92 protein-coding genes, 3 tRNA genes, 1 other RNA gene and 1 pseudogene (2 of these 97 cut by a window edge) are annotated in these 115,343 nt (G+C 58.0%); 38 read left to right on the plus strand and 59 right to left on the minus strand.

Going from position 1 to position 115,343, the window contains the following annotated elements:
* The 5 genes from KKQ10_RS17885 to KKQ10_RS17905 all read left to right on the plus strand — a co-directional run.
* Positions 1-97, plus strand: the final stretch of a protein-coding gene (locus KKQ10_RS17885; RefSeq protein WP_127649823.1) for an ABC transporter substrate-binding protein. Its footprint begins 1,499 nt before the window's first position; 97 of the gene's 1,596 nt are visible here — the last part of the coding sequence; its start codon lies off the left edge, out of view; it ends in the stop codon at positions 95-97.
* A 73-nt stretch (positions 98-170) separates the two neighbouring features.
* A complete protein-coding gene (locus KKQ10_RS17890) occupies positions 171-1,181 on the plus strand; it encodes an ABC transporter permease subunit (protein ID WP_008085273.1) in 1,011 nt (336 codons plus the stop codon).
* Between the two features lie 10 nt (positions 1,182-1,191).
* On the plus strand, positions 1,192-2,118 hold the full coding sequence (locus KKQ10_RS17895) for an ABC transporter permease subunit (protein WP_003221608.1): 927 nt from the start codon (positions 1,192-1,194) through the stop codon (positions 2,116-2,118).
* Positions 2,119-2,128: 10 nt separating this feature from the next.
* Positions 2,129-3,097 carry an ABC transporter ATP-binding protein gene (locus KKQ10_RS17900; protein ID WP_127649824.1) on the plus strand — a complete coding sequence of 323 codons (969 nt, stop codon included), beginning with the start codon at positions 2,129-2,131 and terminating at the stop codon, positions 3,095-3,097.
* On the plus strand, positions 3,097-4,077 hold the full coding sequence (locus KKQ10_RS17905; RefSeq protein WP_127649825.1) for a peptide ABC transporter ATP-binding protein: 981 nt from the start codon (positions 3,097-3,099) through the stop codon (positions 4,075-4,077). The genes KKQ10_RS17900 and KKQ10_RS17905 overlap by 1 nt, the downstream gene beginning before the upstream one ends.
* Positions 4,078-4,286: 209 nt before the next feature.
* Here KKQ10_RS17905 and KKQ10_RS17910 read toward each other — a convergent pair whose 3' ends face one another.
* The 3 genes from KKQ10_RS17910 to KKQ10_RS17920 all read right to left on the minus strand — a co-directional run bounded on the left by KKQ10_RS17910 (position 4,287) and on the right by KKQ10_RS17920 (position 8,383).
* On the minus strand, positions 4,287-4,541 hold the full coding sequence (locus KKQ10_RS17910; protein WP_127649826.1) for a hypothetical protein: 255 nt from the start codon (positions 4,539-4,541) through the stop codon (positions 4,287-4,289).
* Between the two features lie 156 nt (positions 4,542-4,697).
* Positions 4,698-5,933 (minus strand): MFS transporter, encoded by a 1,236-nt coding sequence (locus KKQ10_RS17915; protein ID WP_215501841.1) that lies wholly within the window; start codon positions 5,931-5,933, stop codon positions 4,698-4,700.
* 866 nt (positions 5,934-6,799) lie between these two features.
* On the minus strand, positions 6,800-8,383 hold the full coding sequence (locus tag KKQ10_RS17920) for a peptide chain release factor 3 (RefSeq protein ID WP_007965665.1): 1,584 nt from the start codon (positions 8,381-8,383) through the stop codon (positions 6,800-6,802).
* A gap of 450 nt (positions 8,384-8,833) precedes the next feature.
* Between KKQ10_RS17920 and KKQ10_RS17925 the strand changes: the two genes are divergently transcribed.
* The 5 genes from KKQ10_RS17925 (at position 8,834) to KKQ10_RS17945 (ending at position 14,079) form a co-directional block, all read left to right on the plus strand.
* Positions 8,834-9,523 carry an ABC transporter permease gene (locus KKQ10_RS17925; RefSeq protein WP_172667905.1) on the plus strand — a complete coding sequence of 230 codons (690 nt, stop codon included), beginning with the start codon at positions 8,834-8,836 and terminating at the stop codon, positions 9,521-9,523.
* A gap of 21 nt (positions 9,524-9,544) precedes the next feature.
* Positions 9,545-10,450, plus strand: a complete 906-nt coding sequence (locus KKQ10_RS17930; RefSeq protein ID WP_215501842.1) for a glycine betaine ABC transporter substrate-binding protein — start codon at positions 9,545-9,547, stop codon at positions 10,448-10,450.
* 12 nt (positions 10,451-10,462) lie between these two features.
* A complete protein-coding gene (locus KKQ10_RS17935; protein ID WP_064585940.1) occupies positions 10,463-11,116 on the plus strand; it encodes an ABC transporter permease in 654 nt (217 codons plus the stop codon).
* Positions 11,113-12,270: an osmoprotectant ABC transporter ATP-binding protein OsmV gene (locus tag KKQ10_RS17940; RefSeq protein WP_047291222.1), complete on the plus strand. Its 1,158-nt coding sequence runs from the start codon at positions 11,113-11,115 to the stop codon at positions 12,268-12,270. The genes KKQ10_RS17935 and KKQ10_RS17940 overlap by 4 nt, the downstream gene beginning before the upstream one ends.
* 645 nt (positions 12,271-12,915) lie before the next feature.
* On the plus strand, positions 12,916-14,079 hold the full coding sequence (locus KKQ10_RS17945) for a type III PLP-dependent enzyme (protein WP_127649829.1): 1,164 nt from the start codon (positions 12,916-12,918) through the stop codon (positions 14,077-14,079).
* Between the two features lie 45 nt (positions 14,080-14,124).
* Here the strand turns inward: KKQ10_RS17945 and KKQ10_RS17950 are convergent, their stop codons facing one another.
* From KKQ10_RS17950 to KKQ10_RS17965, 4 genes are all read right to left on the minus strand, one after another.
* A complete protein-coding gene (locus KKQ10_RS17950; protein ID WP_215501843.1) occupies positions 14,125-15,003 on the minus strand; it encodes a hypothetical protein in 879 nt (292 codons plus the stop codon).
* Positions 15,004-15,050: 47 nt separating this feature from the next.
* Positions 15,051-17,267, minus strand: coding sequence for an alpha-xenorhabdolysin family binary toxin subunit A (locus tag KKQ10_RS17955; protein ID WP_215501844.1), 2,217 nt, complete (start codon positions 17,265-17,267; stop codon positions 15,051-15,053).
* A gap of 207 nt (positions 17,268-17,474) precedes the next feature.
* The gene (locus KKQ10_RS17960) at positions 17,475-18,230 is read right to left on the minus strand and encodes a tetratricopeptide repeat protein (protein WP_215501845.1); all 756 of its coding nucleotides are present in this window, start codon (positions 18,228-18,230) and stop codon (positions 17,475-17,477) included.
* A complete protein-coding gene (locus tag KKQ10_RS17965; protein WP_215501846.1) occupies positions 18,227-18,907 on the minus strand; it encodes a Fe2+-dependent dioxygenase in 681 nt (226 codons plus the stop codon). Before KKQ10_RS17965 ends, KKQ10_RS17960 begins: the two co-directional genes overlap by 4 nt.
* Before the next feature lie 207 nt (positions 18,908-19,114).
* Here KKQ10_RS17965 and KKQ10_RS17970 point away from each other — a divergent pair, with 207 nt between their 5' ends.
* Positions 19,115-21,373: a TonB-dependent receptor gene (locus KKQ10_RS17970; RefSeq protein ID WP_215501847.1), complete on the plus strand. Its 2,259-nt coding sequence runs from the start codon at positions 19,115-19,117 to the stop codon at positions 21,371-21,373.
* Between the two features lie 208 nt (positions 21,374-21,581).
* The gene (locus KKQ10_RS17975) at positions 21,582-24,110 is read left to right on the plus strand and encodes a PepSY domain-containing protein (protein ID WP_215501848.1); all 2,529 of its coding nucleotides are present in this window, start codon (positions 21,582-21,584) and stop codon (positions 24,108-24,110) included.
* Positions 24,111-24,210: 100 nt separating this feature from the next.
* Here KKQ10_RS17975 and KKQ10_RS17980 read toward each other — a convergent pair whose 3' ends face one another.
* The 4 genes from KKQ10_RS17980 to ptsP form a co-directional block, all read right to left on the minus strand.
* Positions 24,211-25,752, minus strand: a complete 1,542-nt coding sequence (locus KKQ10_RS17980; protein ID WP_215501849.1) for an alkaline phosphatase D family protein — start codon at positions 25,750-25,752, stop codon at positions 24,211-24,213.
* Between the two features lie 175 nt (positions 25,753-25,927).
* Positions 25,928-27,661: a PTS fructose-like transporter subunit IIB gene (locus tag KKQ10_RS17985; RefSeq protein WP_215501850.1), complete on the minus strand. Its 1,734-nt coding sequence runs from the start codon at positions 27,659-27,661 to the stop codon at positions 25,928-25,930.
* 11 nt (positions 27,662-27,672) lie between these two features.
* On the minus strand, positions 27,673-28,614 hold the full coding sequence (pfkB, locus tag KKQ10_RS17990; protein WP_215501851.1) for a 1-phosphofructokinase: 942 nt from the start codon (positions 28,612-28,614) through the stop codon (positions 27,673-27,675).
* Complete coding sequence (gene ptsP, locus KKQ10_RS17995; RefSeq protein WP_215501852.1) at positions 28,614-31,475, minus strand: phosphoenolpyruvate--protein phosphotransferase; 2,862 nt, start codon at positions 31,473-31,475, stop codon at positions 28,614-28,616. Before ptsP ends, pfkB begins: the two co-directional genes overlap by 1 nt.
* 306 nt (positions 31,476-31,781) lie before the next feature.
* Between ptsP and cra the strand changes: the two genes are divergently transcribed.
* Positions 31,782-32,777: a catabolite repressor/activator gene (gene cra, locus KKQ10_RS18000; RefSeq protein WP_127649840.1), complete on the plus strand. Its 996-nt coding sequence runs from the start codon at positions 31,782-31,784 to the stop codon at positions 32,775-32,777.
* 3 nt (positions 32,778-32,780) lie between these two features.
* Positions 32,781-33,557, plus strand: a complete 777-nt coding sequence (locus tag KKQ10_RS18005; protein WP_215501853.1) for a TatD family hydrolase — start codon at positions 32,781-32,783, stop codon at positions 33,555-33,557.
* Between the two features lie 101 nt (positions 33,558-33,658).
* On the opposite strand, the gene KKQ10_RS18010 is transcribed toward KKQ10_RS18005, so the two are convergent.
* The 6 genes and pseudogenes from KKQ10_RS18010 to KKQ10_RS18030 all read right to left on the minus strand — a co-directional run bounded on the left by KKQ10_RS18010 (position 33,659) and on the right by KKQ10_RS18030 (position 40,122).
* The gene (locus KKQ10_RS18010; protein WP_215501854.1) at positions 33,659-34,048 is read right to left on the minus strand and encodes a hypothetical protein; all 390 of its coding nucleotides are present in this window, start codon (positions 34,046-34,048) and stop codon (positions 33,659-33,661) included.
* A 174-nt stretch (positions 34,049-34,222) separates the two neighbouring features.
* Complete coding sequence (locus KKQ10_RS28800) at positions 34,223-35,152, minus strand: methyl-accepting chemotaxis protein (RefSeq protein ID WP_502941628.1); 930 nt, start codon at positions 35,150-35,152, stop codon at positions 34,223-34,225.
* Positions 35,129-36,220, minus strand: a pseudogene (locus KKQ10_RS28805) (methyl-accepting chemotaxis protein); the annotation flags it as partial. The pseudogene KKQ10_RS28805 and the gene KKQ10_RS28800, both read right to left, overlap by 24 nt.
* Before the next feature lie 254 nt (positions 36,221-36,474).
* Complete coding sequence (ampE, locus tag KKQ10_RS18020; protein ID WP_215501856.1) at positions 36,475-37,314, minus strand: regulatory signaling modulator protein AmpE; 840 nt, start codon at positions 37,312-37,314, stop codon at positions 36,475-36,477.
* A complete protein-coding gene (gene ampD / locus KKQ10_RS18025) occupies positions 37,311-37,871 on the minus strand; it encodes a 1,6-anhydro-N-acetylmuramyl-L-alanine amidase AmpD (protein WP_215501857.1) in 561 nt (186 codons plus the stop codon). Before ampD ends, ampE begins: the two co-directional genes overlap by 4 nt.
* 64 nt (positions 37,872-37,935) lie before the next feature.
* A complete protein-coding gene (locus tag KKQ10_RS18030) occupies positions 37,936-40,122 on the minus strand; it encodes a DUF1631 domain-containing protein (RefSeq protein ID WP_215501858.1) in 2,187 nt (728 codons plus the stop codon).
* Between the two features lie 293 nt (positions 40,123-40,415).
* Here KKQ10_RS18030 and nadC point away from each other — a divergent pair, with 293 nt between their 5' ends.
* Positions 40,416-41,264 carry a carboxylating nicotinate-nucleotide diphosphorylase gene (gene nadC, locus KKQ10_RS18035; protein ID WP_215501859.1) on the plus strand — a complete coding sequence of 283 codons (849 nt, stop codon included), beginning with the start codon at positions 40,416-40,418 and terminating at the stop codon, positions 41,262-41,264.
* Between the two features lie 86 nt (positions 41,265-41,350).
* Here nadC and KKQ10_RS18040 read toward each other — a convergent pair whose 3' ends face one another.
* A complete protein-coding gene (locus KKQ10_RS18040; protein ID WP_215501860.1) occupies positions 41,351-41,650 on the minus strand; it encodes a DUF6388 family protein in 300 nt (99 codons plus the stop codon).
* 276 nt (positions 41,651-41,926) lie between these two features.
* Here KKQ10_RS18040 and KKQ10_RS18045 point away from each other — a divergent pair, with 276 nt between their 5' ends.
* Entirely contained in the window at positions 41,927-42,421 is a 495-nt protein-coding gene (locus tag KKQ10_RS18045) for a hypothetical protein (RefSeq protein WP_127649849.1), read from the plus strand.
* 7 nt (positions 42,422-42,428) lie between these two features.
* Here the strand turns inward: KKQ10_RS18045 and KKQ10_RS18050 are convergent.
* The 16 genes from KKQ10_RS18050 to rlmE form a co-directional block, all read right to left on the minus strand.
* Positions 42,429-42,504, minus strand: a tRNA-Thr gene (locus KKQ10_RS18050).
* Positions 42,505-42,697: 193 nt separating this feature from the next.
* Positions 42,698-44,803 (minus strand): polyribonucleotide nucleotidyltransferase, encoded by a 2,106-nt coding sequence (pnp, locus tag KKQ10_RS18055; protein WP_007961443.1) that lies wholly within the window; start codon positions 44,801-44,803, stop codon positions 42,698-42,700.
* 193 nt (positions 44,804-44,996) lie between these two features.
* A complete protein-coding gene (gene rpsO / locus KKQ10_RS18060; protein WP_003221553.1) occupies positions 44,997-45,266 on the minus strand; it encodes a 30S ribosomal protein S15 in 270 nt (89 codons plus the stop codon).
* A gap of 117 nt (positions 45,267-45,383) precedes the next feature.
* Entirely contained in the window at positions 45,384-46,301 is a 918-nt protein-coding gene (gene truB / locus KKQ10_RS18065) for a tRNA pseudouridine(55) synthase TruB (protein ID WP_024011571.1), read from the minus strand.
* 4 nt (positions 46,302-46,305) lie between these two features.
* Positions 46,306-46,707, minus strand: a complete 402-nt coding sequence (gene rbfA / locus KKQ10_RS18070) for a 30S ribosome-binding factor RbfA (protein ID WP_007953741.1) — start codon at positions 46,705-46,707, stop codon at positions 46,306-46,308.
* A gap of 159 nt (positions 46,708-46,866) precedes the next feature.
* Positions 46,867-49,386 carry a translation initiation factor IF-2 gene (gene infB, locus KKQ10_RS18075; RefSeq protein WP_215501861.1) on the minus strand — a complete coding sequence of 840 codons (2,520 nt, stop codon included), beginning with the start codon at positions 49,384-49,386 and terminating at the stop codon, positions 46,867-46,869.
* Positions 49,387-49,413: 27 nt separating this feature from the next.
* Positions 49,414-50,895, minus strand: a complete 1,482-nt coding sequence (gene nusA, locus KKQ10_RS18080; RefSeq protein ID WP_003221546.1) for a transcription termination factor NusA — start codon at positions 50,893-50,895, stop codon at positions 49,414-49,416.
* Positions 50,896-50,942: 47 nt separating this feature from the next.
* The gene (gene rimP / locus KKQ10_RS18085) at positions 50,943-51,401 is read right to left on the minus strand and encodes a ribosome maturation factor RimP (protein WP_007973115.1); all 459 of its coding nucleotides are present in this window, start codon (positions 51,399-51,401) and stop codon (positions 50,943-50,945) included.
* 138 nt (positions 51,402-51,539) lie between these two features.
* Positions 51,540-51,616, minus strand: a tRNA-Met gene (locus KKQ10_RS18090).
* A 97-nt stretch (positions 51,617-51,713) separates the two neighbouring features.
* A tRNA-Leu gene (locus KKQ10_RS18095) sits at positions 51,714-51,799 on the minus strand.
* 22 nt (positions 51,800-51,821) lie between these two features.
* On the minus strand, positions 51,822-52,208 hold the full coding sequence (gene secG, locus KKQ10_RS18100) for a preprotein translocase subunit SecG (RefSeq protein WP_027610782.1): 387 nt from the start codon (positions 52,206-52,208) through the stop codon (positions 51,822-51,824).
* Between the two features lie 4 nt (positions 52,209-52,212).
* On the minus strand, positions 52,213-52,968 hold the full coding sequence (gene tpiA, locus KKQ10_RS18105; RefSeq protein ID WP_215501862.1) for a triose-phosphate isomerase: 756 nt from the start codon (positions 52,966-52,968) through the stop codon (positions 52,213-52,215).
* 65 nt (positions 52,969-53,033) lie between these two features.
* Positions 53,034-54,371: a phosphoglucosamine mutase gene (glmM, locus tag KKQ10_RS18110; RefSeq protein WP_127649852.1), complete on the minus strand. Its 1,338-nt coding sequence runs from the start codon at positions 54,369-54,371 to the stop codon at positions 53,034-53,036.
* A gap of 16 nt (positions 54,372-54,387) precedes the next feature.
* Entirely contained in the window at positions 54,388-55,239 is an 852-nt protein-coding gene (folP, locus tag KKQ10_RS18115; RefSeq protein ID WP_215501863.1) for a dihydropteroate synthase, read from the minus strand.
* Between the two features lie 8 nt (positions 55,240-55,247).
* A complete protein-coding gene (ftsH, locus tag KKQ10_RS18120) occupies positions 55,248-57,158 on the minus strand; it encodes an ATP-dependent zinc metalloprotease FtsH (RefSeq protein ID WP_127649856.1) in 1,911 nt (636 codons plus the stop codon).
* A gap of 202 nt (positions 57,159-57,360) precedes the next feature.
* Positions 57,361-57,990, minus strand: a complete 630-nt coding sequence (rlmE, locus tag KKQ10_RS18125) for a 23S rRNA (uridine(2552)-2'-O)-methyltransferase RlmE (RefSeq protein ID WP_127649858.1) — start codon at positions 57,988-57,990, stop codon at positions 57,361-57,363.
* Positions 57,991-58,091: 101 nt separating this feature from the next.
* On the opposite strand from rlmE, the gene KKQ10_RS18130 reads away from it, so the two are divergent.
* Positions 58,092-58,400, plus strand: a complete 309-nt coding sequence (locus tag KKQ10_RS18130) for a YhbY family RNA-binding protein (protein ID WP_003221534.1) — start codon at positions 58,092-58,094, stop codon at positions 58,398-58,400.
* A 9-nt stretch (positions 58,401-58,409) separates the two neighbouring features.
* Here KKQ10_RS18130 and KKQ10_RS18135 read toward each other — a convergent pair whose 3' ends face one another.
* The 8 genes from KKQ10_RS18135 to grpE form a co-directional block, all read right to left on the minus strand.
* The gene (locus KKQ10_RS18135; RefSeq protein WP_127649860.1) at positions 58,410-58,814 is read right to left on the minus strand and encodes an MFS transporter; all 405 of its coding nucleotides are present in this window, start codon (positions 58,812-58,814) and stop codon (positions 58,410-58,412) included.
* A gap of 28 nt (positions 58,815-58,842) precedes the next feature.
* Positions 58,843-59,319: a transcription elongation factor GreA gene (greA, locus tag KKQ10_RS18140; RefSeq protein ID WP_034154417.1), complete on the minus strand. Its 477-nt coding sequence runs from the start codon at positions 59,317-59,319 to the stop codon at positions 58,843-58,845.
* Positions 59,316-62,537 carry a carbamoyl-phosphate synthase large subunit gene (gene carB, locus KKQ10_RS18145; RefSeq protein ID WP_215501864.1) on the minus strand — a complete coding sequence of 1,074 codons (3,222 nt, stop codon included), beginning with the start codon at positions 62,535-62,537 and terminating at the stop codon, positions 59,316-59,318. Before carB ends, greA begins: the two co-directional genes overlap by 4 nt.
* Positions 62,538-62,663: 126 nt before the next feature.
* Positions 62,664-63,800, minus strand: coding sequence for a glutamine-hydrolyzing carbamoyl-phosphate synthase small subunit (gene carA / locus KKQ10_RS18150; protein WP_127649864.1), 1,137 nt, complete (start codon positions 63,798-63,800; stop codon positions 62,664-62,666).
* Between the two features lie 258 nt (positions 63,801-64,058).
* Entirely contained in the window at positions 64,059-64,865 is an 807-nt protein-coding gene (gene dapB, locus KKQ10_RS18155) for a 4-hydroxy-tetrahydrodipicolinate reductase (protein WP_108591473.1), read from the minus strand.
* A 9-nt stretch (positions 64,866-64,874) separates the two neighbouring features.
* Positions 64,875-65,999, minus strand: a complete 1,125-nt coding sequence (gene dnaJ / locus KKQ10_RS18160; protein WP_003221522.1) for a molecular chaperone DnaJ — start codon at positions 65,997-65,999, stop codon at positions 64,875-64,877.
* Between the two features lie 296 nt (positions 66,000-66,295).
* A complete protein-coding gene (dnaK, locus tag KKQ10_RS18165) occupies positions 66,296-68,212 on the minus strand; it encodes a molecular chaperone DnaK (RefSeq protein WP_215501865.1) in 1,917 nt (638 codons plus the stop codon).
* Positions 68,213-68,314: 102 nt separating this feature from the next.
* Positions 68,315-68,881, minus strand: coding sequence for a nucleotide exchange factor GrpE (gene grpE, locus KKQ10_RS18170; RefSeq protein ID WP_007961425.1), 567 nt, complete (start codon positions 68,879-68,881; stop codon positions 68,315-68,317).
* Between the two features lie 240 nt (positions 68,882-69,121).
* On the opposite strand from grpE, the gene recN reads away from it, so the two are divergent.
* Entirely contained in the window at positions 69,122-70,795 is a 1,674-nt protein-coding gene (gene recN / locus KKQ10_RS18175; protein WP_215501866.1) for a DNA repair protein RecN, read from the plus strand.
* A gap of 75 nt (positions 70,796-70,870) precedes the next feature.
* Here recN and fur read toward each other — a convergent pair whose 3' ends face one another.
* Positions 70,871-71,275, minus strand: coding sequence for a ferric iron uptake transcriptional regulator (fur, locus tag KKQ10_RS18180; protein WP_003221515.1), 405 nt, complete (start codon positions 71,273-71,275; stop codon positions 70,871-70,873).
* 97 nt (positions 71,276-71,372) lie between these two features.
* Here fur and KKQ10_RS18185 point away from each other — a divergent pair, with 97 nt between their 5' ends.
* Complete coding sequence (locus KKQ10_RS18185; protein ID WP_003221514.1) at positions 71,373-71,900, plus strand: outer membrane protein assembly factor BamE; 528 nt, start codon at positions 71,373-71,375, stop codon at positions 71,898-71,900.
* A gap of 61 nt (positions 71,901-71,961) precedes the next feature.
* On the opposite strand, the gene KKQ10_RS18190 is transcribed toward KKQ10_RS18185, so the two are convergent.
* Genes KKQ10_RS18190 through KKQ10_RS18200 form a run of 3 tightly spaced genes read right to left on the minus strand, consistent with a single transcriptional unit; the run spans position 71,962 to position 74,114 of the window.
* Positions 71,962-72,276: an RnfH family protein gene (locus tag KKQ10_RS18190; RefSeq protein WP_215501867.1), complete on the minus strand. Its 315-nt coding sequence runs from the start codon at positions 72,274-72,276 to the stop codon at positions 71,962-71,964.
* Positions 72,269-72,703, minus strand: a complete 435-nt coding sequence (locus tag KKQ10_RS18195) for a type II toxin-antitoxin system RatA family toxin (RefSeq protein WP_025110465.1) — start codon at positions 72,701-72,703, stop codon at positions 72,269-72,271. The genes KKQ10_RS18190 and KKQ10_RS18195 overlap by 8 nt, the downstream gene beginning before the upstream one ends.
* A 7-nt stretch (positions 72,704-72,710) precedes the next feature.
* On the minus strand, positions 72,711-74,114 hold the full coding sequence (locus tag KKQ10_RS18200) for a sodium-dependent transporter (protein ID WP_215501868.1): 1,404 nt from the start codon (positions 74,112-74,114) through the stop codon (positions 72,711-72,713).
* Between the two features lie 119 nt (positions 74,115-74,233).
* Here KKQ10_RS18200 and smpB point away from each other — a divergent pair, with 119 nt between their 5' ends.
* Positions 74,234-74,716: an SsrA-binding protein SmpB gene (gene smpB, locus KKQ10_RS18205; protein ID WP_003221505.1), complete on the plus strand. Its 483-nt coding sequence runs from the start codon at positions 74,234-74,236 to the stop codon at positions 74,714-74,716.
* A 103-nt stretch (positions 74,717-74,819) separates the two neighbouring features.
* Here smpB and KKQ10_RS18210 read toward each other — a convergent pair whose 3' ends face one another.
* On the minus strand, positions 74,820-75,587 hold the full coding sequence (locus tag KKQ10_RS18210) for an FCD domain-containing protein (RefSeq protein WP_127649874.1): 768 nt from the start codon (positions 75,585-75,587) through the stop codon (positions 74,820-74,822).
* Between the two features lie 261 nt (positions 75,588-75,848).
* On the opposite strand from KKQ10_RS18210, the gene KKQ10_RS18215 reads away from it, so the two are divergent.
* The 10 genes from KKQ10_RS18215 (at position 75,849) to KKQ10_RS18260 (ending at position 91,413) form a co-directional block, all read left to right on the plus strand.
* A complete protein-coding gene (locus tag KKQ10_RS18215) occupies positions 75,849-77,543 on the plus strand; it encodes a lactate permease LctP family transporter (RefSeq protein WP_215501869.1) in 1,695 nt (564 codons plus the stop codon).
* 159 nt (positions 77,544-77,702) lie between these two features.
* Positions 77,703-78,527: a (Fe-S)-binding protein gene (locus KKQ10_RS18220; protein ID WP_215501870.1), complete on the plus strand. Its 825-nt coding sequence runs from the start codon at positions 77,703-77,705 to the stop codon at positions 78,525-78,527.
* Positions 78,524-79,978, plus strand: coding sequence for a LutB/LldF family L-lactate oxidation iron-sulfur protein (locus KKQ10_RS18225; RefSeq protein ID WP_215501871.1), 1,455 nt, complete (start codon positions 78,524-78,526; stop codon positions 79,976-79,978). The genes KKQ10_RS18220 and KKQ10_RS18225 overlap by 4 nt, the downstream gene beginning before the upstream one ends.
* Positions 79,978-80,649 carry a LutC/YkgG family protein gene (locus KKQ10_RS18230; protein WP_215501872.1) on the plus strand — a complete coding sequence of 224 codons (672 nt, stop codon included), beginning with the start codon at positions 79,978-79,980 and terminating at the stop codon, positions 80,647-80,649. The genes KKQ10_RS18225 and KKQ10_RS18230 overlap by 1 nt, the downstream gene beginning before the upstream one ends.
* Positions 80,646-83,456: an FAD-binding and (Fe-S)-binding domain-containing protein gene (locus KKQ10_RS18235; RefSeq protein ID WP_215501873.1), complete on the plus strand. Its 2,811-nt coding sequence runs from the start codon at positions 80,646-80,648 to the stop codon at positions 83,454-83,456. The genes KKQ10_RS18230 and KKQ10_RS18235 overlap by 4 nt, the downstream gene beginning before the upstream one ends.
* 129 nt (positions 83,457-83,585) lie before the next feature.
* Complete coding sequence (locus tag KKQ10_RS18240) at positions 83,586-83,864, plus strand: PA2433 domain-containing protein (protein ID WP_127649886.1); 279 nt, start codon at positions 83,586-83,588, stop codon at positions 83,862-83,864.
* A gap of 97 nt (positions 83,865-83,961) precedes the next feature.
* Positions 83,962-84,351: a transfer-messenger RNA gene (gene ssrA / locus KKQ10_RS18245) on the plus strand.
* Positions 84,352-84,534: 183 nt separating this feature from the next.
* The gene (locus KKQ10_RS18250; protein WP_215501874.1) at positions 84,535-85,791 is read left to right on the plus strand and encodes an integrase domain-containing protein; all 1,257 of its coding nucleotides are present in this window, start codon (positions 84,535-84,537) and stop codon (positions 85,789-85,791) included.
* Between the two features lie 238 nt (positions 85,792-86,029).
* Positions 86,030-89,044, plus strand: coding sequence for an RNA-directed DNA polymerase (locus KKQ10_RS18255; RefSeq protein WP_215501875.1), 3,015 nt, complete (start codon positions 86,030-86,032; stop codon positions 89,042-89,044).
* A gap of 83 nt (positions 89,045-89,127) precedes the next feature.
* Positions 89,128-91,413 (plus strand): KAP family P-loop NTPase fold protein, encoded by a 2,286-nt coding sequence (locus KKQ10_RS18260; RefSeq protein WP_215501876.1) that lies wholly within the window; start codon positions 89,128-89,130, stop codon positions 91,411-91,413.
* 58 nt (positions 91,414-91,471) lie between these two features.
* Here the strand turns inward: KKQ10_RS18260 and KKQ10_RS18265 are convergent, their stop codons facing one another.
* Both KKQ10_RS18265 and KKQ10_RS18270 read right to left on the minus strand, forming a co-directional pair.
* A complete protein-coding gene (locus tag KKQ10_RS18265) occupies positions 91,472-92,623 on the minus strand; it encodes a helix-turn-helix domain-containing protein (RefSeq protein ID WP_155584208.1) in 1,152 nt (383 codons plus the stop codon).
* A 6-nt stretch (positions 92,624-92,629) separates the two neighbouring features.
* Positions 92,630-93,280: a hypothetical protein gene (locus tag KKQ10_RS18270; RefSeq protein WP_252191655.1), complete on the minus strand. Its 651-nt coding sequence runs from the start codon at positions 93,278-93,280 to the stop codon at positions 92,630-92,632.
* A gap of 340 nt (positions 93,281-93,620) precedes the next feature.
* Here KKQ10_RS18270 and KKQ10_RS28445 point away from each other — a divergent pair, with 340 nt between their 5' ends.
* Both KKQ10_RS28445 and KKQ10_RS18275 read left to right on the plus strand, forming a co-directional pair.
* Positions 93,621-93,950, plus strand: coding sequence for a hypothetical protein (locus KKQ10_RS28445; RefSeq protein ID WP_150743399.1), 330 nt, complete (start codon positions 93,621-93,623; stop codon positions 93,948-93,950).
* A gap of 89 nt (positions 93,951-94,039) precedes the next feature.
* On the plus strand, positions 94,040-95,008 hold the full coding sequence (locus KKQ10_RS18275; protein ID WP_215501877.1) for a DUF932 domain-containing protein: 969 nt from the start codon (positions 94,040-94,042) through the stop codon (positions 95,006-95,008).
* 252 nt (positions 95,009-95,260) lie between these two features.
* Here KKQ10_RS18275 and KKQ10_RS18280 read toward each other — a convergent pair whose 3' ends face one another.
* Positions 95,261-95,578, minus strand: coding sequence for a helix-turn-helix domain-containing protein (locus tag KKQ10_RS18280; protein WP_215501878.1), 318 nt, complete (start codon positions 95,576-95,578; stop codon positions 95,261-95,263).
* A 171-nt stretch (positions 95,579-95,749) separates the two neighbouring features.
* Here KKQ10_RS18280 and KKQ10_RS18285 point away from each other — a divergent pair, with 171 nt between their 5' ends.
* Complete coding sequence (locus KKQ10_RS18285; protein WP_215501879.1) at positions 95,750-96,385, plus strand: hypothetical protein; 636 nt, start codon at positions 95,750-95,752, stop codon at positions 96,383-96,385.
* 350 nt (positions 96,386-96,735) lie between these two features.
* On the opposite strand, the gene KKQ10_RS18290 is transcribed toward KKQ10_RS18285, so the two are convergent.
* The 7 genes from KKQ10_RS18290 to KKQ10_RS18320 form a co-directional block, all read right to left on the minus strand.
* Positions 96,736-99,789: a type III restriction-modification system endonuclease gene (locus KKQ10_RS18290; protein WP_215501880.1), complete on the minus strand. Its 3,054-nt coding sequence runs from the start codon at positions 99,787-99,789 to the stop codon at positions 96,736-96,738.
* Between the two features lie 13 nt (positions 99,790-99,802).
* Positions 99,803-101,878 (minus strand): site-specific DNA-methyltransferase, encoded by a 2,076-nt coding sequence (locus KKQ10_RS18295; protein WP_215501881.1) that lies wholly within the window; start codon positions 101,876-101,878, stop codon positions 99,803-99,805.
* 43 nt (positions 101,879-101,921) lie between these two features.
* The gene (locus KKQ10_RS18300; protein ID WP_215501882.1) at positions 101,922-102,614 is read right to left on the minus strand and encodes a DUF4391 domain-containing protein; all 693 of its coding nucleotides are present in this window, start codon (positions 102,612-102,614) and stop codon (positions 101,922-101,924) included.
* Entirely contained in the window at positions 102,611-105,901 is a 3,291-nt protein-coding gene (locus KKQ10_RS18305) for a helicase-related protein (protein WP_215501883.1), read from the minus strand. The genes KKQ10_RS18300 and KKQ10_RS18305 overlap by 4 nt, the downstream gene beginning before the upstream one ends.
* A 192-nt stretch (positions 105,902-106,093) precedes the next feature.
* Positions 106,094-107,065 carry a YagK/YfjJ domain-containing protein gene (locus KKQ10_RS18310; protein ID WP_215501884.1) on the minus strand — a complete coding sequence of 324 codons (972 nt, stop codon included), beginning with the start codon at positions 107,063-107,065 and terminating at the stop codon, positions 106,094-106,096.
* Positions 107,066-107,400: 335 nt separating this feature from the next.
* Positions 107,401-107,589: an AlpA family transcriptional regulator gene (locus tag KKQ10_RS18315; RefSeq protein WP_215501885.1), complete on the minus strand. Its 189-nt coding sequence runs from the start codon at positions 107,587-107,589 to the stop codon at positions 107,401-107,403.
* 106 nt (positions 107,590-107,695) lie between these two features.
* A complete protein-coding gene (locus tag KKQ10_RS18320) occupies positions 107,696-109,054 on the minus strand; it encodes a helix-turn-helix domain-containing protein (RefSeq protein WP_215501886.1) in 1,359 nt (452 codons plus the stop codon).
* A gap of 138 nt (positions 109,055-109,192) precedes the next feature.
* On the opposite strand from KKQ10_RS18320, the gene KKQ10_RS18325 reads away from it, so the two are divergent.
* Complete coding sequence (locus tag KKQ10_RS18325) at positions 109,193-109,843, plus strand: hypothetical protein (RefSeq protein WP_215501887.1); 651 nt, start codon at positions 109,193-109,195, stop codon at positions 109,841-109,843.
* Positions 109,844-110,076: 233 nt separating this feature from the next.
* Here KKQ10_RS18325 and KKQ10_RS18330 read toward each other — a convergent pair whose 3' ends face one another.
* The gene (locus KKQ10_RS18330; protein WP_215501888.1) at positions 110,077-111,117 is read right to left on the minus strand and encodes a DMT family transporter; all 1,041 of its coding nucleotides are present in this window, start codon (positions 111,115-111,117) and stop codon (positions 110,077-110,079) included.
* A gap of 205 nt (positions 111,118-111,322) precedes the next feature.
* Here KKQ10_RS18330 and KKQ10_RS18335 point away from each other — a divergent pair, with 205 nt between their 5' ends.
* Both KKQ10_RS18335 and KKQ10_RS18340 read left to right on the plus strand, forming a co-directional pair.
* Entirely contained in the window at positions 111,323-112,243 is a 921-nt protein-coding gene (locus KKQ10_RS18335) for a PliI family lysozyme inhibitor of I-type lysozyme (RefSeq protein ID WP_215501889.1), read from the plus strand.
* Positions 112,244-112,327: 84 nt separating this feature from the next.
* Positions 112,328-113,734 carry a DUF2252 domain-containing protein gene (locus KKQ10_RS18340; RefSeq protein ID WP_215501890.1) on the plus strand — a complete coding sequence of 469 codons (1,407 nt, stop codon included), beginning with the start codon at positions 112,328-112,330 and terminating at the stop codon, positions 113,732-113,734.
* A 90-nt stretch (positions 113,735-113,824) separates the two neighbouring features.
* On the opposite strand, the gene KKQ10_RS18345 is transcribed toward KKQ10_RS18340, so the two are convergent.
* Positions 113,825-114,397 (minus strand): GNAT family N-acetyltransferase, encoded by a 573-nt coding sequence (locus KKQ10_RS18345; protein WP_215501891.1) that lies wholly within the window; start codon positions 114,395-114,397, stop codon positions 113,825-113,827.
* A 144-nt stretch (positions 114,398-114,541) separates the two neighbouring features.
* Between KKQ10_RS18345 and rimJ the strand changes: the two genes are divergently transcribed.
* On the plus strand, positions 114,542-115,129 hold the full coding sequence (rimJ, locus tag KKQ10_RS18350; RefSeq protein WP_215501892.1) for a ribosomal protein S5-alanine N-acetyltransferase: 588 nt from the start codon (positions 114,542-114,544) through the stop codon (positions 115,127-115,129).
* Positions 115,130-115,198: 69 nt separating this feature from the next.
* On the plus strand, positions 115,199-115,343 hold the 5' end (the start) of the coding sequence (locus KKQ10_RS18355) for an ArnT family glycosyltransferase (RefSeq protein ID WP_215501893.1). Its footprint extends 1,295 nt past the window's final position; 145 of the gene's 1,440 nt are visible here — the first part of the coding sequence; the start codon lies at positions 115,199-115,201; its stop codon lies beyond the right edge, outside the window.

Raw genomic sequence — 115,343 nt, forward strand, 5'->3', positions numbered from 1 at the left:
CCACACCCGCATGTTTACTGCAATGCGCAAAAACGTAGAGGGCTACCACATCAGCCCTCTCACCACGAATAACTTCGCCACTACCCAGGTGAAGTAGATAAGAAACTCCCGGCCTCCCTGACCCCAGGGGCGCCGGGCACGCCTAACCGGCTGATGAGGTACCACACAAGATGTTTAGTTTTATTGCCCGCCGACTGGGGTTGTTGATCCCCACGTTTTTCGGCATCACCCTGCTGACTTTCGCGTTGATTCGCATGATCCCTGGCGACCCCGTGGAAGTGATGATGGGCGAACGTCGGGTCGACCCCGAAATGCACGCTCAGGCAATGGAACGCCTTGGTCTGAACAAGCCGCTGTATGCCCAGTATCTGGACTACATCGGCAAACTGGCCCACGGCGATCTCGGCGAATCCCTGCGTACTCGTGAGAGCGTATGGACCGAGTTCACCTCCCTCTTCCCGGCGACCCTGGAACTGTCCATGGCCGCCCTGCTGTTCGCCGGCATTCTGGGCCTTCTGGCCGGGGTGATCGCGGCCCTCAAGCGAGGATCCCTGTTCGACCATGGGGTGATGGGCATCTCCCTGGCGGGGTATTCGATGCCGATCTTCTGGTGGGGCCTGATCCTGATCATGTTCTTCTCGGTAAGCCTGGGCTGGACCCCGGTTTCCGGGCGGATCGACCTGCTCTACGACATCGAGCCGCGCACCGGCTTCATGCTGATCGACACGCTGCTGGCCGATGACGTCGGGGCGTTCTTCGATGCCCTGCATCACCTGATCCTGCCGGCCATCGTACTCGGCACCATTCCACTGGCAGTGATCGCGCGGATGACCCGTTCGTCGATGCTCGAAGTGCTGCGCGAAGACTACATCCGTACCGCCAAGGCCAAAGGCCTGTCGCCGTCGCGCGTGGTGTTCGTGCACGGTCTGCGCAACGCGCTGATCCCGGTACTGACCGTGGTCGGCCTGCAAGTCGGCACCCTGCTGGCCGGTGCAGTCCTGACCGAAACCATTTTCTCCTGGCCCGGCATTGGTAAATGGCTGATCGAAGCCATTGGCGCCCGGGACTACCCGGTTGTGCAAAACGGCATCCTGTTAATCGCCTGCCTGGTGATTCTGGTCAACTTCGTAGTGGACATCCTCTACGGCTTTGCCAACCCACGCATCCGTCATCAGCGCTGAGGTCCATACCATGAGCACTCCAACATCCTCAGTAGCCACTTCCGCCCCGAGCGCGGATCAAAGCCTGCTGTACCCGTCGCCGTACAAAGAATTCTGGCAAGCCTTCTCGAAAAACAAAGGCGCGGTTGCCGGCCTGCTGTTCATGCTGCTGGTGATTTTCTGCGCGATCTTCGCGCCGTGGGTCGCGCCGCATAACCCGAGCGAGCAATACCGTGACTTCCTGCTGACGCCACCGGCGTGGCTGGAAGGCGGGCAGATGCAATTTCTGCTCGGCACCGATGAACTGGGTCGCGACCTGCTGTCGCGGCTGATCCAGGGTTCGCGCCTGTCGCTGCTGATCGGTCTGTCGTCGGTGGTGATGTCGTTGATCCCGGGGATCCTGCTGGGTCTGTTCGCCGGGTTCTTCCCGAAAATGATCGGCCCGACCATCATGCGTCTGATGGACATCATGCTGGCCCTGCCGTCCCTGCTGCTGGCAGTGGCGATCGTCGCCATCCTCGGCCCTGGCCTGATCAACACCGTGATCGCCATTGCTGTGGTATCGCTGCCGTCCTACGTGCGTCTGACCCGTGCCGCCGTAATGGGCGAACTGAACCGCGACTACGTGACCGCCGCGCGCCTGGCCGGTGCCGGTCTGCCACGTCTGATGTTCATTACCGTGCTGCCCAACTGCATGGCGCCGCTGATCGTTCAGGCCACCCTGAGTTTCTCTTCGGCGATTCTCGACGCTGCGGCGCTGGGCTTCCTCGGCCTTGGCGTACAACCGCCAACCCCTGAGTGGGGCACCATGCTGGCCTCGGCCCGCGACTACATCGAACGCGCCTGGTGGGTAGTGAGCCTGCCGGGGCTGACCATTTTGCTCAGCGTGCTGGCAATCAACTTGATGGGCGACGGTCTGCGCGATGCGCTGGACCCGAAACTCAAGAACGCCGCCTGAGGAGATTCCCATGTCACTGCTAGAAATCAAGAATCTCAACGTTCGCTTCGGCGACAAGAACGCCGTTCCCGTGGTCGATGGCCTCGACCTGAAAGTGGACAAGGGCGAAGTTCTGGCGATCGTCGGCGAGTCCGGTTCGGGCAAGTCGGTGACCATGATGGCGCTGATGGGCCTGATCGAGCACCCGGGGATCGTCACTGCCGATGCCCTGAGCTTCGACGGCAAGAACATGCTCAAGCTGAGCAACCGCCAGCGTCGGCAGATCGTAGGCAAAGACCTGGCGATGGTCTTCCAGGACCCGATGACCGCGCTCAACCCAAGCTACACCGTCGGTTTCCAGATCGAAGAAGTGCTGCGCCTGCACCTGAAAATGTCCGGCAAGCAAGCGCGCAAACGCGCCATCGAACTGCTGGAAAAAGTGGAAATCCCGGGCGCCGCCAGCCGTATGGACGCCTACCCGCACCAACTGTCCGGCGGCATGAGCCAGCGCGTTGCGATCGCCATGGCGATTGCCGGCGAGCCGAAACTGCTGATCGCTGACGAGCCGACCACGGCTTTGGACGTGACGATTCAGGCGCAGATCATGGATCTGCTGCTGGCATTGCAGAAAGAACAGAACATGGGTCTGGTGCTGATCACCCACGACCTCGCCGTTGTGGCCGAAACCGCCCAGCGTGTGTGCGTGATGTACGCAGGGCAAGCCGTTGAAGTCGGTCAGGTGCCGCAACTGTTCGACATCCCGGCGCACCCGTACAGCGAAGCGCTGCTCAAGGCGATTCCCGAGCACAGCCTGGGCGCCGCACGCCTGTCGACCCTGCCGGGCATCGTTCCGGGCCGCTACGACCGTCCGCAGGGTTGCCTGCTGTCGCCGCGCTGCCCGTATGTGCAGGACAGCTGCCGCGCGCAGCGTCCGACCCTTGATCCGAAAAGCAACAGCCTCGCTCGCTGCTTCTTCCCGCTGAACCAGGAGGTGGCGTAATGGCCGTCGTACTTACCGCCCGCGACCTGACCCGTCACTACGAAGTCTCCCGTGGCCTGTTCAAGGGTCACGCGACCGTGCGCGCCCTCAACGGCGTGTCGTTCGAACTGGAAGCCGGCAAGACCCTCGCCGTGGTGGGCGAATCGGGCTGCGGCAAATCCACGCTCGCCCGCGCCCTGACCCTGATTGAAGAGCCGTCGTCCGGCTCGCTGAAAATCGCCGGTCAGGAAGTCGCCGGCGCCGACAAGGCCCAGCGCAAGCAACTGCGCAAAGACGTGCAGATGGTGTTCCAGAGCCCGTACGCGTCGTTGAACCCACGGCAGAAAATCGGTGATCAACTGGCCGAGCCACTGTTGATCAACACCAACCTGAGTGCCGCTGAACGTCGCGAGAAAGTCCAGGCGATGATGAAACAGGTAGGCTTGCGTCCTGAGCACTACCAGCGCTATCCGCACATGTTCTCCGGCGGTCAGCGCCAGCGTATCGCCTTGGCCCGGGCGATGATGCTGCAACCCAAAGTGCTGGTGGCGGACGAACCGACCTCGGCGCTGGACGTGTCGATTCAGGCGCAGGTGCTGAACCTGTTCATGGACCTGCAGCAGGAATTCAACACCGCCTACGTGTTCATCTCGCACAACCTGGCAGTGGTGCGTCACGTCGCCGACTCGGTGCTGGTGATGTACCTCGGCCGTCCGGTGGAAATGGGCCCGAAAGAGGACATCTACACCCGTCCCCTGCACCCGTACACCCAGGCCCTGTTGTCGGCGACGCCAACGATCCACCCGGATCCGGACAAGCCGAAAATCAAGATCGTCGGCGAACTGCCCAACCCGCTGAACCCGCCACCGGGCTGCGCTTTCCACAAGCGTTGCCCATACGCCACCGAGCGTTGCAGCACGGAAGAGCCGGCGTTGCGCCAGCTCGACAGCCGGCAAGTGGCTTGCCACTACGCCGAGCAGTTCCTCGACGGCGCGGCGTAAGCAAAACCGGAGAACGACACAAAACCTGTAGGAGCTGTCGAGTGAAACGAGGCTGCGATCTGTTGATTTTCAGAATCAAGATCAAAAGATCGCAGCGTGCCGCAGCTCCTACAGGAATCGTGTTTATCCGGAAGTAATGTGTTAACCAAGCCCCTTCTCTCTCGATTGCGCATCAGTCGGGGAAGAAGGGGTTTTCTTTTGCCCGCGAGTTACGACTGGCTGTCGCCTTCGTCATCGTCGGTGTCTGGCTCGTCGGTGGTCGAATCATCATCGTTCTCGCTGCCCCCCTGATCCTGATCGCCCGGTTCGGCTTCCGACTTGGCCAGCATGATCACACCCGCGTGGCCGTGGGCCGCATTAAATCCTTGGGGTGGCGTGGCGGTACTCGCCCAGGCCGCCGTGGTGCCAAGCGTCAACAGCACCAAAACCTTAAGCAACAGCACAATGCGTTGAAAAATGCTCATAGTCATTTCCATCCTTTCGTGGTTGAAGCCTGGATGCCGATCCGGCGCTGAATGAAATCTAGTTCCGATCAGCGAGGTTCACCAGATAGGACGCTAACCAGGCCCTGTAAATGCCCCGACCCGGTAGATCACTTGTGAATAACGGCTATAACCGAATCAGCTAAGCGAGGAGGCGTTTTTGCTGGCGGTCAGCGCCTTGGCCTGGGTCGCTGAGCGCGTCGCGAGGTCGATCAGCGGCAAGGTCAACAGTGCCAGTGTCGCGCTCGCAAGCCATACGCTGTGCCCTCCGAAGTGCCCATACAACTGACCACTGAGCACCGGCGACAGCAGTGCGCTCGCGCTCCAGCTCATGAAAAACAGACCAAAATACTGGCCGCTTTTGCCACCCTGCGCATGCTGCATGACCAGCACATTCATCGGCGGCATGAAAAAAGCTTCACCCAACGTCCAGATCACGGTCGACAAACACACGTAAAACAACCCGGAGCCAAACGGCAGCATGCCCAGCCCGACGGCCAGCAGCACACAGCCCGCCAGCAGTTGCCGACGCGCGCCCCAACGCTCGCCCCAGTGCGTCAGTGGAATCTGCAGCGCCACCACCAGCATCGCGTTGAGCCCGAACTGCCAACCGATGGCCTCGGTACTCAAGTGGTAATAGTCGCGCAGATAGTTGCCCAGCGTGCTGTAGACGGTGTCGAAGGCCATCCCCAGCAACACTGCCGCGCCCAGTAGCCAGAGGAATGCCGTGTCGCGCAACGGCGCGCCTGTGCCGGTGCCTGCCTCGGCCACCTCATCGGGTTCGAGCACCGCGCGGCGCCAAGTGGTGCGCACAAACCAGAGCAACGCCAGCAGCGTCATCGCCGCACTGCCAAAAAACACCCAACGAAAATCCGTCTGCGCCAACACCCCGCCGGCAATACCGGCAGCAGCCATCCCAAGATTTCGCGCGACCCGGCTCAGCGCTTGGGCGCGAGAGCGCTGTGCAGGCTCGCAATACTCCATGATCAAGCGCTGGTGCAGCGTTCGAATCGCCCCGTCGACGGCGCCACTGAGTAACAGCAAGGCGGCCAGCAACGGCACCTGCGTCACCAGCCCGAGCAGGATCAGCACCCACACAGAAACGAAGAACAGCGCCGCCGTCAGCCGCGCCGTACGCACATGGTCACTGAGCAGCCCGCCGAGCATCGAACCGATCAACAACCCGCCACCGTACGCCGACAACAGCCAGCCAACGGTCTCGATCGCCAACCCCAGCTCCTGGCGTAGATACAACGCCATGAACAACTTGACCATGCTGCTCAGGCGATTGATGAACAGCAACGCCGCCAGCACCCAGGCCATCAGACTGAAATAGCCGTTGGGGCGAAGCAGATGGACAAGGTTGCGCGTCATTCCATGACCTCTCAAAGCGACTTGCGTGGACCTGAACACTAACGGCCGGCGATCCGGTTGTCGCGCTCAAGAACATCGTAACCACAAAATACGGAGTCGCCCTACACTCCCCTGCAGGAGCTGTCGCAGGCTGCGATCTTTTGACTTTGCTGCCTTCGGCAGCTCAGTTGTTGAGTGCACTCAGCTAGAAAATGGTCGGCTGTCGGACCGTTATCGCGAGCAGGCTCACTCCTACAATTGGATTGAGTACAACTGCAAGAAACAGGTCGCCTGGCAGGCCGCCATCGCTGGCAAGCCAGGCTTCCACAGTGGATTGAGTTCAATCTGCCAGAGGGTGGTCGGCTGTCGGACCGTTATCGCGAGCAGGCTCACTCCTACAATTGGATTGAGTACAACTGCAAGAACAGGTCGCCTGGCAGGCCGCCATCGCTGGCAAGCCGGCTCCCACAGAAAAGCAAAATCAAGATCAAAAGATCGCAGCCTTCGGCAGCTCCTACACAGGATGAGCGTTAGCTCGGCTGCAGCTTTTGATCTGTAAGGCGACGTCGGAGGCTTCGTTCCGGGATTGATCCGGGCGTGGGAGCGCAGCGACCGTTTGGCGCAGCCAAACACAGCGAGAGGAGGTGCAGCGAAGCAAACCGTAGGCGCTGCGCCCGGAGCGAAGGAACCCCGAGCCCCAGCGAGCGGGCCGTACGTAGGAGCAAGCGTTTTTTGCTTACTTTTTTTGGCGTTTGAAAAAAAGTGAGTCGCCGTAAGGGCGAAACCGTCAGCCGCCACCCGCAGAAACGGATATACACCCAAAACAAAAGCAAAAAAAAGCCCCCAAGGCATACACCTAGGGGGCTTTGGACGAAACAATTCAGCGCTTAGTGATGCTCACGCGTCGCCCGGAATTTCACATCCGGCCAACGCTCTTCCATCAACGCCAGGTTAACCCGCGTCGGCGCCAGGTAAGTCAGGTGACCACCGCCATCCAGTGCCAGGTTCTCCACAGCCTTGTTGGAAAACTCCTCAAGCTTCTTCTTGTCGCTGCATTCGATCCAGCGCGCGGAGTACACAGTAATCGGCTCGTACGAGCACTCAACCTTGTATTCCTCTTTCAGGCGGCTGGCGACCACATCGAACTGCAGCACACCGACGGCACCAAGAATGATGTCGTTGCTGCGCTCCGGGAAGAACACCTGGGTCGCGCCTTCTTCCGCCAGCTGTTGCAGACCCTGACGCAACTGCTTGGATTTCAGCGGATCACGCAGACGCACGCGGCGGAACAGTTCCGGGGCGAAGTGCGGGATACCGGTGAAACCGAGGACTTCACCTTCGCTGAAGGTGTCGCCGATCTGGATCGTGCCGTGGTTGTGCAGACCGATGATGTCGCCGGCGTACGCTTCTTCCAACTGCTCACGCTCGGAGGAGAAGAACGTCAGGGCGTCGCCGATGCGCACATCCTTGCCGGTACGCACGTGGCGCATCTTCATGCCCTTCTCGTACTTGCCCGAGCAAATGCGCATGAAGGCGATGCGGTCGCGGTGTTTCGGGTCCATGTTCGCCTGGATCTTGAAGATGAAGCCCGAAAACTTCTCTTCCACCGGCTCCACGGTACGCTCGTTGGCGACACGGGCCAGCGGGCGCGGTGCCCAGTCAACGACAGCGTCGAGCACGTGGTCGACACCGAAGTTGCCCAGAGCGGTACCGAAGAACACCGGGGTCAGTTGACCGTCGAGGAACTCCTGCTGGTTGAACTCGTGGCAGGCGCCCTGCACCAGTTCCAGCTGTTCGAGGAAACGCTCGTACTCGTCGCCCAGGTGCGCACGCGCCTCGTCGGAGTCGAGCTTCTCGATGATCTTGGTTTCGGTGCGTTCGTGACCGTGACCGGCGGTGTAGACAATGATGTAGTCGTCGGCCAGGTGGTACACGCCCTTGAAGTCGCGGTAGCAACCGATCGGCCAGGTGATCGGCGCTGCCTTGATCTTCAGCACGGCTTCGATTTCGTCGAGCAGCTCGATCGGGTCGCGGATGTCGCGGTCGAGTTTGTTGATGAAGCTGACGATCGGCGTGTCACGCAGACGGCAGACGTCCATCAGCGCAATGGTCCGTGGCTCAACACCTTTACCGCCGTCGAGGACCATCAATGCCGAGTCGACCGCCGTCAGGGTGCGGTAGGTGTCTTCGGAGAAGTCTTCGTGGCCCGGGGTGTCGAGCAGGTTGATCATGTGTTCGCGATACGGGAACTGCATGACCGACGTGGTAATGGAAATACCCCGTTGTTTCTCCATCTCCATCCAGTCGGATGTCGCATGGCGATCGGATTTACGGGATTTCACCGTACCGGCCACCGCAATCGCCTTGCCCATCAACAGGAGCTTTTCGGTGATCGTGGTTTTACCGGCATCGGGGTGGGAAATAATGGCGAAAGTGCGGCGTTTCGCGACTTCGGCGGCCTGGTTGGTCATGGGAAATCGCCTGGCGGTGATTCAAAAAAGGGCGGCGAGTATAGCTTAAAAAGTGATCGCCAGACCACCGTCCCTCGGCCCCGCAAAACCCTGTAGGAGCTGCCGCTGGCTGCGATCTTTTGACCTGGCTTTTAAAAACAAAATCAAAAGATCGCAGCCTTCGGCAGCTCCTACGGGTGGCCAAACAGTGTCTAACGTGGGAACCTTTTAAAGCACGGAGACGTCCATCCCCTGTTACGACATTTCGTCAGGGGCTGAAAAATCAGCAAGTTAGCCTGACGAGGCTGCGCTCATGGCTCGCTTTCAGACCGCTTTTTGCCGGTGCTGAGGGAGCTGCTTCTCGCGAACGTTTATTCCCGGCAGCCAAGGCTTGGCATGCCACTCGGGAGAGCGTTCGCCGACTACAAAAAAAGGAGTCCGCCTGTGGCTATCCGCTATGGCAAAGGGCTGATGGGAGGTGCGGTGGTGATCGCGCTCCTGGCCCTGCTGGTCCACTGGATCGGCATCAACACGATCGAACACTACCGCGACGATTTGTTGTTTTACCTGCAAGCTCATCTGATTCTCGTCCTCGCTTCAATGCTGGCCGCCCTGGTCGTGGGCATCCCCGCCGGCATCTTCCTCAGTCGCCCGACCATGGTCGGCCGCGCCGAACGCTTCATGCAGATCTTCAATATCGGTAACACCGTGCCACCGCTGGCTGTACTGGCGATTGCCCTGGGGATTCTCGGCATCGGCAGTGGTCCGGCGATCTTCGCTTTATTCCTCGCCTCCCTGTTGCCGATCGTGCGCAACACCTACGAAGGCCTGAAAAACGTCCAAGGCTCGCTGAAAGAAGCCGCCGTCGGCATCGGCATGACCCCGCGCCAGGTGCTGTGGAAAGTCGAATTGCCCAACGCCGTACCGATCATCGTCGGTGGGGTGCGCGTGGCCTTGGCGATCAACGTCGGCACTGCGCCACTGGCGTTCCTGATCGGCGCCAACAGCCTCGGCAGCCTGATCTTCCCTGGCATCGCCCTGAACAATCAGCCGCAACTGCTGCTCGGCGCCGCGTGCACCGCGCTGCTGGCCTTGCTGCTCGATGGCGTGGTCACCCTCGCCAGCCGCCTCTGGCTGGAACGCGGTTTGCGCCCGTCTTAAGGCTCTTGCGAAGGAATATTTATGAAACGATTTAGCTCGTCTTTGGGATTGATAGCAGGCTGCATCCTGCTGTTCGCAGGAATCGCGCAAGCCGCTGAAAAACCGGTGATCCGCCTCGGCGCCCGGGTGTTCACCGAACAGACGCTGCTCGCGGAAATCACCGCGCAATACCTGCGCAGCAAAGGCTACGACGCGCAGATCACCGGCGGTCTGGGCAGCAACCTGGCCCGCAGCGCCCACGAAAGCGGGCAACTGGACATGCTCTGGGAATACACCGGCGTGTCGCTGGTAGCCTACAACCATGTCACCGAGAAACTCGACAGCGAACAGTCCTACGCCCGGGTGAAAGAACTCGACGCGAAAAAAGGCCTGGTCTGGCTGACTCCGTCGAAATTCAGCAACACCTACGCCCTCGCCCTGCCGAAAAAAGTGGCAGAGGAATATCCGCAGATCAACAACATCAGTCAGTTGAATGAGGTGCTGCAGACTGAAGCCAAGACCAACCACCTGGTGGCGCTGGACACCGAGTTCGCCAACCGCTCCGACGGTCTGGACGGCATGGTCAAGCTCTACGGCATGAACCTGACCCGCAAAAACATCCGCCAGATGGACGCGGGACTGGTCTACACCGCGCTGCGCAACGGTCAGGTATTTGCCGGTCTGGTCTACACCACCGACGGCCGCTTGAACGCTTTCGGCCTGAAGCTGCTGGAAGACGACAAGCACTACTTCCCGGATTACACCGCCGCACCCGTGGTGCGTCAGGCGTATCTGGACGCGCACCCGCAACTGGCCGAGCAGCTCAAGCCATTGGCGCAACTGTTCGACGACGAAACCATGCGCCAGCTCAACGCGCGGGTCGACGTCGACCACGAAAGCCCGTCGAAAGTCGCCACCGATTTCCTGCGCCAGCACCCACTCAACTAAGGAGGAAAAGTCATGGAATTTCTGAACGCCTTTTCCCACCTCGACTGGCAGCAGGTGATGCACCTGACCTGGCAGCACATCACCCTGGTCGGTATCGCCGTGACCCTGGCGATTGTCGTTGGCGTGCCGCTGGGCATTCTGATGACGCGCTTTCCGACCCTTGCCGGCCCGTTGCAGGCCAGCGCCACGGTGCTACTGACCGTGCCGTCGATTGCCCTGTTCGGTTTGCTGCTGCCGTTCTACTCCAAGTTCGGCCAGGGCCTCGGGCCGATGCCAGCGATCACCGCCGTGTTCCTCTATTCGCTGCTGCCGATCATGCGCAACACCTACCTCGCCCTGACCGGCGTGGAACCGGGCATTCGTGAAGCCGCACGCGGCATCGGCATGACCTTCGGCCAGCGCCTGCGCATGGTCGAGCTGCCGATTGCGGTACCGGTGATCCTCGCCGGTGTGCGCACCGCCGTGGTGATGAACATCGGCGTGATGACCATCGCCGCGACCATCGGCGCCGGCGGCCTTGGCGTGTTGATCCTCGCCTCCATCAGCCGCAGCGACATGTCGATGCTGATCGTCGGCGCGCTGCTGGTCAGTCTTCTGGCGATCTTCGCCGACCTCCTCCTGCAGTGGCTGCAACGCACGCTGACTCCAAAAGGACTCCTCAAATGATCGAACTTCAAAACCTCAGCAAGACCTTCCAGAGCAACGGCAAAGATGTCAAAGCCGTGGACTCGGTAAGCCTGACCGTCAATGAAGGCGAAATCTGTGTGTTCCTCGGGCCATCGGGTTGCGGCAAAAGCACCACACTAAAAATGATCAACCGCCTGATCAAACCGACCTCGGGCAAGATCCTGATCAACGGCGAGGACACCACCGATCTGGACGAAGTGACCCTGCGCCGTAACATCGGCTACGTGATTCAGCAGATCGGTCTGTTCCCGAACATGACCATCGAAGAGAACATCGTCGTGGTGCCGAAACTGCTCGGCTGGGACAAACAGAAATGCCACGACCGCGCTCGCGAACTGATGAGCATGATCAAGCTGGAACCCAAGCAGTATCTGCATCGCTACCCGCGTGAACTGTCCGGCGGCCAGCAGCAGCGGATCGGGGTGATCCGTGCATTGGCGGCGGATGCCCCGCTGTTGCTGATGGACGAGCCGTTCGGTGCGGTCGACCCGATCAACCGCGAGATGATCCAGAACGAGTTCTTCGAGATGCAACGGGCGCTGAACAAGACCGTGATCATGGTCAGCCACGACATCGACGAAGCGATCAAACTGGGCGACAAGATCGCGATCTTCCGCGCCGGCAAACTGCTGCAGATCGATCATCCAGACACCCTGCTCGCGCATCCGGCGGACGACTTTGTCAGCAACTTCGTCGGCCAGGACAGCACGCTCAAGCGTCTGTTGTTGGTGAAGGCAGAAGATGCGGCGGACAACGCACCGTCGGTGAGCCCGGAGACGCCAGTGGCTGATGCGCTGGAATTGATGGACGAACATGACCGCCGCTACGTGGTGGTCACCTGTGCCGAGAACAAGGCGCTGGGCTACGTGCGTCGCCGCGACCTGCACCGCCAGACCGGCACCTGCGCGCAATTTTTGCGCGAGTTCAACGCCACGGCGGCGTACGACGAGCATTTGCGCATCCTGCTGTCGCGCATGTACGAGTTCAATCGTTCGTGGCTGCCGGTGATGGATGCCGAGCGGGTGTTCCTCGGTGAGGTCACGCAGGAGTCGATTGCGGCGTATCTGAGCTCGGGACGTTCGCGGGGGATGAAGACCAATATCGTCTCGCCGGCTGAAGCCGTGGTTGCCTGATAGTCGGTAAAACACAAAACCCTGTAGGAGTGAGCCTGCTCGCGATAGCGCAATGTCAGTCGATGAAGATGTTGGCTGTAAAAAAGTCATCGCGAGCAGGCTCACTCCTACAGAAATGGGGGCGTTACCAAGTCATTCACAAGGCGGAAAAGAATCTCAACACCTGAGAACCAGACAGCATGCGCTGGATAGCCGTCCAAACAGCCAAAATCCCCCTCACCCCCATCTCTCGCGGCCATCGTCGCCGATGTTGCGCCCATCGCACTTACCCAATACTTAGCCGACAAAATCCGCGAACGTGCAGGTATTTTTAACACTTGAAAATTCTCGGGGAACATCTGTCCGTCATCTCGGTCGGCTACAAAGAGTGATGAACGCGACGCACGTCAGAAGCGTGCAAAAACGCGACATTTTTAGTTGATCTCAGGCCCCTCACGCCCTAAAGTTCGCGCCGAACGTCCATGCTGGAAACGATCCATCCGGCTCAAGTACTGACGACGAGACAGCAAGGCCAAGGGCAAATACGCCCGTGGCCTTTTTGCTTTCGGCGACATGCCTTGGGAAGTAGGCGAACCAAAGTGGGGATACGGAGGGCGTTCATTTGCACCCATTGTTTTTACGAGTTTGCCCATAGGAGCTCCCAGCATGTCGATTCAGGTCGAAGACTATTTCGCGCGCGCTACATTCGACAAAATGAAAGCGTTCGCCGACAAACAGGAAACCCCGTTCGTGGTGATCGACACCGCGATGATCGCCAAGGCCTACGATGACCTGCGCGCCGGTTTCGAATTCGCCAAGGTCTACTACGCGGTCAAGGCCAACCCGGCCGTCGAGATCATCGATCTGCTCAAAGAGAAAGGTTCGAGCTTCGACATCGCCTCCATCTATGAGCTGGACAAAGTGCTGAGCCGTGGCGTCAGCCCGGACCAGATCAGCTACGGCAACACCATCAAGAAATCCAAGGACATCCGCTACTTCTATGAGAAGGGCGTGCGCCTGTTCGCCACCGACTCGGAAGCCGACCTGCGCAACATCGCCAAGGCTGCCCCGGGCGCCAAAGTTTACGTGCGCATCCTGACCGAAGGCTCGACCACTGCCGACTGGCCCCTGTCGCGCAAGTTCGGCTGCCAGACCGACATGGCCATGGACCTGCTGATCCTCGCCCGCGACCTGGGCCTGGTGCCGTACGGCATTTCGTTCCACGTTGGCTCGCAACAGCGTGACATCAGCGTCTGGGACGCCGCGATCGCCAAGGTCAAAGTGATCTTCGAACGCCTGAAAGAAGAAGACGGCATTCACCTGAAGCTGATCAACATGGGCGGCGGCTTCCCGGCCAACTACATCACCCGTACCAACAGCCTGGAAACCTACGCCGAAGAAATCATCCGCTTTCTGAAAGAAGACTTCGGTGATGACCTGCCGGAAATCATTCTGGAGCCGGGCCGTTCGTTGATCGCCAACGCCGGCATTCTGGTCAGCGAAGTGGTACTGGTTGCCCGCAAATCCCGCACCGCCGTCGAGCGTTGGGTCTACACCGATGTGGGCAAGTTCTCCGGCCTGATCGAAACCATGGACGAAGCGATCAAGTTCCCGATCTGGACCGAGAAAAAAGGCGAGATGGAAGAAGTGGTCATCGCCGGCCCAACCTGTGACAGCGCCGACATCATGTACGAAAACTACAAGTACGGCCTGCCACTGAACCTGGCGATCGGTGATCGTCTGTACTGGCTGTCGACTGGTGCCTACACCACCAGTTACAGCGCCGTAGAGTTCAATGGCTTCCCGCCGCTGAAATCGTTTTACGTGTGACACGCAACGACTGAGAAAAAGGCCCATGGAAACCATGGGCCTTTTTTATTTGCGAAGCCATACCTCAAGATGGTTCAGCATCGCCATGCACTCATTGGCGTTCTCGGTAATAGCGGCCAGTTTGAAATTCAGCTCGCTCAGTTTCACCGCATTCATCGCCTGCAAGAGTTGATTGCACAGACCGTCGAGGCGCTGATAAAGCCCTTCAATGAATAGCCCCATCTGCGTACTCACCGAAACGAATCCACTGAATAACGCCACGACATCGGCCTTGTATTCAGCCGCCCTGATGGCCGGATCAGTCGAAGCATAGGCCAGGTCCCAGACCGGAGTCGTCAATGGATCGCCAAACAACCCCTGGGCAACCGTGGGAGTCGTATGGCACAGGCAGGAACGGTGATCCATGGCGCTGACAAACACTGACTTCAAACCAAATGACTCGTCGTGAACTTCCACGACCGTGTGTTTCAGCCGTCGTGTCTCGGCACTGAGCACATAGAACCGAAGTGCCAGTTCGTGTATCAGGCCAGCAACATTCTGCGCGGGAAACAACTTCCAGCTGGCCGACCGGGAAAGGCTGAACAGCCGAAAGTCCACTTGGCTGACGGGCTCGTGCCTGGAGGTTTTGCCTGCGATATCCAGGGATTCGCGAGTGAAAACCTCCAGATCCCCGATATACCCCGCGCCAAGAAGCCTTGACGCTTCGGTACGCGCCCAGAATTCTTGCAGGTAGCGCTGATTGAAAGGGGCGTTATTCAGACGCGAGTCCCTGGCCAGAACCGCCAATTGATGCCCCTCTTTTCTACGGCGCTCGCAAACCAGTGGTATCGCGTTGAATGTCATCGGCAAAGCGCCGAGAAATCGTATGTAGTGATCGAGCACACGCCGTTGCGCCGCTGAAAACTCATAAGCCAGAACATTCATGCTGTATCAGAGAAGGTGGGCCGGTAGCCCACCCTCCCAGCTCCTTGTTATTGATGAATGCTCTTCAAATGCTTGACGACTTCGGCGACTCGAACAATCGCAGCTTGCGCTCGGGTTTCGACGGGAAGCGAAGTGTTCTGCCTGAAATCACTGGCGAACTGCGTAAAGTCATCGATCAAAATGGAGAACTCTCCAGCGTATTTCGCACGGCCATCGTCCAGTTGATCCAGGGTTTCGACCAGTTCAATCCGGCCATCAATCCGGGCGATGTCTTTGATGTACTTGTTGATCTGCGTGCGCAGATCACCTGCCTTGTCATTCAGTCGGTTGTACGCCGCCAGCATATTGAGGAAGGAAATGGCCTCGCCAATGCCGGAAATCATTTTCTTCAGCGTATCGATAGCCAGCAAGACGACTTGCACCTGAGGTGGCGCCAGGCCCAGTGCCTTGATATTTTCCAGCGACAACTGCACTTGTTCGCCAATTTTCTCGATGCCCGCCTTGGCGATCAGATCAATCCCCTCGGAAACAGACTTCATCTCGACAGCCAGGCCTGCGAGTTTTTCGTCGAACGTGACCTTGAGCTCGACAGTCGTCGCACGTTCAGCCTTGAGCGTCACGACCCATTCGGCCGAGGCGCTGCGGTCGTAATGAGCGCTGATGCTCTTGTGCACAGCTTTCAGATCTTCGGTCTGGACCGATACCTTATTGAAGATATTCTTCAGCTCGACCTCCATATCTTCGCGAACTTCGTCCGCGTCCTCCGGATACTCCAACTCAGCCTGATAGCTGCGCAGTTTCTTCTCCGCGCGCTCCAGGTAAATGCCGGTGGCCTGTGCCTGACTCCGCAGGTCGTAGGTGGCCTTGTTGACGGCGAGCGCCAGATTGTTCATGGTCCCGACAGTCCCAGGCATGTAATCGAATTGCTCGAAGAGCATCTGAGCCGTGGTATTGAACCCTTGCACCGAAGCATTATGCTCACGCAGCCGGGTTATATTGAATGCGGGAACAGCCGAACTAACCGACAGCAAAGACATCATTGACCTACTCCGAACAACCAGACCGCTTCTCTCATAATCCTTATCAGCCTCCTCAAATACTTTCAGTAATTGATCGGAGCTGACTTTTATTTGCTCCCAAGGATCAATGATATTTAGCAATTGATTCTTGAAGCGCCGCAATGAGGTCGCTTCGAAAATACCATCAACCTCTTTGACAGAAGCTTCGACATAGTCACCCAGGGCATTCCATACCAGCATGAGGTTCTGCGTGGCAACCTCGGCTTCAATGGCCACGTAACTCAGATTCTGCAGATCATCTCGAATCTTGTTCAACGAACTCAGCGTCTGGTTCTTGCTTGCCATACTTTGGTTATCAACCTGCTGCAGTTGCTTCAGGCGGTTACGTTCAGAACGGATTTTCTCTGCCTTGACGCCTTGGTAGATACCCAGAATCAATCCACCAATATTCAGAGTGGCTGCCGCCTTGATCGCTTCCTGTACCAGTAGATCGTATTGCTTGTTCAGCTCATCAATTTCATTCGCGCGCTGATCAATGCCTTCTTGTAGCGTCTTGATATCGTTCTGATAGGTGTTCCTGGAGACAAACTGCAGTCGCAAGGCAATTTCCGGCAACACTTTTTCGCGCATATCGGTGCCGAAACTGTCCAGCTCGGCCCGCACCCGCTCGGCGCCCTGATGACAATTCGCAACTTTAGCCAACAAGTCATTGAGATAGGCCTTGATATCCAGGATATCGTCCGAAGACAGCTCCAGTTCGGGAAGCCCCGGCATCTGGCGTTTCAGGCTCAGATACTCCTCAGGCGTATTGATGTTGTGTTCTTCCAGATATCTCGAGGCTCTAAGGTCCTCATACACTTCTACAATGGCGTTACCTGTGCGAATGATACTGCCGGAAAAGATTTTCAGGTCCGTGCCCGTCAACATGATCTTTTCGCGCAACGGCGACCAGCGTTTGGCGTGATCATATGTCATGCTAAAGGTACGCAGGAAGTCCAACGCTTTTAGCCCCACCCCCCCTTCATCACCAGCACCATAGTTTAGATAGGCAATAACATCCTGCAGCCGAACGGGAAGCGAGAGGCCGAGAACCTCATACTTTCTAAGACTGATAATTTGCTCTTTTGTCAGTTGTATACCGGTACCCCGGTTATATTCTTCACCCGCCCCCAGCGAGGCATTCACAAATACCAGAGGTGCGTTTGCGGCGGCTTCGACCACCTTGTCATTCAACTTCAGCTCCATCAGAGACTCCTTGTCTTCCATGGATATTAATCATAATTACTTAATTTTCGATGCCAGCAAGCAACTTCCAACTACTTGAATACAAACATCGAACACAACACTAACCAGGCAAAACCAATCAACCAAGCCATCAACTATTAAAATTAAATACAAGAACAAAAAACTAACTACTTACTCAATAGCCAGAATAGATTGTTGGTTGGTTATTCAAGCAGCTAACAACTCACCAAGCCGCCGCCGATAAGCATCGACCATCTGGCGAATCTGCGGGTGACGGGCGTTCGACAATGAGTCGATGCTCACCCGCAAGAAGCTCGCATTCCCTGCAGCCAGTGCCTTGCGCAACCAGCCCAGTGCGTCCTCGATCAGTCCTGCATCAGCCAGCACAGCGGCGTAACTGAACTGCCCCCGAAAATCCCCGCCCTCGGCCGAGCGTCGATACCAGTCACGCGCCAGCAACGGATCCGCCGGGCACACCTGCCCTTCTTCCAGATAACGTCCCAGCAGGTTCATCGACTTCGCATGGCCTGCTTCAGCAGCGCGTCTGTACAGCGTCAATGCCTGAAGCTGATCCCCCGCCACACCTCGCCCAGTGGCCAGCAGATTGGCCAGGTTGTACATCGCCCAATCAAGCCCGGCATCTGCGGCGATTCGATAATGCTGCGCGGCAGTCGCCGCATCCGCCACACAACCCCAGCCATGTTCATGGCAACGGCCGAGCATGTTGCGCGCCATCAGGTGCCCCTGCCCGGCAGCGATGCCGAACCAACGCAGCGCCAGCGGCTGATCCTGGGCGATGCCACGGCCATCGAGCAGGATCTGTCCGAGCAGTGCCTGCGCTTCGACAATGCCCTGGCCGGCAGCCAGCAGAATCGCCTGCGCGGCACGGGCCGGGCTTTCTTCGAGCATGGCGCTGAGCTGCGTGCCGTCGAGCACTTCTTCGCGGCGCAGTTGATAACTCATACCTCGACCCAGCGCCGCAGCAGGTTGTGATAGGTGCCGGTGAGGCGAATCAGCGACGGGTGATCGGGCATGTCTTGCGTCAGTTGCTGGATCGCCCCGTCCATCTCGAACAGCAACGCGCGCTGGCTGTCTTCGCGCACCAGGCTTTGCGTCCAGAAAAACGAGGCATAGCGCGCACCGAGGGTGACGGCGTTGACCTTGTGCAGACTGGTGCCCGGGTACAGCACCATGTCGCCGGCCGGGAGTTTCACCCGTTGGCTGCCGAAAGTGTCCTGGATCTCCAGCTCGCCACCGTCGTAATCCTCGGGCTCACTGAAAAACAGCGTGGCCGACAGATCGGTGCGCACCCGCTCGATGCTGCCCTTGGGCTGGCGCACGGCATTGTCGATGTGAAAGTCGAAACTGCCGCCCGCTGTGTAGCAGTTGAGCAACGGAGGAAAGACTTTGTGCGGCAGCGCGGCCGACATGAACAACGGATTTTTCCACAGCCGTTCGAGCATCGCTGCGCCGATTTCCTTGGCCAGTGGATGGCCTTCAGGCAGTTGCAGATTGTGCTTGGCCTTGGCCGACTGATAGCCGGCGGTGATCTTGCCATCGGCCCAGTCAGCCTGTTCCAGCGCCTCGCGGATGCGCTGCACTTCGTCTTTGGCGAACAGGCCGGGGATGTGCAGCAGCATGGCGATCGTACCTGATGGTAAAGGGGTGCCAATGGTATTGATTCTTATTGACCATGTAAAACCCGCACGACGGATGAATCGGCAAAAACCGTAAGGTGAAATTGTAAAGAATGTAAATTCGTCGCGAATAACAATATTTCGCAATTGATACGAATACCTGTTTACCCTATATTCCGCGACCTCAAATCCTTGGGGAGGGGAATTCACATGTCACGCCAACAACTACAATCAGCCGTCAGTTCACCGCGTTTGCTCGCCTCTGCCATCGGCATGGCAATCACTGCCGGCTCTGCCGGACACATGGCCTTCGCTGCGCAGCAAACGGATGAAAAAGCCTCGGGCAATGCGATTGCGCTGGACGCCACCAGCGTTGTTGGCGAGCAACAGGACACCTCCTACAAAACCGATACATCGCAATCGAAAAAATACACCGCACCGCTGCGCGAAACGCCAAAAAGCGTGACCGTCATCCCGCAACAAGTGATCCGCGACACGGGCGCCACCAGTCTGGTCGATGCCCTGCGTACCACGCCCGGCATCACCTTCGGTGCCGGCGAAGGCGGCAACCCGGCCGGTGACCGCCCGATCATTCGGGGCTTCAACGCCGAGAGTGACGTGTTCATTGACGGCATGCGCGACCCGGCCTCGCAGAGTCGCGAGATCTTCGACGTCGAATCGGTCGAAGTCAGCAAGGGCCCGGGCTCGGCCTTCACTGGCGCCGGCTCCACCGGTGGCAGCCTGAATATGGTCAGCAAGACCGCCAAACTGGGCAGTTTCTACAACGGTGGTTTCACCTGGGGCTCGGACCAGACCAAGCGCACCACTCTGGACCTGAACCAGCAGATGACCGACACCTCGGCCTTGCGTCTGAACCTGATGAAACATGAAGCCAACGTCGCCGGACGTGATGGCGTGGACGTCAGCCGCTGGGGCGTGGCACCGACCTTCTCGTTCGGCCTGGGCACCGACACCCGGGTGATCGTCGGTTACTACCACAACGAAACCGACGACATTCCGGACTACGGCATCCCGCTGACCTCCAGTTCAAACCGCAGCAAATACCACGTCGACAAACCGGCCAACGTCAACCGCGACAACTTCTACGGTCTCACCAGCCGTGACTATCGCCAGACCAGTGACGACAGCGGCACCTTCAAGATCGAGCATGACCTGAATGATGACCTGACGGTCTCCAACAGCTTCCGCATGTCGCGCTCGACCCTCGACTACATCGTCAGCAACCCGGACGACAGCAAGGGCAACGTGGCCAATGGCAGCGTCTATCGTGGCGCCAAGAGCCGCAACTCGACCTCCAGCGGCTGGGTCAACCAGACCGACCTGAGTGCCAAATTCAACACGGCCGGCATTGAGCACAGCCTGGTCACCGGCCTGGAGTTCTCCTACCAGGACACCCACAACCGGCCGTATGTGCTGACTTCGTCCGCCAGCGGCACCACGTGCAACGCTGCGCTGTTCCGTTCTGGCGACTGCACCAACCTGTACAAGCCAACGCCTGGGGATAACTGGTCGGGCAAAATCACTGACAGCGCCGCGTACACCGATACCGACACCAAAACCGCGGCGGCTTACGTCTTCGACACGCTGAAGTTCAACGAGCAATGGTCGCTGAATCTGGGCCTGCGTTATGACAATTATCAGACCGAATCCAGCGGTTACAGCACCGGCGGTCGCGGCGCGGTGGCGGGCAACTTCTCCCGCGAGAACACCAGCGACCTGCTCAACTACCAGATCGGCGTGGTCTACAACCCACTGCCTAACGGCAGTGTCTACGCGGCCTATTCCACCTCCAGCAACCCGGCCGGCGAAACCAGCGGTAACGGCGGCCTGGAACTGACGGCGAACAACAGCGACCTGGATCCGGAAAAAAACCGCAACTACGAGATCGGTACCAAGTGGGACTTCTTCGGTGACGATCTGTCGCTGACCGCAGCGCTGTTTCGCACCGAGAAAACCAATGCGCGTATCGACGACCCGGACGGCGCCACCACCCAGGTGCTCGATGGCGAACAGGTCGTCAATGGCCTTGAGCTGACCTACAGCGGCAAACTGACACGTAACTGGAAAGTCTTCGGCGGCTACACCTACATGGACAGCGAAGTGGTCAAGACCACCCTCGCCGCCGACAAGGGCAACCACATGCCGAGCACACCGCGCAACAACTTCACCCTGTGGTCGACCTATGACCTGATCCCGGAAAAACTGACCATTGGCGGCGGTGCAACCTTCGTCGACTCGCAGTTCGGTAACGTCGCCAACTCGGTGGAGATCCCGTCCTACTGGCGCTACGACGCCATGGCCAGTTACGCCCTGACCAAGAACGTCGACCTGCAGCTCAACGTGCAAAACCTGACCGACAAGCGTTACTTCGACCAGGTGTTCCAGACCCACTACGCCCATGTGGCGGCGGGTCGCACAGCGCTGCTGAGCGCCAACTTCCACTTCTGACCCTGTAGGAGCTGCGGCACGCTGCGATCTTTTGATCTTGATTCTTAAAAACCAACATCAAAAGATCGCAGCGTGCCGCAGCTCCTACAAAGAACAAAGCCCCGTTCATTCAATTGAACGGGGCCTTTGTGCGTAATCAAAGAAGCTCTCGACAACCCACGGCATAATGCGCGCCGTGAAAACAATTTTCGAACGGACGGCGAGTGACGTGTTGAAGAAAACCCTGTTCCAGTTGCACTGGTTTTTTGGCATCACTGCCGGGCTGGTGCTGGCCCTGATGGGCATTACCGGTGCCGCCTATTCGTTTCAGGACGAAATTCTGCGGGCGCTGAACCCATCGGTGCTACAGGTGGAAAAACAGGTCGCTGGCGTCCTGCCTCCGGTCGAACTGGTGGAGCACATCGAAACGACCTCCGGCAAAAAAGTCGCGATGCTCTGGGTCGAGACCGACAGCGGCAACGCCGCACGCGTCTACTTCACGCCGCCCAAAGGCGAACGCCGTGGCGAGATGCGCTACTTCGATCCGTACACCGGCGAGTTCATGGGCGATGCCGTGGGCCAGGACTTCTTCGGCCTGATGCTGCAACTGCACCGCTTCCTCGCCATGGGCGACACCGGGCGCAACATCACCGGCGCATGCACCCTGATCCTGTTGTTCTTCTGCCTCTCCGGGCTGTACCTGCGCTGGCCGCGACAGTGGAACAGCTGGCGCGTGTGGCTGACCCTGGACTGGAAGAAAAAGGGTCGCAGCTTCAATTGGGACCTGCACTCGGTAGCCGGCACCTGGTGTTTGCTGGTGTATCTGCTGCTGGCGTTGACCGGGTTGTCCTGGTCCTACGAGTGGTACAACAAGGGCCTGACCCGACTGCTTTCCGACGCACCGCAAAACGAACGCGTGCGCGGTGGTCGCGGGCCGGCGCCGGAAGGCCCGGCACCGACCGCCGACTACGCGGCGATGTGGAGCAGCATCTACAGCGCGGCCGGGCCGGGCCTGTCGGCCTACAACATCCGCATGCCGCCAGTGGCCGGGCAACCGGCGACCGTGTTTTACCTGCTCGACAGCTCGCCGCATGATCGCGCGCTGAACCAGATCACCCTCGACCCGGCCACCGGCATCGTCCAACGCGTCGATCGCTACGCCGACAAGAGCTTCAAGGCGCAACTGCTCACCAGTATTTACGCGCTGCACGTCGGCAGCTATTTCGGCCTCGTCGGGCGGATCATCATCACCCTCGCTGCGGTGTGCATGCCGCTGTTTTTCATCACCGGGTGGTTGCTGTATCTGGACCGGCGGCGCAAGAAAAAGCAGATTCAGGACGCACGCAAAGGCCTCGAACAACCGGCCGGCAATGCACCCGGTTGGTTGATCGGTTTCGCCAGCCAGAGCGGTTTTGCCGAACAACTGGCGTGGCAGACGGCCGGGCAATTGCAGGCCGCCGGATTGCCGGTGAACGTGCAGCCGCTGGCGGACATCAGCACGCAGGATCTGCGGGAATCGAACCACGCGCTGTTCGTGGTCAGCACCTTCGGCGACGGTGAAGCACCGGACAGCGCTCGCGGCTTCGAGCGCAAAGTGCTGCGCAACGCCGCAAGCCTCGATGGCCTGCACTACGCCGTACTCGGCCTGGGTGACCGCCAGTATGCGCACTTCTGCGGCTTCGCCCGACGCTTGCATCAATGGCTGAGCGAGCACGGCGGCAAGACCCTGTTCGCCCCGGTCGAAGTCGACAGCGGCGACCCGTACGCCTTGCGTCACTGGCAGACCCAACTCGGGCTGCTCACCGGGCAAACGCCGGTCGACACCTGGCAAGCGCCGAGCTACGAAAACTGGACACTGGTGCGCCGCGAACTGCTGAACCCCGACAGCAGCGGTGCACCGGTTTATCTGCTGGGCCTGAGCGCACCGAGCACCAGCAGTTGGCTGGCCGGCGACCTGGTGGAAGTGCTGCCGCGCAATGGTGCGTGGGCCGTCGAGCATTTCCTCGACGGTCTTGGCATTCGTGGCGAAACCCGGGTGAAGATCAACGGCCTCGAAGAGCCGCTGGAAGTCGCCCTCGCCTCGCGCCAACTGCCTGAACATCGCGCGCATCTGGTCGGTCTGCACGCGCAGGCGCTGGTTGACGCGATGGTGCCGCTGGCGATGCGCGAATACTCGATTGCTTCGATCGCCGCTGACGGTGTGCTGGAGCTGATCGTGCGCCAGGAACAACACAGCGATGGCAAGCTCGGCATCGGTTCCGGCTGGCTGACCGAGCATGCCCCGGTCGGCGGCAGCATCAGCCTGCGCGTGCGCCGCAACAGTGGCTTCCATCTGCCGAACGTGCCGGTGCCGATGATTCTGCTCGGCAACGGCACCGGTCTGGCCGGGTTGCGCAGCCTGCTCAAGGCTCGCATCGCCGACGGTCAACAGCGCCACTGGCTGCTGTTCGGCGAGCGCAATCGTCAGCACGATTTCCTCTGCCGCGCGGAGCTGGAAGAGTGGTTGATCAATGGCGATCTGGCGCGACTGGACCTGGCGTTCTCGCGGGATCAGGCGCAAAAGATCTATGTGCAGGATCGCCTGCGCGAATCCGCTGACGAGCTGAAGCAATGGCTGGCCGACGGTGCGGTGATCTACATCTGCGGCAGCCTTCAGGGCATGGCCGCCGGCGTGGATCAGGTGCTCAACGACATCCTCGGCGCCGCCGAAGTCGAACGCCTGATCGAACAGGGCCGCTATCGCCGCGACGTTTACTGACCTAGTCCTGTAGGAGCTGCCGCAGGCTGCGATCTTTTGATCTTGCTCTTAAAAACAAAATCAAAAGATCGCAGCCTGCGGCAGCTCCTACAGAAAGCCGTTACACCGGCTGTAACTTCTGTTCAAACACGCTCACGCCATTAAGATCGCGCAACACCACACTCATCTCCCCGCTCTGCCCTTCGATATTCACCTCACCAAAAAACTGAAACCCGGCAAACGGTGACATGTTCTGCACCGTAGGTGCTTTCTGGAACACCACTTCCGGGCCAAAGGTCTTGTCCAGCGGATTGGGCCCGAAACTCCCGGCGTTCAACGGCCCGGCGACAAACTCCCAGAACGGTTCGAAATCCTGAAACGCCGCGCGATCGGGGTGGTAGTGATGCGCCGCGCAGTAATGCACGTCCGCCGTCAGAAACACGAAATTGCGCACTTGCTGCGCCCGCAGAAAACCGAGCAGCTCGGCGACTTCCAGTTCGCGCCCCTGAGCCGGGCCGGGATCACCGTTGGCCACCGCCTCCCAGCGTGCAACGCCCGGGCTGACTTCACCGTCTGGCACACCGAGGCCGATCGGCATGTCGGCGGCGATCACCTTCCACTGCGCCTTGGAGTGCTTCAGCCCACGCTTGAGCCAGTCCAGTTGCTCGCGCCCGAGGAACGGTTTTGCCGCGCCGAGATTGTCGTCGTTGGCCCCGCGATAGCTGCGCATGTCGAGCACGAACACATCGAGCATCGGCCCATAACTGAGCTTGCGATAAATCCGCCCGCCACCGTCGGCGGCCTGCAGACGCATAGGCGAATATTCCAGCCAGGCCTTGCGTGCACGGCCGACCAGGGTGTGGATATCTTTTTCCTGATAACGCTCGTCGAGCTGCTTGCCCGGCGACCAGTTGTTGACCACTTCGTGGTCGTCCCACTGCCAGATCTGCGGTACTTCGGCGTTGAAGCGGCGGATGTTTTCGTCCATCAGGTTGTAGCGGTAGTTGCCCCGATAGTCGTCCAGCGTTTGCGCGACTTTGCTCTTGGCTTCGGTGGTGAGGTTGCGCCAGATGCGGCCACCTTCGGTGGTCAATTGCGCCGGCACCGGGCCGTCGGCGTAGATGGTGTCGCCGCTGTGGATAAAGAAGTCCGGCAGGCGCAGGCGCATGGATTCGTAGATGCGCATGCCGCCGATGTCCGGGTTAATGCCGAAGCCCTGACCTACGGTGTCGCCGCTCCACACGAAACGGATGTTGCGCCGCGCTTTCGGAGCGCTGCGCAAGTGACCGAGCCACGGTTCGCTGGCGACGCCGGTTTGCGCGTCCTTGAAATACACCCGATAGAAAATCGCCTGATCGGCGGGCAGCCCGGAGAGTTCAACCCGGGCGGTGAAATCCGTGCGCGCATCGGCCAGTGCCGAGACTACACGGCGCGGGTGGCGAAACTGGCTGCGGGTGTCCCACTCGACCACCATCCGCGCCGGACGGTCGCTGCGGCTCCAGATCATCGCGCGGTCGCCTTGCAGGTCGCCGGACTGTACGCCGTCAGTCAGCTGCGGCCGATCCTTGACCGACGCAATCACCGCCGGCGCCAGCCCCGGCATCAACAGCCCGGCACCGACCACTTGCATGACCCGCCGGCGCCCCGGATTGAAATCGCTCATGGTGTTCTCCCCGAAAAAAGGAAAACTTAAGCACGCGATCATGAAACAGACATGACACCAGACACACCACAGCACCAATTGTAGGAGTGAGCCTGCTCGCGATATCGGTATATCTGCCAACATTCATGTCACTGACAGACCGCTATCGCGAGCAGGCTCACTCCTACAGGGCCAGTCAGGCCTTGGCGGGTTCCAGCGCCAGCTCAACGGCCTCCGGGCGTTTGACCGTCGCGTAGACAACGGCGGTCAAGAGACTCCCCGCCACAATCGCCAGCAAATACAGCAACGCATGATTGATCGCATTCGGGATCGCCAGCACAAACAATCCACCGTGCGGCGCCATCAGTTTGCAGCCGAAGTACATCGACAACGCACCGGTCAACGCGCCGCCGGCAATGCTCGCCGGGATCACCCGCAACGGGTCTTTGGCGGCGAACGGAATCGCGCCTTCGGAGATGAAGCACAGCCCCAGCACCAGCGCCGCTTTACCGGCCTCGCGCTCGGTCTGGGCGAACTTGCGCCGGGCGATGAAGGTGGCGATGCCGAGCCCGATCGGCGGCACCATCCCGGCGGCCATGGTCGCGGCCATCGGCGCGTAACTCTGCGAGGCCAACAGGCCGACCGAGAACGCATAGGCTGCCTTGTTGATCGGCCCGCCAAGGTCGACGCACATCATGCCGCCGAGCAGCACGCCAAGCAGGATCGCGTTGGTGGTGCCCATGCTGTCGAGGAAATGCGTGAGCGCCGCGAGCATGCCGGCGACCGGTTTGCCCACCACGTAGATCATCACCAGCCCGGTAAACAGGCTGGCGAACAGCGGGATGATCAGAATCGGTTTCAGCGCTTCAAGACTTTGCGGCAACGCGACGTAGCGACTGATGGCCTTGGCCGCATAACCGGCGAGAAACCCGGCGACGATACCGCCGATGAACCCTGCCCCCAGCGTACTGGCGAGCAAACCGCCGATCATCCCCGGAGCCAGGCCCGGACGGTCGGCGATCGAGTAGGCGATGTAACCGGCGAGCAGCGGCACCATCAACTTGAACGCGGTCTCGCCGCCGATCTGCATCAGCGCCGCCGCCAACGTGCCTTCTTCCTTGAACGCGGTGATGCCGAAGACGAACGACAACGCGATCATCAAACCACCGGCCACCACCATCGGCAGCATGAACGACACGCCGGTCAGCAGGTGTTTGTAGACCCCGGTTTTCTCTTGCTTGGCCGGTGCCTTGCCGTCATTCGATGCGCTCTCCACCTGACCTTCGGCGAGGGCTTTGTTCAGTGTCGCTTCAGACTGCTTCAACGCAATCCCGGTGCCGCAACGGTAGATTTTCTTGCCGGCGAAACGCTCGGTGGCGACTTCGATATCGGCTGCCAGCAACACCACGTCCGCCTCGGCAATTGCCGTGGCGCTGAGCGGGGTTTTCGCGCCGACCGAACCCTGGGTTTCGACGTGCAGTTCATAACCCAGACGTTTGGCCGTTTGCTGCAACGCTTCGGCGGCCATGAAGGTGTGGGCGACACCGGTCGGGCACGCAGTGATGGCAACGATGCGCGGCGCACGTTGCGCAGCAACTGCCGGGGCAGCTTCGGCGGCAACGTAAACTGCGGCCTCTTCAGCACCACGACGCAGCACCGCTTCGACGTCTTGCAGCGCTTGCGCCGGGGCGATCTGGAACACGCGTTTGCCGACGAAACGCGTCATGTCGATGTTGCCGGTGGCCACCAGCAATACCCACTCCGCCGCCGCGATGGTGGCGGCCGACAGCTCACGTTCCGGGTGCGCCGCATCCACCACTTCAACGCTGGTGCTCCAGCCCTGACGCTGGGCTGCGGCGTCGAGCAGACGGGCGCACAGCACACTGGTGACCATGCCGTTCGGGCAGGCCGTGACAATGGCTAACTTCATGACAAACCCTCTTATTGTTCTGTCAGGGCGCGCACGCGCACGCCCTGTTCGAGCTGCGCCAGGTGCGCGGCGTCGTTGATGCCAAAACCGATCTGCGTCACCGCCATCGCGGCAATCGCCGTGGCGCTGCGCAAGGTTTGCTCGGGGGTGTCGGCACTGAGCAAACCATGGAGCATGCCGGCCAGCAACGAGTCCCCGGCACCCACCGTACTGGCGACCGAGACCTTCGGCGGCGTGGCATGCAACGCCGAACCGACGCTGAACCAGTTCACACCGTCGGCGCCATGGGAGATCACCACGTGCTCGATGCCCTTGGCGTGCAGGCACGCCGCTGCCTGTGCTTCGGCGGCGTGCGAAACCACATCGCAATCGAGCGCATCGGCGAGTTCTTCAGTGTTCGGTTTGATCAGCCACGGGCGCGCTTCAATGGCTGCGCGCAAGGCTTCGCCACTGCTGTCGAGGGCGACTTTCAGACCGAGGCCGTTCAGCCGTTCGATGAGTTCGCGCAACCACTGCGCGGTGACGCCACGCGGCAGACTGCCGGCCACCACGACGGCATCGTGGCCCGGTGCAATCTGCACCAGACGCTCGAGCAATGCCTGCTGCGCCGCCGCGTCGACCACCGGCCCCGGGCCGTTGATGTCGGTGATACGGCCGTCGTGCTCGGCGACCTTGATGTTGCTACGCGTCTCCCCCGGCACGCGGATGAACGCGTCGACAAAGCCGCGTTTGGTGAACAAGGTTTCGAAGGCTTGCAGATTGTCTTCGCCGAGAAAGCCGCTGACGGTCAATTGGTGTCCCAGATCAGCGAGCACCTGGGCGACGTTCACGCCCTTGCCCGCGGCGTGGGTGTGCATCTCGTCGCTGCGGTTGACCTGACCGGCCTCCAGGCGTGGCAGCTCGACCGTGAGGTCCAGCGCCGGGTTGAGGGTCAGGGTGAGAATCTTGGCCATTACAGGGCCTCCACTAATGCACGCACTTCATTCGCGCTGCCCACAATGAGGGCTTGTTGAGCAAGGGTTTGCGCCTGGGTCAGGCTGAGTTCGCGGATGCGTGCCTTGACCTCGGCGATGCTGCGCCCGGACACACTCAGCTCATCGACGCCGAGGCCGACCAGCACCGGCACAGCCAGCGGATCGGCCGCCAGTTCGCCGCACACGCCGACCCATTTGCCGTGGGCATGCGCGGCGCGCACGGTGATGTCGATCAGTTGCAGCACTGCCGGGTGCAAGCCATCGGCCTGGGCCGACAGCGTCGGGTGACCCCGGTCGATGGCCAGGGTGTATTGCGTCAGGTCGTTGGTGCCGACGCTGAAGAAGTCGACTTCCTTCGCCAGTACCGGCGCCAGCAAGGCAGCCGACGGCACCTCGATCATGATCCCCAGTTGCAGATCCGCAACCGGAATTTCCAGGCGCAAGCGCTCGGTCATGTCGCGGGCCTGACGCCACTCTTCGACGCTGCCGACCATCGGGAACATGATGCGCAACGGACGGTTGTCCGCCGAACGCAGCAAGGCGCGCAGTTGCGCTTCCATGATGTGCGGACGCTGTAACGTGAGGCGAATGCCGCGCACACCGAGGAACGGGTTTTCCTCCTTGGCGATCGGCCAATACGGCAGCGGTTTGTCGCCGCCGACGTCCAGCGTACGTACCACCAGCGGCCGCCCGGCGAGGCCGTCGAGGACGCGGCGGTATTCGGCTTCCTGAGTCGCTTCGTCCGGTACCTGCGGGTGAGCCATGAAAATCAGTTCGGTGCGCAGCAGACCAATGCCTTCGGCGCCCTGCTCCACCGCCGCGGTGACACCGGCGCTTTCGCCGATGTTGGCGAACACTTCCACGGCATGGCCGTCGGTGGTGTGCGCCGGTTGATGACGTTGTTCGGCGGCGGCCTTGAGGCGCTGCTCGCGGGTGTCGCGTTCTTCGGCGGCGCGTTGCAGGGTCGCGGCATCGGCGTCGACGTGCAGGCGACCGCGCTGGCCGTCGAGCAGCAACGGCGTGCCCGGTTTGAGCAGCAACACCGCCGCGCCGGCGCCCACCAGCGCCGGGATCCCGAGGGCACGCGCGACGATGGCACTGTGCGCGGTGGCGCCGCCACGAGCGGTGAGAATGCCTGCGACACGGGCCGGATCGAGGCGCGCCACATCCGACGGGCCGACTTCGTCCATCACCAGAATGTACGGTTGCTCCGGCTCATTCGGCGTCTGCACGCCGCAGAGTTGCGCCAGCACCCGGCGCCCGATATCACGCAGGTCCGCCGCCCGCTCGGCGAGCAACGCGTCCTGCAACGACTCCTGTTGTTTGGCCGCCGCCTCGATCACCGCCATCCACGCTGCTTCGGCGCTTTCGCCTTGTTTGAGGCGAGTGTCGACTTCGTCGGTCAGCTCCGGGTCGTCGAGCATTTCCTGGTGGGTGATGAAAATCTCGCGAATGGCCTTGGCCTTGCTGCGTTCGACCAGGCCCTGAATGTCGCGGCGCACGTCGTCCAGTGCTTGCTTGAGACGCTCGCGCTCGATGGCGGCTGACTCACCGCGCAACGGGTAATCGATGGCTTGCTGCACTTGAATGTGCGCCGGCCCGATAGCGATGCCCGGCGCCGCCGGGATCGCCTGCAATTGAGCACCGGATGCCGGGGCGATCAGCACTTCGGCGATATCGGCAATGACTTCGCGCTGCTGGCTCACTGCTGGCAGCGGTTCGACTTCTTCGCCCAGGCCCTCTTCGATAGCGGCCAGCAGGGCCGGCAAGGCGTCGGCGGCGATGCTCGGCTCAGCGATCAACTCCAGCACCTGACCGCGACGGGCGCCGAGGCTGAGCAGCTTGCTCAGACTTTTCACCGACACGGCGCTGTCCTGGCCGTCGACGATGCGCACGCGAATCTCGCCGTCGAAACTCTTCGCCAGTTGCGCGAGGATTTTCGCCGGGCGCGCGTGCAAACCGTGGGCATTGGCCAGCGCGATACGGGCGCTCGGCCAGTCGGCGGGCAGTTCGCCGCCGAGCACTTCGAGGACTTTGCGGCTGCTGGTGGCGCGGCCCAGTTCATGGCCGCGACCTTCGATCAACAACGCGCACAGACGTTCGAGCAGCGCCTGATGCGCTTCACCGAGGCTGGCCAGGCAGAACAGACCGCTGAGCGGCTGGCCGAGGTAACGCATCGGTTTGTCCGGGGTGACGAACGCCAGGCCCGGACGCTTTACGGTCTGTTCGCTGTGCAGCCACCACAGGCCATCGCCCAGCGGCAGCGCTTCGACTTGTTGCAACACACCGGCAAAGCCGTTGCTCACACAATCGGCCTGACGCAGCAGACGCGCGCCCCGCCAGACCAGCTCTTCGAAATCATCAGCCGACACGCCGAGGCCGATCATCTGGGCATCCAGCGCCAATTCCTGCGGCGCGCCTTGCAGCAGTTTCAGCAGCGCTTCCGGGGAGCTGGCGCGACGCAGGGCCTGGCCCAGATCGGTCTCGCCGAGGGCACGGGTCAGCAATTGCAGCAGGCGCAGGTGTTCGTCGGATTTGGCGGCGATGCCGATCGCCAGATAAACGATCTGCCCATCGCCCCAATCCACGCCCTCGGGAAACTGCATCAGGCGCACGCCGGTGGCGAATACCTGATCGCGGGTTTGCGGAGTGCCGTGGGGAATGGCAATACCTTGACCGAGAAAGGTCGAGCCCTGCGCTTCCCGCGCCTGCAAGCCGGCGAGGTAGCCGTCGGCGACCAGACCATCGGCCACCAGGTGATTAGCGAGCAATTGCAGGGCGGCGGGTTTATCCACAGCCGATTGGCCCATGGATATCTGCTCTATAGTGAGCTCGAGCATGCGATCTCCTTTTTGGCGCCTGAGGACGCCAGGTATTGTTTTGGATTGTTTGCAGCTTAGGCGCTGTAGGCCATCCTTTTCAGGGGCAGTTTTGGCGGTTTCACGGCAGAACCGGCCAAAGGCGTCTAAAACGTAGAAAATACGCTTGCTGAAACGTTTAATCTAGATTGATCGGCACGTTACTCGATAATGTCTCATCCTTGAAGTCCAACTTGTCGGATGCGCTGCGACAATCGTCGCCTGCCCTAATCGGTTAGGATTGGCGAAAATGTCGGGGCTAGCTCGAAAAAACAAGGAAATACCGGGTTGAAACTCAGTGATATCGCGCGGTTGGCCGGAGTGTCCGTGACCACCGCCAGCTACGTCATCAACGGCAAGGCCGAACAGCAACGCATCAGCAACGCCACGGTCGAGCGGGTGCGTACGGTCGTCGAACAACACGGCTTCACGCCCAACCCGCAAGCGGCCGGGCTGCGCAGTCGGCACACCCGTACCCTGGGGTTTATCCTGCCGGACCTGGAAAACCCCAGTTACGCGCGAATCGCCAAACTGCTGGAGCAAGGTGCGCGGGCGCGTGGCTATCAGTTGCTGATCGCCAGCTCCGACGATGCGCCGGACAGCGAGCGCCAGTTGCTGCAACTGTTCCGCGCCCGCCGCTGCGATGCGCTGATCGTCGCCAGTTGCCTGCCGGCCGGTGACGACAGCTACCGCCAGTTGCAGGCCAAGGGTTTGCCGATCATCGCCATCGACCGGGTCATGGAACCGGAGCATTTCTGCTCGGTTATCAGTGACGACCGCGAAGCCAGCCTGCACCTGACCCAGAGCCTGCTCGACCCACAGCCGAAGCAGATCGTGCTGCTCGGTGCGCGCCCGGAACTGAGCATCAGCCAGGAACGTGCCGCCGGCTTCAAACAGGCCCTCGTCGACTTCAAAGGCGAAGTGCTGATCGAGCACGCCGAATCGTTCAGCCGCGAGTGCGGCAAGCAGTTGATGGAAGAACTCCTGCAGCGTCTGGGGCATTTGCCGGACGCGCTGGTCACCACGTCTTACGTGCTGCTGCAGGGCGTGTTCGATGCGCTGCATGATTTCCCGCTCAAATCCCGGCCACTGCGCCTCGGCACCTTCGGTGACACGCAGTTGCTCGACTTCCTGCCGCTGCCGGTCAACGCCATGGCCCAGCAGCACCAGTTGATCGCCGACAAGGCGCTGGAGCTGGCACTGGCCGCCGTCGAGCAATCCGAATACAAGCCCGGCGTGCAGGCCATCGCCCGTACCTTCAAGCAGCGTATTCACCGGGACTGAACCGTGGAGCTGATCGACAGCCACACCCACCTCGACTTCCCCGACTTCGACGCCGATCGTTCGGCGTTGCTCGCCGAAAGCCGTGCGCTCGGCGTGCGGCGGATGGTGGTGCTGGGGGTCCATGAGGGTAACTGGCAACGGGTGTGGGATCTGGTGCAGAGCGACGCCGATCTGTTCGCAGCATTCGGTCTGCACCCGGTGTATCTCGATCAGCATCGCCCGCAGGACCTGACCGCGCTGGGCGACTGGCTGACGCGCCTGCGCGGCCATCGACAGTTATGCGCGGTGGGCGAGATCGGCCTGGATTACTTCATCGAAACCCTCGACCGCGAACGCCAGCAGGCGCTGTTCGACGCGCAGCTGCAACTGGCGGCGGATTTCGAACTGCCGGCGCTGATTCACGTACGCCGCAGCCACGCGGCGGTGATCGCCACGCTCAAGCGCTTCAAGCTCAAACGTGCCGGCATCATCCACGCCTTCGCCGGCAGCCGCGAAGAGGCGCGCGAATACATCAAACTCGGTTTCAAACTGGGGCTGGGTGGTGCGCCGACCTGGCCGCAGGCGTTGCGCATGCATCGGGTGCTGGCGGATCTGCCGCTGGAGTCGGTCGTGCTGGAAACCGATTCGCCGGACATGGCGCCAGCGATGTTTCCCGGCCAGCGCAACAGCCCCGCTCACCTGCCGGCGATCTGCACGGCGCTGGCTGAATTGATGAAAACCAGTCCAGATCAACTGGCCGCCTCAAGCACTGCCAACTGCTGCGAAGTATTCGGCTGGTAATACGCCCTCTGTAGGAGCTGCGGCACGCTGCGATCCTTTGATCCCGGCCCTGAAACAAGATCAAAAGATCGCAGGTTCGTTTCACTCGACAGCTCCTACAGTCAGTTGCCGTGGGCCTTTGCCGCGTCGAGAATCAAAGTCATGTGCTGGCGACGACGCACAAAACGCACCGTCGCGAAGTACACGAAAATCACGATCAGTGACGCGTTCAGCTGTTCAGTCACGCTGAGCAGCCCGATCCATTCCATGACCAGCGCCACCAGCAACGCAGTGCACACCGTCACCGATGCACTGAAGCGCAGCAGTCCCAGCGAATCGAGGGATTTGAAGCGTTTGATCTGTTTCGGGCAGCGCAGCTCCAGGGGGTTCTGGCAGTGCGCACAGGTGAACGGTTCGTTGATCGCGATGGCGTTGAGTTGCCACGGCTTGAGCAACTGCGTGGTCTGACAATGAGCACAACGGCCCTGGACTCCCAGGGTTGCAACGGACATGAGCGGCCTCCTCGACGCAATCAATGGAACAGGAATACTGGCTCATCAGTGACGAAAAGCCAGCCGCCGAAAGAAAACAGGAATTGGCTTACAAGCGTAAGTATCAACGCATTACAGAATGTTCTGACATTGCCCTGCCCCCAAACCTGCAGGCTCGCTCCCACATGAGGCAACTCAGACGCGGAATGCGCTGATCAGTTGCTTGAGCTCCACCACCTGCGCCGACAACGCGCGGCTGGCCTCCTCCGTCTGATACGCGCCTTGGGCCGTGCGCTCGCCGGCGCGGTTGATCTCGACGATGTTCTGGTCGATATCGTGCGCCACGGCGGTCTGTTGTTCCACGGCAGCGGCGATCTGCTGGTTCTGATCGACGATCATGCCCACCGCCCCCAGAATGTTTTCCAGCGCCTGCTGGACCTTTTCCGACTGCCCGACCGTGCCGCTGGCCATCTGATGGCTGACGCCCATGGCTTTCACCGCTGCGCCGACCCCACCGTGCAGCCTGGCAATCATCTGCTCGATCTCTTCGGTCGATTGCTGGGTGCGTTTGGCCAAAGTACGCACTTCGTCCGCGACCACGGCGAAGCCACGACCCTGCTCACCGGCGCGGGCCGCTTCGATGGCGGCGTTGAGCGCCAGCAGATTGGTTTGCTCGGCGATGCTCTTGATCACTTCCAGTACGCGGCTGATCGACTGACTGTCACTGGCCAGTTGGTTGATCACTCGCACTGACTGATCGATCTCGCTGGCCAACGCGGCAATGCTGCCCTGCTGCGACTCCACCAGTGTGCGACCGCTGACGGTTTCATCGTTGACGCTGTGGGCGCTGCTCACCGCGGCCGCCGCGCTGCGCGCCACTTCCAGCGAGGTCGCCGACATCTGATTCATCGCGGTCGCGACTTGCTCGATCTGCGTGCGCTGTCCGGCGACGGCCTGGTTGCTCTGCGCGGAAACATTTTCCACCTGCCCGGCCTGGCGCTCGACTTCGCTCACGGTGTGGCCGACCCGTTCGATCAGGTCATGGATCTTTCTGACCGTGCCATTGAACACCTCGCCCAACTCGCCGAGTTCATCACGGCTCTGCGCGACGAAGTTGACCGTCATGTCACCGGCGGCGACCTTGTCCATCATCGCGCCCAGGCGCTTGAGCGTGGTGCGGGTCGAGGCGTAGAAACCGCCGTAGAGATAGAAAATCAGCACGAACACCACCGACAACGCCACGGCTTGCAGCACCATGTGTGTGCGGTTCTGCGCCAGGCGCTGTTGCAGTTGGGTATCGAGGAATTTCAGGGTCGCGTCGTTGAGCTGGTACGTCATGTCCATCAGCCCGGTGACCTGGTCGTAGAACGCCTGCCACGGGGTATCAAGGGTTTCGGCCACCACGACTCTCTCTTCAAACAACTCGCTGGCCTGTTTGAGCGACGCCTTGCTGCTGTCGGCCGGCGCGCTGAGGCCGGCACGCGCGGCTTGGCTGGAGTCGAGGGCGTCCGCCAGTTTCAGCGCGTATTCGGCTTGAAGTTTTTCGATCTGCGCCAGCAGCTCGTCAAACCGGGTGCTCGACGAGCTGTTGAGAAAGCCCTGACCCAATGAATACGAACCGATGGCCCGGCCTTCGCCGAGGGTCTGGGTCACGGCGGGGGTGATGTTGGTGACCAGCTCGCTGAGCTGACGGATGTCGCTCTGATTGTCACGGCTCAGACCGGCCTGACTGGCGATGATCTGGCTGAAGATCTGCGCGTTGCCGAGCAGTTTGCCGATTATCCCGCTTTTGCTTTGCAGTGAGCTTTCCGCCTGCTGGGCCTTGAACGCGCTGATCATTTCATCGCGTTTGCCATCGAACACCTTGATCTGCTCGGGATCCTCAGTGGTCGCCTTCAGGCCTTGCAGGCGTGTCAGCACGGTTTGTTCGAGGCTGCTGATCTGCGACTCGAGATTGTCGGCCTTACCGGACTGGCCGAGGACGACATTAATCTGCACTCGATTATTGAGGGTTTCCAGATCCCGGCGCAGGGTCAGGCTGCTGCCCAGCAGGTCGAGGCTTTGCAATTCGACCCGGGTGCCCTGGAATTCGCGATAGGAATCGCGCACCAGATAGAAATTGGTCACCAGCATCGGCACCAGGAACAGCACGCTGATCAAACTGAACTTCATGCCGAAGCTCAGACGGTTCATCAGCGAGACGGCGGGATAGAGCAAGCTCTTCACTGGAAGTCTCCCTTGGTTTTTCTTGTTTTTATTGGCAGGCGCGGGGCGACAGCAGATAGCCACTATCGGGCGCTGTCTCTGTATAGCTCAAATCGAGGGGAGGTTTTGTAACTTAAGGTTAACGACAAAAAAGATCGCAGCCTTCGGCAGCTCCTACAGGAAAACCACGATCCCTATGTAGGAGTTGCCGCAGGCTACGATCTTTTGATCATGCTTTGAAATCAGTGAACCAGCACAGTCCACAAGGCAAACCCGGCATACCACAGCACCGCCGCGCGCAGCAGCAGTTCCCACAGGCAATCGAGGGTGTTGATGCCTTCAGGCCCGACCACCGGCGGCGGAATCTCGCCGGCTGCCAGCCCGACCTTGTTGATCAGTTGTGCAGCGCTGATGTTCCAGTTCAGCAGCTCGTGCAACATCACCCGGCTGACCGCGACAAAGTTGCCGACCAGGGCGAAACTGGCGGAGAGCAGGCGCACCGGCACCCAGTCGAAGGCATGGCGCAACTGCCCCGCCCTTTCCACCAAGGCAGGATTCTGGCCGTGCTCCTGCGCCAGTGCCAGCAAGCGATAGGCCAGCGCCGCCACCGGACCGAGCACGAAGTACCAGAAGATCACCGCGAAGAAGCTCTGATAGGCCTCCCACAACAGGTGGCCCTGGACCCGATCCAGCAACTGTTCGCCGCTGTCGGCGCAGATGTCCAGGTCACGCTTGGCCACATGCGCGGCGGCTTGCAGGTCTTCGCGGCGCCAGGCGTCACGAAACGGCCCGAGACCGCCGAGCAGATCACCGCGGCCCAAGGCGTAAATCACCACCAGCAAGTGCACCGGCAAGGCCAGCAAGCCGTACGCCACGGGTTCCAGCACCAGCAGCAACAAGCCGAGCAGCGCCACCGGCAGCAACACCAGAATGGTCAGCACCCACCATGGCCGCTTGGCCAGACGCGCGCTGGTTTCGAGTTTGTGCAGTTCGCGGATCCATCCGCCATCGCGTTGAACCCGATGGCGCAGGGCCGAGAATTTCTCGATCCAGACCGCCAGCAGTAACACCAGAAAACTCATTGTCCTTCCTCTTGTGCCAGGGCGGCGCGGTAACGCGCCCAGTCGAATGCCGGGCCAGGATCGGTCTTGCGCCCGGGTGCGATGTCGCTGTGCCCGCAGATACGGGCGCCGGTGATAGCCGGAAATGCTGCTTGCAGCTGACGAGTCAGCGTGATCAACGCCTGATACTGCGCATCGGTAAAGGGCAGATCATCGGTACCTTCGAGCTCGATGCCCACGGAAAAATCGTTACAGGTTTCGCGGCCTTCAAACATCGACACGCCAGCATGCCACGCCCGCTCAAGACAGGAGACAAACTGGGTGACGGTGCCGTCACGTTCGATCAGAAAATGCGCCGAGACGCGCAGGTCGGCGATCCCTGCAAAATAGGGATGCTCGGTGACATCCAGACGGTTCTGAAAAAATGCCTGCACCTTGCCGGTGGCGAACTGCGCCGGTGGCAGACTGATGTTGTGAATCACCAACAGGGAAATTTCGCCCGCAGGGCGCTCATTGAAGTTGGGCGATGGGCAGACCTGCACCCCCTGACACCACCCGCTAGCGGGATCCAACTGCATACCGATTCCTTCAACGCCGACTGTGTTGGCGCCCAGTATGCCGCGATCGGCCCCCGACGCGCGATCACTTGCCGCGATTGAGTCGCCGCAGATTGCCGAGCACCGACTCCAGCGCCCGGTCGAACAGCAAGGTATCGTCCAGCGCCCGCACCGCACCGCGGCGGAACTCCAGGGCCAGGCCAATGCGGCTGCGCTCCCGTACTTTCATTCCGGTACGGTCGACAAACACGTACTTGCCAGTGGTTTCGATGATCGCTGCCAGCTTGCAGCGCAGGGTGTGTTCGTCGTCTTCCTCGAACGCGACCCAACTGCCCAGGCGCAATTGATCCACCTGCCGCAAACCCGCGTCATCATGGGCAAGACCTGTCGGGTTCAGGCTGCCTGAGCCCTCGTCGGCCGTGCGCAGAGTAATGTGCTGCGACACCTCGACCAACGCCGCGGTGTCGGCCGTATCCTGCTCGGCAGAGGGTTCGAGCATCCGTACATGCAGCGCTTCCAGTTCGCTGAAAAATTCGCTGGTGGCGAATGGATCGAACGCCGCACTGCTCAGGCCATCGCGCAGTGACTTGAGCAAGCCCGGAACCAGCGCCAGCAAACGCAGGCCCGCATCCGCCTCGTCATGCCGCTGCACGCTCCAGATCAGTTGCTCCATGGTCTGCACATCGGCCTGCCATTGGGCGGACTGCTCGCCATGCTTGAGGCATGTCAGCAACAGCACCTTGCTCCAGGCATCGTGCACAAACGTCACCACCGATGGCGGCAGGGCTTTACCCAGCAACGCCTGATTCAACGCCTGCTCGACTCGCTGGCGGGCCAGTTCGGTTCTCGCCCGCCCCTCTTCGGCATCGCGCAAACGCTGCTCAAGCAATTCACTGCGCCGACGCTCATCGCTGGTGAAGGCCAGAAAGTCAGCGAGCAATTCGCAGAAGATCGCCGGATCGTCGACAAAGTCGCTCAGCAAGCGCTGCACCACTTGCTCGATGCGCAGATACAGACTGTCGCGCGCCTCGCTGTTGCAATCGCCCCAGCCCATGGCCGCATCGGCGATCTCATTGAGCAGGCGCCGCGCCGGGTGGCTGCTGCGGCTGAAGAAGCTCTTGTCGAGCACCGCCACTTTGAGCATCGGAATCTGCAGACGGGCGATCAGCGCCTTGAGCGAATCTGGCAGGTTGCGGTCCTCAAGGATGCAATCGAAGACCATGGCGATCAGGTTGATCACGTCCTCGTCGGCGCCGTCAACGATGCGCGACTTGCCGCTCCTGACGCTGACCCGGGTCAGCAATTGTTCGAGCTGGTTGCGCAGATCGAAGTCGTCCTGCGCCGCCAGTACCGGGACGTATTGCTGCAGGTGCGAGAGCAGGCGCAGCAGGTCGCGGGTGCTGATCGGCTGCGTTGCAACGCTCGGTTCCAGGGTCGGGGCGACACTGCCGCGCACATGCAGTAGCAGTTCCTGCAACGTCGCGAAGACTTCCTGCACGCCTTCGTCGGTGTGCGCAGGCTCATCACTCTCTTCGCTGCTGATGCTCGCCGCCGCACGCTCGATCGCACGGCGCGCCGGTGCCGGCTTCAATTCGGGCAACACACCGGTGGCGATCAACAATTGATTGGCCTCGGCGTACAACGGCTCGGTGTCGGCCAGCACATAGCGCTCGAACAGTTTGAGCAGGATCAGCTTGACCTTGATCTCCACGCCGAGGTTACGGGCGGCCTGCAGGAAATATTCGCAGAGCATGGCAGGGCCGAGCGGGTTGTACTGATCGTCGATGTTTTTGCCAAGCAGCGCGTTGAGCCGCTCAGTCAACTGGTCGAGGGCAAAGCCGTCACGCTTGAGCACCCGGCCGACCATGGTCTCGACCGCGACGTTGCGCTCCATGTCATCGGTGCGCGGAGCCGACTCTTCAAACATCAGTGAATCGGGCAACGTGTGCTGTACGGCGTCGTACTGGATGAGGGCAACAAAGGCTTCGAAGAATTGTTCGAGAAACCCGCGTTCGATGTTTTTGCGCTTGAGGCGCAGATCGCGCATGGCTTCGAAGAAGATGTTCTGTTCGATGTCGTTACGCGCCCGGTCGGCCATCTCGAACAGAGTGTCGTCGGCGTTATCGAACAATTCCTGCAAACCATGGCGCAGTCGCTGGGCCGCCTTGTCGCGGACCTGAAGCAGAATCACAGGCAGGCGGGCGAGCGGCGAGTGATTCGCCTGATCGGTAGCAGCCTTGTGCAAAGGCACTACATTCCCGTCGTTGTGCATCCAAGCCTCCTGAAACGGTGATCCCACTGGTCAGTTACAACACAATTACCTGTGGGAACGGGCAGACGTCAAAGCTATGACGTCAAATGCAAGGCGGATTATCTTGCAGAACTTGTCCCGGGCGCCAGAGGCATCAGGGTTTCCCCTATGCCTGCGACACCTACCAGTGACCACGAATACCGGTGCTTTGCTCACAGAAAATCGACCAGATGCAGCCAGGCACGCGAGTTCTTGCCTTGGGTTGGCTCCTGCCATGCCCCTATAATCGGCGCACTTAGTTTGTGGAGCCCGTTATGCCGAATCTACGTCTCGCCGATTTGACCGCCGAAATCGAAGCCAACGTGCGCCGTGCGTTGCTCGAAGACGTCGGCAGCGGCGACATCACCGCGCAACTGATCCCCGCCGAACGTCTGGCCAAAGCCACCATCATCACTCGCGACGACGCCGTCATCTGCGGTACAGCGTGGGTCGACACTGTGTTCCGCCAGCTCGATCCGCGCGTCGCGGTGCATTGGCAGGTGCGTGACGGCGAACGGGTCAAACCCAATCAGCCACTGTTTCATCTGGAAGGTCCGGCCCGTTCACTGCTGACCGGCGAGCGCAGTGCGCTGAACTTCCTGCAACTGCTGTCCGGCGTGGCAACACGGGCGCAGTACCTGGCAGACTTCGTGGCCCAGACTCAGGTCAAGCTGCTGGACACCCGCAAAACCCTGCCGGGCCTGCGTCTGGCGCAGAAATACGCGGTGACCTGCGGCGGCTGCCACAACCACCGCATCGGCCTCTACGACGCCTTCCTGATCAAGGAAAACCACATTGCCGCCAGCGGTGGCATCGCGCAGGCCATCGCCGCCGCGCACAAGATCGCGCCGGGCAAACCGGTGGAAGTCGAAGTGGAAAGCCTGGAAGAGCTGAAGGAAGCGCTGGCAGCCGGCGCCGACATCATCATGCTCGACGAACTGAGCCTGGACGACATGCGCGAAGCCGTGCGCCTGAACGGCGGCAAGGCCAGACTGGAGGCCAGCGGCGGCATCAACGAAAGCACGCTGCTGCCGATCGCCGAGACCGGGGTGGACTACATCTCGATCGGCGCGATGACCAAGGATGTGAAGGCGGTGGATCTGTCGATGCGCCTGAGCCTTTAAACATCAGCAAGATGCGAGCTACAAGCTGCAAGCCAGAGCGATTCTGCTTTGACTTGCAGCTTGCCGCTTGAAACTCGTAGCTGCTCTTACACGACGAGATTGTTCATCTCGCAGTACTCTTGCCACTCGACGCCCAGTACTTCGGCCGCCTCCTTGTGCAGCACGAGACGCTGCGCCTCGAACTCCTCAGGGGTGCTGGTGTACTTGAGCGTCAACTCCCACGGCTGCAAGCCCTGGGCTTCGGCTTCGTCTTCGAACGCCCACTGGATCTGGTCTTTCTGATCATCAGGACTCAGGTCCTTGATCTCTTCTTTCAGATCCGGAACGTCCAGAATGTATTTTTCCAGCGCTAGTTCGTGACGTTTCTCTTGAGTTAATTCGGTCATGGCGTTCTCGCTGATCGTAAGAATGGAGGATGGATCTGGATCATCAAGGATCTCTCTGACGCGGATTGTCCGGCCTTCGGAACCATTCGGGATCATCTGAAAACTGCTAAGCGATGCTCATGCAGGTACCGAATATAGGACGTTTGCGTGACGAATTACACGGCTCTTTACATCTCTCGCACAAAAAGTTGACCTGCGGAACATAAATCCGGATTCCAAGTCATAGCGTTGTGCCACTTCGGCACTCACCCTCGCTGTTCACAAGGAAAACCAGTGATGCGCAGCTTTTCGAAGATTTGTTCCGTTGTGTCTGCCAGTACCTTGCTCGCCGCCATGCTGTTGCCGGCAAGCGCCATGGCGCTTGAACTGAGCAACAGCAGCTCGTCCTATGGCGACAAGGTTTCGCTGATTCACAGCGATTACGGCAAAGACGTTGTCATCAAAAGCGATATCAGCATCGATGAACTGCAAAAGATCCGCGATACCGTCCGTGACCAGTCACGCCAGATTGAAGAACTCAAACGCAGCAGCGGTTCCAGCTCGAATTCCAGCAGTAAGGAAATCGATGACCTGAAGAGCAAGGTCAAGGAACAGGACCGCCAGCTGGATACCCTCGGACGCCAGGTCGAAGATCTCAAGCGCAACAGCGGCTCGAGTTCGAACTCGGCCAGCAGCGACATTTCCAGCCTGAAGCAGAAAATCAACGATCAGGATCGCGCCATGGATCAGCTCAAGCGTACCGTTGAGGATCTGAGCCGCAAGGTGAAATAAGGGGAAGTGGTGCCCGAGACAGGAATCGAACCTGCGACCTTCGCGTTACGAGTGCGCTGCTCTACCGGCTGAGCTACACGGGCGGTGGGCTAAACCTAGCACCGGTTTTCACAAAAGCAAAGATCGCAGCCTGCGGCAGCTCCTACAGGATCGGGTTATCACATCGTTTGGTAGGCGCTGCCGCAGGCTGCGATCTTTTGATCTTTATGGCAGACAAAAAAATGCCCCGCCGTTTTCACGGCGGGGCATTTTTATTGCGCTAAAGCCTGGGGGTAATTAAACGCCCGAAGCCTTGGCAGCTGCCACGTCTTTGATGGACAGCTTGATACGGCCGCGGTTGTCCACGTCCAGTACCAGCACTTCCACTTCCTGACCTTCTTTCAGGATGTCGGTGACTTTCTCTACGCGAGCGTCGCTCAGCATCGAGATGTGCACCAGACCGTCCTTGCCCGGCAGGATGTTGACGAATGCGCCGAAGTCGACGATGCGCTCAACCTTGCCGACGTAGATCTTGCCGATCTCAGCTTCTGCAGTGATGCTCAGAACGCGCTGACGAGCAGCTTCTGCGGCATCCTTGGTTTCGCCGAAGATCTTGATCGAGCCGTCGTCTTCGATGTCGATCGAAGCCTTGGTCTCTTCGCAGATCGCACGGATGGTCGCGCCACCTTTACCGATAACGTCACGGATCTTGTCGGTGTCGATCTTCATCGCAATCATGGTCGGAGCGTTGGCCGACAGTTCGGTACGCGACTGGCCAATGATCTGGTTCATCTGGCCGAGGATGTTCAGGCGCGCTTCCAGGGCTTGGCCCAGAGCGATTTCCATGATCTCTTCGGTGATGCCCTTGATCTTGATGTCCATCTGCAGCGCGGTGACGCCTTTGGCGGTACCGGCTACCTTGAAGTCCATGTCGCCCAGGTGGTCTTCGTCACCCAGGATGTCGGTCAGGACGGCGAACTTCTCGCCTTCTTTAACCAGACCCATGGCGATACCGGCAACCGGCGCTTTCATTGGAACGCCAGCGTCCATCAGAGCCAGGGAAGCGCCGCAAACGGAAGCCATCGAGCTCGAACCGTTGGATTCGGTGATTTCCGACACCACACGAATGGTGTACGGGAACACGTCGGCGGCCGGCAGCATAGCCGAAACCGAACGACGGGCCAGACGGCCGTGACCGATTTCACGACGACCAGCACCACCCATGCGACCACACTCGCCCACCGAGAACGGAGGGAAGTTGTAGTGCAGCATGAACGGGTCTTTTTTCTCGCCTTCCAGGGTGTCCAGCAACTGTGCGTCACGGGCAGTACCCAGCGTTGCAACGACCAGAGCCTGGGTTTCGCCACGGGTGAACAGGGCCGAACCGTGAGTCTTCGGCAGAACGCCGACTTCGATGTTCAGCGGACGTACGGTGCGGGTGTCGCGGCCGTCGATACGTGGCTTGCCGTTAACGATGTTTTCGCGAACGGTGCGGTATTCGATTTCACCGAAAGCCGCTTTGACGTCGGCAGCCGAAGGCTGGCCTTCTTCGCCGGACAGCTTGGCAACGACCTGGTCTTTCAGCTCGCCCAGACGCGCGTAGCGGTCAGCCTTGACGGTGATGGTGTAAGCCTGGGAGATCGCTTCGCCGAACTCGGCACGGATCGCGCCCAGCAGCTCGGTGGCTTCTGGAGCAGGAGCCCAGGTCCAGGTTGGCTTGGCAGCTTCGGCGGCCAGTTCTTTAACGGCGTTGATCACCACCTGGAACTCGTCGTGAGCGAACAGTACCGCGCCCAGCATCTGGTCTTCAGTCAGCTCTTTGGCTTCCGATTCAACCATCAGTACGGCGTCCGAAGTACCGGCAACGACCATGTCCAGGCTCGAAGCAGCTTGCTGCTCGTAAGTAGGGTTCAGCAGGTAGCCGGTGCTTTCGTGGAAAGCAACGCGAGCGGCGCCGATCGGGCCGTCGAACGGAATGCCCGAGATTGCCAGGGCAGCCGAGGTACCGATCATCGCAGCGATGTCCGGATCGGTCTTCTTGCTGGTGGAAACGACGGTGCAGACAACCTGCACTTCGTTCATGAAGCCTTCTGGGAACAGCGGACGGATCGGACGGTCGATCAGTCGGGAAGTCAGGGTTTCTTTCTCGGAAGGACGGCCTTCACGCTTGAAGAAACCGCCAGGGATCTTACCGGCAGCGTAAGTCTTTTCCTGGTAGTGAACGGACAGAGGGAAGAAGCCCTTGCCTGGATCGGCTTGCTTGGCACCGACTACGGTCACCAATACGCTGACGTCGTCGTCAACGGTGACCAATACTGCGCCGGAGGCCTGACGGGCGATACGGCCAGTCTCGAGGGTAACGGTCGACTGACCGAACTGGAATTTTTTGATTACCGGGTTCACGGTGTCCTACCTTCTTTGTGGCTCTTGGGGGAACTGGTTTCTTGCGAAATTCTTGGGCAATGTCGGGAATCGGCCCGCTGACTGTCCGGGTAAAACGGTAGTGCAGATAAAACTTGAGGCTGGGAGCCTGCCAGCCACCCGCGGAAAACCGCTGATGCCTGACAGACAACCAACCTCATAGCGCAATCGCTGATTAGCGACGCAGACCCAGGCGGCCGATCAGAGCGCTGTAACGGCTCAGATCCTTGCCTTTCAGGTAGTCCAGCAGCTTACGACGCTGGTTTACCATGCGGATCAGACCACGACGGGAGTGGTGGTCTTTACCGTTGGCCTTGAAGTGACCTTGCAGTTTGTTGATGTTGGCGGTCAGCAGTGCAACTTGCACTTCTGGCGAACCAGTATCACCAACAGCTTGCTGGTAGTCGGCAACGATTTGAGCTTTTTCTTGAACGTCGAGAGCCATGAGGCAATCCTTTTATCAGGAAACTGTTTCAAAGAAACAGCTTCAACAGGCCAGGGACAAATCCCTGTATCTATAAATGAGTAGTGACCGTGCCTGTTAACAGCCACACTCGTTCGGTCATTCTGACCGAATCAGTCGACGCGGCGCGATGCGCCCGTCTTCGCTCACTTCACCGATACCGATGAAGCGACCATTGTGATCCTGTACCCGTACCATGCCGAACTTCGGAGCATCCGGGGCACGTACCGGCTGGCCGTTGAGCCAGTAGAACGCGCTCGCTTCGGAGAAGTGCAGCAACGGCCAATCCTGCAGGCCGCTGTCCGATGGCATCAGGAAGCGGTCGACCGCTTCGTTGCCGCCTTCGGCATGTACCGCTTCCAGCTCTTCGAGGGTCACGGTCTGCGCCAGGGTAAAAGGCCCGGCCTGGGTACGACGCAGTTCTGCGACGTACGCACCACAACCGAGTTGCTCACCGATATCCTCCACCAGGGTGCGAATATAGGTGCCCTTGCTGCAGTCCACTGCAAGACGCGCAGTATCGCCTTCGAAGGCCAGCAATTCCAAGCGCGCAATAGTAACAGAACGCGGTTCGCGCTCCACTACTTCGCCTGCACGGGCCAGCTTGTACAGCGGCTGCCCGTCACGCTTGAGTGCCGAGTACATCGGCGGTATCTGACTGATTTGACCCCGAAATTTCGGCAGAACCGCTTCAACATCGGCGCGACCAACGGTCACCGGGCGCTCCTGCAAAACCTCACCCTCGGCGTCTGCCGTGGTGGTGGTCTTGCCCAGTTGCGCCAGGGTTTCATAACCCTTGTCGGAATCGAGCAGGTATTGCGAGAACTTGGTTGCCTCGCCAAAGCACAGCGGCAGTACACCGGTGGCTAGCGGGTCAAGACTGCCGGTGTGGCCGGCCTTCTCGGCGTTGAGCAACCAGCGAACCTTCTGCAACGCGGCGTTGGAGGTGAACCCCAACGGCTTGTCGAGCAGGATGATACCGCTGACGTTACGACGGATACGTTTGACCTGAGCCACCGAGTTACTCCTTGGTGTCTTCAGGTTCAGCAGCGGCCACGTGCTGATTGTCCTCAGCCACGGCACGCTCGATCAGGGCCGACAAGTGCGCGCCACGCACGACGCTTTCGTCGTAGTGGAAGTGCAATTGCGGCACGCTGCGCAGCTTCATTTCACGGGCCAGTTGCATGCGCAGGAACCCTGCGGCAGCGTTGAGCACCTTGATGCTTTGCGCGATGTCTTCGGCATTGTCCTGCCCCATCACGGTGATGAAGATCTTCGCGTGACCGACGTCACGGCTGACTTCCACTGCGGTAATGGTGACCAGACCAACACGCGGGTCTTTGACTTCACGACGGATCAGCTGGGCCAGCTCACGCTGCATCTGATCGCCGATACGTTGGGTACGGCTGTATTCTTTTGCCATGATTTGTTACCTGTTACTGCCCTGCGGTGAAACCCGCAAGGTCTGAAAGCGGCAAACGCCCGGCCTGACAAATGCCAGACCGGGCGTTGCGTTTAGAGTCCGGGTGATGCGCCGCACATAAGAGTGCGGCCGGCCATCACGGCTCCTGAAGTGCGCGAGTTAGAGGCTGCGAGCAACCTGAACCTTCTCGAAGACTTCGATCTTGTCACCGACTTTGACGTCGTTGTAGCTCTTCACGCCGATACCGCATTCCATGCCGGCACGTACTTCGGAAGCGTCATCCTTGAAGCGGCGCAGGGATTCCAGCTCGCCTTCGAAGATAACGATGTCTTCACGCAGTACACGGATCGGACGGTTACGGTGCACAACACCTTCGATCACCATGCAACCAGCGATCGCGCCAAACTTCGGCGAACGGAACACGTCACGCACTTCGGCCACGCCCAGGATGTTCTCGCGAACATCGCTGCCGAGCATGCCGGTCAGGGCTTTCTTGACGTCTTCGATGATGTCGTAGATCACGTTGTAGTAACGCATGTCCAGACCTTCCTGCTCGACGATCTTCCGTGCGCCAGCATCGGCACGCACGTTGAAGCCGAACAGTACAGCGTTGGAAGCCAGTGCCAGGTTGGCATCGGATTCGGTGATACCACCGACACCGCCACCGACCACGCGCACTTGCACTTCGTCGTTGCCCAAGCCGTTCAGAGCGCCCTGCAAAGCTTCCAGCGAACCACGGACGTCGGATTTGAGGACGATGTTGAGCGTCTTCTTCTCTTCCTGGCCCATGTTTTCGAAGATGTTTTCCAGCTTGCCGGCGTGAGCGCGAGCCAGTTTGACTTCGCGGAACTTGCCTTGACGGAACAGAGCCACTTCACGGGCTTTCTTCTCGTCGGCAACCACGCTCATCTCGTCGCCAGCGTCCGGCGTACCGTCAAGACCCAGGATCTCGACCGGAATGGCCGGACCTGCTTCCTTGATCGGCTTGCCGTTCTCGTCGAGCATGGCGCGCACGCGGCCATAGTTCGAGCCGACCAGCACCATGTCGCCTTGACGCAGCGTACCGTCCTGAACCAGCACGGTGGCTACCGGGCCACGGCCCTTGTCGAGACGCGATTCGACGACAACACCACGGCCAGGAGCCGATGGAGTGGCGGTCAGTTCGAGAACTTCGGCCTGCAGCAGAACGGCTTCGAGCAGTTCGTCAACGCCGGTACCCATTTTCGCCGAAACCGGTACGAATGGCGTGTCGCCACCCCACTCTTCGGAAGTCACGCCGTGAACCGACAGTTCGCTGCGGATGCGATCGAGGTCGGCACCTGGCTTGTCGATCTTGTTCACTGCAACCACCAGAGGAACGCCAGCCGCCTGAGCGTGCTGAACAGCCTCGATGGTTTGTGGCATCACGCCGTCGTCCGCCGCAACCACCAGGATCACGATGTCGGTCGCCTTGGCACCACGAGCACGCATTGCGGTAAACGCAGCGTGACCCGGGGTGTCGAGGAAGGTGACCATGCCGCGTTCGGTTTCAACGTGGTACGCACCGATGTGCTGGGTGATACCGCCGGCTTCGCCAGCAGCTACCTTGGCACGACGGATGTAGTCGAGCAGCGAGGTCTTACCGTGGTCAACGTGGCCCATTACGGTCACGACTGGCGCACGAGGAACCGCCTCACCTTCGAACTTCAGGGACTCGGCCAGGGAATCTTCCAGGGCGGTGTCACTGATCAGGGTCACTTTGTGGCCCAGTTCTTCAGCAACCAGTTGGGCAGTTTCCTGATCCAGTACCTGGTTGATGGTGGCCGGGGTACCCAGCTTGAACATGAACTTGATGATTTCGGCAGCCTTGACCGACATCTGTTGAGCGAGATCGCCAACAGTGATGGTTTCGCCGATCTTCACTTCACGCACGACAGGGCCGGTTGGGCTCTGGAAACCGTGAGCGTTGCGCTTCTTCAGCTTGGCCTTGCCGCGACCACCACGACGGAAGCCATCGCTTTCTTCGTCGGTAGTGCGTGGTGCCACACGTGGCGCCGGCGCTTTTTCTTTGACCGAAGCACGATGCGGAGCGTTTTTGCGCTCGCCATCGCCACCACCGCGACGATTGTTATCGTCGGCACGTGGTTTGTCCGGACGACGCTGTTCGTCACGCTTGCGAGTGTCGGCAGCTGGCGCAGCAGCGACAACCGACGCAGCTTCGCGCACAGGTTCGGCCACTGGCGCAGGGGCTGCAACAGCTTCGGCAGGAGCGCTCGACGCAGCAGCAGGCTGGCGACGCGCTTCTTCTTCAGCGCGCTGCTTGGCTTCTTCTTCAGCCTTCTGACGGGCAGCATTTTCTACTGCGCGACGCTCTTCCAGTTCACGCTGGCGCTCGGCTTCGATTTCTTCCGGGCTACGCTGTACGAAAACTTTCTTCTTGCGAACTTCTACGCTGATGCTCTTGCTACCAGCCACACGCAGGGTGCTGGTGGTTTTACGCTGCAGCGTGATCTTGCGTGGTTCTTCCACTTTCGCCTTGTGGCTGCTTTTCAAGTGAGTCAGCAGGGATTGCTTCTCACTGTCAGTCACATGTTCTTCGGCGGCGGTGTGCGGCAGACCTGCCTCACGCATCTGCTGCAACAGGCGCTCTACCGGTGTTTTGACCTCATCGGCCAGTTGTTTCACCGTGACTTGCGTCATGCACTTCTCTCCTCAGGCCGCGCCTAATTACTCGAACCAGTGGGCTCGGGCGGCCATGATCAACTTGCCGGCACGATCATCGTCAATGCCGTCGATGTCGAGCAGGTCGTCAATAGACTGCTCGGCCAGGTCTTCGCGGGTAATTACGCCGCGCACCGCCAGTTCCATCGCCAAATCCTTGTCCATACCCTCAAGCGAGAGCAGGTCTTCGGCCGGATGGGCGTCTGCCAGCTTTTCCTCAGTAGCGATGGCTTTGGTCAACAAACGATCCTTGGCACGAGCGCGAAGCTCGTTGACGATGTCTTCGTCAAAGCCGTCGATGTTGAGCATTTCTTCCAACGGTACGTAGGCAATCTCTTCCAGGCTGGTGAAGCCTTCATCAACCAGCACCTGAGCCAGTTCTTCGTCGACTTCCAGCTCGTCGATGAAGTTGCGCAGGATGTCGCCGGTTTCTGCTTGTTGCTTAGCCTGGATGTCCGATTCGGTCATCACGTTCAGGGTCCAGCCAGTCAACTGGCTTGCCAGACGCACGTTCTGACCACCGCGACCGATGGCCTGAGCCAGATTGTCTGCGCCAACGGCGATGTCCATGGCGTGGGCATCTTCGTCAACGATAATGGCCGCCACTTCTGCCGGCGACATGGCATTGATCACGAACTGCGCCGGGTTATCGTCCCACAGGACGATATCGACACGCTCGCCACCCAACTCGCCCGACACGGCCTGGACGCGCGAACCGCGCATCCCGATGCACGCGCCCTGCGGGTCGATGCGTTTGTCCTTGGAGCGGACAGCGATCTTGGCACGCGAACCCGGGTCACGGGACGCCGCCATTACTTCGATCAGGCCTTCAGCGATTTCCGGCACTTCGATACGGAACAGCTCGATCAGCATTTCCGGCGCGGTACGCGACAGGATCAGCTGCGGGCCGCGGTTCTCGGTGCGGATTTCCTTGAGCAGTGCACGCAGACGCACACCGACACGGAAGGTTTCGCGAGAAATGATGTCTTCACGAGCCAGCAACGCTTCGGCGTTGTTGCCCAGATCGACGATCACGTTATCGCGGGTCACTTTTTTCACGGTGCCGGAGATGATTTCTCCCAGGCGCTCGCGATAGGCGTCGACCACTTGAGCGCGCTCGGCTTCACGCACTTTCTGCACGATGACTTGCTTGGCAGTCTGTGCGGCAATGCGGCCGAACTCGATGGATTCGATTTTTTCTTCGACGACGTCGCCAACCTTGGCGCCAGGATGCGTTTCGGCAACCTTGCTCGGCCAGGTTTCGATGGCCGGATCATCGAGATCATTCTCTTCGACGACCGTCCAGCGACGGAAAGTTTCGTAGGAACCGGTGTGGCGGTTAATTTCCACACGCAGGTCAACTTCGTCTTCAAAACGCTTTTTGGTAGCAGTGGCCAGGGCCAGCTCCAGCGCTTCAAAAATTACGCTTGCCGGTACGCCCTTTTCATTGGATACCGACTCAACAACCAGCAGTACTTCTTTGCTCATCGTACGCCTCGCCTTTCGCAAGCCATTGGATCCGCGGGATCCGCGTCTCAGTCAAAACTGGGAATAATGTTGGCCTTGTCGATCATGTCGATCGGCAACAGGAACTCATGGTCTTCTACCTGCACCACGACGTCCTGCTCTTCTACACCGCGCAGAAGGCCCTGAAAGTTGCGTCGCCCTTCAAAAGGCGAGCGCAGCTTGATCTTTACTTGTTCACCGGCAAATTTTGCAAACTGCTCAAGAGTGAACAGCGGGCGTTCCATGCCAGGCGAGGAAACTTCAAGGGTGTATTCAACGGAGATCGGATCTTCAACATCCAGCACACCGCTGATCTGACGGCTGACGATGGCGCAATCGTCCACCAGTACGCCGCCTTCTTTATCGATATAAACGCGCAACATTGAGTGGCGACCTTGAGCCGAAAACTCAATACCCCAGCATTCATAGCCTAGGGCCACGACCACCGGGGCCAACAAGGCCTGCAACTCTTCTAGCTTGCTCGACACCTGAACCCCCTCGTGCATGTATGTGCATGCTATGCAAAATAAAAAAATGGGCGAAACGCCCATCCTTGAAACGCCGTCGAACAGCGGCGTAGAAAGTGTCCAGCTAACAAAAAGCCCCTTAAAAGGGGCTCCTTAAACTGGTTGCGGGGGCCGGATTTGAACCGACGACCTTCGGGTTATGAGCCCGACGAGCTACCAGACTGCTCCACCCCGCGACAAAGCTGGGGCGGAAGTATACGACCGATCCCTTATAGGGTCAATGTAACCTTCCACCTGCAAGAAAGCCCGCAACAGCGGGCTCTCCTGACTAATTGGTACCGAGAAGGGGACTCGAACCCCTACACCCTATGGGCACAACCACCTCAAGGTTGCGTGTCTACCAATTCCACCACCTCGGCAAAACTACGTTTGAAACCCTTCTTACTTCTGCTCTTGAGCTGGAGGTACGTCAGTCGCTGGAGTAGCCGACTTTTGCTCTTGAAGCACCGGGACATCATCAGAAGCCGGTTGTTGTTGCTTAGGCACTTCCAACACTGCTGGATCTGGTAAACCTGCTTGAGTCAGCTGATGAGCCTTCTCTTTAGCAAAGTAACCTAACCCCAAGCTGGTTATGAAGAAACCGGCGGCAAGTATAGCAGTAAACTTACTAAGAAAGGTAGAGGAACCTTGGCTTCCGAACACAGTATTTGAAGCACCTGCTCCGAAAGACGCGCCAGCATCCGCACCTTTACCCTGCTGCAGCAAAACCAGAGCAACTACGCCCAATGCACCCAGCAGATGAAAAACGACTACGACTGTTTCCAGCATTTTTTCAGCTTCCCGCGGCGCGACAAATCGCACCGAACTCATCTGCATTCAGGGAAGCTCCACCAATGAGCCCCCCATCGATATCCGGCATGCCGAACAGTTCGACCGCATTGGCCGCCTTCACGCTGCCGCCGTATAGAAGCCGCACACCTCGTGCGACTTCAGAATTCTCTGCCGCCAACTGCTCGCGAATGGCTTTATGCACATCCTGAGCCTGTTGCGGCGTTGCAGTCAGTCCGGTACCGATGGCCCAGACAGGCTCGTAAGCAATGACTGCCTTGGCAAAGGCACCAACACCCAGCCCCTCAATGATGCTGCCCAGCTGACGCCCGACAACCTCAAGAGTTTTTCCGGCTTCGCGCTGCTCGAGGGTTTCCCCTACACACAACACCGGAATCAAGCCACATGCCTGTGCCGCTGCGAACTTGCGATTCAGCATCCCGTCTCGCTCGCCCATTATCTGACGGCGTTCGGAGTGCCCGACAAGCACCAGGGAACAACCTGCATCCACCAACTGACTCGGCGCAATCTCACCGGTCAACGCACCTTGCATGGATTCCACCGCAGAGTTCTGCGCGCCGACCGAAATCGACTTGCCTTTCAAGCCATCAATCACTTGATTGATATGCAAGCAAGGCGGGAATACCGCGACATCAACACCGCTTGGCAAGGCCAGATGACGAAGGCCGTTGATCAGCTCAGCGACGCTGGCGCGGGTACCGTGCATCTTCCAGTTACCAGCTACCATAGGGCGACGCATGCTGTACCTCGTCGGTCAAAGTGGGCGCAGATGTTACCCAACACAATCATGGCTGGCAAGCCGAATCAGGCAGAAACTTCAGTTACCAGTTTTGCCAGTTCTTCGGCGTAGGTGCGAACCTGAGTTTCATCCTCACCTTCGACCATCACACGCACCAGCGGCTCAGTACCGGACTTGCGCAAAAGCACCCGGCCACGACCCGCCATGGCCTGGGTTACACGCGCACTGGCTTCCTTGACAGCCGGATGCTCAAGCGGGCTTTCACCACCACCGAAACGCACATTGATCAGCACCTGAGGGCATTTGCGCAGCGCCTGACGTGTTTGCGCCAACCCTTCATTACGGGTTTTAAGCGCCATCAACACCTGCAATGCAGCAATGATCGCATCGCCGGTGGTGGTGTGATTGAAGCAGACGATATGCCCGGAGTTCTCACCACCCACCAGCCAGTCACGCTCAAGCAGCTCGGCAATCACGTAACGGTCGCCCACATTGGCGCGAATGAATGGAATCGAGAGTTCAGCAAGCGCCAACTCAAGCCCCAGGTTGCTCATCAGCGTTCCGACGACACCGCCCTGCAATTTGCCGCGCTCGTGAAGATCGCGCGCAATGATGAACAACAACTCATCGCCATCGACGACAGCTCCCGTGTGATCAACCATCAGCACCCGATCACCGTCACCATCAAAGGCGATACCCAGATCAGCGTGCTCGGCCAGAACGGCGGCCTGCAATTGGCCCATATGGGTCGAACCGCAGTTGTCATTGATGTTCAGCCCATTGGGCTGAGCTGACAAAACGACCACTTCAGCACCCAACTCGCGGAAGACACTCGGAGCTACCTTGTAGGTCGCACCGTGCGCGCAGTCGATAACGATCTTCAGGCCGGAGAAACTGGTACTGGTTGGCACACTGCTTTTGCAGAATTCGATGTAGCGACCGGACGCATCGTTGATTCGCGACACCTTGCCGATCTTGCTCGACTCCACAACGGTCATCGGCATATCGAGCAACTCTTCGATCATCAGCTCCAGCTCATCAGGCAACTTGGTGCCCTTGCCGGAGAAAAACTTGATGCCGTTATCGTCGTGCGGGTTGTGCGAAGCGCTGATCACGATCCCGGCTTCGGCCTGAAAGGTACGCGACAGATAGGCAATGGCCGGTGTCGGCATCGGGCCGAGCAGCATGACATCGGCACCCGCCGACGTCAGACCAGCTTCAAGCGCCGATTCAAACATGTAGCCAGAGATGCGCGTGTCCTTGCCGACCAGCACCTTGCAGGCGCCCATTTTGCGAAAGGCCATTCCAGCCGCCCAGCCGAGCTTGAGCATGAAGTCCGGGGTAATCGGGTATTCACCGACACGACCACGAATGCCGTCAGTACCAAAGTATTTCTTGCTCATAAGTGCTCCATCATTCTTATTCGGCTGATTCCACGGCCGCCAGCATGCGCACCACGTCTACCGTTTCCGCCACATCATGGACGCGCAATATACGCGCTCCTTTCACCGCTGCCAGTGCCGCCAGTGCCAGACCACCATGCAGACGCTCGCCCACAGGACGATTCAGCGCCTGGCCGATCATGCTTTTGCGGGACACACCAACCAGAAGCGGACGCCCCAACGCATGCAGGGCTTCCATATGCTTGAACAAGCTTAGATTGTGCTGCAACGTTTTGGCGAAGCCAAAACCGGGATCGAGAATGATTCGCTCGGCAGGAATGCCCGCTTGAGCGCATTGCTTCATGCGCCCAGCGAGAAACTCACCCACTTCCCGAGTCACGTCCTGGTAGTGCGGATTATCCTGCATATCACCCGGCTCGCCGAGCATATGCATCAGACAGACCGGCAGGCCGGTCGCCGCGGCGGCATCCAGTGCGCCATCACGGCGCAGCGAACGCACGTCATTGATCAAGCCGGCACCGAGGCGCGCAGTTTCGCGCATCACGGCAGGTGTCGACGTGTCGACCGAGATAATCACATCCAGCTCGCGATTGATCAGTTCCACGATCGGCGCCACGCGCTCCAGCTCTTCCAGCGGCGAAACCGCACGAGCGCCAGGCCGGGTCGACTCTCCACCGACGTCGATCAGTGTCGCACCAGCGGCCACCATGGCTTCGGCGTGACGCAAGGCCACGTCAAGCTGGCTGTAACGGCCACCATCGGAGAAGGAATCAGGAGTGACATTGAGAATGCCCATGACATGCGTCCGGGCCAAATCAAGAACCCGGTTGCCGCAAGGCAACCGGGTCAGGGACTGTACAGAAGTCATTTCAAACCTTAAACGTCAGCAGCCGGGCCGCCAATCGGTGTTTCCGGACGCTCATCCTGGACCACTGGAGGCGGCGTACCGGTGCCAGTACCACCCGTCCAGTCGCGCGGCTCGCGAGGAGTGCGACCCGCCATGATGTCGTCGATCTGCTCGGCATCGATCGTTTCGTACTTCATCAATGCATCAGCCATTGCGTCCAGCTTGTCGCGGTTGTCCGTGAGGATCTGCTTGGCCGTGCCGTAGCACTGATCGATGATGCTGCGCACTTCGGAGTCGATCAGCTTGGCCGTCTCACCGGAGAAGCTTGCACTCTGACCGCCACCGCCGCGACCGAGAAACACTTCACCCTCTTCTTCGGCGTACATCAGCGGACCGAGTTTTTCCGACAGGCCCCACTTGGTCACCATGTTCCGTGCAATCTGGCTGGCACGCATGATGTCGTTGGAAGCGCCGGTGGTGACACCGTCGAAACCAAGGGTCATTTCCTCAGCAATGCGGCCGCCGTACAGCGAGCAGATCTGACTGATCAGCGCACGCTTGGACAGGCTGTAGCGATCTTCTTCGGGCAGGAACATCGTCACACCCAGCGCACGACCGCGTGGAATGATCGAGACCTTGTACACAGGATCATGCTCAGGCACTACGCGACCAACGATGGCGTGACCGGCCTCGTGATAAGCGGTGTTCTGCTTCTCTTTCTCGGACATGACCATGGATTTGCGCTCGGCGCCCATCATGATCTTGTCTTTGGCCAGCTCGAATTCTTTCATTTCAACGATGCGCTTGCCGCTGCGTGCAGCGAACAGCGACGCTTCGTTGACCAGGTTGGCCAGATCCGCACCGGAGAAGCCCGGAGTACCCCGTGCGATCACTGCCGGAGCAACGTCGTCGCCCATTGGCACTTTGCGCATGTGGACCTTGAGGATCTGTTCGCGACCACGGATGTCCGGCAAGCCAACCACCACCTGACGGTCGAAACGGCCCGGACGCAGCAGAGCAGGGTCGAGTACGTCAGGACGGTTGGTGGCAGCGATCACGATGATGCCGTCATTCATTTCGAAGCCGTCCATCTCTACCAGCAACTGGTTGAGAGTCTGCTCACGTTCGTCGTGACCACCACCCATGCCGGCGCCACGGTGGCGACCAACGGCGTCGATTTCGTCGATGAAGATGATGCACGGCGCGTGCTTCTTGGCCTGCTCGAACATGTCGCGAACACGGCTTGCGCCAACACCCACGAACATTTCGACAAAGTCGGAACCGGAAATGGTGAAGAACGGCACTTTGGCTTCGCCGGCAATAGCCTTGGCCAGCAAGGTTTTACCGGTACCCGGAGGGCCGACCATCAGCACACCGCGAGGAATACGGCCACCCAGACGCTGAAACTTGCCCGGATCACGCAGGAACTCAACGAGTTCGCCGACTTCTTCCTTGGCTTCGTCGCAACCTGCAACGTCAGCCAGCGTCGTTTTCACCTGGTCTTCGGAAAGCAGGCGCGCCTTGCTCTTGCCGAAGCTCATCGGTCCGCCCTTGCCGCCGGCACCGCCCTGCATCTGGCGCATGAAGAACATGAACACCGCGATGATCACCAGAATCGGGAAGCTGGCCACCAGGAGCTGGGTCCAGATGCTTTGCTGTTCAGGCTGCTTGCCTTCAACCACAACGTGGTTGTCGACCAGATCGCCGATCAGGCCGTTGTCCTGGATCGCCGGACGAATGGTCTTGAAGCTGTCGCCATCATTGCGCTTGCCGGTAATCACATAGCCGTCAACAGCTACGCGCTCGACCTTGCCATCCTTGACCTGCTGGATGAAGTCGGAATAGTTGAGGGTCTGCGGCTCGTTAGGGCTGGAGAAGTTGTTCATCACCGTCACGAGGACTGCCGCGATGATCAACCACAGGATCAGATTCTTTGCCATATCGTTCAATTAACTACCCTCTGAAGCAAGCTCCGCTACTGGCGCGCGCTTCGCATGATATTCACCGGCCTAACTTACTACATTACCTACAACTCTGGCAGGCGCCGTCTGTAACCCTTTGTGAAACACTTTCTACACAATATTCGCTTATGCACACGGGGCGAAATACGAAAAACCTATCACCCCGCGAAAAAACCTCGTTTTACTCACTACGCCCGCGGTAACCCCAAGCCAGCATGTATTGCTCGCGGGAACTGCCGCGGGAAGAGTCTGGCTTGATCATCTGGATCTTGTCGAATTTCCGACGAGCATCCTTCAGGTAAACATCAAACCCTTCGCCCTGAAAAATCTTGATCACGAAATTACCGCCCGGCTTGAGTATCCGTTCCGCCAGATCAAGCGCCAGCTCGCAAAGAAACATGGCTTTGGGCATGTCCACTTCAGGCGTACCACTCATATTGGGGGCCATATCGGAAATCACAAGGTCCACCTGCGAATTACCCACGGCTTCAAGGATCCGTGCGAGCACTTCGTCCTCGGTGAAGTCACCCTGAATGAAAGTCACGTCCGGAATGCTGTCCATCTCCAGGATGTCCGAGGCGATCAGACGTCCCTGACCACCGATCAACCGGCTAGTGACCTGCGACCAGCCGCCGGGCGCCGCGCCCAGGTCGACAACGCTCATGCCGGAACGGATCAGCTTGTATTTCTCCTGGATCTCCAGAAGCTTGTAACTCGCACGCGAGCGGTAGCCATCCTTCTGCGCCTGCTTCACATAAGGATCGTTGACATGTCTTTTCAGCCAACCAAGGCTTGTCTTGGAACGCGCCATTGGGCACCTCGATGATTAGGGTCGTGATTAATTGGGCGGATCCACTAACCCTCGGGTAAAATGGCCGCCATTTTACAGAATCCAGACGAAAGGGTCAGATTATGCCGCTCACTCCAGAGCAGAAGAAACAGTACAAATCCATTGGCCACCACCTGAAACCGGTTTTGACGGTGGCTGACAACGGTTTGACTGAAGGTGTCTTAGCCGAACTCGAACGCGCATTGGCGGATCACGAGCTGATCAAGATCAAGCTCAATATTCTCGATCGCGAGTCGCGTCTGGCGCACATTGCAGAACTGTGCAAGGTCGGCAAGGCGGACCTGGTTCAGGTCATCGGCAAGATGGCACTGGTTTACCGCAAGAACTTCAGCGTCAACAAGCAGCTGTCGAACGTTCATCGCTTCAAGTGATGAAAAGGGTCAAGGGTGTGCTGCGCGCACCCTGCCACTCCATCCCGGCACCGGCTGCAACACCAGCACCAGACCGGAAAAGCCCAACACCAGAAAACTGAATTCCTGCCAGCGCTGCGCTTCCGGCCAGCCGACACGCACTGCGACAAACATCGCACACGCATACAACGCCATCAGCAATACCTGCCCGCGAAAATCCCGCCATAGACTGACAAGGCCCTCGGCCTGTACCAACACCAAAGCCTGAAAAATCACGCACGCGGCGGCAAAACTCACCACCGGCACTGCAAACGCATCGGTAACTTCATCGATCAGCAACGGTGCCAGGCCAATCTTGCCCAGTACCGCTCGCAAACCGAGATGAATCAACCAGAAGCCGCCGACCCACAGCATCTGGGCCAGCTGCCAAAGCATGGCGCCCGCATGTAGCGGGCGCCTGCCTTCAGATGTGACGGACTTCGACAATCTCATACTCGATAACGCCGCTTGGCGTTTTCACGGCGACTACATCGCCCTCTTCCTTGCCGATCAAGGCACGGGCCAGAGGCGAGCCAACCGAAATCTTGCCGAGTTTGAAGTCAGCCTCATCCTCACCCACGATGTGGTAAGTGACGCTCTCATCCGTCTCGACGTTGGCGATTTCGACGGTAGTACCGAAGATCACCTTGCCGGTGTGCGCAATGGTCGTGACGTCGATGATGACCTGATTCTGGATCCGGCCTTCGATGTCGCGGATCCGTGCTTCGACCATGCCTTGCTGTTCGCGGGCGGCATGGTATTCGGCGTTTTCCTTCAGGTCACCCAACTCGCGAGCCGTACCGATGTCCTGGCTGAGCTTCGGACGAACGACCTTGGTCAGATGAGCGTGTTCTTCTTCCAGGGCTTTCGCGCCCTGGACGGTCATTGGGTATTTGATCATGCCTTCAATCCTGCGTGTAGATCCTGCAAGCGGCGCACGGTCTTCTCGGGACCGAACTTCAGCGCTTCACAGATAGCTTCGCCCGCAGCAATGGTGGTGGTGCAGTAAATCTTGTGCTGCAGGGCATTACGACGAATGGAGTACGAGTCGGCGATCGACTGACGCCCTTCGGTGGTGTTGATGATCAGGGTGACTTCGTCATTCTTGATCATGTCGACCACGTGCGGACGACCCTCGGTCACCTTGTTCACACGGCGCACTTTCAGGCCTGCGGCTTCGATCAGCTTGGCAGTACCGGCAGTGGCAACCACTTCGAAGCCCAAGTTGATCAGATCACGGGCCACACCTGCAACCAGCGGCTTGTCGTCATCACGCACGCTGATGAATGCGGTACCGCCAGTCGGCAGCACTTCGCTGGCACCCATCTGGGCCTTGGCGAATGCTTCACCGAAGGTGTCGCCCACGCCCATCACTTCACCGGTGGACTTCATCTCTGGGCCGAGGATCGGGTCAACGCCAGGGAATTTGGCGAACGGGAACACCGCCTCTTTCACGCTGTAGAAGTTCGGGATGATTTCCTTGGTGAAGCCGATTTCCTTCAGGGTCTTACCGGCCATCACGCGGGCTGCGATCATCGCCAGGGAAACACCGATGCACTTGGACACGAACGGTACGGTACGGGAAGCGCGCGGGTTGACTTCGATGACGTAGATGTCTTCGCCTTGCAGCGCCAGCTGTACGTTCATCAGGCCGACAACGCCCAGTTCCAGGGCCATTTTCTTGACCTGTTCGCGCATCTCGTCCTGGATGTGCGCCGGCAGCGAGTACGGCGGCAGCGAGCACGCGGAGTCACCGGAGTGAACGCCCGCCTGTTCGATGTGCTGCATGATCGCGCCGATCACCACGTCTTTGCCGTCGCAGACTGCATCCACGTCCATCTCGATGGCGCAGTTGAGGAAGTGGTCGAGCAGCACCGGGCTGTCGTTGGAGACTTGCACCGCGTCACGCAGGTAGCGCTTGAGTTCGTCTTCCTTGTAAACGATTTCCATCGCGCGGCCGCCCAGTACGTAGGACGGACGCACCACCAGCGGGTAACCGATCTTGGCAGCGGCGCGAACGGCTTCGTCTTCGCTGCGCACGGTGGCGTTTGGCGGCTGACGCAAGTTCAGGCGCTCAACCATTTGCTGGAAGCGCTCACGGTCTTCGGCACGGTCGATGGCGTCAGGGCTGGTACCGATGATCGGCACGCCTGCGGCTTCCAGAGCGCGAGCCAGTTTCAGCGGAGTCTGGCCGCCGTACTGGACGATCACGCCTTTAGGCTTCTCGACGCGGCAAATTTCCAGCACGTCTTCCAGGGTCACCGGTTCGAAGTACAGACGGTCGGAAGTGTCGTAGTCGGTGGAAACGGTTTCCGGGTTGCAGTTGACCATGATGGTTTCGTAGCCGTCTTCGCGCAGTGCGAGGGCAGCGTGTACGCAGCAGTAGTCGAACTCGATGCCCTGGCCGATACGGTTCGGACCGCCACCCAGGATCATGATCTTGTCGCGACCGGACGGCGCTGCTTCGCACTCTTCCTCGTACGTCGAGTAGAGGTAAGCGGTGTCAGTGGCGAACTCGGCGGCGCAGGTGTCAACGCGCTTGTAGACCGGGAACACTTCCAGTTTTTGACGGTGAGTACGCAGGTTCTTCTCGGTTACACCCAGCAGCTTGGCCAGACGCTGATCGGAGAAGCCTTTGCGCTTGAGCTTGAACATCAGGTCGCGGTCGATCGCGGACAGACCCAGGGTCTTGACCTTCTCTTCTTCCTTGATCAGATCTTCGATCTGCACCAGGAACCACGGGTCGATCATGTTCATGCCGAAGATGTCGTCGACGGTCATGCCGGCGCGGAAAGCGTCCGCCACGTACCAGATACGCTCAGCGCCAGGCACGGTCAGCTCGCGCTTGAGCACGCTCATGCTTTCCGGATTGCTCAGGTCGAGCTTCTCGTCCAGACCGCAAACGCCGACTTCCAGACCGCGCAGGGCTTTCTGCAGGGATTCCTGAAAGGTCCGGCCGATGGCCATGACTTCACCCACCGATTTCATCTGGGTGGTCAGGCGGGCGTCAGCCTTGGCGAATTTCTCGAAGGCGAAACGTGGCAGTTTAGTCACAACGTAGTCGATCGACGGCTCGAAGGACGCCGGGGTCTTGCCGCCGGTAATGTCGTTCGACAGTTCGTCGAGGGTGTAGCCCACAGCCAGTTTGGCCGCGACTTTGGCGATCGGGAAACCGGTGGCTTTCGAAGCCAGTGCCGAGGAACGCGACACACGCGGGTTCATCTCGATCACGACCATGCGGCCGGTGTCCGGGCAGATACCGAACTGCACGTTGGAACCGCCGGTCTCGACGCCGATCTCGCGCAGTACCGCCAAGGAGGCGTTACGCAGGATCTGGTATTCCTTGTCGGTCAGGGTCTGAGCCGGAGCGACAGTGATCGAGTCACCGGTGTGCACGCCCATCGGGTCGAAGTTTTCGATCGAGCAGACGATGATGCAGTTGTCCTTTTTGTCGCGGACAACTTCCATTTCATATTCTTTCCAGCCGATCAGCGATTCGTCGATCAGCAGCTCTTTGGTCGGCGACAGGTCCAGACCGCGGGCGCAGATTTCTTCGAACTCTTCACGGTTGTAAGCGATACCGCCACCGGTGCCACCCATGGTGAAGGACGGACGGATGATGCACGGGAAGCCCAGACGTTCGAGGACGGCGTTGGCTTCTTCCATGCTGTGGGCGATACCGGAACGCGGGCATTCCAGGCCGATGGACTTCATGGCCTTGTCGAAACGCGAACGGTCTTCAGCCTTGTCGATGGTGTCGGCGTTGGCGCCGATCATTTCCACGCCGAATTTCTCCAGAACGCCTTCGCGCTCCAGGTCCAGGGCGCAGTTCAGAGCGGTCTGGCCGCCCATGGTTGGCAGCACCGCATCCGGACGTTCTTTTTCGATGATCTTGGCCACGGTCTGCCACTTGATCGGCTCGATGTACGTGGCGTCAGCCATGTCCGGGTCGGTCATGATGGTGGCCGGGTTGGAGTTCACCAGGATGACGCGGTAACCCTCTTCGCGCAGGGCTTTGCAGGCTTGGGCGCCGGAGTAGTCGAATTCGCAGGCCTGGCCGATAACGATCGGGCCAGCGCCGAGAATCAGGATGCTTTTAATGTCTGTACGTTTTGGCATGGGTTTGTCACTCAAATCCGCAGGTCAGTCGGCAAGCCGTCTTGATCGATTTCTGAAGCCCTGAGGGGCGCCACCGGTGTCGGGGCCGCCCTCGAGGGCTTCTCGCTACAGTCTCAAGGCGAACGCTTAGCGTCGCTTGGCCATCTCGTTGATGAAGCGGTCGAACAGTGGAGCCACATCGTTCGGGCCCGGGCTCGCTTCAGGGTGACCCTGGAAGCTGAACGCGCTCTTGTCGGTGCGTTCGATGCCTTGCAGGGTACCGTCGAACAGCGATTTGTGGATCGCACGCACGTTGGCCGGCAGGGTCGCTTCGTCAACCGCGAAACCGTGGTTCTGGCTGGTGATCATCACGACGCCAGTGTCCAGGTCCTGCACCGGGTGGTTGGCACCGTGGTGGCCGTGGCCCATTTTCAGGGTCTTGGCGCCGGAGGCCAGGGCCAGCAGCTGGTGACCGAGGCAGATACCGAATACCGGAATCTCGGTTTCCAGCACTTCCTTGATCGCCTTGATCGCGTAGTCGCATGGCTCCGGGTCACCAGGGCCGTTGGACAGGAACACGCCGTCCGGCTTGAGGGCCAGCACGTCGGCAGCCGGGGTTTGCGCCGGTACCACGGTGACGCGGCAGCCGCGCTCGACCAGCATGCGCAGGATGTTCAGCTTGACGCCGTAGTCGTAGGCAACCACGTGGTATGGCAGCTCAGAGGCGTCGATGGTCGCGTGGCTGTCGGTCTTCAGGTCCCAGACAGTGGAGCGCCATTCGTACGGCTTCTTGGTGCTGACGACTTTCGCCAGATCCATGCCTTTCAGGCCCGGGAAGCCTTGCGCCGCGGCGATTGCCGCTTCTTCGGAGATGTTGTCGCCGGCCATGATGCAGCCGTTCTGTGCGCCTTTTTCACGCAGGATGCGGGTCAGGCGGCGGGTGTCGATACCAGCGATCGCCACAACGTTGTTGGCTTTCAGGTAGTCGGACAGAGACATCGTGTTACGCCAGTTGCTCGCTACCAGCGGCAGGTCACGGATGACCAGGCCAGCGGACCAGACGCGGTCGGACTCGGCGTCTTCCGGCGTGGTGCCGGTGTTGCCGATGTGCGGGTAAGTCAGGGTAACAATCTGTTGGGCGTAGGAAGGATCGGTAAGGATTTCCTGATAGCCGGTCATTGCGGTGTTGAACACCACCTCACCAACGGTTTGACCGTCGGCTCCAATGGCTTCGCCGCGAAAAATGCTGCCATCAGCAAGGGCGAGTATGGCTGGCTTAGTCAAGAAGACCTCCCGTAAATAACGCATGAAAGGGCAATCGCAGGTTGTAAAAAAGCGGAGTGACGTATGGACACGTCACCCCGCTTCTTCACTGAATTATTCTGCGCGCTTTTAGTGGACACACTAAAGCTGTAGCTTACAGAAAAAGGCTTTTTTGGTCCACCGCTAAAGAGCCTTAAAGGACGGAGAATGCGACAGGGCGTCGTGCGGCAGAGAAAAACCAGCGCAAACAGGGCGTTTTCGCTGGGTAAAACCGTCAAATCAATGCAGGTCGAGCACGTCCTGCATGTCATACAGACCCGGCTCGCGAGCATCCAGCCACAACGCCGCGCGCACCGCGCCCTTGGCGAATGTCATGCGACTGGAAGCCTTGTGCGTGATCTCCAGACGCTCGCCTTCACAGGCAAACAGCACGGTGTGATCACCGACCACATCACCACCACGAACAGTGGCGAAACCGATGGTTTCCCGCTCGCGCGCACCGGTGTGACCTTCACGACCGTAGACCGCCACCTTCTGCAGATCACGATCCAGTGCATCGGCGATCACTTCGCCCATGCGCAGCGCCGTGCCCGAAGGGGCATCGATCTTGTGCCGGTGATGCGCCTCGATGATCTCGATGTCAGCATCGTCACCCAGCACCCGGGCAGTCATCTCGAGCAGCTTCAGCGACAGGTTGACCCCGACACTGAAGTTGGCCGCGAAGACGATCGGAATATCCTTGCCCGCTTCAGCCAGCAACTGCTTCTGCGCCGCGTCCAGCCCGGTAGTGCCGATGACCATGGCCTTGCCGGCCTTGCGGCAGAACGCGAGGTTTTTCAGCATCACTTCCGGCAGGGTGAAATCGATCAACACATCGAACTCTTCAGCCACCGACTCCAGATTGCCGGACAACGGCACACCGATACGCCCCAGCGAAGCCAGCTCACCGGCGTCGACCCCGATCAGCGTACTGCCGGGACGAACGATCGCCGCGGTCAGGCCGGTCAGCGGCGCGCGCTGCTGCACGGCCTCGACCAGAATCTTGCCCATGCGCCCGGCGGCGCCCATCACAGCTATACGTCGCATGCCGACTCCTTACAGATCGCCGAAGAAGCGCTTCACACCATCAAACCAACCGGTGGTTTTCGGCGAGTGGCTGTTGTCGTCCGCCAGGGAGCTGCGGAATTCCTCGAGCAGTTCGCGCTGACGACGATTCAGGTTGACCGGGGTCTCGACCGCCACACGGCACATCAGATCGCCCGCACCGCCGCCACGCACCGGCGCCACGCCTTTGCCGCGTACACGGAACTGCTTGCCGGTCTGGGTGCCTTCAGGGATTTTCAGTTTGACGCGACCGTCGAGGGTCGGAATTTCCAGCTCGCCGCCGAGTGCCGCATCAACGAAGCTGATCGGCACTTCGCAGAACAGATGCTTGCCATCGCGCTGAAAGATGTCGTGCTCGCGCACATTGATAACGACATACAGGTCGCCCGTCGGGCCGCCCTGCGTACCCGCCTCGCCTTCGCCAGACAGGCGAATGCGGTCGCCGGTATCGACGCCAGCCGGCACTTTGACCGACAGGGTCTTGTACTCTTCGACACGACCGTCGCCGTGGCAGGAATCGCACGGATCGGAAATGATCTTGCCTTGGCCATGGCAGCGCGGGCAGGTCTGCTGCACCGAGAAGAAGCCTTGCTGCATGCGCACCTGGCCGATACCGCCGCAAGTCGGACAAGTCGATGGCGACGAGCCTTTCTTCGCGCCAGAACCGTCGCACGGCTTGCAGTTGACCAGTGTCGGAACGCGGATATTCACGGTGGTGCCGCGTACCGCTTCTTCCAGGTTCAGCTCCAGGGTGTAGCGCAAATCGCTGCCGCGCTGGGCGCCGCCACGAGAACCGCCGCGACCACCACCGAAGAAATCACTGAAGACATCACCAAAGATGTCAGAGAAATTCTGCCCGCCGAAACCAGCGCCACCGCCACCCATGCTTGGGTCGACGCCGGCATGACCGTACTGGTCGTACGCCGCGCGCTTGCTGGAGTCGGACAATACTTCGTAGGCCTCGTTGGCCTCTTTGAACAGTTCTTCCGACGCTTTGTCATCGGGATTACGGTCCGGGTGGTGCTTCATCGCCAGACGACGGTAAGCCTTTTTCAGATCCGCATCGCTTGAGCCACGCTCAACACCCAACACTTCGTAATAGTCACGCTTTGCCATAAGTCTTTGCACTCTTGAGGACGTCCGGCAAACCCCTCCTGAGGATGGCCAAACTCGTTGAGCCCCAATACAGGCCCGGACCCAACTCACGTCAATTCAACGATCCTGGTCTTTGTTTCTTGTGGTACTTGCGGCGCGAAAAGCAGGAGCATTCCCGGCCATACCAGCAACACGCGAGGCTTGTCGCATGCTGTAAAAATTCGCGTATTCCAGATACGCCAACGCGGGAGCAAGCTCCCGCGCGGCGACATCCTACCAGTCACCGCCGCAAGGCAGTCAACCGGCCGACCAACAACTTACTTGTGGTCTTTGACTTCTTCGAACTCGGCATCGACAACATCGTCAGCCTTTTCAGCTTTCTCGTCGTGCGGTGCCGCGCCTTCAGCAGGCTGAGCCTGTTCGGCGTACATCTTCTGGGCAACCGGCGCCGAAACTTTCGACAGCTCTTCAACCTTGGCCTCGATGGCAGCCTTGTCGTCGCCTTTTACAGCGGCTTCCAGTGCAACCACGGCAGCTTCGATCGCGGTCTTCTCTTCGGCGGTGACCTTGTCGCCCGCGTCAGCAACCATTTTGCGCGTCGAGTGAACCAGTGCATCACCCTGGTTACGGGCAGCGGCCAGTTCTTCGAACTTGCGGTCTTCCTCGGCATTCGCCTCGGCGTCACGCACCATGCGCTCAATCTCTTCGTCGGACAGACCGGAGTTGGCCTTGATCACGATCGACTGAGTCTTGCCGGTCGCCTTGTCTTTCGCACCAACGTGCAGGATGCCGTTGGCATCGATGTCGAAGGTCACTTCGATCTGCGGCACGCCACGTGGAGCGGGTGGAATGTCGGCCAGGTCGAACTTGCCCAGAGACTTGTTCTGCGCAGCTTGCTTACGCTCACCTTGCAGGACGTGAATGGTCACGGCGCCCTGGTTGTCGTCGGCAGTCGAGAACACTTGCGATTTCTTGGTAGGAATCGTGGTGTTTTTCTCGATCAGCGCGGTCATCACGCCACCCATGGTTTCGATACCCAGGGTCAGCGGGCTGACGTCGAGCAGCAGAACGTCTTTCACGTCACCAGCCAGAACAGCGCCCTGGATCGCAGCACCCATGGCAACCGCTTCGTCCGGGTTAACGTCTTTACGAGCTTCTTTACCGAAGAAATCAGTAACCAGCTTCTGTACCAGCGGCATACGGGTCTGACCGCCGACCAGGATCACGTCGTTGATCGCGGCAACGTCGATACCGGCGTCTTTCATGGCGATGCGGCAAGGCTCGATGGTGCGCTGAACCAGGTCTTCAACCAGTGCTTCGAGCTTGGCACGCGAGATCTTCACGTTCAGGTGCTTAGGACCGGTAGCGTCTGCAGTGATGTATGGCAGGTTGACGTCGGTCGACTGAGCGGAAGACAGCTCGATCTTGGCTTTCTCAGCGGCTTCTTTCAGGCGCTGCATGGCCAGCGGGTCACCTTTGAGGTTCATGCCGCTTTCTTTCTTGAATTCGTCAACGAGGTAGTCGATCAGACGAATGTCGAAGTCTTCACCGCCGAGGAAGGTGTCACCGTTGGTGGCCAACACTTCGAACTGGTGCTCGCCGTCAACTTCAGCGATCTCGATCACGGAAACGTCGAAAGTACCGCCACCCAGGTCGTAAACGATCACGGTGTGATCGCCCTTGGCCTTGTCCATACCGTAAGCCAGAGCAGCTGCGGTTGGTTCGTTGATGATACGTTTAACGTCCAGACCGGCGATGCGGCCGGCGTCTTTGGTCGCCTGACGCTGGCTGTCGTTGAAGTAGGCCGGAACGGTGATTACCGCTTCAGTTACTGGCTCGCCGAGGTAGTCTTCGGCGGTCTTCTTCATTTTCTTCAGAATTTCAGCCGAGATTTGTGGCGGCGCCATTTTCTGGCCGTTCACTTCTACCCAGGCGTCGTTGTTGTCAGCCTTGACGATCTTGTAAGGGACTATCTGGATGTCTTTCTGCACAACTTCTTCGTCAAAACGACGACCGATCAGACGCTTTACTGCGTACAGGGTGTTGTGCGGGTTAGTCACTGCCTGACGCTTGGCCGACTGACCTACCAGGATTTCGCCATCGTTGGCGTAAGCGATGATCGACGGCGTGGTGCGCGCGCCTTCAGCGTTTTCAATAACTTTGGCTTTGCCGTTTTCCAGCACGGAGACGCAGGAGTTGGTAGTCCCCAGGTCGATACCGATAATTTTGCCCATGTTCACTCTCCCGAAACTTTGGATTTTGTTGCCGCAGCAGTGGTGGCTAACTGCGGTAATACTTAAACGCTTGACTTCTAAATGGGGGCCTTACGGCTAATTTCAAGCCTTCTCGTCAATCGAAGGCGAAATTGGCGCCGGCGCCTTGCTGACCACCACCATCGCCGGACGCAACAGGCGACCATTGAGCTGGTAGCCCTTCTGGAACACCTTCAGAACGCTGTTCGGTTCTACGTCGGCGCTTTCCTGCATGGCCATCGCTTGATGGTGAACGGCGTTGAACGGTTCGCCATGCGGATCGATCGCTTCAAGCTGATAACGCTTGAGGGTGTCGTGGAACATTTTCAGGGTCAGCTCGATGCCTTCGCGCATCGGACGAATGCTTTCGTCGTCCGGGCTCGACAGCTCGAGGCCGCGCTCCAGGCTATCGACGATCGGCAGCAGGTCGCCGGCGAATTTTTCCAGCGCAAATTTGTGCGCTTTCTCGACATCCTGCTCGGCACGACGGCGGACGTTCTGCAGATCGGCAGCTACGCGCAGAGACTGATCCTGCGCGGCGGCCAACTGCTCTTCGAGCACTTGTACACGGGTCGCCAGGTCATCACCCGAAGTCTCGGGCGCCTGATTGGCTTCTGGATTTTGCGTATCTACTGTCTGTTCGTCAGCCATAGAATTCTCCTTTCAATTACGTCCGCGAGCTCGACTCGCGCTTCTGCCCCGATATATGGGGCCGCAAAATCAGGCTTCAAGGGCCTGCAATGATTAACCCTACAAAAAAGTGCTGCATTGTCATTCCCGGCCGGACTAAGCATTTGATCGGATCAAGCAAATCGAGCTAAGCGAGGGCATTGTCAGCCCGAAACAAAACACTGTATAAATAACCAGACCTAAAGCCTGGGAGCGGCCTTTATGCTGGTGCACCTGTCCGTACACAACTACGCCATCGTTGAACATCTCGATCTCGAGCTTGATCGCGGGATGAGCGTGATTACAGGGGAAACCGGCGCCGGCAAGTCGATCATGCTCGACGCCCTGGGCCTGACCCTCGGTGATCGCGCCGACAGCGGCGTGGTCCGCCCGGGCGCCGACAAGGCCGACATCCTGGCCACCTTCGATCTGGTCGACATCCCGGAGGCTCATGCCTGGCTGGCTGAGCGCGACCTCGAAAACGACGGCCCGTGCATCCTGCGCCGAGTCATCACGGCAGAAGGACGCTCGCGCGGCTATATCAACGGCACACCCTGCCCGCTCGGCGATCTCAAGGCCCTCGGCGAACTGCTGATCGATATCCACAGCCAGCACGAACACCAGTCCCTGCTGAAACCCGATACCCATCGACGCCTGCTGGATGAATACGCCGGCGCGACCGATCTGGCCCGCCAGGTTCAACTGGCCGCTCAACGCTGGCGCCAGACCCGCCAGGAACTGGAGCGCCTCTCCAATTCCGGCGACGAACAACGCGCGCGCCACCAACTGCTCAGCTACCAGCTCGAAGAGCTGGAAAACCTCGGTCTCGGCGAAAACGAGCTGGAACAGCTGGAGCAGGAACACAAAAACCTGACCAACGCCGAAACCCTGCTTGGCATTTGCCGACAAGTGGTCGAACAGTGCAGCGAGAGCGACTCCGGCAACGTGCTGAACGCCCTGACCGCCAGCCTCAACCGCCTGTCGAGTGTGAACAACTCGATTGGCGCATTGGGCGAGGCCAGCAGCCTGCTGACCAGCGCACAGATCCAGGTCGAAGAAGCGGTCGGCGAGCTCAACCGCTTCCTTGATAACTTCGATGCCGATCCGGCACGTCTGCAATATCTGGAAGAACGCCTCGACGCGATCTACACCCTGGCACGCAAGCACCGGATCCAGCCCACCGAAGTCGCCGAGATGCAGCAGAAACTGCTGGATGAAATCGAAACGCTCAACGCCAACGACGAATCCATCGAGCGCCTGGGCGAAGAACTGGCTTCTTATGCCCGCCACTATCAAGAGAAGGCGCGGGAACTGAGCGACTTGCGCCATCAGGCGGCCGGCAGCCTCGCCAGCGCCGTGGAACAGGAGATCCAGCGTCTGGGCATGCCCGGTGGCCGCTTCACCATCGAGCTACGTGCCAACAGCAGCGATGAATTGCTGCCTAATGGCCTGGAACAAGTCGAGCTGCTGGTCAGCGCCAACCCTGGCCAGCCGCTGAAGGCGCTGGCCAAAGTGGCCTCCGGTGGCGAGCTCTCGCGGATCAGCCTGGCGATCCAGGTGATCACTGCGCAAACCTCACGGGTGCCAACACTGGTATTCGACGAAGTGGACGTGGGCATTGGCGGGCCGACTGCGGAGATTGTCGGCCAGTTGCTGCGGCGCCTGGGCGATCGCGGGCAGGTACTGACCGTGACGCACTTGCCGCAGGTCGCGGCGCAGGGGCATCAGCATTTATTTGTGCACAAGGTGCGCGGCGAGCAAGCGACTCACACCGCCGTATCCAAACTGAGCAAGAACGACCGCATAGAAGAAGTGGCGCGGATGCTGGGTGGCATCGATCTGACCAAAGAGTCTTTGGCTCACGCGAAAAAGATGGTGGTTACCGCAAAAGCGTAAGAAAAGCAGAAAGCACGAAGGCGACCCTTGGGTCGCCTTCGTTCGTTTCGCGAATCTGAAATTCGCGCGACATGCTTACTTTTTCTTGCGTACGTACAGCACCAGATTGTGATCTACCAGATCAACACCGTGCTCCTCGGCAATTGCCTTCTGGAGCTTTTCGATTTCCGGACTGACGAATTCGACGACTTCACCGGTTTCCACGTTGACCATATGGTCGTGGTGGCCACCGTCGGCCAATTCGAATACCGCGTGGCCACCGTCGAAGTTGTGACGGACCACGAGGCCAGCCGCTTCGAACTGGGTCAGAACACGGTAAACCGTGGCCAGACCGACGTCCTCGCCAGCTTCCATCAACGCCTTGTAGACGTCCTCGGCACTCATGTGACGCTGCTCGGTAGAGTCGAGCATTTGCAGGATCTTGACCCGTGGCAGGGTCACTTTGAGGCCGGCTTTGCGTAGTTCGCTATTTTCAACCATGGTCAGCTTTCTCGCGATGCTGCTTCGCAGCTTCTCTTAATGCGGGTATGATCGGCGTTTACGTTGTCCCAGCCAAGATAGTGGAAGTCGCCCACCGATGCAAAACACCAAGCTCTTGCTAACCAGTTTCACCTTTGTGGGACTGCTCGCACTCGCCGGTTGTTCATTCCCCGGGGTTTACAAAATCGACATCCAGCAGGGCAATGTCGTCACGCAGGACATGATAGACCAGTTACGCCCGGGAATGACCCGCCGGCAAGTACGGTTTATCATGGGTAACCCTCTGCTGACCGACACGTTCCATGCCGATCGCTGGGATTATCTGTACAGCCTGCAACCTGGCGGCGGTGAACGCCAACAGGAACGCATGAGTGTTATTTTCAACTCTAACGACCAGCTCGTCAGCCTGTCCGGTGACTTCATGCCGGGCGTAAGCCGTGACGAAGCCATTCTCGGCAAGGACAGTGGCACCAGCGTCACCGCCCCTGCTGAAAACGCCGAGAAGCCGAAGCCGGAACAACCCGCTAAACCAGGTTCCTTGCTGGACTCGATCCAGAAGGACGTGGACGGTGTTGAAACCGTTCCGGTTCCGACGCCTGAACCGCTGGACACCTCGCCGCAATAATTTGCGACGTAATAAAAAACCCGGAAATTCCGGGTTTTTTATTGTCTGCGATCTGGCCAGGCTACTGATTTCGCGCTTTCGCCTCGGCAGCCTTGGCTGCCCGCAAGCGTCGCACTTCTTTCGGATCCGCCAGCAATGGCCGGTATATCTCGAGGCGATCGCCCGCCTGAATCAGGCGAACCCGTGGATCAGCAACCACTTTGCCGAAGATGCCCAGCGGACACTCGCTCAAGTCCAGCTCCGGGAATTCAGCCCCGATACCGGACGTCAGCGCCGCCTCACGCACCGTCGTCCCTTCAGGGACACTGACAGTGCGCAAGACCTGCCGATCCACGGCGGCATACACCACCTCTATCTCGATCACCGGCTCAACCATGCATCTGCTTGGCGCGCTGGCAAAACGCATCCACCAGCGTATTCGCCGCCTGATTGAACAACGGGCCGAGGGTCGCTCTGACTATCGGGCCGGCGTAATCGAACGACAGATCCAGGCTGATCTTGCAGGCCTTTTCACCCAGCGGCTTGAACACCCATACGCCGTGCAACTGGTTGAACGGACCTTCTTCCAGATTCATTTCAATCGACTGCCCCGGCACCAGCGTATTGCGCGTGACGAAATGCTGGCTAAGACCGCCCTTGGCCACACCAACGCTGGCGCGCATGTGCTCAGGCGAGCTTTCCAGCACCTCGGCGGACGAACACCAAGGGAGAAACTCTGGGTAACGCGCCACGTCGTTGACCAGGTCATAGAGAAATTGCGCCGGGTACGGCAGCAGCGCTGACCGTTGAATATGTGTCGTCATGTAAGCGTCACTTCCAGAGCTGGGTGGCAAACACTACTAGAATGCCGATGGGCGCCACATAGCGCATCAAGAACAAGGACAGAGCAAACAGCAGCGGGTTACGGATCGCCAATTCCTCACGCACCGCCTCACGTCCCATCACCCAACCGGCAAACAGCACGAAGCACAGGCCACCGAGCGGCAGCATGATCCGCGAGGTAAAGAAGTCGATCACACCGAAGAAGTCCAGACCGCCCGCCGCCCCCCATTGGTAGAGATGGAACAGTCCGCCTTCGTTCACGAAAAATTTGGCTTCCTTCCAGATATTGAAGGAGAACACCGTGCCCAGACCGACGAACCAGCAAATAAAGGCCAGCCAGAACGTCACCCAGCCGCGGCTGATTTTGGTGCGTTCCACCAGGTAGGCAACCATCGGCTCAAGCAGGGAAATCGCCGAGCTCCAGGCGGCAATCGCGACCAGGACAAAGAACACCACGCCCATCAACTGGCCGAACACCACGTTACCAAAGGCAAATGGCAGACTGACGAACATCAGGCCGGGGCCTTCGCTAGGGTTCAAGCCGCCGGCAAATACGATCGGGAACAGCGCCAGCCCCGCCACCAGCGATACGAAGGTATCGAGCAACGCTACACCCACCACGGTGCCGGACAGCGAGGCTTCCTTAGTCATGTAAGCGCCGTAGATCATGATCGAACCGACGCCCACGCTCAGGGAAAAGAACGCGTGCCCCATGGCCGGCAACAAGCCGTCGAGGACTTTTTCCGGGTGAAAATCGAACATGAAATGCACGCCTTCCATGAAATGCCCGGTGGTCATGCTGTAACCCAGCAACACCAGCACCATCACGAACAGCAGTGGCATCATGATTCGCAGGCTGCGCTCAAGCCCGGCGACCACCCCCCTGGCGATCACCACAGCCGACAGCAGCATAAAAACTGTGTGCCAAAGTGTCAGGCGCCAAGGGTCGGAGATGACATTGCCGAAATAAGCACCGACCTGCTCCGCCGTGGCGCCCTGGAAATCCCCGCGCCCCATGTCGATGATGTAATCCAGCGACCATCCGCCGACCACACTATAGAAAGACAGGATCAGCAACGCCGTGATCATTCCGGCAAATGCGCCCCACGACCACTTGCCCGAATGCCCGGCCTCCCGTGCCAGGACCTTCAGGGCGTTCGCCGGACTCTGCCGCGCACGCCGGCCGATCAGGGTTTCAGCGAGCATGACCGGGATCCCGATCAGGGCGATGCAGGCCAGAAACATCAGCACGAAGGCGCCGCCACCGTAGACCCCGACCATGTAGGGGAATTTCCAGATGCTGCCCAAGCCCACGGCCGAACCGGTCGCGGCGAATATGAAAACCCAGCGGCTAGCCCAACTGCCGTGGACAGAAACCTTGTCTGTCGACATCGAATATCACGCCCAAGCATCAGAAAAAGAGGCCGCATTGTCCGGGATTCACTCAACCTGCTCAAGCACGCAGCATCACCGTAGCCGAGGACCGTTTATCTCCATATAATGCCGCCCCTATGGCTAAACAGAAGAAACACCCAACAGGGACCATCGCGCAGAACAAAAAGGCGCGACACGATTACTTCATCGAACATCGGTTCGAGGCTGGTCTGGTCCTGGCCGGCTGGGAAGTAAAAAGTCTGCGGGCAAGCAAGCTGCAACTGGTCGACAGTTACGTGCTGCTCAAGGATGGCGAAGCCTGGCTCCTCGGCAGTCACATCACGCCGTTGATGACCGCCAGTACCCACGTCATCGCCGATCCGACCCGCACCCGCAAACTGCTGCTCAACAAGCGCGAGCTGGAAAAACTCGCTGCTGCCGTGCAACAGAAAGGCTACGCCTGCGTCTGCCTGTCCTTCTACTGGAGCAAGCACATGGTCAAGTGCGAAATTGCTCTGGGCAAGGGCAAGAAGGAATACGACAAGCGTGACACCGAGCGCGAACGCGACGCCGGTCGTGAGCTGCAGCGCGCTGTGCGCAACAAGGGCAAGGAAGAATAATTTCTTCTGCCTGAAAAGATCGCAGCCTGCGGCAGCTCCTACACAGGAATGAGAATTCCCCTGCAGGAGCTGCCGAAGGCTGCGATCTTTTTGCGTCTAAAAGCTACATTCCTTTGCGCCGCTCCGCCCGAGCCATGCGCTGAACCTCTTGCCGCACTTCTTCCAGCACCTCCTGCACATACAGAATGTGTCGGCTGGAGACTTCCCGCGCTTGCTCCGCACGCCCCTCGATAATCGCCAGGTACAATTCCCGGTGCTGAGAAATCAGCATATCGCGGGTTTCCGTGCGCTGTTTGTACATGCCGCCGATGTTGGTCACCACGTTGCGTTTGAGCAGATCGAACAGCCCGCGAATGGTGTGCAGCAGCACCGCGTTGTGGCTGGCTTCGGCGATCGCCAGATGAAACTTCGCATCCGCCGCGCCCTCTTCCACCCGGCTGACCTCATCATGCCGTGCATAGCAATCCTGCAGCTCGTCAAACGCTGCAGTAAGGCGCTCGCGATCCACGTCGGTAGCGCGCAATGCCGCGTAATAGGCGCACGATGCCTCCAGAGTATGCCGAAATTCCAGCAAGTCGCGTTGCGCCTCCGGATTGCTCTCAAGCAGCAATAGCAATGGATCGCTGAACGTCGAACCCAGGGTTTCCACGACATAGTTGCCGCCGCCCTGGCGACTGACCAGCAAGCCCTTGGCCGCCAGTTTTTGAATCGCTTCGCGCAATGACGGACGCGATACGCCGAACTGCTCGGCCAGCGCACGCTCAGCCGGAAGCCGCTCACCGGACTTCAGCGTGCCCTCGAGGATCATCCCCTCGAGTCGCTCGACAATATCGTCAGACAAACGGCGCTGACGAATCTGATCAAACCCCATAACTCAATTCTCCACGATCCCGACCGCTCGCCGGGCTCTCTATTCTGGCCTATCGGCGCCCCGCCGACACCTGTCAGAGCGCATTCGCCCGACCGGATCAGATGTCATCTGCACCGCTTATTCGACAAAAGTTTCAGGGCGACAAATTGACACACCGTCATCAAGGCTTTTACCCTAGCCAACAGCGATTGTAAATTGGTATTACCAATTAACCAAGAACGCTGACAGTGCCTGACCAACAACAATTAGGGGCCACCCCATATGCAAACCTGGCAACAGTTCTATACCCCGCTCGGCAGTCTCGGCGTCTCCGCTCTTGCGGCCGTCATTCCCATCGTTTTCTTCTTCCTCGCTCTGGCGGTGTTCCGCCTCAAGGGGCATGTGGCCGGCAGCATCACGCTGGCGCTGTCGATCGCCGTGGCGATTTTCGCCTTCCACATGCCGGTCGACATGGCTTTCGCCGCAGCCGGATACGGCTTTGCCTACGGTCTGTGGCCGATTGCCTGGATCATTGTTGCGGCGGTGTTCCTCTACAAACTGACGGTCAAAAGTGGCCAGTTCGAGGTCATTCGCAGTTCGGTGCTGTCGATCACCGACGACCAGCGCCTGCAGGTGCTGCTGATCGGTTTCTGCTTCGGCGCGTTTCTGGAAGGTGCCGCCGGTTTCGGCGCGCCCGTGGCGATTACGGCCGCGCTGCTGGTCGGCCTCGGCTTCAACCCGCTGTACGCCGCCGGCCTGTGCCTGATTGCCAACACCGCGCCAGTGGCGTTCGGTGCCCTGGGGATCCCGATCATCGTGGCCGGCCAGGTCACCGGTATCGACGCGTTCAAGATCGGCGCCATGACCGGTCGCCAACTGCCACTGCTGTCGCTGTTCGTACCGTTCTGGCTGGTGTTCATGATGGACGGCCTGCGCGGCGTGCGTGAAACCTGGCCGGCAGCGCTGGTTGCGGGTCTGAGCTTCGCCGTAACCCAATATTTCACGTCGAACTTCATCGGCCCGGAGCTGCCGGACATCACCTCGGCCCTGGCCAGCCTGATCTGCCTGACCCTGTTCCTGAAAGTCTGGCAACCAAAACGTACCGCGGGCGCGCAAATCGCTGGCACCACGTCGAGTGCAGCAATTACCGCCAGCGCCGGCGGCTTCGGCCAGAAGCGCACTACCGTGGCATCGCCTTACAGCCTCGGGGAAATTTTCAAGGCCTGGTCGCCGTTCCTGATCCTCACCGTGCTGGTGACCATCTGGACCCTCAAGCCCTTCAAGGCCATGTTCGCCGCTGGCGGTTCGATGTACGCCTGGGTGTTCAACTTTGCGATCCCGCACCTTGATCAATTGGTGATCAAGACCGCCCCGATCGTTGCCACGCCGACCGCTATCCCGGCCGTGTTCAAGCTCGACCCGATTTCCGCGACCGGCACGGCGATTTTCTTCTCCGCGCTGATCTCGATGCTGGTGCTGAAGATCAATTTCAAAACTGGTCTTACCACTTTGAAAGAGACCTTCTACGAACTGCGCTGGCCTATTCTGTCGATCGGCATGGTGCTGGCCTTCGCCTTCGTCACCAACTACTCGGGCATGTCTTCGACCATGGCCCTGGTGCTGGCGGCCACCGGTGCGGCGTTCCCGTTCTTCTCGCCATTCCTTGGCTGGCTGGGCGTGTTCCTCACCGGCTCGGATACCTCGTCCAACGCCCTGTTCAGTTCGCTGCAAGCGACCACCGCCCACCAGATCGGCGTCAACGACACCCTGCTGGTGGCGGCCAATACCAGCGGCGGCGTGACCGGCAAAATGATCTCGCCACAGTCGATCGCCGTGGCCTGCGCTGCGACCGGCCTGGTGGGCAAGGAATCGGATCTGTTCCGCTTCACCCTCAAGCACAGCCTATTCTTTGCCACGATCGTCGGCCTGATCACTTTGGCCCAGGCCTACTGGTTCACCGGCATGCTGGTGCACTAAACCTACAAGAAGCCTACAAGCAACATGGAAATAACCGACGCCGGCTCGTGATTCCGGCGTCAGCAATTCACACCCCGGTCTGTAAGGCTGCTGAAAGCCACACGCTCTATATTCAGCAGCCTCAGCGGACGGATAACCGGGACCACCCGGAGACGCCTGATGAGCGAGCTTTTTTACAACGCTGTGCCCAACGCGACCCGCGTTGCACCGCCACTGCCCGAACCTCGGCAATACCCCAGCGAGAAACCGTCGCGGGTCTACCTGTTCGGTACGTGCGTGGTCGACCTGTTCTACCCCGAAGCCGGGATGGACGCGATCCACTTGCTGGAGCGCGAAGGGATCAAGGTCGAGTACCCGCAGGGGCAGAGCTGCTGTGGGCAACCGGCCTACACCTCGGGTTACACCGAGCAGGCGCGGACGGTAGCGCGCGCGCAACTGGCGCTGTTTGCCGGGGATTATCCGGTGGTGGTGCCGTCGGGTTCCTGCGCGGGCATGCTGCGCGAGCATTACGCGGACTTGTTCAAGGACGAGCCGCAAACGTTGAAACAGGTGCAAGCCCTCGCGGCCCGTACCTATGAACTGGCCGAGTTTCTGCTGTTCGTCTGCAAGGTGCAGCTCAAGGACAGCGGCGAACCGGTCAAAGTCGCGCTGCACACCTCGTGTTCGGCACGGCGTGAAATGAATACCCACCTGCACGGCCGCGAGTTGTTGGCGCAGTTGAGCAACGTGGAACGGGTCAACCACGACCACGAAAGCGAATGCTGTGGCTTCGGTGGGACATTCAGCGTCCGTATGCCAGACATTTCCGGCGCGATGGTGGCTGACAAGACCCGGGCGCTGAAGGAATCCGGCGCACACAAGGTCTTGAGTGCCGACTGCGGCTGTTTGATGAATATCAACGGCTCGTTGGAAAAACAGCAGGAAGCGCTGCGCGGGCAACACCTGGCGAGCTTCCTCTGGCAGCGAACCGGAGGTGCGCAATGAGCACCTCGACGATTATTCCTACGGTTGCCGTAGAAGAAGATTTCCGCACCCGGGCACACAATGCCCTGGGCGATGCGCAGTTGCGGAATAACTTCCGCACGGCCATGGATTCACTGATGACCAAGCGGGCAGCGGCTTTCAGCGATGCCCACGAAAGAGAACATTTGCGTGCCCTGGGCAACTCGATCAGGGCCCGCGCGCTCTCCAAGTTGCCCGACCTGCTCGAGCAACTGGAACAGAACCTGACCCGCAACGGTGTGACAGTGCACTGGGCGGAAACGGTGGACGAGGCCAATGGCATCGTCTTATCGATCATCCGCGCTCACGAGGCGCGGCAAGTGATCAAGGGCAAATCGATGGTCAGCGAAGAGATGGAGATGAACCATTTCCTCGAGGCTCAAGGTGTTGAATGCCTGGAGTCCGACATGGGGGAATACATCGTCCAGCTCGACCACGAGAAGCCTTCACACATCATTATGCCGGCGATCCACAAGAATGCCGGTCAGGTCGCGTCCTTGTTCCACGACAAACTTGGCGTGGAATACACCAAGGACGTTGACCAACTCATTCAGATCGGTCGCAGAGTCCTGCGGCAGAAATTCTTCGAAGCGGACATCGGCGTCTCCGGTGTCAATTTCGCCGTCGCCGAAACCGGTACCCTGTTGCTGGTGGAAAACGAAGGCAACGGGCGCATGACCACCACCGTGCCGCCGGTGCACATCGCCGTCACCGGCATCGAAAAAGTCGTGGAAAACCTGCGCGACGTGGTGCCGCTGCTGTCGCTGCTGACCCGCTCGGCGTTGGGCATCCCGATCACCACCTACGTCAACATGATCTCCGGCCCACGCAAGGAACATGAACTCGACGGCCCGCAGGAAGTGCATCTGGTGCTGCTCGACAACGGTCGCAGCCAGGCCTTTGCCGACAGCGAACTGCGCCAGACCCTCAATTGCATCCGCTGCGGCGCGTGCATGAATCATTGCCCGGTCTACACCCGCGTCGGTGGTCACACCTACGGCGAGGTTTACCCGGGGCCGATCGGTAAAATCATCACCCCGCACATGGTCGGCCTGGCGAAAGTCCCGGATCATCCGAGTGCGTCGTCGCTGTGCGGTGCTTGCGGCGAGGTGTGTCCGGTAAAAATTCCGATCCCTGCCCTGCTGCGTCGCCTACGCGAAGAAAACGTCAAAGCCCCGGACTCGCCGCATCAAGTGATGCGCGGCCAGGGCAGCAAGTATTCGCGCAAGGAACGTTTCATCTGGAACGCCTGGGCGAAACTCAACAGCTCACCGACCCTGTATCGACTGTTTGGCTTCTTCGCCACGCGCCTGCGTGCGTTGACCCCGAGCAACATCGGCCCGTGGACGCAAAACCACAGCGCACCGAAACCCGCCGCCCGCTCACTGCACGACATGGCCCGCGAGCATCTGGCCAAACAGGGAGACCGCTGATGAGCGCCAAGCAAAATATCCTCGCCAAGCTACGGAAAAGTCTGACCGGTGCCACACCGATTGCCGACGACTTCGACGTCGATCTGGTGACGCAGCCTTACACCTACAGCGCCGAACAACGCATCCCGCAACTGCGCAAACTGATGGAAGCGGTGCACACCGAGATCCATCTGACGTCTAGCGCCGACTGGCCGGCTCTGCTCGCGCAATTGCTGCGTGATCGCCAACTGCCGAGCCTGTTGATCGCACCGACGACGCCCCACGGGCAGCGCATCACACAGCACTGGGCGAATAATCCGGATCTACCGGTGCTGAAGTCCTACGACCGGCCGATGGAAGAATGGAAAGCCGAGTTGTTCAACGACACCCCGGCCAGCGTCACGGGCACCCTCGGCGCCATCGCCGCGACCGGCAGCCTGATCCTCTGGCCCACCCGCGAGGAACCGCGGCTGATGAGCCTGGTGCCACCGGTGCATTTCGCCCTGCTCAAGGCCAGCGAAATCCGCGACAACTTCTATCAGGTGCAACAGGAATTCGAGTGGGCGCAAGGCATGCCGACCAACGCGTTGCTGGTGTCCGGCCCATCGAAAACCGCCGACATCGAGCAAGTGCTGGCTTACGGCGCCCACGGCCCGAAAGACCTGGTGGTGCTGATTCTGGAGGACCAATGACTTTACCGGCGACGTTCCTGCGAGATGCGCAACAACTGATTCCGGCCGAGCGCCGTTTTGACGACCCGCTGTCGACCCTGGCCTTCGGCACCGATGCCAGTTTCTATCGACTGATTCCGCAACTGGTGATCCGCGTCGAGTCCGAAGACGAAGTGGTGGCGCTGCTTAAACTGGCCCAGCGCGACCACGTCCCGGTGACCTTCCGCGCCGCCGGCACCAGTCTGTCCGGGCAGGCAATCAGCGATTCGGTGCTGATCGTGCTGGGGGATAACTGGAACGCCCGCGAGATTCGCGGCCAGGGCATGCAAATCCGCCTGCAGCCGGGTGTCATCGGCGCACAGGCCAACGCATGGCTGGCACCGTTCGGCCGCAAGATCGGCCCAGACCCGGCATCGATCAACGCTTGCAAGATCGGCGGCATCGTCGCCAACAACGCGAGCGGCATGTGCTGCGGCACGGCACAAAACACCTATCACACGTTGGCCGGGATCCGTCTGGTGCTGGCCGATGGCACGCGCCTCGACACCGAGGACGCCGCCAGTGTCGCCGCGTTTCGCGAAAGCCACCGCGAACTGCTGGAGCGCCTGGCGACGTTGGGCCGCGAGACCCGCGCCAACGCCGAACTGGCCGCCAGAATTCGCCACAAATACCGTCTGAAAAATACTACCGGCCTGTCGCTCAATGCGCTGGTGGATTTCGACGAGCCTGTGGATATCTTGAGCCACCTGCTGGTCGGCTCCGAAGGCACCCTCGGCTTCATCAGTGCGGTGACCTACGACACGGTAATCGACCACCCGAACAAGGCCTCGGCGCTGATCGTGTTCCCGGATGTGGAAACCTGCTGCAACGCCGTCACCGTGCTGAAAAGCCAACCAGTGTCGGCGGTAGAGTTGCTGGATCGACGCAGCCTGCGCTCGGTGCAGGACAAACCTGGCATGCCGGATTTCGTACAGCATCTGTCGAACAATGCCTGCGCGTTGCTGATCGAATCCCGCGCAGCCTCTTCCTCTTTGCTGCAGGAGCAACTGGCGCAGATCATGGCGTCGCTCAGCTGTTTCCCGGTGGAAAAGCAGGTCGATTTCAGCGAAGACCCTGTGGAAAACGCCAAGCTCTGGGCGATCCGCAAGGACACCTTCCCCGCCGTCGGCGCGGTGCGCAAAACCGGCACCACGGTGATCATCGAAGACGTGACCTTTCCGGTCGAGCAACTGGCTATCGGCGTCAATCGCCTGATCGAGCTGTTCGACAAACATTCCTACGACGAAGCGATCCTTTTCGGACACGCACTGGAAGGCAATCTGCACTTCGTCTTCACCCAAGGCTTTAACAGTCCGGAAGAAGTCGCACGCTATCAGGCGTTCATGGATGACGTCGCGCAACTGGTGGCCGTGGAGTTCGGCGGTTCGCTGAAGGCCGAACACGGCACCGGGCGCAACATGGCGCCGTTCGTTGAGCTGGAATGGGGCAGCGACGCCTATCAACTGATGTGGCAACTCAAACGTCTGCTCGACCCTAATGGCATCCTCAACCCGGACGTGGTGCTCAGCGAAGATCCGCAGATCCACCTCAAACACCTGAAGCCGCTGCCGGCGGCCGACGAGATTGTGGATAAATGCATCGAGTGCGGGTTCTGCGAGCCTGTCTGCCCATCGAAAGGCCTGACCCTCAGCCCTCGCCAACGCATCGTGATCTGGCGCGATATTCAGGCGAAAAAACGCGCCGGCGTCGACACCACTGAGCTGGAAAAAGCCTACGAGTACCAAGGCATCGAGACCTGCGCCGCAACGGGCTTGTGCGCGCAGCGTTGCCCGGTCGGCATCAACACTGGCGAGCTGGTGAAAAAGCTCCGCTCCCGTAACGCCACGCATCAGAAAACCGCTGACTGGATCGAAGGAAATTTCGCCAAGACCCTGCAAGGCGCACGCTTTACCCTGCATGTGGCCAACGGCGCGCGGATGCTGCTCGGCGCGCCGCGTCTGGCAAAGCTTTCGGCGACGCTGACGCGCTTGTCCAAAGGCCAGGTACCGCTGTGGACGAATGCGATGCCGCAACCGGAAAAAGCCATTCGCTTCAGCCCGAGCGTTTCCGATGAGCGCCCGCGCGTGGTCTATCTCGCGGCGTGTGTATCGCGGGTCATGGGCCCGGCGGCGGGGGATCAGGAGCAAATGTCGCTCTACGACAAAACCCGTGGCCTACTGGAAAAGGCCGGTTACCAAGTGGTGTTCCCGGACAATCAGGACAACCTCTGCTGCGGTCAGCCCTTCGCCTCCAAAGGCTATGCCGAACAGGCCGAGCACAAGCGTCAGGAGTTGATCAGCGCCCTGCTGCACGCCAGTCGCGGCGGGCTCGATCCGATCTATTGCGACACCAGCCCCTGCACCTTGCGCCTGGTGCAGGACGTGGGAGATGTGCGCCTGGACCTGTACGACCCGGTGCGTTTCATCCGTACGCACCTTCTCGATCGACTGGACTTCACACCGCAAGAAGCACCGATTGCGGTTCACGTGACGTGCAGCACGCAGCATCTGGGCGAAAGCCAGGCGCTGATCGATCTGGCACGCAAATGCAGCAAGACCGTGGTCATCCCCGAAGGCATTCACTGCTGCGGATTTGCCGGCGACAAGGGCTTCACCACACCGGAGCTGAACAGCCATTCACTGCGCACGCTCAAGGACGCGGTGCAGCATTGCAGCGAGGGGATTTCCACCAGCCGCACCTGTGAGATCGGCCTGACGCAACACGGCGGCATCGACTATCACGGGCTGGTCTATCTGGTGGATCGAGTGACCCGGGCCAAGGCCTGCTGAAGAAAAATAGAACCCTTGCGTGCGACCGTAGTCCACAGAACAGGCCCCGAAAATCGGGGCTTTTCCTCCACTCGGTTGCCCGTCCTGACGGCCAGCGAAGTCTGGATCCCTCAGTTCAAGGAGATACACATGAAACGTTCTGTACTGTTAGGTCTGTTCGTTACTGCCTCGATGATGGCCTCCACCTCGTTCGCCGCCGACAAGCCTGCCGACCTGTGCGATGCCAATATTCAAACCATCAACAACGCCAAAGGCCAGCTGTCATCGTCGCCAGAGCTGAGTCAGCGTGCCGAGACCAGCGTGAGCAAGGCTCAAGCGCTCAAAGCCCAAGGCAAGATCGATGACTGCGTTGCGGAAACCTCGCAAACCATTCTGGAACTGCGTAAATCCACCGGCACCAACAACTGATTCAAGGCCTCGGTCAACCTTCGGGTTGGCCTTGTCGGCCGTTTGGCGTACACTGCACAGGCTTGTTGCCTCACGTGATGTACGAGGCAATGAGTTCGGGGCCGATTAGGATTCGACGCCGGTGACGAAACTTTAGGTGCATGCCGACTTGGTAACAGAAGTCGTAAATCCACTGTTGCAACTTCTTATAGTTGCCAATGACGACCAATACGGTGCTGCTCTCGCTGCTTAATTGCAGCTGACATGCACTCCTGGTGCCTTCGGGCCCAGCAATCATCAGGGGATGTCTGTAAACCCGAAATGATTGTCATATAGAACAGAATCGCCGTGCAGTACGTTGTGGACGAAGCGGCTAAAACTTACACAACTCGCCCAAAGCACCCTGCCCGTCGGGTCGCTGAGGGTTAACTTAATAGACACGGCTACGCATGTAGTACCGACAGCGGAGCACTGGCGGACGGGGGTTCAAATCCCCCCGGCTCCACCAAATAATCATCTAAAGACGTCCACGGACGTCTTTTTTTGTGGCTGAAACCCAGCAAATACGGGGATTTCAGCGCCATCAGCGTCCACGGACGTCCGAGAGCAGCCACGCTTTGTGGCATTCCAAATGGCATTCCAAGCCCAACAGTGCTAATTTTTGGAATGCCAACACCATTCTGGAATGCCCATGTGCGCACAAGCTACTCGCCTCTCTGAGCTCAAAATCAAATCTGCCAAGCCTTCTGAAAAGGACTACGTCCTGTTTGACGGCGGTGGACTTCAAATGCGAGTGAGAAGTAATGGCTCCAAGCTATGGAACTTCAACTATCGTCACCCCGTGACGAAGAAGCGAATCAACATGGGCCTAGGTACCTTCCCTGAAATCTCGCTAGCGCAGGCACGAAAGGGCTCCATTGCAGCGAGGGAAATACTTGCCCAAGGCACCGATCCCAAAGAAAAACGAGATGCCGTGCTGCAAGCGAAGCAAGCTGAAACCGAGCACACATTTCAGAATGTCGCGACGTCCTGGTTTGAACTGAAAAAGGATGCGGTGACACCAGCTTATGCCGAGGACATCTGGCGTTCGTTGACGCTGCACGTGTTTCCGGACTTGGCCACCACACAGATTTCAGCCATCAGCGCACCGCAAGTCATCAACCTCCTTCGCCCGCTCGAAACCAAAGGCAGCCTTGAAACCGTTAAGCGGTTGTCACAACGACTCAACGAAATCATGACCTTCGGAGTCAACTCGGGATTTATTCACGCAAACCCGCTCAGCGGGATTCGATCCGTCTTCAAGAAGCCGAAAAAGAAGAACATGGCGGCGCTTGCTCCCGATGAGCTGAAAGAGCTCATGGTCGCAATTGCCAATGCCAGCATAAAAAGAACTACGCGTTGCCTTATCGAATGGCAGCTCAACACCATGACCCGCCCAGCTGAAGCTGCCACCACCCGCTGGGCTGACATCGACTTCGAAAAGAAGATCTGGACGATTCCAGCGGAACGCATGAAGAAACGTCGGATACACATTATTCCGCTCACGGAGCAAGCTTTGGCGTTGCTAGAAGCGATCAAACCCTGGAGTGGAAACCGAGAGTACGTTTTTCCGGCAGACCGAGACCCACGCACCCACTGCAACAGTCAGACTGCCAACATGGCGCTAAAGCGAATGGGCTTCGAAGGGCGCTTGGTGAGTCACGGTTTGCGCTCCATGGCCAGTACTATCCTCAACGAACACGGCTGGGAGCCAGAGCTGATCGAGGTAGCGCTTGCCCACGTCGATAAAGACGAGGTTCGCAGCGCCTATAACCGGGCGGATTACATCGAGCGCCGACGCCCGATGATGGCTTGGTGGAGCAACCATATCCAGGAAGCAGCAACCGGAAACTTGTCTGTATCAGCTATCAGAGAAAATCGAGATAAAAAGGTCGTTTCGATACGATGACCCTAAGGCGACCTCGACCCCAACGCTGTCCTTTACTGAGGGCAGCGATCGCCCCTAAGCAGCCAGTGACCGAAGGCTAACAGCCAAAGCGGCCCGTTAAAGTGCCTACTAAAGGGGCCGTTCAGTAGTCCACTCATGACAATCGTGAGTAGAGATAGAGCGCCTTGCAATGCTTTAGCCCACTCATGCTTGCTTTCGGTAATATCCGGGATATCTCAGGATTGCCGAAGGTTTAGAAATGAGTGTCATCCCGATGTCGGTATCGCTGCACGATCTTGGCCTCGCCTATCGCAAGGCCAAGGTTGATCTCTACTACTCAACCAACCCCTCGCTGTTCGACATTGCCAACTATGAAGATGACCTGAGCAAAAATCTCGCTCGCCTGAAAGAGCAGATCGAAGCCATGAACGAGGACTGGGTGAAAGACCCTGCATTTCTCGGCACTTGGACGCTGGCCCCCAAAGAAATCCAGATTACCAAAGGAAAGAAGGATCCAAGCCTAATCTTCGCCTCACCGGAAGCAGAGTGGGCAAGTGCGACTGAGGCCGACAACCACCCTACCGCCGTATTCCGCCTCATGGCTCGCTGCAGCATCGACTTTCACGTGCTGTCATCGCTATGGATGATGGAAGTCGGCGATCTCTTCGACAAACAGCTAAGCAGCAACGTCTTTGGCAGCCGCCTACGCCGTAACCGGCACGATGAGATCAGCACGTGGGCCCTTGGATCATTCAAACCCTATCTCAGACCCTTCCGTGAATGGCGCGACGGTGGCATCAAGGCGATGCGCACAGCCCTGAGCGAGAAGAAAAAAGTATTGGCACTGACAGCCGACGTAAGCAGTTTCTATCACGAGCTAAGCCCCGGCTTTATGCTCGACGACGGCTTCCTCAAATTAGCCAAAATTGAACTGAGCGAATCGCAGTCAAAACTGAACCGCCTGTTCATTTCCGCCTTGTTGGCCTGGGCACAAGAAACGCCACTAGGAAAAGGTTTACCCGTAGGGTTGCCTGCGTCTGCAGTGGTCGCAAACGCGGCACTAGTCGGGCTCGACCAGTTCATCGAGCAACAAGTAGTGCCACTGTATTACGGCCGTTATGTGGACGATATTCTGCTGGTCATGGAAAACGCCAGCGACATCAAAACCACTGAGCAGTTTTGGGAGTGGATCTTCAGTCGCGATGGCGGTAAGGACCTGCTTAAAAAAAATAACGGCAGCATTCTGTTCATACCTGGCTATCTCAAAGAAGACCGCATCGCTTTTGAAAACAGCAAAAACAAGCTGTTCATCCTTGCGGGGTCTGCAGGTACCGCTCTGGTCAACGCCATTTCCGAACAGATCAACCAACGTGCAAGCGAATGGCGCGCGTTACCCGACCTGCCGAATTCGCCCAACACCGTGGCTACGGACCTACTCAAAGCTACCAACCTTGCCGGAGAGCAAGCAGACAATCTGCGAAAGACCGATGCACTAACGCTGCACCGCGCCGGTTTTGCCCTCAGCCTTCGCAACTACGAAGCCTTCGAACGCGATATCCCCCCGGAGGATTGGCAAGCACACCGCCATGCCTTTTTCGCCGCAGTCATAGAGCATCTGCTCACCCCGATTAAGTTCTTCGAACTGGCTCAATACCTCCCGCGCATCATCCGCATGGCTACCGCCTGCGAAGACTATGAATACCTAGACAAGATCATCAATGCACTTGGTGGCCTGATCGTTAAAGTAGAGAACGACTGCACTTTAGCGATCAAAAGCCTAGCCGCTGCCAACGTGCCAGCCGAGGCCCGACATTTATGGAAGCGATCCATCTGGGAAGTAACAACGCAGAGCATCGTCTCTTCGTTTCCTCCCCGCCTAAGCAAATCCGGGGCTACCGCCTGGAAGAACCATATGACCGGTCATATGGAGAGCCTTGCATTCGTCATCTGGAGTAACTTCCTGGACAGGCCAATGAACATCACCACCCAGCACATACAGAAGCTTCAAGCTCGGCTGTTCAGCTTCGATCTCGCCCATATCCCCTTGCGCTTTACAGGCCTGCCTCAGGAAATGGTCAGCCAGCGCGGTATTCCACTCCGTAAAAACCTCGCTACTTTTGACGCAGAAGATCTATTGCCTGACGAGATGACCGACGGCATCGCTACACTGGCGAACTGGCTCAGGCTTAAACGCGGCACCCCGTCTGGTCTAACCTTTGCCACTCGCCCATTCAGCCTTAATGAGCTCTACCTCATAGCCCCCACTCCTTTTGCCGCCTCCAGCCGCAAGACACTGGGGTTGGTGGTGCAAGCCCTGCGCGGTTTTGAGCTGACCGAGCACAAGATGCCCCACCTCGACAAAAAGCAGGTTTTGCATATCCCGGACGGAGAACCCAAAGCAAAACAGACCATCGCTGTGGCCAGTTTGGAAACCAAAGATGAAAGCTTTACCGCCGCCATCATGGGGTGGCCCGATCCGGACAGCCTGCACCGTTACCAACGCATCAATCGCCTGATTAACGAACTGATCTCTCGGCCTGACGGCGCTGGTTACTTGATCCTCCCGGAAGTGTCTTTACCACCCCAATGGTTTATGCGTATCGCCGACAAGCTCAAAGGCCGTGGCATATCTTTGATCACCGGGGTGGAGTACCTCCATGCACCGAGAAAGTATGTGCGCCACCAGGTTTGGGCTTCGCTAACCCACGACGGTCTTGGGTTCCCTTCGCTGATGCTCTATCGCCAGGATAAACAGCGTCCAGCATTTCATGAGGAGCAAGAACTCTTTCGCCTAGCAGGCCTGCAGATGCAGCCCACTCAAGAGCAACAGTGGCAAAAGCCTCCAGTCATCCAGCATGGTGATTTCCGCTTTGCCATCATGATCTGCAGCGAGCTAACCAATATTCGTTACCGCGCAGACCTACGCGGACAGGTCGATGCGCTATTTGTTCCAGAGTGGAATAGCGACACCGACACATTCAACGCACTGGTGGAGTCTGCCGCCCTTGATATTCATGCCTACATCATCCAATGCAACAATCGCCGCTTCGGTGATAGTCGTATCCGCGCACCTTATAAAGACCGCTGGAAGCGCGACATATTACGAGTCAAGGGAGGTAACCACGACTACTGCATTACAGGTGAAATCGACGTACTGAGCCTGCGCCAGTTCCAGTCCAGCCACCGCTCGCCAGCCTCAGGTTTCAAGCCTGTGCCAGATGGCTTCAATGAGGACATGGCATCGGACCGGAGAGTATTGCCCAAAGGTGCCTAAACCTGACTCGATCAAGCAGGGTTGCCCATAGCGAAGCAAAAGCATCAGCGCGTAAAAACTAAAGAGATATCAAGGAGAGAGTCATGAAGTGGATTCGCAAGATTTTTGGTAAGGGCACTGAAGGCTCAGCAGCCTCGTCGGATGCTCCGGCAGAAGAGCTTGTTGGTAAAGATCGAGAAAGCGACGATGACAGCGATCAGTACTTTTCGGACGAGCCAATCACCTCAAAACATCAAGATCGGTTCGGGCGAGCGCCTTACGCAGCGCGTATCGCTGAGACAATCGCCAGGCGCCTCGACCCCTCAAGCATCGTCATCGGCCTGTTTGGCCCGTGGGGAGATGGAAAGACTTCAGTTCTCAAGATGATGGAGGAGTCGCTAGATCAACACGGACAGGTTGTCACAATACGATTCAATCCTTGGCACTTTCCTTCCGAGGACGCGCTTTTGCGCGGCTTCTTTGCGACCCTGGCTGAAGCCTTGGGTAAGGAGCCAGCATTCAAAGAAAAAGCGGCAGCGCTGCTTGAGTCCTACGGGGGGATCCTGTCTGTCATCTCAGTCGCTCTGCCGGGTGTAGAAATCAATCCAGGGGAAGCGGCGAAGCAGATCGGAGAGTCATTATCCAAAGTCAGTCTCGATAAGCTTAAGGATCAAATTGACGCTCTTCTGGGCCAAAGCGGGAAAAGATTGGTCATCCTTATCGATGATATTGACCGGTTGGATAGACAAGAAACCCACGCCATTTTCAAGCTGGTAAAGCTCTCGGCAAGCTTCAAGTACACCTGCTACGTTCTGGCTTTCGATGACGAGGTAGTCGCTGCTGCATTGGGTGAGCGTTACGGCGCCGGTGGACAAGAAGCGGGCCGCGCGTTTCTCGAAAAAATCATTCAGGTGCCCTTGCATCTACCCCCTGCTGATCAAATGAGCCTGCGAGAAATCGCTTTTGAGGGCGTCGAACATGCTCTTAATCAAGCAGGGATTGTCCTTGACCAGCGTCAGATCGACGTATTCACTCGTCATTTTGTAGATGGCCTTGAGCCGAAGCTTGAAACTCCACGAGTCGCAAAGCTGTACACGAACGCACTCATGTTTGCACTTCCACTCGTCAAGGGGGAAGTCAACATCGCTGAGTTCATGCTTGTTGAAGGACTGAGGGTCTTGTACCCGAAGCTCCATGCCGCAATTCGCGACAACGCAGATTTGTTTTTACAAGGGGAGCCCCGCGAAGCTTTGCGAGGTTTGGAAAAGCCTCCGTCAGCCATTGATCGACTCCTCGAAACCGCAATGCCGGGTTCTGCTTCAGAAGAGCGAGGCCAGATGCGAGAGCGACTTTTGAAACCTCTTTTTCCGCGAATCAGCAATATGATGTACGGGGGAGATTGGGAGGAGCGGTGGGGGAACGAGCGAAGAATTTGTTCGAGCCGTTATTTCAAACGCTACTTCGTTTACGGGGTGCCTGAAGGAGACATATCGGATAATCATTTAACAAACTTGATAGACGCCCTCGTCACAGCAGATACCGATTCGCAGCGCAGCCTGTTGAGCTCGTATTCGAAACGCGTCATGCCGCAATTGATCCAAGCACTTCGGAATCGAGCGGACTCTCTCGATGAAGTTTCGGCGTTAGCGATCGCAATCGCCGTCGCGAGGAATGGAGATCTTCTTCCGCGCGAACGCGGAGCTCTCGTAATCGGCGGCACGATAATGTACGCGGGGATACTAATTTCTCAACTTATCAGGCGAATCCCCTTATCAGACAGGCAGTCAGCTGCTGAGGCAGTACTTGGAGCGGCGTTTCCATTGGCAATGGGAATGGAGTGCGCCCGCTGGCTCACACACTCAGCGGACAGACCAGAAGAGCGCCGAGTTCTTCCTGATGGAGCGGACGACGCCCTTTACCATTTGTTCGCTGTTCGCATCCGTGACGCGGACGATGTTGAACCGTTGTTTATGCAGGCAGGAAGAGACGCACCAAATCTTTACTGGTACTGGCAGCACGGAAGAAATCGAGAAGAGATCGAAGCGCGCTTGCGCGAGGTTTTTGATAAAGACCCAGCGAAGCTGGATGACTTCCTCGACACCTACATTGGAGAAGGATGGGAAGTGGAAAGCGGCCTGCCGGTTAGGTCTGACCTAAGGCGCGAGAGCTACAACAGTATCGCGTCAATAATTTCACCGAACTACGTTTTTGATAACCTCCGCACCCGCTATGGCGCCGAGCTGGACGCCCCTCAGTACTATCAGAATGGAGAGCCAGCGAGAATAACGGCACACCAGTTCGCCTCTATACATCGTTCTATTGTCGCTGAGCAGCTTCCTAAGCCCGAGGATGCCGACGGATCAGGTAGCGACCCAGAGCAATCTGAATGATGGCAATCAGGACGTTTCTCTGTAGAGAACCTGGCTCGATCTCGAACCCCAGGATCCGCTAGCTTTTAACAAGACGCAGTTTTGGAGGGGGCGGATTTTTACCCGTTGCGCCCTCACCTCCATCCCCTCTGAGCACATTTAGCATGAGACCAAATGTCAGCTCATTGATCTCTTCGGGCGAGATTGCCAATTGTTCCGCCACATTCGTTTTCGTAATTCCTTCAGCTCGAAGCGCAGCAAATATCTTTTCCAACACTACAGAGCGTTCGTGATTGATAGGAGCAGGCTCATTCACCCGATACCCCTCTTGCGCAATCTGAATGCACAACGTCCGGTAAGTCCAGTCAGTTGTAAGCCCCAGGCTGTGTAACCGGTAATTCAAAGCTGCAACGGAAACCGCCCACAATTTTTTGAACTTGATCAAGCTATTTAGGCTTACTGAACGCGGAGCCATCGCCAAAACGCTTGCCCTCGGCATCAGAAACGCCGAAGCGAAGGCGTTAGCCTCCCGCTCAAGATCTGGTCCTTGAGGATGAGCATGCTGATGCATCACCAGATGTCCTAACTCATGTGCAGCATCAAAGCGGCAGCGCTCTGCTGATTTGAACGTGTTGAGAAACATGAACGGTCGCCCACCACTCCACATCGAAAATGCATCGACATCCTTGGCGTCAATGGCGAGCGAGTAGACGCGAATGCCCCTGGACTCAAGCAGAAGGATCATATTCTTGATCGGCTGTTCGCCAAGCCCCCACTGAGCACGCAGAGTCTCCGCTACAACCTCAGGACCTTGTTGAGAAGAAGTCAGTTGATTGAAAGCTTCTTCCGATGATGTAAGCGCCCCTCGCTCGCTACCCAGGTCCGGAACATCGGGGTGCGGAAGATCAAACCGGCACTCCAACCATTCGTTTAACAGCAGAGCTATTGCGCCAGCCCCTAAAGCACTGTCTCTTAGAGACGCCGTCATTTTCGAAAGTGAACGGAAGCTTGCGACATCAGGCGTAGGGACTTCCGGATCATCCCCAAAAAAGAAAGCTTCTGGAAATCGAAGCGCACTCGCAATCCTGGCCAAGGTCCCAGCTTCAGGCTCCTGCGTACCGCTTTCATAACTCGACACGGACCGTTCGGTCACCCCGATAAGGCCCGCGAGCTCGCGCTTTTTCATCCCGCGTCTGCGTCTGGCCAGCGCGAACCGTTGTGAATTAAACATAAAAAGTCATGCGTTCTTACGACGAATTTCAATATCAATATCTGGGCCACTTGGACCGGTAATTTGAGCGAAGCTTTCATCCAAGTCGATAGCGCCGAGCAGGATTCGCTCAGACCACTCAGTGATCTTGCCTCCGTGGTCGATGCTCGATGGCCGCGAAAGCTCAAACCTGATTTCATTCTTGGCGGTGTCAGTGTGGTGTAGCAGCATCCAAGTTTCAAAGCCCTCAAGCCCAGAGAACTCAGTCTGCTGTGGAATCAAGTCGGCGAACATATCCAGCTGGGAATTGTGCAGAATCGCCTCGACGGTGCTTCTTCCCTTTTTAGAGCGATTGGTGGGAGTACCGTAGGGATTGCCTACGCTTGCGTCACCCGACGCCACCGAGACCGCGAGTTTGAGGCCTGAATGGACCGTCAATGGATAGTTGGTTTTTTCATAGGCAGCCCAGCCTAAAGGGCGTGTTTGGTCGCGGAATGACCCGACGATCCAGCCCCACATTTCCATACCTGGAAAAATCGACGGATGATTTCGAGTCAACCTCACACGATGCAAATGGCCTTGATAGACAGCTTCACGAACAGCCTCATGAGACAAGCTCAACTGATCGAGGCGCGTGGTTACATCTGTCGGACCACTGAATATCTGACAAGCCTGCATAAGCGTTTACTCATGGAGTGGACTTCCGTTTATTCTCCCTCAAAAGAGGAGGAAAAACAAGAAGCCGGGTTTTTATGCTCGGTTTCAGGTTCACCCAGTCACTCCCGGAGAGCACGCACCTACAGCCCACAGGCATCTTTCTCGAAAGCTTTCTCAACGAGATTGACTACCTGTCAGTTACATGGCTGAAACGCAATGCCAATGCAGTAGTACCGTTAGCGACCATACACCGCAATGAGTCGTTTACTGCTGTACCGGACGAATGATCCACGCTTATTCGATTCGAACAAATTTCAATCACACATCACTGCTTTGACATCCCACCATGGAACTTCGAACCATGTCATTGCAATGCCCTTGCTGTCATTCCCCCAAAGTCGCTTCTTTCCATCACGCAAGGAAAATCGGCGCAGCCATTGGCACCCTCGGCGGCGCAGCTCGTGGCGTCAGCGCCGCACTTGCCGCCTGCCAGGCAGGGGCGCTAATCGGTACTGTAGCCGGGCCAATCGGCATAACCCTCGGCTCGGTATCAGGCGCAATCCTCGGTGGCCTGGCCGGCAGTGCCAGCGGCTGTGCACTCGGTGCTCAGCTGGGTGACTCGCTAGATCGTCACGTACTCGCTCACAACCTCTGCTTGCTCTGCGATCACCGCTTCAACCTACCCGCCTAAACCATTTCACCTCACTCATTAATCACGTCCGGTAAGTGCTGCGCGATGCGCAGCATCTATGCCGGCTTGCACCCTAAGGAATCGTCAACATGGCTCACCAAATCGAAAATATGGCTTACATCGGCACGACTCCTTGGCATGGCCTGGGCAGTCGTCTCACCGAAAAACAACCGCTGGAAGTCTGGCAACGTGAAGCTGGGATGGACTGGCAGATTCAGGAAAGCCCGGTTCATTTCAAAGCGGACGCTATCGGCCATATGGGCAGCATTCACTCCTTCCCGGAGCAGAAGGTACTATTTCGTTCTGACACCAAAGTCCCACTGTCTGTCGTGTCACAGCGCTACCAAGTGGTCCAGCCCCGTGAGGTGTTGGAGTTTTACCGAGATCTAACCGAGCGCTCAGGCTATGAGCTGGAAACCGCTGGAGTGCTGAAAGGTGGTCGCAAGCTCTGGGCGCTGGCGCGCACCGGGCAATCGACAGCGCTCAAAGGCAATGACGTGGTGAATGGTTACTTGCTACTGGCCACCTCCTGCGACGGCACACTCGCCACCACCGCAACGCCGACCACCATTCGCGTGGTCTGCAACAACACACTGACGATTGCCATCAATGGCGCCAGCCACGCGATCAAGGTGCCACATAGCACGCGCTTCGATCCTTGCACCGTCAAACAACAACTGGGCATCACCGTCTCGCAATGGGACGACTTCATGTACCGCATGCGCACACTCGCCGCCCGCCCCGTTAAAGACCATGAGGCCAAGGCATATCTGCGCAGTGTGTTATGTGAAGTACAGACCGATAAGCCTGAGCACACCGGTCTCTCGAATGAACGCGCCTTAAACAAAGTACTGAGCATGTATGAAGGACATGGCCGCGGCGCCGAGTTGGAGTCCGCCAAGGGCACCGCCTGGGGTTTGCTCAACTCAGTCACCGAGTATGTCGATCACGAGCGTAGGGCGCGCAGCAATGAGTACCGCATGGACGCGGCCTGGTTTGGCCAAGGTGCCGTCATCAAACAACGCGCACTCGACACCGCTCTTCGATTGGTAGCCTGACGCTGCTCTCCACCACTGCTGCTTGAGCAATCTCCGCTCAAGCAGTTTTTATGCCTGAAGGAAATCACGATGAATGTAATTCGCTTTATCGGCTTACTGTTTCTGTTTTTCGGAATACTGGCCAGCTGCGTCTTGGCAGTTTTGCTTGTGTTCATCCTGGTGCGATTTTGGCCCGTGCTGATCGCAGTGGTGGTTTCATGCGTAATATTTGAAGTTATAGCCAGAAAGGCCGGGGACCTGGCACCTGCAAATTTAGTCTGAGGGCTTGGCGAAAAGCAACTCATCCAGCCGACTCATTAGCTCCACACGTCCCACCGCATGAAGCTTATGAAATTTGACCAGCAATTCTGCCTCATCATCCTCAACGGCATAAAAAAATGCTGCCGGTACGTTGAGCACCTTGCTCAAACGCTCGACAAAGTCAGGAGCTGGGACCCGCTTTCCCAGCTCATAGCGATTCATGCGAGTACTCGCAGACATCTCATCCAGACCAGCATCCAAACCTAACCGCTCCTGCGATAAGCCTGCCTGCACGCGGGCCTGCTTTATGCGCTTTCCCAAGACTGACATGCACACAATCCATTTACCAAAGCGGCATCGTGATTGCTTGTCTTTCGCTCGATACTACCGTTTTGGTAGTATCGGGATGAGCTTCGCAGCTAGCGAGTCTCTGAGACGAGGCAAATCCCTCGGAAAAGCGTCAAGACTTCGCTGATTTTTAACTTTGCAAGGAAGGCCTCCATGAAACGCTCAACGCTTGTCCTAATCCCTTTTTTGATGACTCTTGGCAGCTCGGTACAAGCTCAAGACGATGTAGCAGCGTGCTCTCTAATTCGGATAGATCAATACTACGGCCTTAAAGAATGGGACTGTCGTGTCCCCAACACCCCGGTCCGAATTAGCAACATTTACACGGATAAGGAAGGTCAGAAACGAGTAGAGAGCATCAGCAGCCAGCAAAATGCTATGTGTGATGATCAGGGAATTTGTTCAAATTCGGGAAACTTTGCGGGAAATGCACCAGCGGGAAGTTATCACTACACCTTCGGTTGGTATCTGGGAACGGACACTCAAGGTAATCCAGTGTCGTATAAAAGTGGAACAGGGCCGGGCTTTGGCGGAAAACACTTCGCAGCCGCTGAAAAATCTAAAGACGCTGAACTAGCTAAAACTCTACCCGATGTGGTTTGTATGCCGACTGCCAGTTTTAACTGCTCAATTGATGACAAAGAAATAGAGGATGAGGATCTACCAAAATATCTTCCGATAGTAAATGAGCAAGAGGTCAAAAACGCTGGCGGAAGCTGTCAAAGCATTCCATTGTGCTTCAATAAAAACATGATACTTCTGGGTTTAAATAAAAAATACTTTAAGTAGATTAATTTACAAAGAGACACCTAGAAACCCTGAAAAAAGCCAATACGTATTTATTAGAGCGTTAGCCTGCCTCAGATATTCGTAATTCGGCAAAGAACAAAAATACCAATTAAATCTTACTAGATATAAACATTTAAGCCCCCGACCCATGAATAAGGGACATAAAGCCGGCAGGAGGTTGATATACCTTCTGCTGGCTTTATGTAATTCTTTATTTTATCGTAACCACCTGACACCATCGCCGAACACACTGTTCTTATTTAAGGACGTTGGCGCTCAACCGTAAATTGGAATAGCAAATTGCGGCGACTTACGCAGAAACTTGAGTAAGTTGGCTTCAGTTGCTTTCATTATTTCACCAGCTCCATCAACTTCCCAAACCCATCCACCACGTCATACCTCACCTGTGCTGAGGTGATCTTGGCGAAGAACTTGCGGGCGCAGGCAATTTTGGAGGCCTCGATGGCACGCAGATCCATGCTGGACATTGACCCCTTGGTTTCGGCGACAAAGTAAACGTGCTTTACCTTGCCCTCTTGGAAGGCGATAGCCCAATCTGGGTTGTAGTTGCCGACTGGCGTGGGGATGAAGAAACTCTTCGGCAATTTGGCGTACACAACCACTTCGGCACTGGCGTCCAGCTCTTCGACGAATTTACGTTCGACGCTGGAGTCGGTGAACACGTAGTCGTAGACGTGGTGCTTGGCTTCGAAAGCTTTGCTGAAATCGTCCTTGGGTTTCTCTGCAGTAAAAATGTCCGAGCTATGGGTTTCATCTACTGGATCGTAGGCGATGTGCTCGACAATGGCGGTAGCCTTCTGCTCATTGATCAGCGTAGCGGCCTTGGCGATGAAGTCTTCCGGGTTGGTTTTGTACTGGCTGAACACCGCAACATTGATGTCTTTGAGGATGCTGGCAATGGTGCTGCGTGTTAGCTGGGTATCCTCGGCTAGATTGCCGATCAGATCGTATTTCACCGCCGAATGAACGGAGTGGTTGTACTTTTCGGTCGCGCTTTCGGCGATCTTAAAGGCAGTGCCGCTCTTCATATCGTCGAAGCTGGCGTTCTCCAGCTGGCTGCCGCGCTCAATAATGTACTGCATCGGTTTAACCCGCAGCTCAGTATCCAGGGCTTCCACGCACTTGCCCACCAGCTCATCGGTTTCAAAGTGAACGGTGTAAGCAGCCTTACGGTTGATCTTGTTCCACAGCGCCTGAAACTCCTTCTTCTCGAAGTTCGAGTTCAAGGGGTTGATCTTAGCCTTGCGGTCATCGCCAATCTCCGGCATTTGCGCCGCACTGAATACGCTATCGATCAACTGGAACACCTGGGCGGCATAGGGCTGTAGCTCAGCCGGCAGCTCTGCCAGTTGTTCTTGTTTTTTTGCCTCGTGGTAGGTCAAGGTGATCTGATCGTTGTCGTCGGTGTAGTCGTTTTTCAGCAGGTATTTGTAAATCTGCTTGGCCAGTTGCGCAGAGACCTCAACGTCGCCAGTTGGTGTTCGTAAAATTTTGCCTTTGAAGTAACTCTCGTTGGCCTCACGTGGCCGGGCCGACAACGAGTCGCTGATGTCCCTCTGCAGTGCGCCAACAAAATCTTTGTAGCTTTCGCTGGCTACCACCGTCAGCTCGTTGATTTGGTGCACAGTGGCCGGGTCATCCATACGGTCACCCAGCTGGTTGACGGCCAGACGCATGCCACGACCCACCTCTTGGCGCCGGGAGATGCTGTTATCGCTGTGCTTTAAGGTGCAAATAACGAAGACGTTGGGGTTATCCCAGCCTTCGCGCAAAGCCGAGTGCGAGAAAATAAATCGCACCGGTTCGTCGAACGACAGTAAGCGTTCCTTATCCTTGAGAATAAGGTCGTAAGCATCCACGTCGTCGGTCTCAGTGGCTTTTTTGCCCACGGCGGGATCGACTAGTCGTTTGCTCCTCTTGTCGATAGAGAAGTAGCCATTGTGAGTCTGGCGAGCCTGAATGCCCTTAAGGTAGCGATTGTAGGGCGTGTCCTCCAGCGTCATCACGTCGGTGAGGTAAGCGTTGTACTCCTCCTCGAAGATCTGCGCGTATTCGCCGGGCAGTTCGCCGGTTGCGTCGTACTGGCGATACTTGGCCACCTCGTCTATGAAGAACAGCGACAGTACCTTGATGCCCTTGCTGAACAGCATCATCTCTTTTTGAAAGTGCGCCTTTACCGCCTCTCGGATTTGGATGCGGCGCATGGCGGCCTCATCCACGTTGCCCACGGCCTCCCCGGCAACCAGCTCGACACCATTGGTAAAGCTCAGCGTGTCGATACGGGCGTCGATGTCGGCAACCACGTAGTCTTTGTACTGATCCAGCCCACCGGACAGGTCGTAGAGATTATCGTTGCGACGAAGCTTGCGCATCACCCGCTTGATACCAGTACTCTGCTTAATCTCCATCTCGACCCGCGCCACAGGCGACTTGGTCGAGACTTCGATGTCCTGTAGGAACAGGTAGGCATTGGTGCCGGTCAGGCCTTTAACCGTAATGCCCCGCACGCTAATCTTCTTCACTAGCTTCTGGTTATAAGCGTCCAGCGCGTCGAGGCGGTGGATTTTGTTGTACTCGGTTTTGTGCGTAGCCGAGTAGCGCACAATCATCAGCGGATTGAACTCGCTAAAGGACGCCAGCGTCTTGGCCCCTTCCATCTTCTGCGGCTCATCGAGAAACAAAATCGGTCGGTTGGCCTTGATTACGTCGATAGGGCGGCGCGACTGAAAGTCATCCAGCTCTTCATATATCCGCCGCTGATCAGCACCACGAGCGGCGAACGCCTGCACGTTGATGACCATGACGTTAATGCCGGCATCAGAAGAAAAACTCTCCAGGTTGTGCAGCTGCTTGGAGTTGTAGATGAAGAAGCGGGCCTTCTTTCCGTAGCTTTCCAGGAAGTGCTCAGCGGTGACCTGCAGCGACTTGTACACGCCCTCTCGGATTGCAATGCTAGGCACCACGACGATGAACTTGCTCCAGCCAAAGCGTTTGTTCAACTCGAACATGCTCTTGATGTAGCAATAGGTCTTGCCAGTACCGGTCTCCATCTCAACATCGAGGTTGATGGAGCAACCTGTATGTTTGTCGCTGGCCAGCGCCGCCGATAACGGCAGGTTCTGCCGTCGTTGTACCCCTTGAATATTTCCCAGCAGCTGCTCCGCGCTCAATGCTAGCTCGGCATTCTTGAAGCCAGCCTCAGTAGGCTCAATCACCTTCGCTCTAAGTAAATCGATCTGTTGCGGTGCTAGGGATGTGGCAGGCCTAGCTCCAGGGTCGACGCGATAACTCACGCCAGAAGATTTTGGCTGGCCAGCAAAGCAGTCGGCAAAGGCGTCTACCGCATGAGTCTGGTAGGGCTGAACTTTAAACTTCAGTTTCATATGTACCAGCCCCTTAAAGCGTCTTAATTTCGGTAGCTGGAGAAAGCAATTTAAACATCTGCTCAACGTTGATTTTCACGCTGTCGCTTACGAAACCGGCGTCGCGGAACACCACACGTAGCGGCTTATATTCGGCGAGCTGTTTGACGAAGTCTTCTCCAATGCTGGTATCAAAGCATGCGACCAGTGCGCTTCCATCAACGAAGAACACTGTCTTGCCGGCGATAACTTGCTGGTTGATCGGCAGCGCCAGATCCACGCCCCAGTCAAGCAGCACCTGAAACAGCAAATCTTCAGCAGTGCGGTCTTCGCGAATATTGTCGACCTGGCCGGAGAGCAAATCCTGACTCACTGCATCCGGTGTGTAGTAAACCTCTTTCATATTGGAGGTATCAATTTTTAGGACGCGAAAACCAGTATCTAGTTGATTAGCGTCTTCCGTGCCAACAATATCGACTTTAAGCCTGCTTCCAGCACGGCGCATTCTCTCCTTCCCAATCTCTGTTATCTTAAGCGGAATATTATTTTCTTCATAAAATTTAATTGCCGACTCATATTTCTTATTGCTTTTATCAATAGCATCATCTATCTGAATAGCGATGAATCTCCTGCTCCCGGAGTCTAACGAATTCGCCTTCATGACAGCATGAGGCAAGGAGCAAGAGCCTGCAAAGAAATCCATAAATATACCTTCGCGCCCATTATAAAGATCAATACAGGTGCGAATAAGATCGATAGGCTTTTTTCCATCAGGAAAAGGAATATCACCCTCTTTCCCAACATTGTTGTAGTCAAAATTATCCCAGAGAGTACCTAACTTTTCTTTTTTTATTATTTGATCTCCACTCGCATCAGCCACATCGTGCAGCCAGATAACGCGACGGACCGTATTGCTAATGTAGGTATGGACAACCTTAACTCCCCTATCTCTACCAGATCTAGGGACATACTCAACTTCTAAAATTTCACTATCTTCCAAGCGACCCACGGCATCCATCACACGGGTTCGAATACTTGTTTGCGCATTTGTATCTGAGAATATTTGTTTAAAATATTTTTTATACGCATCAGCTTCGCTGATACCCTCCTGCTTGCAAGCCTTGCTGATGGTCGTCCTTCTAACACCAGCCCGCTTATATATATCTATCGGATTTCCATCACCATCTTTTATAGTACCAAAAAATATCCGCTCATCCGCTCCAAGAAGAATGCTAGTGTATTTCCAGCTTTCCCCTTCTGCCCGCATTTCATTTATGACATCAATTAATGGGCGCTCTGTATAAAGATGCGCAAGGGTATTGAAATCATCAAGCGACTTAGCATAAATAACTATATATTCGACATTCTTCTTAAGCCTTTTATCTTCACCGCCACCCGACGCACCTGCCGAAACTTTCGCCATAACGCTTATGGTATTTACATAGTTCAGCTCACCGAACACTTCATTCAAGACGGATATGGTGTTTTTTAGCTCGATATCGCTAATAGACACACAAATCACCCCATCATAATCAAGCAGATTCTTAGCTAGGCGCAACCGAGGATACATCATGCTTAGCCATTTAGAATGGTACTTACCGTTCGCTTCCGGATTGGCAACCATTCGATTCCCGTGCACATCCACCTGATTTGATTTTTCTAAATAAACGTCTATTGATTCGGAAAAATCGTCTTCATAAATAAGATCAGTCCCGGTGTTGTACGGCGGATCGATATAAATCAACTTAACCTGATTGAGGTAAGCTTCCTGCAACAACTTAAGCACTTCTAGATTATCACCCTCAATAAACAAATTTTTTGTCTTATTGAAGTCAACACTACCGTCTCTGCACGGGCGAAGCGTCTTCGCAATCGGTGCATTCGCTGCTAGCAGCGCCTCACGCTTGCCCGGCCAATTTAGCTGATAACGTTCTTGTGGCCCTTCTACCACTGAGGCAGAAAGCTCCTGACGCAGTAGGTCGAAGTCGATGGTCTTTTGCAGCTCGCCCTTGGCATCCAACGCTTCAGTGATGCAATTCGGGAACAGTATGGCCAGCTTGTCGATATTGGCTTCGGTCAGGTTTTTAGAGTGCATCTTCAGCTTGTCCATGAGACGTCCTGTAATTCTTGAATTCTTGGGTACGAACTGGCGCTTACGCGCTCAGCTGATCAATTTGGGCGTTCAGCTCCCGCAATTGCGCGTTGAGCTCTACTTTGCGGTTGAACTGTATTTCTTTGTGCAAACGAGCCTCTAGCTTGCGCTGCTCACCATGCAGGCTCCGTAACTGCGTCAAGCGCTGCAGCTGTTCTGGCAGGCCTTCACCGAGCCTCGCCGGCTGAGATAACAAGCTACGCAGCAGTTGTTCGTAAAGACCTTGCAGGTCCAGCGCCACCGGCAAGGGCTGACGCTCGGTATCAGCCGTTAGCCACACTCCGGCGAAATAGCCATCGATGACCCACTTATTGGCATCGGCTTCGCTCGGGCGTTTAAAGGTCGCCACCATGCGGGTGCGCTGCTCATGGTGCAACTGAAAGATGATCGGCAGTGGGATAACGCGGTCGATGGCGCGCAGTACATCCTCATCCAGTTCAGCTGTTTTCAGTGCAATGTCTAAAATCTGAATTTCCACGAAACTGCCCCGCGCCGGCAGGTTAATGGTTTCCGGGGCCAGCTTGTAAGCCCAGGTAATTTGCTCGACTTGGGCAACAAATTTATCGCGCAGCGTCGAGCTGACAGCTCCCCGCTCGTAAATTTTGTTCTTAGCCACCACGCGGCCAACCTTGGCCTGCGGCGGAAAACTAAATAGCGCTGACGTAACTGCCGGAGTGACTGCGGCCTGGCTCATGCCACGCCCTGAATGACGATGAAAGTAATCAACTCGAAATCATCCAGCCCAGAGATTGTGTCGACCAGCGCGGTGGTCCTACCGCCGCTAAACAGACTGTCGATATCTTTCTCTTCCTTCACATCAATCATTGAGCGAATCGCTTGGTCGAGTAGGTTGGAGTAGGCGCGCATGTTACGCCCGTCCTGGGTGGACTGATTGAATCGCTGGTAGGCATCACTGATCGGCTCGCTGCGGCCCTTACAGGCGCTGCGAGCCAGATCCAACAGACGCTTGGCTTCTGTCTGATCACTGATGATCTGCCCTTCCAGACTGATATAAATCAGGTAGAAGGGATGCAGGCGGTTCTGTTGATTGAGGCCGGCGCCGTGCTTGCGATTGCGCAAGGTGAAGATTACGCCGGGCACCAATCCAAGTTCCTGCCGTGCCGGCACCACGGCGTGCACGCCATTGGGGATGCTGCCGAGGTCGCCATTGGCCTTGATGTAGCTGAGCAAATCCATGCGAAAATCATTGAGGCCGAGGTCGGTGATGGAGACGCCGGTCTTGATGTCTTCCATCTCAATCACTTCATCCTGCAAACGTCGTAGCTGCTCCTTACGGTAGGCGACGTCGTTGGCCTGGGCGCTGAGCACGTTGTCGTCACCGGTGGCTGTAACATCAGCGATCATCATTCGGTTTTCAACCCGCTCTTTGAGGTTGATGTACTCGTCGAGGCTAATGTCTGGCCAGTAGTTGACCAACTGGATGCTGGCGTTCTGAGAGCCAATACGGTCCACCCGGCCGAAACGCTGGATGATGCGCACCGGGTTCCAGTGAATGTCGTAGTTGATCAGGTAGTCGCAGTCCTGAAGATTCTGGCCTTCGGAGATGCAGTCGGTACCGATTAGGATGTCAATTTCACGCGGCTCGTCCGGGTAAATCAGCGCTTTTTCTTTCGAGCGCGGCGAGAACAACGTCAGCAAACCTTGGAAGTCATAAGTCTGGCGACCGCCTGGCATGGTGCCGAGGGTGGATTTGGGTGCATCGCTGCCGGTGACCTTGCCGGAATGTACCTTGTGAGTGCTCAACAGGTACTCAGCCAAGTTGTCGTAGAGGTAATTGGCGGTATCGGCGAAGGCGGTGAAAATCAGCACTTTGCGGTTGCCAGAATTGATCGGTGATGCCAGCTTGCTGGTGATCTGGGTTTTCAGGTGCTGCAGTTTGGCGTCGTCGGCAGGTGTGACCTTGGCCATTTCAGCCAGCAACTCTTCAATCAATATCAGATCGCCTTGTAGGTCTTGCTCCCAGGACGGCACGTCCATGTCTTCCAAGCTGATTTGAATCTTCTTGCCGATGGTAATGTCACCGGGCAACGGTAAGTTGTCGTCGTCGAAATCAGCATCTTCAAAGGCTGCAGTAACGTCGGCGAAGTCACTGGCAAGGCCGGTCTTCTTGAAACTGGCGATTTTATCTAACGCGTTCCGATGCGTGTTTCGCAGATTTTTCAGGGTTAGGCGAAAAGACTCGACCGAGCTCTCTAAGCGCTTTAGAAGGTTGGTGGTCATCAGCGCTTGCAGGCTTCTCTCACGGTCGACCTGTTTAAACTTACCTTTACCCCCCTCCACTTCGGTGTCGTACATCTCTTCGTACTTTTTCAACCGACTGGGCAGGATGTAGCTAACTGGCGCGTACACGGCGAGCTTGAGCAGCGACAGCTGGTTGAAGATCTCGTTGAAACCGATGACGTCACCACGCGGAGTCAACGGGCAATGAAACGACAATGGCTTGCGGCGCTCAGGGAAGCTGCCGATGTCGGCGGTGTTGTAGAAGGTCTCAATATGCCGGCGAGAGCGGGCAATTGTGACGCTGTCGAGCAGCTCGAAGAAGTCGAAATCAAGGGTATTGAGAATCGCTGCTGCAGTGCGTTTTTCCGGTGGCAGACCGGTCCACACATTGAATGCTGCCTGAGCGCGACGGAAAATACCGTCGATGTCCTTTTCAGTGCGCAGCTTCTTACTGAGGTTGTCGCTCTCGCCCTCGTAAGCCAAGGCCAACTGGTTTCGCAAGTCGCTAAAACGGTTGTTGACCGGGGTGGCCGAGAGCATCAGCACTTTGGTCTTCACCCCTTGACGAATGACCTGATTCATCAGCCGCTGGTAACGGGTCTCTTTGTCTTTATAGATATCGTTGTTACGGAAGTTGTGCGACTCATCGATCACCACCAGGTCGTAATTACCCCAGTTGACGCGATCCAACGGAATGCCCAACGACTCACCACGGGTGCGGGTCAGGTCGGTGTGGCAAAGCACGTCGTAGTTAAAGCGATCCTTGGCAAAAATGTTGGTCTTGAGGTTCTGGTTGTAGTTGCGCCAGTTATCGGAGAGTTTCTTCGGACAAAGCACCAAAACGGACTTGTTACGCAGTTCGTAATACTTGATCACAGCCAATGCGGTAAAGGTTTTACCCAGGCCAACGCTGTCGGCCAGGATGCAGCCGCTGTAGGTTTCCAGTTTGTTGATCAGCCCGGTGGCCGCGTCGCGCTGGAAGTTGAACAGCTTTTGCCAGATCAGACTGTCCTGATAGCCGGTGCGGTCATTGGGTAGCACATCCTCATTTATGTCTTCCAGGAACTCGCGAAAGATATTGTAGAGCATTAGAAAATAGATTCGCTCTGGGGCGTTCTCTTGATAGACCGAAGCGATGTGATCGCAGAGTCGACCAGTCACATCTTCAAGCTTTTCCGGATCGCTCCAAATCTGCTCGAACAAGTTGAGGAACATGCCAGTGTGGGCCGGCTCATCGAAACGGGAAACGATGTTCGAGAGCGCGCCACCTTTCTGGTAGCCGAGATCGACAGCTGTAAATCCCTGAACGGGCATAAATACAGCGTTACCCGACTCGGCCTTTGAACCGATAAAGGGCTGCATCGGAGCCTGAGCACGGTTTGAACGGAACGTAGCCTTACGGCGTATCCAGTCAGCACACTCCTTGGCGATAGCCTTTTGAGTAAGTTGATTCTTCAACTGGATCTCAAACTCACTTCCGGTGAGGCTGCGCTCGCGCTCTGCCTTGGGGATATAGAACTCGCGCTGCTCCTTCTTGATCTTGTCGCTGACCTCATTGGGGACGAAGGTCGGCGAGGTGAAGATGAACTCCAGGGAGTCTATGCTCTCAAGTTCCTTCTTCAGCGCCACGTAGGCGTAGATCGAAAAGCACGAAGCAGCGATCTTCAGCTTCGAACCCGGCTTAATCGTACCTTTGAGGCTTTCACCAAGCAGGGTATTGATGTTGTCGATCAGTTCCATATGAAGGATTCCCTTTATGCGAGCTGAGGGGATTATCAAGGAGCTTGCAACGAATATCACGGATTACTAGCCGGCAGATTGCCAGGCACACAAGTTTCGGCCCAATTCGCCCTCTCACATCCAGTAAAAAGGCCAAAACTCAAAAATAGAGCCACCCACAAGCCATCGTAGAAATCCCTACTCTGCCAAACGTCATGCCAACCAACATCGGCGAAGTCGCTTAGGCTGGCCCACACGCAGGCACCGAGCTCCTACGGGCCTCAGGAGGAGTTGCTGATCATCCTTTACTAAGTAGCGCATCGCGTAGTGGACATGTGCACGCCCCCCTTGGTCATTGCGATGAATAACACCGATTCCCAGCCTTTCCCCATACCTGCCTTTGTCCTGATTGCAGCTATCGAAATACCCCCGCCCCTGCGTCACACGTCCCCACAGCTCACCAATTTGCCGTGCCTTGTAGATATCCCCGCGTAGCTCTGCACCATTAAAGAAGAACGCAGCGTGGATGTGATAGCCCCGACTTTCCCCTTGCTCCACTGCGCAGATATAGCCGGTCTCATACTTGAAAACCGAATTGCGCTCACGCTCGGCGACGAACCTGTCCAGATCATCAAATACTTGCTCAACACGCTGCCTGGCTTGAGACACCCAGTGGTAATACAGATTGACCCTGACTACGACGGTGCGAGCGTAACGATCCAGCACAGAGTCCGTATATTCAGTGACCCTACTTTCTTGATCCCCTGCCTGGTAACGACGGTCACTCTTTTTGCGCCGATACCATTGCTCCCGAGTCAACTGACGAATCCTCACGACCAGTAGGTTCATGCTGCGGCGATGATCCAGATAGGCTGTTCTCTCTTCATTCAGGCAGACAGGACCGACAGGGCTACGCTCGATCCCGATATGCTGACAAGCCTCCCAGAACGCTTGCAGGTGCTCGCTGTAACGGTATTGGCAGCGATCATCAAACAAGTCGATCATTTGCTGAATGCGATCAAAATAATGGGAAATCTTGGTCCGGATTGTTTGCTTGCAACCTGAGCATGTGCCTTTGAATCGGAATGCTGGAATATCGTGTTGTTCGACTGCTTTGACGAGCCGCTCGATCTGGATGGCAATATCGGATTGCGAGAGATGGTTGTGGGGTCTGTGGCTGCTCATGACTGTGTACCTGGTGGTTGTTTTCATACCAGATACCGTTTGTGCTTTTTTTAACCGACCAGCTACTCCCTAGGTAAGCCGTGATCACTGGAGATTGATTACTCTCTGTTCGGTTGCTTATAGCTATATAACTAGATACAGCTCTGTCGCGAGTGAACGCTTCCGCTCCAGACGGCCCAATCAGAAAGCTATTGCCAAGCCAGACAGGAGATCGACCAATCAGCCCCATGGGGGAGTTAGCTGAGAATCGCCTGTTCATCATCGGCATAAAGGCCAGGACCGTCTCTTTGCCGGTCCTGGCCTTTATGCTTGAAAGTCCAACTCCTTCTCAAATCTCATACACCCAGATCACGCGCCTCGATCCTGGATAAGATCCACTCGTGCACTTCTCCTTCGACCCAGCCAACGCTGCGGTCTCCCAGCGAGACTGATTTTGGGAAGGTACCTTCGACGATGTACTTGTAAATGGTAGACCGGGCCAGACCGGTCGAACTCATGACGTCTCTCAGGCGGATGATTCTCATGAACGGGGCTCCTCTGTTCGTTCAGAGGATTGGCAAGACTTGTAAAAAAGTACCGCTCACCGCCCTGCCGTCTCGCCAAACTCATCGGTCCCTGTGCATCAGCCGATTAGTCATCTCCACGGGGAGTGAGCAATCCGTAAAAGGCCTGGTCCTCTCTGGAAACCCCATTCAGGTCAGTAAACTCCCGAACATTAACGTTGCCAAATCCACGCCCAAACTCCGCCACATACAACCTTTGGGGACTTATGACGCCATCAAGTGGTAGCGCCAAAACTGCTCGCGAAGGATAGAAAATGAACTTGGGACTAACGACAACCCGTCGAGCAGGGAGCAGCACATAGTCCATAGACTTAAAATCGATACTGCTGATCAACGGCGAGCTCGATTGAAACCAGTCGTTTCTAATACCTTTCGCCACACGCTCAGCCTTCTGAAACAAATATCGGGCAAGCGACTGAGTAGCCTCTGTATCAGCACCTCCGCTCCGCAAGTCTTGCTTGATCAACTCAACGAGCTCGGACTCGCCTTTGTTGAAATCGTCCCAATAACGAGAAAGAAGGTATTCCGCATAGCAGTCAAGCCTCCCTCTCAACAAGCTCCCAAGTCTTTGTTCATGCTTATCTTCAAAGAACTTACGAACGCCAACCTCACGCTGATCCGCTGCCTCGCCTTCCGTATGCAGCATTTCATCCACTACGTCACAGTCGTTGCTCGAATTGACCATTCGAGTGGAAGAGACCAGCAACATCGGCAAGCTCTGTCCACAGATCAATTCCGAGTGGTGCAGATTGAGGTAGTAGATGCTTTTTGTTTTCTTGAAAATGACAGAGCCCGTCGCTCCGGGAACGTAGGCCCGGATCAAGCCACAGTCGAGCAAGGTCCCAACTCGGTTTTTCAAGCGCACCTGGCTCAGTCCGGTTATCCGCGCCAGCTCGGCGCTTCCCAGATCCCTTACAACGCCAAATCGGTCTGCGCGAATCAACAGTGCAGCAAGCAGTACGCGATTCACCACGCTCACTCGCCCCTGCCCTCTGCTTGCCCGCACCTGAGCAAGAGGAGCAGTTGCTCTCTGTTCATCTTGCGGTGTGGCGATAGCTGATCGCTGATCAGCCACCTTGAGCTCATGCTGTAGCAGGTGGCGAATTACCTTTTCGTGGATTACCTCTGTCACGTCGTGTCGAGCAACCTGCGCTGCGTAGCTGGCGCCTAACTCATAGTGCCTTTTGGGACGACCTTGCCCGCTCACCACATCTCGGCGAACCAATACCCCAGCTGCAACCAGCGAATTCAAAGCCGCGCCAGCCTGGGTATCGGAGGTTCCAAAACGCGCCGCCAGCTCCTTAACACCCGCACTAATACCCCTAGGAACCAAACCGAGCTCAGCCAAACGGATCAGCAAATATTTCGCCTCAGGGCTGATTCCATTCGCCTCACTGCGCAGCACCGCAAGCAGTATATCGTTCACAAAGTCATCCAATACCCATGAGTGTTTCGATATTTTATCTCAATAATTACAGACTGTTTTTTATAAATAAAAATTACTTAGTAATTTACCAAGTAAATTACTAAGTAATAGAATGAAGAAAATCTAGATGGAAGCGCCATGGACAATCAAACAGCAGACAGCTACTGGCTCAATCTGGAAGACCCAACTCAGCGCGAATGGGCTCGGAAACACCTACACAACAAGGGGGAGATGTACCTAGACCAGCCAATCACATACAAGAGCCTCGATGGATGGCTGCAACAGGAAAGGGACAAAGACTCCGCACTCCTGGTGAGAATGCAGTCGGCCTGGGGCCAAGTTCAGCGAAGGAAAGAGAGCAAGCAGGCAGGAGAGAAAGCATGCAGCTTCGTACTTTCATCTAAGGCAAAGCGTCACCTGGATACGCTGGCGAAGCAGAACAAAGCCGGCATTAAAGATTTCCTTGAGACCCTACTCTCTGAGGAGTACGAAGAGGCGAGCCAACAGAAAATCGCGGCCAGGGACGCCGCCAAGAAGGCCGCCGAAAAGGAAAAACGACTAAGGAAGATACTTGAGGCCATCAACTCAGCTCTCCATGAGTGCATTACGGAACTGACGCAGCGCACCATAATGATGGAAACCGAAAACCTCTCAATCGACGACATCTCTGAAGAGCAAAAGAGCCGAAGCGCAGCGCTTCACTCTGAAACACTTAAAAAATTTACCACTAAACGGCTAATGCTCCCCCGGGATGAAGTGTTTCCTCGCGGCATGGAAAGACCAACGTAGCCGAGACCCACGATGCGCACAGCACAAGTTCTGTTAGCGATGCTGGCCGCCCATCATGCCCCCCAAGGCACCAAGCAAATTACATTGGCATTCCAAATGGCATTCCAGCCAGAAAACAAAACCAGACTTTTCTTTTTAAATCATCATGTTGTAAGTCCTGTTCAGATTACCCCGGCCCACCAACTCTCGACGACAAAGCCCGCCTCGTGCGGGCTTTGTCGCATCTGCCCCCCTCAATGCCCATGCCGATGATGCACATCCGGAAAATGCGCATGACTGTGCCGAATCGGCGTATGCACATGTGGATGACTGTGCGGCTCCACCCCATCCCACTCAAACTCATGCGTATGCTGGTGATGCTCGTCGTGTGTATGCCGATGATCGTGCTCGAGCGGTTCGTGCTGATGCTCATGAGCATGATTTTCCATCAGATGAATCCATACGCCCACGGCCATTAACGCCGCTGCGAGCAGGAACATCAGCGATATCGACTCGCCCAGCAGCAGAATCGAGATGCCTGCGCCCAGGAACGGTGCGGTGGAAAAGTAGGCGCCGGTGCGTGCGCTGCCGAGTCCGCGCAGGGCGAGGACGAACATCACCAGGCTGACGCCGTAGCCGAGAAATCCGACCAGCAGGATCGGCACCAGCGTGGGAGCGGCAGGTAGTTGTGTGCCGATGAACAAGGCCAGGCCGCAGTTGACCAGTCCCGCCACCAGGCCTTTGCTGCCGGCGATGAACAGGGCATCCGAGGCAGAGACCTTGCGCGTCAGGTTGTTGTCGATGGCCCAGCAAAAGCAGGCGAAGGCGACAGCCAGCGGCCCGGTCCAGTCCTGCGCCGACACCGCCTCTTGCGGCCACGACAGCACGACACCACCCGCCACGATGGCGAGCATGCCGATTACGATTCGCCGGTCAGCATTTTCCTTGAACACCATCCACGCCAGCAGCGCCGTGAGCACCGATTCCAGGTTGAGCATCAGTGACGCGCTCGCGCCGGACGTTCTGCTCAAACCGAACATCAGCGCGACCGGTGCCAGCACCCCGCCGAAGCCGATGGCGCCGATCAGCCAAGGCCATTCACCAGTCCTGAGCCCGGACGGCTGCCAGCCTCGATCGCGGGCAAAACGCAGGACGGTCAGGCCCAGACCGCTGCCCAGATAGAGCAATCCGGCGAGCAGAATCGGCGAAATCTGTACCCCCAACAGTTTGGCCAGTGGCGTACTGGCGCCAAACAGCGCGGCCGCAGCCAAAGCGTAGAGAACGCTGATATTCATGATGGGAACACTCGCTCGGGCCGATGGAATACCGGCACCTATCATGGCAAAAATCAGGTGAGAATTATGTGAACAGCTGATTCGTGTCAGGGAACATCACCTCAAGCACATGCTCAAATCCAGCAACATTTAATCCGCGCAATCTCTGGGCGCTCGCCCGATGCGGCCTCTATGCTGGGAACATCGAGATGCAATGGAGTTGAAGATGAAGACCTGGATCGCTGCCGCGCTGGCCGCACTGATTACCCTGCCCGTCCATGCGGCCGATGCAGGCGCCGTGCGCGTAGAACCGATAGCTTTCACAACCAGTGCCGACAGCGTCCAGCGCAAACAGTCGATCAAGGGTGACCAGACCGCCGAATACAAACTCAACGCCAAGGCTGGCCAGATGCTCACCGTCGACTTCAAGCCCTCCAACACCTCCGCCTACTTCAACATCACTGCCAAGGGTGCGGATTACGCGCTGTTCAACGGCTCGATCATGGGCAATCACTTCCTCGGCACATTGCCCAGCGATGGCGAATACACGGTTCAGGTCTACCTCATGCGCAACGCCGCACGACGCAATGAAGTGGCCAACTACGACTTGTCTCTGAGACTGGTCAACGGTGATACCACCCTCCAGAAGCCATTCGACCAGACACTGGAATTGCAGGGTATCGCCTTTCACGTAAGCACCGAACAGGTCGGTGACAAACCGACGCTGCGCATCGTTCCCAAGGGGCTGGAGATCGACAACACGGTCATCATCCAGGCGCTCAGCGGTGATGTGGTGCGCGCCGAAGTCGCTGATCTCAATAACGACGGCTCCCCCGAACTCTACGTTTTCACCCGCTCGCCCGGGCGCGGCATGCCGGGCGAATTGATTGCCTACTCGGCCAACAACAAGAAATCCCTGAGCGAAATCTACTTGCCCCCAGTCAGCGACAACCCGAAAACCGCCGAGGGTTATCAGGGTGAGGACTCGTTTGCGGTGGTGGAGAACACGCTGGTGCAACGCTTCCCGGTCTATGACAGTGCCGACGCTGGCGCGGGGCGTACGGGGAAGATGCGCCAGGTTCAGTACAAGTTGGTAGCGGGTGAAGCGGGATGGATTTTACGCGAAGACAAGGTCACGGAGTTCTGAAATGACCTGGCGCGTTGCGGCCGGCGGATAAACCCCTGAACCGCTTCTACACTGACACCGCCTCCACCGCCACGACGAGCCCCCATGACCACCCTCCAAGACCTCATGAAGCAAGGCAAGGACGCCCGCAAGAAATGCTCGCGCAGTTCGCAGGCCACCACCGGAAAGATGAACCGCGATCCGATTCCGCTGATCAAGGCGTCGAGTCGCGGTCGTGTCGCCTCGTTGGTCGAGTTGCGTTACGGGCGGATGCTGGTGTCGCCCTTCACGTTCTTTCGCGGCAACGCATTGCTGCAGGCTCATGATTTGTCGGGGACGGCGAACATGGGGCTGGTCGGGCCGATCTGTGGTGATGCACATTTGATGAACTTCGGCGGGTTTGCCACGCCGGAGCGCAACCTGCTGTTCAGCGTCAATGACTTCGACGAGGCGCACCCCGGCCCCTGGGAATGGGATGTGAAGCGTCTGGCGGCAAGTTTTGTGGTGGCGGCGCGGGATTTGCGCCATGGCGAGTCGGTTGAGGAAGACGTGTGTCGGCAGATGGTCGGCGCCTATCAGGCAACGATGCTGGAGTGCGCCGAACAGAGTGCGCTGGAAACCTGGTACGAATCGATCAAGTACGAAGACTTGCTCGATCAGGCGCGCAAGAGCGCGCTGGTACACGTGCAGCGTGCCGTCGATAAAGCCGAGCGGCGCACCCACGCCGAGTTGCTGCCGAAAATCAGCGAACGCGACGCCCACGGGCGGTTGATCATTCGCGATGACTTGCCGGAAATTTTCCACCTGCACAACCACACCACGCTGCTCGACGCCGATGATGACTGGTTACGGCTGGCAGACTGGCGACCGTTGTTCGACACGTTCATGCGTGATTATCGAACCACGCTGCAGGCTGACCGGCGGGAATTGCTCTCGCGGTTTCAAGTGCAGGATCTGGCGTTCAAAGTGGTCGGCGTGGGCAGTGTCGGCACCCGTTGTCTGGTCGCGTTGCTGACCGACGCTCAGGAATCGCCGCTGTTCCTGCAATTCAAGGAGGCCCGGCGCTCGGTGCTGGCCGATTACGTGAAAGCCAAATCCCGGACGCGCCATGAAGGTCAGCGCGTGGTCGAGGGCCAGCGCCTGATGCAATCGGCCAGCGATCTGTTCCTGGGGTGGGCCACCGGCCCCAACGGTCGCTATTTCTATGTTCGGCAATTGCGCGACATGAAGATCTCCGCCGAACTGGAAAACTTCGACGCCGAAACTTTCGCCGCCTATGCCCGGGTCTGCGGTCGTGCACTGGCCCGCGCCCACGCCAAAGCCTCGGGCAACGCGGCGCAGATCAGCGGCTACATCGGCAAGGGCGATGCCTTGGCTGACGCCCTGTTCAAATACGCGCGCAGTTATACCGCGCAGAACGAGCGCGACTTCGAACGCTTTCAGGACGCCTGCCGCAAGGGCCGGCTGACGGCACGTTCGGAGGCCGATTTCGCCGCGGATCATCTGCCCTGAGGCGTTGCAGAGCGGTCACCGCCGAGATGAATTTTTCTTCACTGCCCCCATTCGAACAACACGGTACAGTCCGCTCGCTCATTCAAGAAACTACGGTTCGCCCGCGCTCTCCCGCGGGCTTTTTTTTGCCTGGCGTTTGCCGCCGAAGCGATACACCCAGGTGTCCTGCACGCCATGCTGTGGCGACTGCCGCGCCTGTGAGTGAATCCTGATCAGCGTAAACCCCGCCGCTTCAGCCAGACGCTGACTGCGGGTGTTGGCCGACGATGTGGTCAGGTAAAAGGTGAACTCAGGCCAGCGCTTGACCAACTGCTGCAGCACTTCGCGCAGATAACCCTTGCCGGCAAACGCGCTGTTGGCCCAATAACCGACGACATAACGCTTGCGCCGCCGCGGCACCAGGCCGATGCAGCCAACGACGGCTTGTCCGTCTTCAGTCACGATGAACAACCGCCGCTCGCCGGTCTCGCTGGCGAAATCATCCTGCGCACGCAACATGGAGGCCAGCGCCCGCTCCTCACTGGTCTGTTCGAGCGCCCATTCCAGAAAGGGCGCATGCTCGCGGTAACTGGCGTTCAGCGCCTCGCGCACCGGCATGACCAGCGCTGGGTCCGGCGAGCGAACACGCAGCGCCAGCCCGTTCACCGTCAATGCAAATTCCATTGCTTGCTCCTCCAATTGCAGAAATGCCGCACTCGATACAACCCTGTGCACTCAACCAAAGAAATTTACAGGGCGCCAGCGCGGTTTGTTTTTTTTCATCCCGTGGGCAATCCTGTCCTTCGACCCTGCCAACCGGAGCGCCCGATGTCACTGCTGAGCCTGCCCTGCCAACGTCTGACGCTCGCCATCCTGGCCCCGGACCAGGCCGAACTGGAAAGTGATTTCTACCAACGCAACCAACGTCACCTCGCGCCCTGGTCGCCGATCCGCACTACCGAATACTTTTCCACAGAGCAGATTCGCCGACGCCTTGAAATCCAGGCCAGTGCCTACGAGGCCGGGCTGGCGATGCATTTCGCCCTGTTGACGCCGGACGGACAGCAGATGATCGGCGCGTGCAATTTCAGCGGGATCATTCGCGGCGCGTTTCAGGCCTGTTATCTGGGTTATCACATCGACCACGCGCATCAGGGTCAAGGACTGATGCAGGAAGGTCTGGAGGCCGGCATCGGGTACATGTTCGACACGCAGAACCTGCACCGGATCATGGCCAATTACATGCCTGGCAACGAGCGCAGCGCGCGATTGCTGGAGCGCCTGGGTTTCGAGCGTGAAGGTTACGCCAAGGCCTATCTGAACATCGCCGGCCGCTGGCAGGATCATGTGCTGACGGCGCTGGTCAATCCGTTGTTCGAGACGCCGGAGAAGCGTTGGTCACGACAACTGGCGTGAGTTTCACAATTTGTTAAGCATTGGCGACGTATGCTCAAGGCTCCTGCCCTTTCCGGTTGCCTGAATTCCATGTCGCGTGCCGCCACTTCTTTGTTTTTACTTGCCGCCCTGCTGTTTTTTTTCGCCTTGGGTAACCACCAGTTGCAAGGCTCCACCGAGGCTCGCGTGGCCGGGATCGCCATGGAGATGCACCTGGACGATGACTGGGTGACGC

Origin of the sequence: Pseudomonas sp. MG-9 (genome assembly GCF_018729515.1) — a bacterium.
Classification (GTDB): Bacteria; Pseudomonadota; Gammaproteobacteria; order Pseudomonadales; family Pseudomonadaceae; genus Aquipseudomonas; species Aquipseudomonas serboccidentalis.

Excerpts from the sequence above, each read along its gene's own strand:
- KKQ10_RS17890 (WP_008085273.1), top strand. The coding sequence starts at position 171 with ATGTTTAGTTTTATTGCCCGCCGACTGGGGTTGTTGATCCCCACGTTT.
- KKQ10_RS17895 (WP_003221608.1), top strand. The coding sequence starts at position 1,192 with ATGAGCACTCCAACATCCTCAGTAGCCACTTCCGCCCCGAGCGCGGAT.
- KKQ10_RS17900 (WP_127649824.1), top strand. The coding sequence starts at position 2,129 with ATGTCACTGCTAGAAATCAAGAATCTCAACGTTCGCTTCGGCGACAAG.
- KKQ10_RS17905 (WP_127649825.1), top strand. The coding sequence starts at position 3,097 with ATGGCCGTCGTACTTACCGCCCGCGACCTGACCCGTCACTACGAAGTC.
- KKQ10_RS17910 (WP_127649826.1), bottom strand. The coding sequence starts at position 4,541 with ATGAGCATTTTTCAACGCATTGTGCTGTTGCTTAAGGTTTTGGTGCTG.
- KKQ10_RS17915 (WP_215501841.1), bottom strand. The coding sequence starts at position 5,933 with ATGACGCGCAACCTTGTCCATCTGCTTCGCCCCAACGGCTATTTCAGT.
- KKQ10_RS17920 (WP_007965665.1), bottom strand. The coding sequence starts at position 8,383 with ATGACCAACCAGGCCGCCGAAGTCGCGAAACGCCGCACTTTCGCCATT.
- KKQ10_RS17925 (WP_172667905.1), top strand. The coding sequence starts at position 8,834 with ATGGGAGGTGCGGTGGTGATCGCGCTCCTGGCCCTGCTGGTCCACTGG.
- KKQ10_RS17930 (WP_215501842.1), top strand. The coding sequence starts at position 9,545 with ATGAAACGATTTAGCTCGTCTTTGGGATTGATAGCAGGCTGCATCCTG.
- KKQ10_RS17935 (WP_064585940.1), top strand. The coding sequence starts at position 10,463 with ATGGAATTTCTGAACGCCTTTTCCCACCTCGACTGGCAGCAGGTGATG.
- KKQ10_RS17940 (WP_047291222.1), top strand. The coding sequence starts at position 11,113 with ATGATCGAACTTCAAAACCTCAGCAAGACCTTCCAGAGCAACGGCAAA.
- KKQ10_RS17945 (WP_127649829.1), top strand. The coding sequence starts at position 12,916 with ATGTCGATTCAGGTCGAAGACTATTTCGCGCGCGCTACATTCGACAAA.
- KKQ10_RS17950 (WP_215501843.1), bottom strand. The coding sequence starts at position 15,003 with ATGAATGTTCTGGCTTATGAGTTTTCAGCGGCGCAACGGCGTGTGCTC.
- KKQ10_RS17955 (WP_215501844.1), bottom strand. The coding sequence starts at position 17,267 with ATGGAGCTGAAGTTGAATGACAAGGTGGTCGAAGCCGCCGCAAACGCA.
- KKQ10_RS17960 (WP_215501845.1), bottom strand. The coding sequence starts at position 18,230 with ATGAGTTATCAACTGCGCCGCGAAGAAGTGCTCGACGGCACGCAGCTC.
- KKQ10_RS17965 (WP_215501846.1), bottom strand. The coding sequence starts at position 18,907 with ATGCTGCTGCACATCCCCGGCCTGTTCGCCAAAGACGAAGTGCAGCGC.
- KKQ10_RS17970 (WP_215501847.1), top strand. The coding sequence starts at position 19,115 with ATGTCACGCCAACAACTACAATCAGCCGTCAGTTCACCGCGTTTGCTC.
- KKQ10_RS17980 (WP_215501849.1), bottom strand. The coding sequence starts at position 25,752 with ATGAGCGATTTCAATCCGGGGCGCCGGCGGGTCATGCAAGTGGTCGGT.
- KKQ10_RS17985 (WP_215501850.1), bottom strand. The coding sequence starts at position 27,661 with ATGAAGTTAGCCATTGTCACGGCCTGCCCGAACGGCATGGTCACCAGT.
- pfkB (WP_215501851.1), bottom strand. The coding sequence starts at position 28,614 with ATGGCCAAGATTCTCACCCTGACCCTCAACCCGGCGCTGGACCTCACG.
- ptsP (WP_215501852.1), bottom strand. The coding sequence starts at position 31,475 with ATGCTCGAGCTCACTATAGAGCAGATATCCATGGGCCAATCGGCTGTG.
- KKQ10_RS18010 (WP_215501854.1), bottom strand. The coding sequence starts at position 34,048 with ATGTCCGTTGCAACCCTGGGAGTCCAGGGCCGTTGTGCTCATTGTCAG.
- KKQ10_RS28800 (WP_502941628.1), bottom strand. The coding sequence starts at position 35,152 with ATGACGGTCAACTTCGTCGCGCAGAGCCGTGATGAACTCGGCGAGTTG.
- ampE (WP_215501856.1), bottom strand. The coding sequence starts at position 37,314 with ATGAGTTTTCTGGTGTTACTGCTGGCGGTCTGGATCGAGAAATTCTCG.
- ampD (WP_215501857.1), bottom strand. The coding sequence starts at position 37,871 with ATGCAGTTGGATCCCGCTAGCGGGTGGTGTCAGGGGGTGCAGGTCTGC.
- KKQ10_RS18030 (WP_215501858.1), bottom strand. The coding sequence starts at position 40,122 with ATGCACAACGACGGGAATGTAGTGCCTTTGCACAAGGCTGCTACCGAT.
- nadC (WP_215501859.1), top strand. The coding sequence starts at position 40,416 with ATGCCGAATCTACGTCTCGCCGATTTGACCGCCGAAATCGAAGCCAAC.
- KKQ10_RS18040 (WP_215501860.1), bottom strand. The coding sequence starts at position 41,650 with ATGACCGAATTAACTCAAGAGAAACGTCACGAACTAGCGCTGGAAAAA.
- KKQ10_RS18045 (WP_127649849.1), top strand. The coding sequence starts at position 41,927 with ATGCGCAGCTTTTCGAAGATTTGTTCCGTTGTGTCTGCCAGTACCTTG.
- rpsO (WP_003221553.1), bottom strand. The coding sequence starts at position 45,266 with ATGGCTCTCGACGTTCAAGAAAAAGCTCAAATCGTTGCCGACTACCAG.
- rbfA (WP_007953741.1), bottom strand. The coding sequence starts at position 46,707 with ATGGCAAAAGAATACAGCCGTACCCAACGTATCGGCGATCAGATGCAG.
- infB (WP_215501861.1), bottom strand. The coding sequence starts at position 49,386 with ATGACGCAAGTCACGGTGAAACAACTGGCCGATGAGGTCAAAACACCG.
- nusA (WP_003221546.1), bottom strand. The coding sequence starts at position 50,895 with ATGAGCAAAGAAGTACTGCTGGTTGTTGAGTCGGTATCCAATGAAAAG.
- secG (WP_027610782.1), bottom strand. The coding sequence starts at position 52,208 with ATGCTGGAAACAGTCGTAGTCGTTTTTCATCTGCTGGGTGCATTGGGC.
- tpiA (WP_215501862.1), bottom strand. The coding sequence starts at position 52,968 with ATGCGTCGCCCTATGGTAGCTGGTAACTGGAAGATGCACGGTACCCGC.
- glmM (WP_127649852.1), bottom strand. The coding sequence starts at position 54,371 with ATGAGCAAGAAATACTTTGGTACTGACGGCATTCGTGGTCGTGTCGGT.
- folP (WP_215501863.1), bottom strand. The coding sequence starts at position 55,239 with ATGACTTCTGTACAGTCCCTGACCCGGTTGCCTTGCGGCAACCGGGTT.
- ftsH (WP_127649856.1), bottom strand. The coding sequence starts at position 57,158 with ATGGCAAAGAATCTGATCCTGTGGTTGATCATCGCGGCAGTCCTCGTG.
- rlmE (WP_127649858.1), bottom strand. The coding sequence starts at position 57,990 with ATGGCGCGTTCCAAGACAAGCCTTGGTTGGCTGAAAAGACATGTCAAC.
- KKQ10_RS18130 (WP_003221534.1), top strand. The coding sequence starts at position 58,092 with ATGCCGCTCACTCCAGAGCAGAAGAAACAGTACAAATCCATTGGCCAC.
- KKQ10_RS18135 (WP_127649860.1), bottom strand. The coding sequence starts at position 58,814 with ATGCTTTGGCAGCTGGCCCAGATGCTGTGGGTCGGCGGCTTCTGGTTG.
- greA (WP_034154417.1), bottom strand. The coding sequence starts at position 59,319 with ATGATCAAATACCCAATGACCGTCCAGGGCGCGAAAGCCCTGGAAGAA.
- carB (WP_215501864.1), bottom strand. The coding sequence starts at position 62,537 with ATGCCAAAACGTACAGACATTAAAAGCATCCTGATTCTCGGCGCTGGC.
- dapB (WP_108591473.1), bottom strand. The coding sequence starts at position 64,865 with ATGCGACGTATAGCTGTGATGGGCGCCGCCGGGCGCATGGGCAAGATT.
- dnaJ (WP_003221522.1), bottom strand. The coding sequence starts at position 65,999 with ATGGCAAAGCGTGACTATTACGAAGTGTTGGGTGTTGAGCGTGGCTCA.
- dnaK (WP_215501865.1), bottom strand. The coding sequence starts at position 68,212 with ATGGGCAAAATTATCGGTATCGACCTGGGGACTACCAACTCCTGCGTC.
- grpE (WP_007961425.1), bottom strand. The coding sequence starts at position 68,881 with ATGGCTGACGAACAGACAGTAGATACGCAAAATCCAGAAGCCAATCAG.
- recN (WP_215501866.1), top strand. The coding sequence starts at position 69,122 with ATGCTGGTGCACCTGTCCGTACACAACTACGCCATCGTTGAACATCTC.
- fur (WP_003221515.1), bottom strand. The coding sequence starts at position 71,275 with ATGGTTGAAAATAGCGAACTACGCAAAGCCGGCCTCAAAGTGACCCTG.
- KKQ10_RS18185 (WP_003221514.1), top strand. The coding sequence starts at position 71,373 with ATGCAAAACACCAAGCTCTTGCTAACCAGTTTCACCTTTGTGGGACTG.
- KKQ10_RS18190 (WP_215501867.1), bottom strand. The coding sequence starts at position 72,276 with ATGGTTGAGCCGGTGATCGAGATAGAGGTGGTGTATGCCGCCGTGGAT.
- KKQ10_RS18195 (WP_025110465.1), bottom strand. The coding sequence starts at position 72,703 with ATGACGACACATATTCAACGGTCAGCGCTGCTGCCGTACCCGGCGCAA.
- KKQ10_RS18200 (WP_215501868.1), bottom strand. The coding sequence starts at position 74,114 with ATGTCGACAGACAAGGTTTCTGTCCACGGCAGTTGGGCTAGCCGCTGG.
- smpB (WP_003221505.1), top strand. The coding sequence starts at position 74,234 with ATGGCTAAACAGAAGAAACACCCAACAGGGACCATCGCGCAGAACAAA.
- KKQ10_RS18210 (WP_127649874.1), bottom strand. The coding sequence starts at position 75,587 with ATGGGGTTTGATCAGATTCGTCAGCGCCGTTTGTCTGACGATATTGTC.
- KKQ10_RS18215 (WP_215501869.1), top strand. The coding sequence starts at position 75,849 with ATGCAAACCTGGCAACAGTTCTATACCCCGCTCGGCAGTCTCGGCGTC.
- KKQ10_RS18220 (WP_215501870.1), top strand. The coding sequence starts at position 77,703 with ATGAGCGAGCTTTTTTACAACGCTGTGCCCAACGCGACCCGCGTTGCA.
- KKQ10_RS18225 (WP_215501871.1), top strand. The coding sequence starts at position 78,524 with ATGAGCACCTCGACGATTATTCCTACGGTTGCCGTAGAAGAAGATTTC.
- KKQ10_RS18230 (WP_215501872.1), top strand. The coding sequence starts at position 79,978 with ATGAGCGCCAAGCAAAATATCCTCGCCAAGCTACGGAAAAGTCTGACC.
- KKQ10_RS18235 (WP_215501873.1), top strand. The coding sequence starts at position 80,646 with ATGACTTTACCGGCGACGTTCCTGCGAGATGCGCAACAACTGATTCCG.
- KKQ10_RS18240 (WP_127649886.1), top strand. The coding sequence starts at position 83,586 with ATGAAACGTTCTGTACTGTTAGGTCTGTTCGTTACTGCCTCGATGATG.
- KKQ10_RS18250 (WP_215501874.1), top strand. The coding sequence starts at position 84,535 with ATGTGCGCACAAGCTACTCGCCTCTCTGAGCTCAAAATCAAATCTGCC.
- KKQ10_RS18255 (WP_215501875.1), top strand. The coding sequence starts at position 86,030 with ATGAGTGTCATCCCGATGTCGGTATCGCTGCACGATCTTGGCCTCGCC.
- KKQ10_RS18260 (WP_215501876.1), top strand. The coding sequence starts at position 89,128 with ATGAAGTGGATTCGCAAGATTTTTGGTAAGGGCACTGAAGGCTCAGCA.
- KKQ10_RS18265 (WP_155584208.1), bottom strand. The coding sequence starts at position 92,623 with ATGTTTAATTCACAACGGTTCGCGCTGGCCAGACGCAGACGCGGGATG.
- KKQ10_RS18270 (WP_252191655.1), bottom strand. The coding sequence starts at position 93,280 with ATGCAGGCTTGTCAGATATTCAGTGGTCCGACAGATGTAACCACGCGC.
- KKQ10_RS28445 (WP_150743399.1), top strand. The coding sequence starts at position 93,621 with ATGTCATTGCAATGCCCTTGCTGTCATTCCCCCAAAGTCGCTTCTTTC.
- KKQ10_RS18275 (WP_215501877.1), top strand. The coding sequence starts at position 94,040 with ATGGCTCACCAAATCGAAAATATGGCTTACATCGGCACGACTCCTTGG.
- KKQ10_RS18280 (WP_215501878.1), bottom strand. The coding sequence starts at position 95,578 with ATGTCAGTCTTGGGAAAGCGCATAAAGCAGGCCCGCGTGCAGGCAGGC.
- KKQ10_RS18285 (WP_215501879.1), top strand. The coding sequence starts at position 95,750 with ATGAAACGCTCAACGCTTGTCCTAATCCCTTTTTTGATGACTCTTGGC.
- KKQ10_RS18290 (WP_215501880.1), bottom strand. The coding sequence starts at position 99,789 with ATGAAACTGAAGTTTAAAGTTCAGCCCTACCAGACTCATGCGGTAGAC.
- KKQ10_RS18295 (WP_215501881.1), bottom strand. The coding sequence starts at position 101,878 with ATGGACAAGCTGAAGATGCACTCTAAAAACCTGACCGAAGCCAATATC.
- KKQ10_RS18300 (WP_215501882.1), bottom strand. The coding sequence starts at position 102,614 with ATGAGCCAGGCCGCAGTCACTCCGGCAGTTACGTCAGCGCTATTTAGT.
- KKQ10_RS18305 (WP_215501883.1), bottom strand. The coding sequence starts at position 105,901 with ATGGAACTGATCGACAACATCAATACCCTGCTTGGTGAAAGCCTCAAA.
- KKQ10_RS18310 (WP_215501884.1), bottom strand. The coding sequence starts at position 107,065 with ATGAGCAGCCACAGACCCCACAACCATCTCTCGCAATCCGATATTGCC.
- KKQ10_RS18315 (WP_215501885.1), bottom strand. The coding sequence starts at position 107,589 with ATGAGAATCATCCGCCTGAGAGACGTCATGAGTTCGACCGGTCTGGCC.
- KKQ10_RS18325 (WP_215501887.1), top strand. The coding sequence starts at position 109,193 with ATGGACAATCAAACAGCAGACAGCTACTGGCTCAATCTGGAAGACCCA.
- KKQ10_RS18330 (WP_215501888.1), bottom strand. The coding sequence starts at position 111,117 with ATGAATATCAGCGTTCTCTACGCTTTGGCTGCGGCCGCGCTGTTTGGC.
- KKQ10_RS18335 (WP_215501889.1), top strand. The coding sequence starts at position 111,323 with ATGAAGACCTGGATCGCTGCCGCGCTGGCCGCACTGATTACCCTGCCC.
- KKQ10_RS18340 (WP_215501890.1), top strand. The coding sequence starts at position 112,328 with ATGACCACCCTCCAAGACCTCATGAAGCAAGGCAAGGACGCCCGCAAG.
- KKQ10_RS18345 (WP_215501891.1), bottom strand. The coding sequence starts at position 114,397 with ATGGAATTTGCATTGACGGTGAACGGGCTGGCGCTGCGTGTTCGCTCG.
- rimJ (WP_215501892.1), top strand. The coding sequence starts at position 114,542 with ATGTCACTGCTGAGCCTGCCCTGCCAACGTCTGACGCTCGCCATCCTG.